Origin of the sequence: Gelidibacter sediminis (assembly GCF_004364975.1) — a bacterium.
Classification (GTDB): domain Bacteria; phylum Bacteroidota; class Bacteroidia; order Flavobacteriales; family Flavobacteriaceae; genus Gelidibacter; species Gelidibacter sediminis.
The window spans coordinates 346,029-461,371 of the sequence record NZ_SOBW01000007.1 but is presented as its reverse complement, the minus strand read 5'-3'; the positions used below and the strand labels follow the sequence as shown (position 1 = coordinate 461,371).

Annotated in this window: 87 protein-coding genes and 1 tRNA gene (2 of these 88 cut by a window edge); 51 read left to right on the top strand and 37 right to left on the bottom strand. The window is 37.1% G+C overall.

What is annotated here, in order from left to right; translation table 11 throughout:
* From acnA to BXY82_RS02035, 3 genes are all read left to right on the top strand, one after another.
* On the top strand, positions 1 to 2,644 hold the 3' portion of the coding sequence (gene acnA / locus BXY82_RS02045) for an aconitate hydratase AcnA (RefSeq protein WP_133756514.1). The gene continues 137 nt to the left of window position 1, outside the view; the window shows 2,644 of its 2,781 coding nt (coding positions 138-2,781); its start codon lies off the left edge, out of view; the stop codon is at positions 2,642 to 2,644.
* A 39-nt stretch (positions 2,645 to 2,683) separates the two neighbouring features.
* A complete protein-coding gene (locus BXY82_RS02040) occupies positions 2,684 to 3,025 on the top strand; it encodes a cupin domain-containing protein (RefSeq protein ID WP_133756513.1) in 342 nt (113 codons plus the stop codon).
* A 96-nt stretch (positions 3,026 to 3,121) separates the two neighbouring features.
* Positions 3,122 to 3,472 carry a DUF488 domain-containing protein gene (locus BXY82_RS02035; RefSeq protein WP_133756512.1) on the top strand — a complete coding sequence of 117 codons (351 nt, stop codon included), beginning with the start codon at positions 3,122 to 3,124 and terminating at the stop codon, positions 3,470 to 3,472.
* Between the two features lie 405 nt (positions 3,473 to 3,877).
* On the opposite strand, the gene BXY82_RS02030 is transcribed toward BXY82_RS02035, so the two are convergent.
* The 5 genes from BXY82_RS02030 to BXY82_RS02010 all read right to left on the bottom strand — a co-directional run bounded on the left by BXY82_RS02030 (position 3,878) and on the right by BXY82_RS02010 (position 15,905).
* Positions 3,878 to 6,637 (bottom strand): T9SS type A sorting domain-containing protein, encoded by a 2,760-nt coding sequence (locus BXY82_RS02030; protein WP_133756511.1) that lies wholly within the window; start codon positions 6,635 to 6,637, stop codon positions 3,878 to 3,880.
* Between the two features lie 459 nt (positions 6,638 to 7,096).
* The gene (locus BXY82_RS02025) at positions 7,097 to 9,958 is read right to left on the bottom strand and encodes an alpha-amylase family glycosyl hydrolase (protein WP_133756510.1); all 2,862 of its coding nucleotides are present in this window, start codon (positions 9,956 to 9,958) and stop codon (positions 7,097 to 7,099) included.
* A gap of 59 nt (positions 9,959 to 10,017) precedes the next feature.
* Positions 10,018 to 11,361: a SusF/SusE family outer membrane protein gene (locus tag BXY82_RS02020; protein ID WP_133756509.1), complete on the bottom strand. Its 1,344-nt coding sequence runs from the start codon at positions 11,359 to 11,361 to the stop codon at positions 10,018 to 10,020.
* Between the two features lie 13 nt (positions 11,362 to 11,374).
* The gene (locus tag BXY82_RS02015; protein WP_133756508.1) at positions 11,375 to 12,973 is read right to left on the bottom strand and encodes a RagB/SusD family nutrient uptake outer membrane protein; all 1,599 of its coding nucleotides are present in this window, start codon (positions 12,971 to 12,973) and stop codon (positions 11,375 to 11,377) included.
* Positions 12,974 to 13,004: 31 nt separating this feature from the next.
* Positions 13,005 to 15,905, bottom strand: a complete 2,901-nt coding sequence (locus BXY82_RS02010) for a SusC/RagA family TonB-linked outer membrane protein (RefSeq protein ID WP_133756507.1) — start codon at positions 15,903 to 15,905, stop codon at positions 13,005 to 13,007.
* A 285-nt stretch (positions 15,906 to 16,190) separates the two neighbouring features.
* Here BXY82_RS02010 and BXY82_RS02005 point away from each other — a divergent pair, with 285 nt between their 5' ends.
* The 10 genes from BXY82_RS02005 to BXY82_RS01960 all read left to right on the top strand — a co-directional run bounded on the left by BXY82_RS02005 (position 16,191) and on the right by BXY82_RS01960 (position 33,514).
* Positions 16,191 to 17,231: a LacI family DNA-binding transcriptional regulator gene (locus BXY82_RS02005; protein WP_133756506.1), complete on the top strand. Its 1,041-nt coding sequence runs from the start codon at positions 16,191 to 16,193 to the stop codon at positions 17,229 to 17,231.
* Positions 17,232 to 17,359: 128 nt separating this feature from the next.
* The gene (locus tag BXY82_RS02000; protein ID WP_133756505.1) at positions 17,360 to 18,727 is read left to right on the top strand and encodes an MFS transporter; all 1,368 of its coding nucleotides are present in this window, start codon (positions 17,360 to 17,362) and stop codon (positions 18,725 to 18,727) included.
* Entirely contained in the window at positions 18,720 to 19,385 is a 666-nt protein-coding gene (gene pgmB / locus BXY82_RS01995; protein ID WP_133756504.1) for a beta-phosphoglucomutase, read from the top strand. Before BXY82_RS02000 ends, pgmB begins: the two co-directional genes overlap by 8 nt.
* A gap of 175 nt (positions 19,386 to 19,560) precedes the next feature.
* Complete coding sequence (locus BXY82_RS01990; protein ID WP_133756503.1) at positions 19,561 to 21,867, top strand: glycoside hydrolase family 65 protein; 2,307 nt, start codon at positions 19,561 to 19,563, stop codon at positions 21,865 to 21,867.
* A 40-nt stretch (positions 21,868 to 21,907) separates the two neighbouring features.
* The gene (locus BXY82_RS01985; protein WP_133756502.1) at positions 21,908 to 23,758 is read left to right on the top strand and encodes a glycoside hydrolase family 13 protein; all 1,851 of its coding nucleotides are present in this window, start codon (positions 21,908 to 21,910) and stop codon (positions 23,756 to 23,758) included.
* A gap of 59 nt (positions 23,759 to 23,817) precedes the next feature.
* A complete protein-coding gene (locus BXY82_RS01980) occupies positions 23,818 to 24,795 on the top strand; it encodes an alpha/beta hydrolase (protein ID WP_133756501.1) in 978 nt (325 codons plus the stop codon).
* A 141-nt stretch (positions 24,796 to 24,936) separates the two neighbouring features.
* Positions 24,937 to 27,318 (top strand): glycoside hydrolase family 31 protein, encoded by a 2,382-nt coding sequence (locus BXY82_RS01975; protein WP_133756500.1) that lies wholly within the window; start codon positions 24,937 to 24,939, stop codon positions 27,316 to 27,318.
* 6 nt (positions 27,319 to 27,324) lie between these two features.
* Positions 27,325 to 28,746 (top strand): alpha-amylase family glycosyl hydrolase, encoded by a 1,422-nt coding sequence (locus BXY82_RS01970; RefSeq protein WP_133756499.1) that lies wholly within the window; start codon positions 27,325 to 27,327, stop codon positions 28,744 to 28,746.
* Between the two features lie 2 nt (positions 28,747 to 28,748).
* Positions 28,749 to 30,410 carry an alpha-amylase family glycosyl hydrolase gene (locus BXY82_RS01965; RefSeq protein WP_133756498.1) on the top strand — a complete coding sequence of 554 codons (1,662 nt, stop codon included), beginning with the start codon at positions 28,749 to 28,751 and terminating at the stop codon, positions 30,408 to 30,410.
* A 731-nt stretch (positions 30,411 to 31,141) separates the two neighbouring features.
* Positions 31,142 to 33,514: a GAF domain-containing protein gene (locus tag BXY82_RS01960; protein WP_133756497.1), complete on the top strand. Its 2,373-nt coding sequence runs from the start codon at positions 31,142 to 31,144 to the stop codon at positions 33,512 to 33,514.
* Here the strand turns inward: BXY82_RS01960 and BXY82_RS01955 are convergent.
* A complete protein-coding gene (locus BXY82_RS01955; RefSeq protein WP_133756496.1) occupies positions 33,511 to 34,794 on the bottom strand; it encodes a Pycsar system effector family protein in 1,284 nt (427 codons plus the stop codon). The two genes, BXY82_RS01960 and BXY82_RS01955, sit on opposite strands and share 4 nt — an antisense overlap.
* A gap of 145 nt (positions 34,795 to 34,939) precedes the next feature.
* Between BXY82_RS01955 and msrB the strand changes: the two genes are divergently transcribed.
* The 12 genes from msrB to BXY82_RS01895 all read left to right on the top strand — a co-directional run bounded on the left by msrB (position 34,940) and on the right by BXY82_RS01895 (position 48,612).
* Positions 34,940 to 35,398 (top strand): peptide-methionine (R)-S-oxide reductase MsrB, encoded by a 459-nt coding sequence (msrB, locus tag BXY82_RS01950; protein ID WP_133756495.1) that lies wholly within the window; start codon positions 34,940 to 34,942, stop codon positions 35,396 to 35,398.
* Positions 35,399 to 35,415: 17 nt separating this feature from the next.
* A complete protein-coding gene (msrA, locus tag BXY82_RS15665) occupies positions 35,416 to 36,252 on the top strand; it encodes a peptide-methionine (S)-S-oxide reductase MsrA (protein ID WP_133756494.1) in 837 nt (278 codons plus the stop codon).
* Positions 36,253 to 36,270: 18 nt separating this feature from the next.
* Entirely contained in the window at positions 36,271 to 37,833 is a 1,563-nt protein-coding gene (locus BXY82_RS01940; RefSeq protein ID WP_133756493.1) for a protein adenylyltransferase SelO, read from the top strand.
* A 78-nt stretch (positions 37,834 to 37,911) separates the two neighbouring features.
* Positions 37,912 to 38,406: a peptide-methionine (S)-S-oxide reductase MsrA gene (gene msrA / locus BXY82_RS01935; RefSeq protein ID WP_133756492.1), complete on the top strand. Its 495-nt coding sequence runs from the start codon at positions 37,912 to 37,914 to the stop codon at positions 38,404 to 38,406.
* 64 nt (positions 38,407 to 38,470) lie between these two features.
* Positions 38,471 to 38,752, top strand: coding sequence for a DUF427 domain-containing protein (locus tag BXY82_RS01930; RefSeq protein ID WP_133756491.1), 282 nt, complete (start codon positions 38,471 to 38,473; stop codon positions 38,750 to 38,752).
* A complete protein-coding gene (locus BXY82_RS01925; protein ID WP_317128551.1) occupies positions 38,694 to 39,275 on the top strand; it encodes a peptide-methionine (S)-S-oxide reductase in 582 nt (193 codons plus the stop codon). The genes BXY82_RS01930 and BXY82_RS01925 overlap by 59 nt, the downstream gene beginning before the upstream one ends.
* Positions 39,276 to 39,286: 11 nt before the next feature.
* The gene (locus BXY82_RS01920; RefSeq protein WP_133756490.1) at positions 39,287 to 40,507 is read left to right on the top strand and encodes a bifunctional alpha/beta hydrolase/OsmC family protein; all 1,221 of its coding nucleotides are present in this window, start codon (positions 39,287 to 39,289) and stop codon (positions 40,505 to 40,507) included.
* Positions 40,508 to 40,677: 170 nt separating this feature from the next.
* Complete coding sequence (locus tag BXY82_RS01915; protein WP_133756489.1) at positions 40,678 to 44,379, top strand: metallophosphoesterase; 3,702 nt, start codon at positions 40,678 to 40,680, stop codon at positions 44,377 to 44,379.
* A gap of 23 nt (positions 44,380 to 44,402) precedes the next feature.
* Positions 44,403 to 45,719, top strand: coding sequence for a DUF2254 domain-containing protein (locus BXY82_RS01910; RefSeq protein WP_243835651.1), 1,317 nt, complete (start codon positions 44,403 to 44,405; stop codon positions 45,717 to 45,719).
* Positions 45,720 to 45,783: 64 nt separating this feature from the next.
* Positions 45,784 to 46,647, top strand: coding sequence for an acyl-CoA thioesterase (locus tag BXY82_RS01905; RefSeq protein ID WP_133756488.1), 864 nt, complete (start codon positions 45,784 to 45,786; stop codon positions 46,645 to 46,647).
* A gap of 43 nt (positions 46,648 to 46,690) precedes the next feature.
* On the top strand, positions 46,691 to 47,377 hold the full coding sequence (locus BXY82_RS01900) for a glycerophosphodiester phosphodiesterase (protein WP_133756487.1): 687 nt from the start codon (positions 46,691 to 46,693) through the stop codon (positions 47,375 to 47,377).
* Positions 47,374 to 48,612, top strand: a complete 1,239-nt coding sequence (locus BXY82_RS01895) for a BaiN/RdsA family NAD(P)/FAD-dependent oxidoreductase (protein ID WP_133756486.1) — start codon at positions 47,374 to 47,376, stop codon at positions 48,610 to 48,612. The genes BXY82_RS01900 and BXY82_RS01895 overlap by 4 nt, the downstream gene beginning before the upstream one ends.
* On the opposite strand, the gene BXY82_RS01890 is transcribed toward BXY82_RS01895, so the two are convergent.
* On the bottom strand, positions 48,609 to 50,810 hold the full coding sequence (locus tag BXY82_RS01890; RefSeq protein ID WP_133756485.1) for a response regulator: 2,202 nt from the start codon (positions 50,808 to 50,810) through the stop codon (positions 48,609 to 48,611). The two genes, BXY82_RS01895 and BXY82_RS01890, sit on opposite strands and share 4 nt — an antisense overlap.
* Positions 50,811 to 51,077: 267 nt before the next feature.
* Here BXY82_RS01890 and BXY82_RS01885 point away from each other — a divergent pair, with 267 nt between their 5' ends.
* The 10 genes from BXY82_RS01885 (at position 51,078) to BXY82_RS01840 (ending at position 60,483) form a co-directional block, all read left to right on the top strand.
* Positions 51,078 to 52,187 (top strand): diphosphomevalonate/mevalonate 3,5-bisphosphate decarboxylase family protein, encoded by a 1,110-nt coding sequence (locus tag BXY82_RS01885; RefSeq protein ID WP_133756484.1) that lies wholly within the window; start codon positions 51,078 to 51,080, stop codon positions 52,185 to 52,187.
* Between the two features lie 60 nt (positions 52,188 to 52,247).
* Complete coding sequence (locus tag BXY82_RS01880) at positions 52,248 to 53,177, top strand: mevalonate kinase family protein (protein ID WP_133756483.1); 930 nt, start codon at positions 52,248 to 52,250, stop codon at positions 53,175 to 53,177.
* A 67-nt stretch (positions 53,178 to 53,244) separates the two neighbouring features.
* The gene (locus BXY82_RS01875; RefSeq protein ID WP_133756482.1) at positions 53,245 to 54,147 is read left to right on the top strand and encodes a geranylgeranylglycerol-phosphate geranylgeranyltransferase; all 903 of its coding nucleotides are present in this window, start codon (positions 53,245 to 53,247) and stop codon (positions 54,145 to 54,147) included.
* Between the two features lie 68 nt (positions 54,148 to 54,215).
* On the top strand, positions 54,216 to 55,127 hold the full coding sequence (locus tag BXY82_RS01870; protein ID WP_133756481.1) for a pseudouridine synthase: 912 nt from the start codon (positions 54,216 to 54,218) through the stop codon (positions 55,125 to 55,127).
* A gap of 447 nt (positions 55,128 to 55,574) precedes the next feature.
* Positions 55,575 to 56,987, top strand: a complete 1,413-nt coding sequence (locus BXY82_RS01865) for a type III PLP-dependent enzyme domain-containing protein (protein ID WP_133756480.1) — start codon at positions 55,575 to 55,577, stop codon at positions 56,985 to 56,987.
* Between the two features lie 66 nt (positions 56,988 to 57,053).
* Positions 57,054 to 57,998, top strand: a complete 945-nt coding sequence (speB, locus tag BXY82_RS01860; protein ID WP_133756479.1) for an agmatinase — start codon at positions 57,054 to 57,056, stop codon at positions 57,996 to 57,998.
* Complete coding sequence (locus BXY82_RS01855; protein WP_133757391.1) at positions 57,985 to 58,962, top strand: deoxyhypusine synthase family protein; 978 nt, start codon at positions 57,985 to 57,987, stop codon at positions 58,960 to 58,962. Before speB ends, BXY82_RS01855 begins: the two co-directional genes overlap by 14 nt.
* Positions 58,963 to 58,964: 2 nt before the next feature.
* A complete protein-coding gene (locus tag BXY82_RS01850; RefSeq protein WP_133756478.1) occupies positions 58,965 to 59,303 on the top strand; it encodes a hypothetical protein in 339 nt (112 codons plus the stop codon).
* Positions 59,304 to 59,567: 264 nt separating this feature from the next.
* Positions 59,568 to 59,981 carry a VOC family protein gene (locus BXY82_RS01845; RefSeq protein WP_133756477.1) on the top strand — a complete coding sequence of 138 codons (414 nt, stop codon included), beginning with the start codon at positions 59,568 to 59,570 and terminating at the stop codon, positions 59,979 to 59,981.
* A gap of 142 nt (positions 59,982 to 60,123) precedes the next feature.
* A complete protein-coding gene (locus BXY82_RS01840; RefSeq protein WP_133756476.1) occupies positions 60,124 to 60,483 on the top strand; it encodes a hypothetical protein in 360 nt (119 codons plus the stop codon).
* Positions 60,484 to 60,500: 17 nt separating this feature from the next.
* Here BXY82_RS01840 and BXY82_RS01835 read toward each other — a convergent pair whose 3' ends face one another.
* From BXY82_RS01835 to BXY82_RS01810, 5 genes are all read right to left on the bottom strand, one after another.
* Positions 60,501 to 62,009 carry a mannosyltransferase gene (locus BXY82_RS01835; RefSeq protein ID WP_317128550.1) on the bottom strand — a complete coding sequence of 503 codons (1,509 nt, stop codon included), beginning with the start codon at positions 62,007 to 62,009 and terminating at the stop codon, positions 60,501 to 60,503.
* A 65-nt stretch (positions 62,010 to 62,074) separates the two neighbouring features.
* Positions 62,075 to 63,565: a cellulose synthase family protein gene (locus BXY82_RS01830; protein WP_133756475.1), complete on the bottom strand. Its 1,491-nt coding sequence runs from the start codon at positions 63,563 to 63,565 to the stop codon at positions 62,075 to 62,077.
* Complete coding sequence (locus BXY82_RS01825) at positions 63,562 to 64,254, bottom strand: glycosyltransferase family 2 protein (protein ID WP_133756474.1); 693 nt, start codon at positions 64,252 to 64,254, stop codon at positions 63,562 to 63,564. The genes BXY82_RS01830 and BXY82_RS01825 overlap by 4 nt, the downstream gene beginning before the upstream one ends.
* 135 nt (positions 64,255 to 64,389) lie before the next feature.
* Complete coding sequence (locus BXY82_RS01820) at positions 64,390 to 65,988, bottom strand: 4Fe-4S binding protein (RefSeq protein ID WP_133756473.1); 1,599 nt, start codon at positions 65,986 to 65,988, stop codon at positions 64,390 to 64,392.
* 673 nt (positions 65,989 to 66,661) lie between these two features.
* Positions 66,662 to 67,960 carry an NAD(P)/FAD-dependent oxidoreductase gene (locus BXY82_RS01810; protein WP_133756472.1) on the bottom strand — a complete coding sequence of 433 codons (1,299 nt, stop codon included), beginning with the start codon at positions 67,958 to 67,960 and terminating at the stop codon, positions 66,662 to 66,664.
* Positions 67,961 to 68,051: 91 nt separating this feature from the next.
* Here BXY82_RS01810 and BXY82_RS01805 point away from each other — a divergent pair, with 91 nt between their 5' ends.
* Together BXY82_RS01805 and BXY82_RS01800 are read left to right on the top strand one after the other, a co-directional pair.
* Positions 68,052 to 69,071 carry a glycoside hydrolase family 113 gene (locus BXY82_RS01805; protein WP_133756471.1) on the top strand — a complete coding sequence of 340 codons (1,020 nt, stop codon included), beginning with the start codon at positions 68,052 to 68,054 and terminating at the stop codon, positions 69,069 to 69,071.
* On the top strand, positions 69,071 to 69,832 hold the full coding sequence (locus tag BXY82_RS01800) for a metallophosphoesterase (protein ID WP_133756470.1): 762 nt from the start codon (positions 69,071 to 69,073) through the stop codon (positions 69,830 to 69,832). Before BXY82_RS01805 ends, BXY82_RS01800 begins: the two co-directional genes overlap by 1 nt.
* On the opposite strand, the gene BXY82_RS01795 is transcribed toward BXY82_RS01800, so the two are convergent.
* The 11 genes from BXY82_RS01795 to BXY82_RS01745 all read right to left on the bottom strand — a co-directional run bounded on the left by BXY82_RS01795 (position 69,829) and on the right by BXY82_RS01745 (position 84,568).
* Positions 69,829 to 70,581, bottom strand: a complete 753-nt coding sequence (locus tag BXY82_RS01795) for a TIGR04283 family arsenosugar biosynthesis glycosyltransferase (protein WP_133756469.1) — start codon at positions 70,579 to 70,581, stop codon at positions 69,829 to 69,831. The genes BXY82_RS01800 and BXY82_RS01795 overlap by 4 nt on opposite strands.
* A 70-nt stretch (positions 70,582 to 70,651) precedes the next feature.
* Positions 70,652 to 71,452 carry a DUF547 domain-containing protein gene (locus tag BXY82_RS01790; RefSeq protein WP_133756468.1) on the bottom strand — a complete coding sequence of 267 codons (801 nt, stop codon included), beginning with the start codon at positions 71,450 to 71,452 and terminating at the stop codon, positions 70,652 to 70,654.
* Between the two features lie 36 nt (positions 71,453 to 71,488).
* Complete coding sequence (locus tag BXY82_RS01785) at positions 71,489 to 72,376, bottom strand: sterol desaturase family protein (RefSeq protein WP_133756467.1); 888 nt, start codon at positions 72,374 to 72,376, stop codon at positions 71,489 to 71,491.
* A gap of 45 nt (positions 72,377 to 72,421) precedes the next feature.
* Positions 72,422 to 73,234 (bottom strand): purine-nucleoside phosphorylase, encoded by an 813-nt coding sequence (locus BXY82_RS01780; RefSeq protein ID WP_133757389.1) that lies wholly within the window; start codon positions 73,232 to 73,234, stop codon positions 72,422 to 72,424.
* Positions 73,234 to 73,905 (bottom strand): TIGR04282 family arsenosugar biosynthesis glycosyltransferase, encoded by a 672-nt coding sequence (locus BXY82_RS01775; RefSeq protein WP_133756466.1) that lies wholly within the window; start codon positions 73,903 to 73,905, stop codon positions 73,234 to 73,236. The genes BXY82_RS01780 and BXY82_RS01775 overlap by 1 nt, the downstream gene beginning before the upstream one ends.
* A 78-nt stretch (positions 73,906 to 73,983) precedes the next feature.
* Positions 73,984 to 74,433, bottom strand: coding sequence for a rhodanese-like domain-containing protein (locus BXY82_RS01770; RefSeq protein ID WP_317128549.1), 450 nt, complete (start codon positions 74,431 to 74,433; stop codon positions 73,984 to 73,986).
* A 101-nt stretch (positions 74,434 to 74,534) separates the two neighbouring features.
* Complete coding sequence (arsS, locus tag BXY82_RS01765; protein WP_133756464.1) at positions 74,535 to 75,587, bottom strand: arsenosugar biosynthesis radical SAM (seleno)protein ArsS; 1,053 nt, start codon at positions 75,585 to 75,587, stop codon at positions 74,535 to 74,537.
* A gap of 346 nt (positions 75,588 to 75,933) precedes the next feature.
* On the bottom strand, positions 75,934 to 76,269 hold the full coding sequence (locus BXY82_RS01760) for an arsenosugar biosynthesis-associated peroxidase-like protein (protein WP_133756463.1): 336 nt from the start codon (positions 76,267 to 76,269) through the stop codon (positions 75,934 to 75,936).
* Positions 76,270 to 76,615: 346 nt separating this feature from the next.
* Entirely contained in the window at positions 76,616 to 77,095 is a 480-nt protein-coding gene (locus BXY82_RS01755) for a nucleoside deaminase (protein ID WP_133756462.1), read from the bottom strand.
* A gap of 85 nt (positions 77,096 to 77,180) precedes the next feature.
* Entirely contained in the window at positions 77,181 to 79,463 is a 2,283-nt protein-coding gene (tamL, locus tag BXY82_RS01750) for a translocation and assembly module lipoprotein TamL (RefSeq protein ID WP_133756461.1), read from the bottom strand.
* Positions 79,464 to 79,483: 20 nt separating this feature from the next.
* The gene (locus BXY82_RS01745) at positions 79,484 to 84,568 is read right to left on the bottom strand and encodes a translocation/assembly module TamB domain-containing protein (RefSeq protein WP_243835649.1); all 5,085 of its coding nucleotides are present in this window, start codon (positions 84,566 to 84,568) and stop codon (positions 79,484 to 79,486) included.
* 206 nt (positions 84,569 to 84,774) lie between these two features.
* Here BXY82_RS01745 and BXY82_RS01740 point away from each other — a divergent pair, with 206 nt between their 5' ends.
* Positions 84,775 to 85,416 carry a fasciclin domain-containing protein gene (locus tag BXY82_RS01740; protein ID WP_133756460.1) on the top strand — a complete coding sequence of 214 codons (642 nt, stop codon included), beginning with the start codon at positions 84,775 to 84,777 and terminating at the stop codon, positions 85,414 to 85,416.
* A 160-nt stretch (positions 85,417 to 85,576) separates the two neighbouring features.
* Here the strand turns inward: BXY82_RS01740 and BXY82_RS01735 are convergent, their stop codons facing one another.
* Positions 85,577 to 86,566 (bottom strand): bile acid:sodium symporter family protein, encoded by a 990-nt coding sequence (locus BXY82_RS01735; protein WP_133756459.1) that lies wholly within the window; start codon positions 86,564 to 86,566, stop codon positions 85,577 to 85,579.
* Between the two features lie 271 nt (positions 86,567 to 86,837).
* Between BXY82_RS01735 and BXY82_RS01730 the strand changes: the two genes are divergently transcribed.
* Entirely contained in the window at positions 86,838 to 87,020 is a 183-nt protein-coding gene (locus BXY82_RS01730; RefSeq protein ID WP_133756458.1) for a hypothetical protein, read from the top strand.
* 2 nt (positions 87,021 to 87,022) lie between these two features.
* On the opposite strand, the gene BXY82_RS01725 is transcribed toward BXY82_RS01730, so the two are convergent.
* The 3 genes from BXY82_RS01725 to BXY82_RS01715 form a co-directional block, all read right to left on the bottom strand.
* Entirely contained in the window at positions 87,023 to 87,511 is a 489-nt protein-coding gene (locus BXY82_RS01725) for a YqiA/YcfP family alpha/beta fold hydrolase (RefSeq protein WP_133756457.1), read from the bottom strand.
* Positions 87,512 to 87,701: 190 nt separating this feature from the next.
* Positions 87,702 to 87,887, bottom strand: coding sequence for a hypothetical protein (locus tag BXY82_RS01720; RefSeq protein ID WP_133756456.1), 186 nt, complete (start codon positions 87,885 to 87,887; stop codon positions 87,702 to 87,704).
* Between the two features lie 152 nt (positions 87,888 to 88,039).
* A tRNA-Phe gene (locus BXY82_RS01715) sits at positions 88,040 to 88,115 on the bottom strand.
* Between the two features lie 143 nt (positions 88,116 to 88,258).
* On the opposite strand from BXY82_RS01715, the gene BXY82_RS01710 reads away from it, so the two are divergent.
* The 6 genes from BXY82_RS01710 to BXY82_RS01680 all read left to right on the top strand — a co-directional run bounded on the left by BXY82_RS01710 (position 88,259) and on the right by BXY82_RS01680 (position 96,176).
* Positions 88,259 to 88,987, top strand: coding sequence for a type III pantothenate kinase (locus BXY82_RS01710; RefSeq protein WP_133756455.1), 729 nt, complete (start codon positions 88,259 to 88,261; stop codon positions 88,985 to 88,987).
* Entirely contained in the window at positions 88,987 to 90,291 is a 1,305-nt protein-coding gene (locus BXY82_RS01705; RefSeq protein ID WP_133756454.1) for a hypothetical protein, read from the top strand. The genes BXY82_RS01710 and BXY82_RS01705 overlap by 1 nt, the downstream gene beginning before the upstream one ends.
* 18 nt (positions 90,292 to 90,309) lie before the next feature.
* Positions 90,310 to 91,692: a tetratricopeptide repeat protein gene (locus BXY82_RS01700; protein WP_133756453.1), complete on the top strand. Its 1,383-nt coding sequence runs from the start codon at positions 90,310 to 90,312 to the stop codon at positions 91,690 to 91,692.
* Positions 91,693 to 92,259: an LPS export ABC transporter periplasmic protein LptC gene (gene lptC, locus BXY82_RS01695; RefSeq protein ID WP_133756452.1), complete on the top strand. Its 567-nt coding sequence runs from the start codon at positions 91,693 to 91,695 to the stop codon at positions 92,257 to 92,259.
* A 295-nt stretch (positions 92,260 to 92,554) separates the two neighbouring features.
* Complete coding sequence (locus BXY82_RS01685; RefSeq protein ID WP_133756450.1) at positions 92,555 to 93,844, top strand: hemolysin family protein; 1,290 nt, start codon at positions 92,555 to 92,557, stop codon at positions 93,842 to 93,844.
* Positions 93,845 to 94,031: 187 nt separating this feature from the next.
* Positions 94,032 to 96,176 (top strand): SurA N-terminal domain-containing protein, encoded by a 2,145-nt coding sequence (locus tag BXY82_RS01680; RefSeq protein WP_133756449.1) that lies wholly within the window; start codon positions 94,032 to 94,034, stop codon positions 96,174 to 96,176.
* Between the two features lie 102 nt (positions 96,177 to 96,278).
* Here BXY82_RS01680 and BXY82_RS01675 read toward each other — a convergent pair whose 3' ends face one another.
* Positions 96,279 to 97,199 (bottom strand): GYDIA family GHMP kinase, encoded by a 921-nt coding sequence (locus tag BXY82_RS01675; protein ID WP_133756448.1) that lies wholly within the window; start codon positions 97,197 to 97,199, stop codon positions 96,279 to 96,281.
* A 45-nt stretch (positions 97,200 to 97,244) separates the two neighbouring features.
* Positions 97,245 to 98,573 (bottom strand): hydroxymethylglutaryl-CoA reductase, degradative, encoded by a 1,329-nt coding sequence (locus BXY82_RS01670; protein ID WP_133756447.1) that lies wholly within the window; start codon positions 98,571 to 98,573, stop codon positions 97,245 to 97,247.
* Positions 98,574 to 98,720: 147 nt separating this feature from the next.
* On the opposite strand from BXY82_RS01670, the gene BXY82_RS01665 reads away from it, so the two are divergent.
* From BXY82_RS01665 to BXY82_RS01650, 4 genes are all read left to right on the top strand, one after another.
* Positions 98,721 to 100,889, top strand: coding sequence for a S9 family peptidase (locus BXY82_RS01665; RefSeq protein WP_133756446.1), 2,169 nt, complete (start codon positions 98,721 to 98,723; stop codon positions 100,887 to 100,889).
* Positions 100,890 to 100,904: 15 nt separating this feature from the next.
* Positions 100,905 to 102,485, top strand: a complete 1,581-nt coding sequence (locus BXY82_RS01660) for a peptide MFS transporter (protein WP_133756445.1) — start codon at positions 100,905 to 100,907, stop codon at positions 102,483 to 102,485.
* A 197-nt stretch (positions 102,486 to 102,682) separates the two neighbouring features.
* Complete coding sequence (locus tag BXY82_RS01655; protein WP_133756444.1) at positions 102,683 to 104,251, top strand: peptide MFS transporter; 1,569 nt, start codon at positions 102,683 to 102,685, stop codon at positions 104,249 to 104,251.
* Positions 104,252 to 104,396: 145 nt separating this feature from the next.
* Positions 104,397 to 104,945 (top strand): thioredoxin family protein, encoded by a 549-nt coding sequence (locus tag BXY82_RS01650; protein ID WP_133756443.1) that lies wholly within the window; start codon positions 104,397 to 104,399, stop codon positions 104,943 to 104,945.
* A 51-nt stretch (positions 104,946 to 104,996) separates the two neighbouring features.
* Here the strand turns inward: BXY82_RS01650 and BXY82_RS01645 are convergent, their stop codons facing one another.
* The 6 genes from BXY82_RS01645 to surE all read right to left on the bottom strand — a co-directional run bounded on the left by BXY82_RS01645 (position 104,997) and on the right by surE (position 110,678).
* Complete coding sequence (locus tag BXY82_RS01645) at positions 104,997 to 107,030, bottom strand: ComEC/Rec2 family competence protein (protein ID WP_133756442.1); 2,034 nt, start codon at positions 107,028 to 107,030, stop codon at positions 104,997 to 104,999.
* Between the two features lie 26 nt (positions 107,031 to 107,056).
* Positions 107,057 to 107,569, bottom strand: coding sequence for a C40 family peptidase (locus BXY82_RS01640; RefSeq protein ID WP_133756441.1), 513 nt, complete (start codon positions 107,567 to 107,569; stop codon positions 107,057 to 107,059).
* A 147-nt stretch (positions 107,570 to 107,716) separates the two neighbouring features.
* Complete coding sequence (locus BXY82_RS01635; RefSeq protein ID WP_133756440.1) at positions 107,717 to 108,295, bottom strand: C40 family peptidase; 579 nt, start codon at positions 108,293 to 108,295, stop codon at positions 107,717 to 107,719.
* 145 nt (positions 108,296 to 108,440) lie between these two features.
* Positions 108,441 to 109,574: a lipid-A-disaccharide synthase gene (gene lpxB, locus BXY82_RS01630; protein WP_133756439.1), complete on the bottom strand. Its 1,134-nt coding sequence runs from the start codon at positions 109,572 to 109,574 to the stop codon at positions 108,441 to 108,443.
* 53 nt (positions 109,575 to 109,627) lie between these two features.
* On the bottom strand, positions 109,628 to 109,912 hold the full coding sequence (locus BXY82_RS01625; protein WP_133756438.1) for a hypothetical protein: 285 nt from the start codon (positions 109,910 to 109,912) through the stop codon (positions 109,628 to 109,630).
* Complete coding sequence (gene surE, locus BXY82_RS01620; protein ID WP_133756437.1) at positions 109,905 to 110,678, bottom strand: 5'/3'-nucleotidase SurE; 774 nt, start codon at positions 110,676 to 110,678, stop codon at positions 109,905 to 109,907. The genes BXY82_RS01625 and surE overlap by 8 nt, the downstream gene beginning before the upstream one ends.
* 188 nt (positions 110,679 to 110,866) lie before the next feature.
* Between surE and BXY82_RS01615 the strand changes: the two genes are divergently transcribed.
* Positions 110,867 to 113,068, top strand: coding sequence for a carboxy terminal-processing peptidase (locus BXY82_RS01615; RefSeq protein WP_133756436.1), 2,202 nt, complete (start codon positions 110,867 to 110,869; stop codon positions 113,066 to 113,068).
* An 83-nt stretch (positions 113,069 to 113,151) separates the two neighbouring features.
* Here BXY82_RS01615 and yihA read toward each other — a convergent pair whose 3' ends face one another.
* Both yihA and BXY82_RS01605 read right to left on the bottom strand, forming a co-directional pair.
* Positions 113,152 to 113,766: a ribosome biogenesis GTP-binding protein YihA/YsxC gene (gene yihA, locus BXY82_RS01610; protein ID WP_133757387.1), complete on the bottom strand. Its 615-nt coding sequence runs from the start codon at positions 113,764 to 113,766 to the stop codon at positions 113,152 to 113,154.
* A 114-nt stretch (positions 113,767 to 113,880) separates the two neighbouring features.
* Positions 113,881 to 114,645: an alpha/beta fold hydrolase gene (locus BXY82_RS01605; protein ID WP_133756435.1), complete on the bottom strand. Its 765-nt coding sequence runs from the start codon at positions 114,643 to 114,645 to the stop codon at positions 113,881 to 113,883.
* A gap of 297 nt (positions 114,646 to 114,942) precedes the next feature.
* Between BXY82_RS01605 and mraZ the strand changes: the two genes are divergently transcribed.
* A protein-coding gene (gene mraZ / locus BXY82_RS01600) for a division/cell wall cluster transcriptional repressor MraZ (RefSeq protein WP_133756434.1) crosses the window boundary here: on the top strand, positions 114,943 to 115,343 show its 5' portion. The gene runs 70 nt beyond the window's last position; the window shows 401 of its 471 coding nt (coding positions 1-401); its start codon is at positions 114,943 to 114,945; its stop codon lies off the right edge, out of view.

The window sequence follows — 115,343 nt, the reverse complement described above, 5'->3', positions numbered from 1 at the left end:
GAATGCAGTTCGTAATTTTGATGGGTTTTCAGTCACTAAAGAAAATGTTGAAACTTTACTGCATTGGAAACCTAAAGGGGTTGATAAAGATATTCCTTTTAAACCTGCGCGTGTATTAATGCAAGATTTTACGGGTGTTCCTGCAGTTGTAGATATTGCAGCGCTCCGTGCAGAGGTGGCAAGGAAAGGTAAAAATCCTGATCATATCAATCCGTTGGTACCTGTAGATTTGGTTATTGACCATTCCGTGCAAGTCGATTATTTTGGTACGGAATATTCCTATCAACGAAATATGGAGGAGGAATATAAACGGAATAAGGAACGTTACCAATTTTTAAAATGGGCACAACAATCCTTTGATAACTTTAGCGTGGTGCCACCAGGAATGGGCATTTGCCATCAAATTAATTTAGAATATTTCTCCAAAGGCGTCATTGAACGCGACGGACAATTGTTTCCTGACACCGTAGTAGGTACAGATAGTCATACCCCAATGGTCAACGGGATTGGTGTTGTAGCTTGGGGCGTTGGTGGTATAGAGGCGGAAGCAGCCATATTGGGGCAGCCTTTATATTTTATCATGCCAGAAGTAATTGGACTACGATTAACTGGTAAATTACCCTTAGGGTCAACAGCAACGGATTTGGTGTTAACCATTGCCAACATTCTTAGAAAGCGAGGTGTGGTTGGTAAATTTGTTGAGGTTTTCGGGCCTGGTTTAGACCATCTATCGGTGCCAGATAGAGCCACTATCGGTAATATGTCACCAGAATTTGGCTGTACCATTACTTATTTCCCAATTGATGATAAAACGCTTACCTATATGCGGGAAAGTAACCGTTCAGAAGACCAGATTAATCTCGTGGAAAATTATTGTAAGGCCAACATGCTATGGCGAGAAAATGAAAATCAAATCAACTATACTGAAGTGGTAGAGTTGGACGTTTCTACGATAGAGCCAACAGTTGCAGGACCTAAACGTCCTCAGGATAAAATACTTTTAAAGAATTTTAAACCCAAGTTCATTGATTTGCTAAGTTCTTCTTTTGAGCGCGAATATATTGAGCATGAAGATCGGGAGTCTGTATTTCGATGGAAGAATGAAGGGGGTAATCAACCGACCCCGCCAACAAAAGAGGTTCCGGGAGATACAAAAATAGAAACGAAAGAGAAAAACGGTCTTAAAACGGTATGGATTGATAAGGGCGAACAAAAGTATTCGCTGTCAGATGGGTCAATTGTAATTGCGGCCATTACTTCCTGCACCAATACGTCTAACCCATTTGTAATGATTGGTGCGGGATTGGTAGCAAAAAAGGCACGCGAAAAAGGAGTGGATGTGAAACCATGGGTAAAAACCTCTTTGGCGCCAGGCTCCAAAGTAGTGACCGACTATCTGAAAAAGGCCAATTTATTAAAAGATTTAGAAGCCCTTCAATTTCATTTGGTAGGGTATGGGTGCACTTCTTGTATTGGAAATTCAGGCCCTTTGCCACCAGCTATTTCTAAGGCTGTAGATGATAATGAACTTGTAGTCTGTTCGGTGCTTTCCGGTAACCGAAACTTTGAAGCACGCGTGCATTCTCAAGTTAAGATGAATTACCTGATGTCGCCAATGCTCGTGGTGGCTTTTGCTATTGCCGGCCGTGTAGACATTAATCTGACTATTGATCCTATCAGTTATGATAAAAATCAATTGCCGGTCTATTTAAAAGACATCTGGCCTACAGATGATGAAATTAATGCGGTGCTTAAAGAAGTCTTGACGCCAAAAGATTTCCAAAAAAACTATTCTGAGATTTTTGAGGGAAATGAGATTTGGAGGAATTTAGAAATCCCTAAAGGCAAGCTATATGACTGGGACCAGGAGTCTACTTATATTCAAGAAATCCCTTTCTTTAAAGATATCTCTGAGACTGCCCCGGCACTGGAGAATATTACCAACGCCAGAGCTTTGCTAGTGTTGGGAGACAGTATTACGACTGATCATATTTCTCCAGCAGGCGCGTTCAACGAACATTCAGCGGCCGGAGAATATCTAATTGCAAGAGGTGTCAAAAAAGAAGCGTTCAATTCTTATGGAAGTCGTCGAGGAAATGATGAGGTTATGGTGCGTGGCACTTTTGCCAACGTACGTATCAAGAATAAACTCGCCAAACAGGAAGGTGGTTACACGTCATATTTGCCAACCGGGGAAGAAATGAGCGTATATGATGCGGCCATGAGGTATCAAAAAGAAAACACCCCATTAGTTGTGTTAACAGGCAAGGAGTATGGAAGCGGTTCCTCACGAGATTGGGCTGCAAAAGGCACCTTTTTATTAGGAGTGAAAGCGGTGATTGCAGAAAGTTATGAGCGTATCCATAGAAGTAATTTAGTAGGTCTAGGGGTTTTACCACTTCAATATGAAGCGGGAGATACCGCAGAAAAGCTCGGATTAACAGGTACAGAAACGTTTACAATTTCAGGAATAGCAGAGGGCCTAACCCCACATAAATCAGTGGAGGTGAGCGCAGCGAATGATAAAGGTGAGGTGATAAAGTTTAAAGCCGTTGCCCGATTGGATTCGTTGATAGATATTGAATATTATCGCCATGGTGGCATTTTACAATACGTACTTCGCCAATTTTTGGATAACGCATAGAATGATAAAGGAATACAATATTGTAATACATTAAATCTAATGAAAATAGCTTCACTAACACAGCATATTATCTACCATGACTCAAAACCAACTATACAAGTATTGATGGAAACTGAGAGTGGGAAGGAAATTCGGATAGCCTTTAAAAAAGATCAGATCATGAAGAAACATAAAACACCATTCCCCATTGTAGTTGAAATTTTTGAAGGTCAGATTGATTTTGGTGTCAATGAGATGGTCTATACCTTAAATAGAGGTGAATTGGTGGCTTTGGAAGGTGGGGTGCCACATGATTTGACAGCCTTGGCTGATAGCATTGTTCGTTTAAGTTTGAATAAGGCAGATTCAGCCCAACGGGTTGAGGATGTTGCGGACCAATAGTTTACTCTTGATGGGTCATTTTTACGAATTGGATATGTTACGAGATGTTTCCATTCTTTGATGCAAACTGTCAGTGATGTAATAGTTCTTAATTTTATGAAAACCATTCATATAAAGCGTATTTATGATCAACCTGCCAAAGATGATGGGTATAGAGTGTTGGTGGATAGAATTTGGCCTCGGGGAATTTCAAAAAAGGATGCCCATTTGGACGATTGGCTTAAAGAAATTGCACCATCAACACCACTGAGAAAATGGTTTGACCATGAACCTGAAAAGTTTGAAGCGTTTTCAAATAAATACAAAATAGAGTTGGAGAATAAATCAGAGATTTTAACCACACTAAGAAACAAAGTCAAATCAAGAACACTCACTTTGCTTTACGGTGCAAAAGATACAGAACATAATCAGGCGGTTGTACTTAAGGAGGTTTTAGAAAATCTTTAACCCCATTGTGATTTTAAGTGTGTATGTCAGTTTGAGGCTGATGTCAGTTTGAGTTCGTATGTCAGTTTGAGCGCAGTCGAAAACCTTAGTAATAGAGATCTTAGCTATTTCGACTGCGCTCAATAGGACAATCGTCATTTAGCAAAGCACAAGAGGATGATTACACTCAGTAGTCCGTTTTATCACAAATTTCATGTTGAGTATGTATGTCAGTTTGAATTGGTATGTCAGTATGAGCGCAGTCGAAAACCTAAAAAATCACGATGTTTAACTATTTCGACTGCGCTCAATAGGACAGTCGTAATTTAATAAAGCTCCAAAGTGCATTTGGATTGAGGACAAGTTTAAATAAAAAAGCCTCTCTATTACTGAGAAGCTTTCTTAATTATAACGGTTTTTTTAAACCTAAATCTTAATCAATTTTGAGGTCGACACTTCACCGTTTTGAGTTCGAATTTTAATGACGTACATACTCTGCACTAAATCAGAGATGTCAAAGTGGTCTGTTGCGGTAAAATTGCCTTTAAAAGATTTAATTTGTTTCCCCGTAAGGTCATAAACATCCAGAGTGTTAAACTCCTTATTGACCTTAAAACTGCTGTGTGTCGGGTTTGGATAAATCACAAGATTGCTTTCTGAATTATTAAAATTTTCAAAATCTTCTAAACTCAATATATTATTTAGTAAGCCATAATTGTGTAAAGATCCTCTATACCAGCCATATTCATTATAAGTGTAGATTCGGTCACCAAAATTTCCAACTACAATTAAATGTTCATTCTTATCGAATTTTGCCGTTTCAGACCCTATAAGTCCTTGAGTTTTAAAATGGTTAATTACGGCGCCATTTTGATTTATTATTCTTAAGCTTTTAGTATAACCAGTAGCGAGCAACATATAGTCGCCGTATGTAAATAAATAGGGATTAAATGTGTCTACTATATCTCCATTTAAAATAAAATTCAAATTATCATCTAATATTACAGTGTTGTTGTCTTCTAAAGAAACGTACATCCTACCATTATTAAATTTTTTAAAAGCACGAATAGGGGATGGCGCTTTATAATGAGAGTATATGTTCTTTATATCAAGCTTGTGAAGTATATAATCGTGATTGTATTTTGTGACCCAATATAAGGTTCCGTTTTCGTCTACGTTAATGGGATATATGCCATAGTTATTTGAAAATTCTCTGGTAAAAACCTTGACCCCGTTTTTATAGAGGTGCAAGAAGTCAGGAGTATTATTTGTTATTGCTTCGTAAGTATAAAAATAATTGTCATTACCTACGGAAAAAATCTCTAAGAATTTTTCGTGGCCAATACTTATTTCTTGAAGTAAATTTCCACTCTCTTTATTAAGTATAAACATTTTACTAGAATCTTCATAATCAAAATAATCTCTTGACATGAATCGTAAATTTTGATTGGCATGAAAAAGTTTTGCAGCATAAGTATGATTTATAAATTCAAATATACCATCGGGACTCAATTTGTATAAATCGTATCCAATTCCATAGTAGTCTCCAGCTCTAGGCAAATTTAAATATAGCATGTTATTCTCATCTAAATGATAATCAATAGATTTACCTCGAGATGATAGAAGATTAAAAATGTTTTCAGGAACCTCTACCTCCCAGATTTTTTTCAAATTGGAATCATATTTAATTATGCGTTCATTAAGCGGGGGATTTGTACCGCCTTTTCCCAAATATTCAGGACCCATTTTTTCAGAGACCATTAATAGGTAATTATTATCATTATCAATTACTAACCGATGCTGAAAGGAACGTGAAGTACCGATACCTGAAAAAGAATAATCATGAAGTATTTGACGGTCGTCAATTTTCTCTGCTTTGATGTTCAACTGCGTAAGAAATTGTGATTCAGGAAACATTTTATCATAACTCGTGCCTATTACGGCGATAGTATTAGCATCGATTTTCGAGAAATCGACAAGTTCAAAAGTATCTGACGTTGTGAACGCTTTAAGCTCAGTTAGCGTATTTGAAAATAGTCGAAGGTTTGAATTACTTGAGGTTAAGAAAAAGGTGCCATCCGTATTAAGTTTAAAGCCAGTGCCTAACAAGCCGGAGGGGTCTGTATCTACTACCAATGTGTTATTTCCATCAATGCTCAAAAAATCCATAGCATTGCTATTGAGATTATTGGCAAGAATGATATTCTTGTTTTGCTCATTAATAAAGGAGCCTATCAAATGATACTTTTCTATAGCTGGTGTAGTGATAGAATAAATTAGTAACTCGTTTTTCGTATCAATTTTTGATACATTAAATTTATCCCCAGATTTATGAGATGACGGGTTAAAACCTACAGCATAACAATTCCCTTCGCTGTCTATGTTCAGTTGAATGTGATTAAATAAAGGAGAGTTGTAATAGTATTTTGCGAAGATTGGATCTGTAATTGCAATACTGGTATGAATGTTCTGATCTTGTATTTTATAAAATTTAAAAGTATTTATTGTGGCGTCATCAGCCGAACTTTTAGTTATAAAATAAAAGGTTTGATCTTGTATTTTCGACACAACGCCGTTGTTTTGCATTGTTTTTGTAAATGAACTGATAATATCCCCGTCATTATTGATTTTTAGAAATCGAAAATCATGGCCATCTAAGGTCATATTGTCAGTGGGAGCATAAACCAAACTTAATGAGCCGTCAGGATTCAAAGATACATTCATGTGGGTGTAATCAACATAGTCAGAACCGTCTTCATTGCCTATGGTTTTATTATATAATATCTGTCCATTTTCATTGAATTTTGTTATGAATAGAATTCCAGTGGAATAGGATTGCTTTAAAGCGCTCCTGCCAATGACATAAAGTTCATTTTTAGAACTGATAAAGGATTTAACGGGAATGTCATAGGATAAGTTTGTCTTTTGAGATACCGTTTTTTGCCACACAACATTAAAATTTTTGTCAAGTTTTGTGGCAATGACATCTGTAAACGTAGAGTCTTTTTCGGTGGTACCAATAATCAATAAATTTTTGTTGCCATCTACGTGAGAAAAGAATGCCATATCTCGATTGGTGTGATGGTTCAATCCGAAGGATTCACTTTTGACGGGCACTAAGGGTTCTTGGGAAAAGAGTTGACAACAGATGGTAAAGATAAAGGAGCAGAGTATAATTTTTTTCATAAGCTATTTGTAATGAAGATGTATCAATGAGCTGGAATTCATTTGTAAATAGGGTTATTGTTTTTTTTGAATTGGGGTGTCTTTGTTTGTTGATTTCAGTTATAGGTTTTACATGAAAATTAAGTCATAAAAATAATCATAAATATAGCATTATTAAGTCTGTTATATCACAACGGTTATGAACATCTTGATTAAGTACAGCACAATTGGATGATTACCCTCAGCAGTCTGTTTTATAGCAAAGGACCAAATTAGTTTGTATGACAGTTTGAATTGGTATGTCAGTTTGAGCGCAGTCGAAAACCTAAAAAGTTCCGATGTTTAACTATTTCGACTGCGCTCAATAGGACAGTCGTAATTTAATAAAGCTCCAAAGTGCATTTGGATTGAGGACAAATTTAAATAAAAAAGCCTCTCTATTACTGAGAAGCTTTCTTAATTATAACGGTTTTTTTAAACCTACATCTTAATCAATTTTGAGGTCGACACTTCTCCGTTTTGAGTTCGAATTTTAATGACGTACATACTCTGCACTAAATCAGAAATATCAAAACCGTCCGTTTGCGTAAAAGTTCCTCTAAACGATTTGATACGTTTTCCCGTCAGATCATAGATATCAAGTACACTAAAATCTCTATTCACTTTAAAGCTACTGTTGGTAGGATTTGGATAAATGATGAAACTTGAAGCGCTCTCAAAACCATCCGTACTTAACGTAGCACGTTTGTTTCCAAAAATTCTAAACTGACCAGCAGTAATCGTAATCGTAGGCTGGTTGTAACTTGTGTTTCCTGTATTATCCATCAAATCATACCAAGTTTCTCCGGCAGGAATTGTGGTATTAACCGTTTTGGAAGTCACATCAAAATTAGCCAATACAATCACATTTTTCAAACTGCTACTTGGTAAAGCAGTATTAAAAATTTCAATAGAAGGCGTTAGCGTATTGGTGTTGATTTTATAATCGCCTTCAAAAACCGCTTCTGTTGTTTTTAGCTTGATGAGTTGCGCCCAATCATTATAGATTTTACTTCTAGTGGTGTTGGCCAACCAATTCTGTGTCCATTGAGGTTGTGGTTTGGTATCCAATTTACAATCGCCGTCAGCCCCACCTGGGACATTTACACTACCATTATTACAGGTGAAGATGGAGTTTTCCATGCCTAATTCGCCAAAGTGCCAGATCATTTTTGGTCCAGGAACGGTCAAGGTGACCGCACCTAAAGCAGACATTCTAGATAACGCAACATTCAAGTCTTTAACATCATGAGCACTGTTGGTGCTGTTGCCATACATTAAATTTTTGTACATCAAACGTTCCTCATCATGACTTTCGGCATAGCCTACAACACGTGCGCCTTGAAATTGTGGTCGCGATTTATGACCAATTGCGCTGATATTATTGTCAGAGTTATAGCCCATAGTCAATTGGTTATAGGCGTTGGTCATTTTACCCCACATCATGACACCTTTACCTTCATTATACTTGTAATTAGCCCATTCCTTTTCTTCATTTTCAGAACCTAAATGTTCAAAAATAACATAATGGTTAGGATCAAGAGACCATGAATAATCGGCGTAATCTTTTAAAACCGCTACACGATCGGCTTGGTAAGCGTTGGTGCAGCCTTCATCATTTGCAGTACAATTTTGGGTAAATCCTTTGGTTAAATCCCATCGGAACCCATCAATATTAAATTCTTCCACCCAATGTTTCACCACACGCTTTACATACGCTTGGGTTAGCGGACTGGTATGATCAAAATCAGATCCTACATTGTAGCTGTGTCGTGCTTCTGTATTGAAATACGGATTTTCACTGCTAGGATTTCCCCAACCATCACCATCTGCATCCTCCATCCACATTCTGACCATCGGGTTTCTCCCGAAAGCATGATTTAAAGCCACATCCAGAATGACGGCGATATCGTTTTGATGACAAAGGTCAATAAATTCTTTGAGCTTGTTTTCAGTGCCATAAAACTTATCTAAAGCCATATGAAACGACGTATTGTAGCCCCAGCTTTCATTGCCTTCAAACTCCATCACGGGTAATAATTGAATTGCGTTTATGTTGAGGTTTTTAAAATAATCCATCTTATCAATTAAATCCTGATAATTTCGGTCTGTATCAAAATCTCTAACGAGTACTTCATAGATGATGAGATCTTCCTTTTTCGGTTTTGCGAAATTTTTGACCTTCCAACTGTACGCTGTTTGATCTGTTTGTAAAACCGTTACCTCACGATCTTGACCGGCAGGATAGGCGGGAAGGTTAGGGTAGGTGGTTGCAGGAATATAAGGATCGTCATAAGGTGATAAAACTAATGTTGAAAACGGATCGGCAGTCTTTACCATTTTAGGCGAATTGGGTGCCGGAGTGTTATCCACCACCCAATATTGATAGGTTTCAACTTTTTTAGGTGTTAATTCTGATAACTTTACCCAAAATTTAGACTCGCGTGTAGGATCTTTTTTCATGGCATGTGCTGAAGTTGGCTGCCAATTGTTAAAACTTCCGGCCACGTAAACAAAATCTTTACCCGGGGCATTCAATACTAAAACGGCTTCAGTTGCATTCAAATAAGTAATACCTTCTTGATAATTGGCAGGCATTATTGCGGTGGTTGTGCCAGGATCTACCAATATTGAAAATGTTTTAGTAAGCGTATTGGAATCTTTAGTCACTTCTAATTGGTAGTTTGTGTTTTGCGTGATTCCTGTATGTGTAAAAGTATAGGTTGTGATGTTAGCTTTCGTATCAATAGTTATCCCGTTAGCTTTTAATGCATAGGTGGCAGAACCTCCCGTGTTTTTAGCAGCAATACTAAAATTGCTGCCAGAACTAATGACGGTTGTAGACCCTGCAGCTGGTTGTGTGAGTTCCATTTGGAAAGCACCAACATTTAGGGTGATATCTTGCGATTTTTTATCACCAGAACCATCTTTAGCTTTTATAAGAAATCCAATTCGTCCAATATTTGTTCTGTTAAAAAAAGTTGTGGGAGTAAAGGCGATGGTATACGTGTCTGTACTGCTATTGTAAGTTAATTTATTGGATTCGCTAGATGCTGTCCAGGCACCATTGGTAGGGCAGTCTTGTTGGTTGCTTAGATTGACGTCATAGGACCATGCCCATAAGTAGAGTGAATTTGTGGTCACGCCCCACGCAGTTTCATTAATGCTGTTGCCATTAAATGTGATGGTGATATTCTGATCTTCTTCAAATGACGTAGGAGACACCGTATAAGTTACTGTTTGCTGTTGTGCAAAAGAGAACGAACATAGGAACAGCACTAAATAAAATGTAATTTTTTGCATGTGGAATTATTTTAAATAAAAAAGGCTATTCTTAGAGAATAGCCTTTTTTTTAGATGATTTACTTTATTTTGTAAGTAGGCTTGGTTTCATCACTAAAATCAAGCGTGATGGTATAGGTACCAGCAGTCACTTTAATGTTGTTGCCATCCTCTTGGTCCAAAACACCGTCTGAATTAACATCTCCATAATCGCCACCCCAAGCATCATTTTTTCTAAATTTCAATTCGCCATCTTTAAGCGTAAAGTCTTTCAGAACCCAAACTCCTGGTTGAGAGAAATCTGGAGAAAATTTGGTATCTGGTCCGTCCCAGCCGTTAGGTGTAGCAGATCCTACTGCACCCCAAATATCTGTGGGCTCGATTGTATATTTCAGAGTTTCAAAATTAGCAGTTACTAAATAATAACCGGCTGTAACTTTAATATTGTTCTCGGCTTCTTGGTCCAGCACACCATCTTCATTAAGGTCTCCATAATCACCACCCCACGTATCGTTCATTCTGAATTTTAACTCGCCTTCTTTCAGCTGTACAACAGCCTTGAAACTATCTGTATTATAATCATATTGAAGTTTCGTATCTGGTCCGTCCCAACCATTAGGCGTTGCGGAACCAACAAGACCCCAATAGAATTTTTCAATTTTATAGGTATTGTCATTCCAGTTAATGGTTACTTTGTAAGTGCCCGCCTTAACTTTAATATTGTTTTCTGCCTCCTGATCTAAGATGCCATTGGCGTCAACATCACCGAAATCGCCACCCCATGTGTTGTTTTCACGGAATTTAATTTCACCTTCTTTTAAAGTCACATAAGCTACAATAACATTGTTTTCTGAAGTGGTATAGAATTTGGCATCAGGACCATCCCAACCATTTGGTGCAGCAGAACCAACAATGCCCCAAGTAGATTCAGTAACACCGCTTTCTACTGTAGCTTCCTGTAATTTTACAGAAATTGTTTTGGCATCAGAAAATACTTCAGATCCACCATTACCAACATAAGCACGAACCCTTACAGCAAATGCACCTGTATTTGGAGCAGGAGTTGTAGGATTAGCGTCTAGGCCAGCTTCCTTCGCAACAGCCATCATTTGACCAATAGTCATTGCAATTTCATTGTTAGTAGTGGTACCTACTAAAACAGCATCACTAAAATCGCCTGCAATTGAGCGTTGCAAATCATAAGATACGTTTGTAGGAACGCCAAAGTCTGCGCTGTTCCAAGTAAATCGCTCTCCAAGATTAGCTCCAGTAGTAGCGGTTAAAATGTATTCTGGTAAAGTGGTGTTGGTCAAAACAAACCCTGTAGGTTCTTGAGCTACAAAGATGACATCATCTTCGGTTTCACAAGAACTTAGCCCAATCATGGCTAAAATAAATAAGCTTAATATTTTAAAATTTTTCATGTGTGTGTATGTTTTAATATCCTGGGTTTTGTGTTAAGTTGGTGTTGATTCCTAAGTCTGTTGAAGGTAAAGGCATCAAATCTCTAAAGGATTCTGTTGTTTTTCCTTGTGGTACATTTCCTTTCCAAGGCCATAAACCTTGATCAGAGAATTTGCCAAATCTGATTAAATCTGTTCTTCTATGTGCTTCCCAATACAACTCTCTTGAACGTTCAGCAAGAATAAAATCTTTAGTTAAACTTGATTGGGTAATATTTCCGCTGGTGTTGCCATAAGCGCGTGTACGTAAGTTGTTAATATATGTTACCGCGTTTGCTTCTGAACCACCACCATTTCTGACGACTGCCTCTGCATACATTAAATAAGCATCAGCCAATCTAAACATTGGGAAATCTGTGTCAGGGAAATCGCCTGTTTGATCAGAACCAGCAACGCCATTTACATCTACGTTTCTGTACTTTTCAACGGCATATCCATTAGTAAAGTTGGAGATGTTTGTAATTTCCTTTGTTTGGCCATCTGTATGGAACAATGCTCTTTTATCAGCAGAGTTTGCTTCTCCAGGAAATTGTTCTACCAGTTTGGAGGTCGTTCTAAGACCAGCCCATCCGCCGTTAATACCAAATTCGGCTGGAACCATACTACCACCTACCGAGGCGTGAATTAAAAAGGTCATTCCTCCATATGACTGTGTTTTTAACCCATCAAATGTAATTGGAAAAATAACTTCTGATTGTGTCCCATTAGTGTCATTATCAGCTAAAAACAATTGGTAGTATGGGTTGTCAGCAATGCTATACCCTGCATCAATAACTTTGGTCGTATAGGTAATTACTTTATCATACTGTGGAGATTCAATATAGACTTCCGCATTTAAATACAATTTAGAAAGCAACATCCAAACCGCAGCCTGATCAGCTCTACCGTAATCATTTTCTCGTGCACCAATAATCTCATTCTCTATGGCAAGCAGTTCTGTTTCTATATAACTATACAGGTCTTTACTTTTGATTTGTGTTGGTAAAAATGCACCAATAGGATCTTTTTCAGTTACAAATGGCACATTACCAAATAAATCTAATGCGTGCCAGTAGGTTAAAGCTCTTAAAAAACGCGCTTCCGCTCTGTATTTTTGAATCTCACTACGTAAATTTGACTCAGTACCTCTCGCATCCAGTTTTTTGTCTGATGTTTGACGTAAAAATTCATTGGTTAACGCCACTTGATAAAAAATTCTGCTGTACATGGTACGGATAAATTCATTACCTGAGGTCCATGTTTGAGCGTGTAAGTCTTTAATAGTGCCATCATTCCATCCTATTACGGCTTCGTCAGTGGTTAGCTCTTGCATTGACCAGTACAAGCGTAAATAGTTGGAAAACCCTTCATCTAATCCTGACAAATCAGGATCGCCTGCAGGACCTTGTTGTCCACTTACAGAAAGGCCTGCATATAATTTGGCTAAAAAAGCCTTGTAGGCTCCAGGCTCTTCAAAGGCAGCATCTGCTGTAAGACGATTGTCTTCAGGTTGCAAATCTAATTCACTCTCACACGACTGTGCAAAAAACACGAGCGTGAAAGCGATAAAGATTGTTTTAATTGTTCTTAACATAACATTGTGTTTAATATTATTATTCATGATATTAAAAAGTAAAATTTAAGCCTAGTACATAGGTTTGTGGTCTTGGATAGAAATTATTATCTATACCATTGGAAATTTCTGGATCCAAACCTTCGTATTCAGTAATGGTGAATAAATTTGTAGCTGTTAGCGACAGTCTCAAATTTAAATTTTCACCAGGAACCAGATAGCCTAGAGACACGTTATCTAATTTTACAAAATCAGCTCTTCTGATGTGGTAATCAGAAAATAAGACTTGTTTTTGAAAATTGGTAGTCAAAACACTAGAGTGAGCATTAACGTAATATTGTCCCGGAGCATCATTTACAGTGGTTATATTACCTCTGTCTGAAGCGACATTATTATACATATAATTTCCTAAGCTTCCTCTAAACGTAAAACTGAAATCTAAGTTTTTATAGTTTAACGTGTTAGTGAATCCTAAATAAGCATCAGGTGATGCTTTTTTATAGGCTTGTTTGTCAGCTTCTGTTATTTGGTTATCACCATTAACATCTACATAGGCACCTTCAATTGGTTTTCCTGCTGTGTCATAAACTTGTCTAAATACGTAAAACGTAGATGGGTCTAAGCCTTCTCTCCACAATTGAATGTTGTTGCCAACACCACCACTAATTCCACCTTGAGCGATAAAGAAATTAGGGTCATTACCCAACGATAGCTTCGTAATCTTGTTTTCTTGTAAGGTCGCATTGAAGGCCATATCCCAATTAAAATCTTCAGACCTTGCTAAGGCACCATTCAAACTAAACTCAATACCTTTACTTAATACTGAGCCGACGTTGGTGGTTAATAAATCTGACAAGTTAGAGCCTGCTGCTGTTGGAATAGTTGCCAACAAATCATTGGTTTCTCTATAATAAGCATCTACAGTACCTGTTAGGCGTTCATTAAATAAACCAAAGTCTAGAGCAACGTTGTATTGAGATGTTTCCTCCCATTTCAAGTTTTCATCAAACTCTTCAGGGCGCAGCGTATTCACATATTGTGGAACGCCGTTGTTATAACCAAACTGAACACTTGCATCAGATCTTCCTGGAGTATAGACTCCTAAATAACCGTAATTCTGGCCAATTTCTTGCTGACCTGTTTTACCCCAACCTGCTCTTAGTTTTAGGTTTGAGAAAATAGAATTTTGCAAAAATGCTTCATTACTTAGTTTCCAACCTGCAGAAACACCAGGGAAGGTACTCCATCTATTCTTCTCGCCAAAACGGGAAGAACCATCACGTCTTACAGTTAATGATAACAAATACTTGTTAGCAATGTCAAAACTTGCACGTGCAAAATAGGATTCTAAGGCATTTCTATTAATAATGGTTTCACGCGCTATTAAATTCCCAGCAGTTTCGGTTTCACTACGGTCAGATTTGATGAAGAATTCTTGATAGGAATGTCCAGCGGTCAAATCGATCTTTGTGTTAAGAGACGTTAAATCTGTTTTATAATTGAAGAAGAAATCTAACAAAGAGTTTCTATTAAAACCTTCATAAAAATTTTCATAATTAAAACCTCCTGGATTTGTTGGGCTAGCCAATCTGTATTCCTTTCCGGATAATTCAGAATAATCAAGACCAGCATTTAAGTTGAACTTTAAACCCTCCAAGAACGGAAGGTTATAATCAATATTAAAATTGGTAATATTCCGTTTATTACGCGCTCTATTATTATTGTTGTCCAAAGAGAATACAGGATTAACCAATGCCAAACTTTGGCCTACATACTGAAAGTAGGAGCCATCAGCATTGTACACTTGATGTGTGGGGTCAAAACCGATTGCAGACCCAATAGCACCTTTGTCAGCATATTTATTATCATCTAATATTCCTTTTGTAGTTAAGGTAAGCTTTAGGTCATTATCCAATAGGCGTTTAACTGCCGAGAGATTTACCGAGTTACGCTCATATAAATCGCCAGTCAAAACCCCTTGTTGTGAGGTATGGTTTACGTTGGCACGGAAATTAAAACTGTCAAAACCTTGAGAAACAGTAACGTTATGAATGGCACCAACAGCGGTTTGATAAATTTGTTTTTGCCAATCTGTACTAGCGTTTCCTAGCAAGCTTCCATCAAAATTGGTATCTGTCTCAGCAATAGCTCTAAACTCATTGGCTGTTAATACATCTACAAAGTCAGTTACTTGGGCAACAGATGCTTTAAGATCGTATTCCACTTTTAAAGGTGCATTTGTCTTACCTTTCTTAGTAGTAATTAAAATTACACCATTTGACGCACGGGAACCATAAATTGCTGTTGCCGAGGCATCTTTCAATACAACAAAATCTTCAATGTCATTTGGGTTAATAGCGTTTAATTGATTTCTCACACCTTGTACACCGCGTTGATCTAACGGTAAACCATCAATGACTATCAAAGGGGAATTGTTAGCTGATAATGACGCACCACCTCTAATTCTAATTTCAGATCCACCACCCGGATCTCCACCGCCAGAAGTAATACGAACACCGGCAGATTTCCCTGCCAGTAATTGTTCTGGAGAAACGATAGCACCTTGATTGAATTCTTTCTCGCTTACTTTTTCAACTGACCCAGTAGCATCCTGTTTTGTAGTAGATCCGTATCCAATCAATACGATTTCGTCTAACAAAGCAGTATCTTCAGCAAGTGTTACATTCAGGGGTTGTTGGCCGTTATAATTAAATTCTTGCAATTTAAAACCAACATAGGAGAATACAATCACATCGCCGTTTTTCGCGCTGATGCTATAATTCCCATCAAAATCAGTCGTTGTTCCTGTATTTGTTCCTTTAATTAAAATATTTACGCCCGGCAAGGGCACGTTAGCCTGATCTGTTACAGTCCCAGAAACAGTGGTTTGCGACCACATGACTGTGGGTATTAAAAATACCAATAACAGCATGCTATTTAAAAATGTTTTCATACACTATTTTTAAAGTTAATTGTTTTAATAATTCACTTATATTTTCACTTCTTGGGTTAAAGCTATGTAAATTTTGTGTCATTAATCGGTTTATCATTATCAGATAATCAGCGAAAACGTTTTCGTGTTGACAACTTTTTTGTTATCAAGGGTTTTTACCTAAATATCCATAAAAAAAATTAAAATCATTAGTAATTTCATACATTAGAATTTACGCGTTTTTAATGTTAAGCTTTATTATTACCTTATCAGCGTTAAAATAAGCGGTTCGAGACAGCTATAATTATGAAAAAAAAAATCACTTTAAAACAAATTGCAAGAGAACTAGACGTGTCTATCTCCACTGTCTCCAAAGCTTTGCGGGATAGTATTGAAATTAGTGAAGATACGCGGCAAAAAGTTCAGGCCTTTGCAAAACTTTACAATTACCGTCCCAATAATATAGCCTTAAGTTTAAAAAACAGAAAAACGAAAACCATAGGAGTTATTATTCCGGAAATCGTCCATCATTTTTTTTCCAAAGTCATTAGAGGAATCGAGTTAGTGGCCAATAAACGCGGGTACAATGTTATTGTTGGGTTGTCTAATGAATCTTTTGATAAAGAGGTGATTAATATGCAAATGTTGGCGAATGGCAGCATTGACGGTTTCATACTGTCTATTTCAAAAGAAACATTACAACAGCAAGATTACCACCATTTTAAAGAAACTATCAGTCAGGGAATGCCTATTGTGATGTTTGATCGTATCGTGAATGAAATCCATTGCGATAAAGTTATTATTGACGATTCTAAGGGCTCGAAAAATGCAGTCATGAAGCTCTTGTCTAGTGGCTGCAAACATGTGGCTATTATTACAACAAAAGATTATGTCAGTGTAGGAAAGCTGAGAACTCAGGGTTATTTAGATGCATTAGAGGAATTTAAAATGAGCCCGGAAACAGATTTGATTTTAAAGGTGGATGACGAACTGGTTTCTGAAGACCATTTAGAATCTTTAGAACGAGAAATTGAGGATTTGTTTAAAAGAAATAAAAAAATAGATGGTGTTTTTGCTGTAAATGAACTCTACGCCATTATCGCTATGAAGGTGGCGCGTAATTTAGGAATGAAAATTCCGGAGGATATACAGTTTATTGGCTTTACTGATGGAGTGCTTTCCAAGCACGCCACACCTAGCTTGACCACGGTTAATCAACACGGACAACAAATGGGTGAAAAAGCAGCTGAATTGCTGATAGACAACCTAGAACGGGAGGATGAAGAGGAGCATTATACGACCGTTGTGATTGAGACAGAACTCGTAGAAAGAAACTCTACCAAATAAAATAAATAGTGCAGATTTAAAAACTTTACTATCTTTACCGCGTAATCAAAACTTTATTTTCACTTCTTACAAATAAGTTTTGATAAGTTTTATCGCTTGTCAATAGTATTAATCTAAACATACTATTAATGAAAAAGCGTACGCTAGGATTTTGGGAAATCTGGAACATGAGTTTTGGTTTTCTGGGAATCCAGATGGGTTTTGCCCTACAAAATGCTAATGCCAGCAGAATACTTCAAATTTTTGGCGCCGATGTGCACGAACTGTCATGGTTTTGGCTCGTAGCTCCACTGATGGGCTTAATTGTCCAACCTATTATTGGGCATTATAGCGACAACACATGGACAAGATTCGGCCGAAGGAAACCATTTTTCCTGTTAGGTGCGGTACTTGCTTCAGTGGGAATGATTTTTATTCCGCAAGCTGATTTTATGATCGCCATTTTACCAGCCTTATGGGTTGGTGCCGGAATGCTCATGATAATGGATGCCTCCTTTAACATTGCCATGGAACCATTCCGAGCATTGGTGGCAGACAATCTTTCTGACGAACAGACTACCAAAGGCTTTAGTATCCAAACCGCTTTAATCGGTATTGGAGCAGTTATCGGATCGTGGTTGCCTTGGGTGTTGACCAATTGGTTTGGGATGGCACAAACCTCTCCTGACGGATCAGTTCCTGCCAACCTTTTATGGTCGTTTGTAATTGGGGCTGGGGTTTTAATCGGTTCTATTTTAGTGACCATTTTTACCACAAAAGAATATTCTCCAGAAGAATTACAGCAATTTGAAGACGCTAAAGCACATCACAAAATAACAGCTGATGATGGCATCGTCCACAAAGCAAAACTATCCGACATTTTTGAAGATTTCAAGAAAATGCCAGAAACAATGCGCCAATTAAGTTGGGTGCAATTCTTCTCGTGGTTTGCCTTGTTCGGCATGTGGGTATTTGCCGTACCAGCCATTGCACAGCATATTTACGGATTACCATCAACAGACTCCAGCAGTGAAACCTACCAGGAAGCAGGAAACTGGGTGGGCATCTTATTTGGGGTGTATAACGGGATCTCCGCTATTTTCGCCTTCTTATTGCCGGCAATTGCCAAGAAATTATCCAGAAAAAAAACACACGCATACTCACTTTTTATTGGAGGAATAGGCTTGTTGTCTATCTATTTTATGCCAAACGAAGATTGGCTGATATTATCCATGGTATTTATCGGAATTGCCTGGGCCAGTATTCTCGCTATGCCTTATGCCATGTTGGCTGGATCTATCACGCCAAAAAAAATGGGAGTGTATATGGGGATTTTCAATTTCTTCATTGTAGTGCCACAAATTATCAACGGGATTATCGGTGGGCCTTTAGTGAAATACGCCTACAACAACGAAGCTATCTATGCCATAATGGTGAGTGGGGTAAGCTTTATTATCGCCGGAATTTTAGCATTTAAAATTAACGACAAAAAAGATTTGACTTTAAAGCATGACTAAAAAAGCATTTATATTCGATTTGGACGGTGTTATTGTAGATACCGCAAAATATCACTTTCTGGCATGGAAAAAATTGGCTAACGGAATTGGAGTCGATTTTACCCACGAGCAAAATGAACAATTGAAAGGCGTCAGCAGAATCAAATCTTTAGAGAAGATTCTGGCTTGGGGTAATAAAACCATTAGTGAGGCTGAGTTTACGAGACTCATGGGACTTAAAAATGAAGATTACCTGACGTATATCGACACGATGGACGAACAAGAAATTCTTCCTGATGTGACAAAAACCTTAGATTTTTTAAGAGCGGCAGAACAACATATCGCCTTAGGTTCCGCAAGTAAAAATGCCCGAATGATCTTAGAAAAAGTCAATATCCTATCAAAATTTGATGTCATTGTAGACGGTAACGATGTGACCAAAGCAAAACCAGATCCGGAAGTATTTTTAAAATCAGCAGAACAATTACAGGTTGCTCCTAAAGATTGCATCGTTTTTGAAGATGCCGTTGCCGGAATTCAAGCAGCCAACGCTGCTGGCATGGTATCTATCGGGATTGGCGATAAAGAAACCCTTCACGAAGCCGATTTCGTCTTTGCAGGTTTTCAGGAAATGGATGCTGAGTTTTTGAAAAAATTGATAACTCGTAAAAATTGTTAGTACTGAGTTTTAAGCAGAGAGTCGTAAAAAATAACAGAGAACTTCATTGTGGTGCTTGAAAAATAATAGCGTCCAATGGGGTTAAAACATAAACACAAAGAATTTTGAAGAGAAACTGACGCGCATTCTAAAAGCGAAGCGGTCTTAATTCTAAATTCTCATATCTATTAAAAAAATGAATCAAGATTATATACAACCAAACAATTGGTCCATTATAGAAGAAGGCTTTGATGCCGAACGTGTCAAATCTTCTGAAAGTATTTTTAGTATTGGTAATGGTGCCATGGGGCAACGTGCCAATTTTGAAGAGCAGTATTCAGGAAGTACTTTTCAAGGCAATTATATTGCCGGCGTTTATTATCCAGACAAAACCCGTGTCGGGTGGTGGAAAAACGGCTATCCGGAATATTTTGCCAAGGTGCTCAACGCTCCAAATTGGATTGGAATCAACGTCACTATTAATGGCGAAGCACTAGATTTAGCAACTTGTAAGGAAGTCAGAAACTTTAGAAGGGAACTCAACATGCAAGAAGGTTGGTTATCCAGAACTTTTGAAGTAACTCTTCAAAACGGCATCGCGCTTAAGGTAGATGCTAAGCGTTTTTTAAGTCTTGACATGGATGAAGTTGGCGTCATTCAATATCATGTGACGGCGTTAAATAGCGCGGCGGACATTGTGTTTGAACCATATTTAGATGCTGGCATTACCAATGAAGACAGCAATTGGGACGATAAATTCTGGAATACGCTAAGCGTTACTTCTGAAGGATCACAAGCGTTCATTTTATCGCATACCATGAAAACGAAATTTCATGTGTGTACTGCAATGCAAACGGAATTGTCTTTAAACGGAGAGGTTTTAAATGAAACGCCATCAATTTCAAAATCTGAGCATACAATATCTTTTTCCTACACTTCAAAGGTTGCCAAAGGCGATACGGTTACCATGACCAAGTTTGGTGGGTATACTGTCGACAGAAATCACGATAAAAATGAATTGGTTTCGGTGGCGCAAAACACCTTAGCTAAAGCTGCAGAGATTGGTTTTGATCAGATGTTGGCACAACAAAAGGAAGCGTGGGCTAAAATTTGGAAAATGTCAGACATCACCATTGATGGCGATGTGAAAGCACAACAAGGCATCCGATTTAACATCATGCAATTAAACCATACCTATTTGGGCAAAGATGCACGCCTGAATATTGGTCCGAAAGGTTTTACTGGTGAGAAATACGGCGGTAGTACCTATTGGGATACGGAAGCGTATTGCATTCCGTTTTATATGGCGACCAAGGATCAAAAAGTAGCACGTAATTTATTGGAGTATCGCTACAATCACTTAGGAAAAGCCATTGAAAATGCTGAAAAACTCGGATTCAAAAACGGGGCTGCACTTTACCCAATGGTGACCATGAACGGGGAAGAATGCCATAACGAGTGGGAAATTACTTTTGAGGAAATTCACCGTAATGGGGCTATTGCCTTTGCCATTTTCAATTACCACCGGTTTACCGGCGACTTCAGTTACATCCCAGAAAAAGGATTGGAAGTGCTTATCGCCATCGCTCGTTTTTGGAAACAACGCGCTACCTTTTCGACACTTAGAAACAAGTATGTCATTTTAGGTGTTACGGGTCCTAATGAGTATGAAAACAACATCAACAATAACTTTTATACCAATTATATCGCACAGTGGTGTCTGAACTACACCTTAGAAACAATTTCTAAGATGAAGGAGGACTATGCTGCTGATTTGATTCGCGTGATTGATAAGGTGAAATTGACCGAAGAAGAACTATCTGATTGGGCGCAAGTGGCCAGCAACATGTATTATCCGTATTCAGAGGAGCATGATGTGTACTTGCAACAAGATGGATTCTTGGATAAGGAATTGATTACCGTAAAAGATTTGCCAAAATCAGAACGTCCTATCAACCAAAAGTGGTCTTGGGACCGCATTTTACGTTCGCCTTACATCAAACAAGCCGATACGTTACAAGGATTTTATTTTTTTGAAGATCAATTTTCCACAGAAGAATTGGAACGTCACTTCGATTTTTACGAGCCATTTACGGTTCATGAAAGCTCCTTATCACCTTGTGTGCATAGTATTCAGGCGGCTAAATTGGGCAGAATGGAACAGGCGTATCAGTTTTATTTAAGAACCTCCCGATTGGATTTGGATGATTACAATCACGAAGTAGAAGAAGGATTGCACATTACCTCTATGGCGGGTACTTGGATGAGTATTGTTGAAGGATTTGGCGGGATGCGGGTTATTGATAACAAGTTATCGTTTATACCTAAAATCCCGGAGCAATGGGATGCCTACTCGTTCAAAATTAATTTCAGAAATCAAATTCTTAAAATTAGTGTGTCCAAAAACGAGACGTCTTTTGAATTAGAAGGTGATCAAGCTATGGCGATCCTGATCAACGGAAAAGAGGTAACCGTGAATCCACAGCAGGTCTTGACGGTGTAAACCAATTATAATTCTGTAAATAATTTAAAATTGAGATGACATGAAGAATTTGATAGCCATTTTAATGGTATTTTTAACCATGACAGTTTTTGCACAGGTAGAGAAGATAGAACCGCCATTTTGGTGGGCAGGGATGCAGCATTCTGATGTGCAATTAATGCTGTATGGTAAAGACATCGCTCAATATGAGGTGAAGTTTTCAAACACGATTCAAATTACGGATGTCGTCAAAACCGAAAACCCAAATTACTTGTTCGTTACCATCAACACTAAAAATATTGCTGCGGGCACCTACGAGTTGCAATTTTTAAAGGATAAGAAGATTGTCGGTAAGCAGTCTTATGAGATAAAAGCGCGCCGCGAAAATTCGTCTGCAAGAAAAGGTTTTGATTCGAGTGATTTGATTTATTTGGTGATGCCAGATCGATTCGCCAATGGGAATTCTGACAACGACAGCACTGACGATACCGTTGAAGAAGTGAACAGAACAGAGCTCTCGGGACGTCATGGTGGCGACATTCAAGGCATCATCAATCATCTGGATTATCTGGATGAATTGGGTGTTACAGCACTTTGGAGTACGCCGTTATTGGAAGACAATGAGCCTATCTATTCGTACCACACCTACGCGCAAAGTGATTATTATAAGATAGATCCGCGTTATGGTAGCAATGATGATTACAAGCGATTGGCTTCTGAAATGCACAAACGCGACATGAAACTCATTATGGATTATGTAACCAACCATTGGGGCAGCAAACATTGGATGATTCAAGATTTGCCAACCAAAGATTGGATTCATTATTGGGATTCAGGCGTTAACGGATTTCAGCGCAGTAGTTACAGAATGACCACCCAGTTTGATTCGAATGCCTCTGAAGCCGACAAAGAAGCCTGTATGAACGGTTGGTTTGATACGACCATGCCAGATATCAATCAGAAAAATCCGTTGGTGCTAAATTATTTGATTCAAAATGCGATATGGTGGGTTGAATTTGCTGATTTGGACGGGTTCCGCGTGGATACCTACTCGTACAATGATAAGGAAGGCATTGCAAAATGGACAAAAGCCATTATGGATGAATATCCTAATTTTAATATTGCCGGCGAGGTCTGGATGCACAATCAGGCGCAAATGGCCTATTGGCAAAGGGATAGCAAGATTGGGGCTATAGATAATTACAATTCGCATTTGCCAACGGTCATGGACTTTACGCTTCATGATGCGCTTATGGTGATGTTTGCTGAAGATGAACAAGGATGGGATAAGGGCATGTTAAGAGCCTACGAGAATTTTGCCAACGATTTTCTATACCCAGACATCAATAATATTCTTGTGTTTGCTGGAAACCATGATACCAATCGGATCAATGAAATTTATAAAGCAGATCTCAACACCTATAAAATGATCATGACCATGATTGCTACGGTTAGAGGTATTCCGCAGGTGTATTATGGCGACGAATTGGGAATGGGCGGCAATAAGGATTTAAAAGGCGATGGGGATATCCGTCACGATTTTCCTGGAGGATGGAAAGGTGATCCCATCAATGCATTTACCGCGGAAGGACGAACGCCGGGGCAAACTGGTTTCTTTGAGTTTTCGAAGAAAATTTTCAATTGGAGAAAATCGAAATCGGCCATCCATACAGGAAAAACCATGCAGTTCGTGCCTGAAAATAATGTGTATGTTTATTTTAGATATACAGACGATGAACGTGTGATGGTAGTGATCAATAACAATCCTAATGCGCAGACATTAAAGCTGAACCGTTTTAAGGAAATGATCACAACACATAAATCAGGAAGAGATATTATTTCAGAACAGCAGATTTCTTTAGAAAACACCTTGCAGGTTGCTGGTAAAACCGCAATGATAATTGAATTTTAAACAGCCTACGTTCTCCAGCTAATTGAATACTTGAAGCAGTCGGAGATGTATTTATAACTATGAAAAAAAGCATTTATATACTGATTATTTTCGCTGTTTTGGTGTCTTGCAATACCACTACTAAAAAAGCCAAAATAAAACCTGCGGACACGTCAAAAGTGGTTGCAGAAATTATTGAAGGCGATTTTGCAGGCGGTACTTTACTGCGCATTGATGACTTTCCATCCAATTACATTCCACCAAGAAAAGTGGATATTTGGTTACCAAAGAGCTATTCTGAGAGTAAAAAATATGCCGTTTTGTATATGCACGACGGCCAGATGTTATTTGATAGTAAAATCACTTGGAATAATGAAGAATGGAAGGTTGATGAGGTGTGTGCTAAATTGATGACAGATAGCATTACCAAAGATTTTATTGTGGTGGCACCATTTAATATTAACGCGTTACGCCACAGCGAATATTTTCCTCAAAAACCTTTTGAATCGCTTTCAAGATCGGTTCAGGATTCTCTATTTGAAGAAGCACGTTTGAACAATTTTAAACTGGATTCGGTTACTTCCAATAATTATTTAGGGTTTCTGGTGCACGAATTGAAACCTTATGTGGATGCCAACTATTCTGTGTTGACCGATAGAGAAAACACGGTAGTGGCAGGTTCCAGTATGGGCGGATTGATTTCTATGTATGCCGTTTGCGAATATCCGGAAGTTTTTGGTGCTGCCGCGTGTTTGTCTACCCATTGGCCAGGCGGAAACCCTAACGATAACAATGTGTTGGCCGATACTTTTTTTGAATATATGGAAGATAATGTGCCGTCTCCAAAAACACACAGGTTCTATTTTGATTATGGCACCGAAACTATGGATAAATTCTATCTTAAATACGCGCCAACAGTCGATAAAATATTTAAAGATAAAGGATACGGCCCATCAAACTTTAGAAATTTGAAGTTTGAAGGCGCTGAACATACGGAAGTCTCGTGGCAAAAACGACTACACATTCCATTGACGTTTTTGTTGAAGAAGACTGAGTAAATATCAGAATTGAAGACCTCACAGGTTTTGATCCCGAAGTGTCTAATAACTAAAATATCATCTAATTTCTTCCCTTATTTCAAGGGAAGGTGCCTTTAATTCCCGGTAAGGAATTAAAGGCAGAAGGGTAAATCACAATATATGAAACAGTACATAGTATTAACATTCCTGCTCTCCATTACCCTCGGATACTCCCAAAATCCGAATCGAATTTTCGAATCCATCACTTACAAAAACAATGTTTTGGAGATAAGAGTGAACGACGGCATTTATAAAATCACACCGTTTAGTGAGCACATCATTGAAAACACTTTTATTCCAGCAGGAGAAGTTTACAATCCCAATTCGCACGCGGTGGTTTTAGAACCAAAACCAATAAAAGCGAAGTTTCTTAATGTTGGTGACGCGTTTCAATTGCAAACAGAGGGGATTACGGTAAATATCCAAAAACAGCCGTTTCAAATTTCGTACAGTTATAAAGGCAAACCCGTCATTTCTGAGAAAAAAGGCTATGTTAAAAATGACAGTTTAGAAACCATTCAATTCAATCTGAGGAAGGACGAAGTTCTTTATGGTGGTGGTGCACGCGCTTTAGGTATGAACCGCCGTGGCTACCGATTGGAGCTTTATAACCGTGCGCATTATGGCTATGAAACCCATTCTGAATTGATGAATTACACCATGCCGATTGTGATGTCTTCCAATACTTATATGGTCCATTTTGATAATGCGCCTATCGGATTTTTAGATTTGGACAGCCACAAAGACAATACCTTAACTTATGAAACAATCTCGGGTAGAAAGACCTACCAGGTTATTGTTGGCGATTCATGGACCGATTTGATCGATAGTTATACCGATTTAACCGGAAAGCAACCGTTGCTGCCACGTTGGGCTTTGGGGAATTTTTCCAGCCGATTTGGTTACCATTCGCAAAAAGAAGTAGAAGCGACTGTTCAGAAATTCAGGAATGAAGAAATTCCGTTAGATGCCATCATCATCGATATTTTTTGGTTTGGGAAAGACATTCAAGGCCATATGGGGAATTTAGAATTTTTAAAAGATTCGTTTCCAAATCCAACCCAAATGATTAAAAACTTAAAATCTGATCATGTGAACATGGTGTTGGTTTCAGAACCCTTTGTATTGACCACTTCGAAGCGTTGGCAAGAGGCTGTTGAAAAAGATATACTGGCTAAAGATTCGATCGGAAATCCATTTACTTATGATTTTTATTTTGGCAATACGGGACTGATCGATATTTATAATCCGAAAGGGAAAACCTGGTTTTGGGACATTTATAAAGGACTCGCCGATATGGGTGTGACCGGCATTTGGGGCGATTTGGGCGAACCTGAAGTTCATCCTTCAGACTTATTGCATGCCACAGGAACGGCAGATGAGATCCACAATACTTACGGTCACGATTGGGCGCGCTTGATTTCAGAAGGATACAAAGCCGACTTCCCTAACCAACGTCCTTTTATTTTAATGCGTGCAGGCTATTCGGGCTCGCAGCGTTTTGGTATGATTCCGTGGTCAGGCGATGTCAACAGAACTTGGGGCGGTTTACAAAGTCAACCGGAAATTGCGCTTCAAATGGGCATGCAAGGCTTAGGCTATATGCACTCTGATTTGGGCGGATTTGCGGGGAATCTTCAAGATCCGGAACTCTATACGCGTTGGTTGCAATACGGCGTTTTCCAACCAATTTACCGTCCGCATGCGCAAGAAGATGTGCCTGCAGAACCTGTTTTTTGGGATGAGCATACCAAAGTTTTGGCGAAAAAATCTATCGAATTACGCTATCAATTACTGCCCTATAATTACCATTTGAGTTTTCAAAACCATAAAAATGGCACCCCATTAATGCGTCCGTTGTTTTTTGAAGACACTACTGAGGCGCTTAAGACAGACGCGTCCACTTATTTTTGGGGAGATGATTTTCTGGTGTCACCAATTATGAATTCAAAAGTGATTAGCAAAGACATTTATTTCCCTAAAAACAACACTTGGTTTGACTTTTATACCGGCAACAAATTTGATGGCGGACAATCAGCAACCGTCAACGTGGTTGAAGATAACATTCCAACCTTTGTGCGTGCAGGCGCATTCATTCCGATGGCAAACCCAATGCAAAGTACCAAGGATTACGATGGAAATAAATTTGAATTACATTATTATCATGACGCATCTGTTGAAGAAAGTAAGGGGCAATTGTATAATGATGACGGCGTAACTGCCAATGCCTATGAAAACGGCAATTATGAACTACTGAACTTCGAATCAGAAACGACTCGTTCTAAAATTGAAATCGAATTTGAAGCTGAGGTTGGATCGGCATACACAGCGCAATCTAAGCAGATTGATCTTGTGGTGCACCAAATCACCGCTAAGCCAAAATGGATCAAATTAAACCGCAAGAGAATAGCATTCGATTATAACGAAGATAACAATACGGTGACCATTCCTTTGGAATGGAACACGGCAAAAGATTTAAAACTAAACATCAAATTAAAGTAACTACACATGAAAAAAATTATGTTAGCAGCCTTCAGTTTAATGCTGATTACGGCCTGCAAGGAAGAACCGAAAAAAGACTTAACAGTCATTGAAAATACTCAGGAAACATTTCAACCGATCACTGACGACGTTCTAGAGACCGGGGTGATTTATGAAGCCAATATTCGTCAATACTCGCCTTCGGGACATTTTGACGAATTCACTAAAGACATTCCGCAGTTAAAACAATTGGGTGTAAAAGTCATTTGGTTGATGCCAATTTTTCCAATTAGCGAGACCAATCGTAAAGCGACAGGCGGAGCAGACAGCAAATTCGCCTCAGATTTTCCTGAAGCGGAACAATCAAAATACTTGGGCAGCTATTATGCGGTCTCTGATTTTACTAAAATCAATCCAGAATTTGGAACCATTGAAGACTTTAGAAATTTAATCAAAACGGCGCACGACAATGGCATGTATGTCATTTTAGATTGGGTACCAAACCATACGGGATGGGATCATGAGTGGATCAAAAACCATCCGGATTACTATACAAAGGATAAAGATGGAAACATCACTTATCCAGAAGGAACGGATTGGACGGATGTTGCCGACCTTAATTATGACAATAAAGACATGCGCAAAGAGATGATTGCTGACATGCAATATTGGTTAATGGAAGAAGGCGTAGATGGCTTTAGATGTGATGTAGCGGGTTCAGTGCCTACTGATTTCTGGGAGGAAGCTATTCCGCAACTAAGAGCGACCAAAGATATTTTTATGCTTGCAGAAGCTTGGGAGCCAGAATTGGCTAAAGATGGTCTTTTTGATATGGTTTACGGTTGGGATACGCACCATATTATGAATGATTTGGCACAAGGAAAGAAAGGATTAGACGCTTGGAACAATCGTAAGGCGCAAATCGATTCGTTATACGAAAAGAATGATATCATGATGAATTTTGTGACCAATCATGATGAAAATTCTTGGAGTGGTACCATTAATGAGCGCATGAAAGAAGCGGCACCTTTAATGACCGCGTTTAGTTATGTGATTCCTGGAATGCCGCTTATTTATTCAGGTATGGAGTATGATATGGACCACAGATTAAAGTTTTTTGAAAAAGATTCAATTCCGAAAACGAAAAAAACAATGTGGCCATTACTTGAAAAACTTGGTGCGTTGAAAAATACAAATCCAGCTTTAAACGGTGGAAAGAATCCAGCATCGTACACCAATTTGGAAACTGCTAATGCTAAAGTTTTGGCATTTCAGCGTGCAAAAGATGATCAAACCGTAACCTTTATTGGGAATTTTTCTGATAAAGAGCAATCCGTTGCGGCACCGCTCGAAGGAAGTTTTACGGATTATATCCAAGGCAAAAAGTTAGAATTGAAAAAGGAGAACATTGTTTTAAAACCTTGGGAATATAAAATTTTAACCAACTAAGCATGTCAAAAGTTTTAGTGTGCTTGCTTTGTGGTTTTGTTCTGATGGGTTGTCAAGAAGAAAATTCGCGAGTGAGCATGGAAGAGAAGACTAATGCGCCTTTCGTTTGGGAAGGCGCTAATTTATATTTTTTGTTGACCGATCGATTTCATAATGGCGATAGTACCAACGACGTGAATTTTGATCGGACGCAGGAAGTAGGGGAATTGAGAGGTTTTGAAGGCGGCGACTTAAAAGGCATCACCCAAAAAATTGAAGAAGGTTATTTTTCGGACCTTGGTGTCAATGCCATTTGGATGACACCTATTGTGGAGCAAATCCACGGAGGAACTGATGAAGGTACGGGTGTTACCTATGGATTTCACGGCTATTGGACCAAAGATTGGACAGCAATTGATCCAAATTTTGGAACAAAGGAAGATTTAAAAGCATTGGTGGATGCGGCGCACAGTAAAGGGATTCGCGTGGTGTTGGACGCGGTAATCAATCATACCGGGCCTGTCACACCTGTAGATCCGGTTTGGCCAGACGAGTGGGTACGTACTGATCCTACCTGCGATTATAGCTCGTATGATGCGACTGTTTCGTGTACGTTGGTTCAAAATTTACCGGACATTAGAACGGAAAGTAATGAAAACGTCGCATTGCCACCGCAACTTGTGGAAAAATGGAAGGCAGAAGGACGTTATGACCAAGAGGTAGCAGAATTGGATGCGTTTTTTGAACGAACTGGCCATCCTAGAGCCCCGCGATTTTATATCATGAAATGGCTTACCGATTATATTACGGAATATGGTATTGATGGCTATCGCGTAGACACCGTAAAACATACGGAGGAATCCGTTTGGCAAGAATTTAAAGTAGCATGTGATTATGCCTTTAATCAATGGAAAACCAATAATCCAGAAGCGGTATTAGATGCGAATGATTTTTATTTGGTTGGGGAAGTTTATGGCTATGGCGTATCCTCAGGGAAAGCGTATGACTTAGGCGGAAAACACATCAATTATTTTGATAAGGCTTTTAACAGTTTGATTAATTTTGAGTTTAAATATGATGCAGCCCAGTTAAGCTACGAACAACTCTTTAAAAAATATACGGATGCTCTTCAAAATCCTTTAAAAGGGTATGGAGTATTGAATTACTTATCATCTCATGATGATGGCCAACCTTTTGATGCCAACAGGGAAAAACCTTTTGAAACCGCTACCAAGCTGTTATTAGCTCCTGGAACATCACAAGTGTATTATGGTGATGAATCCGCAAGGGCGTTGGTTATAGAAGGCACTGTGGGAGACGCGACCTTGCGTTCGTTTATGAATTGGGAAAGCATCACTTCTGAAGCCCATACAAAAAGTGTTTTAAATCATTGGCAGAAGTTGGGACAGTTCAGGAAAAATCATCCTGCAGTTGGCGCTGGCGTGCATCAAATGATTACCGAAAGTCCTTATATGTTCTATAGAAGTTACAAAAATGATGATTTTGAAGATGTTGTTGTAGTAGGTCTTGAGTTGTCAACGGGAATAAAAACCTTAGACGTATCTCGGGTGTTTAAGGAAGGTTCAACAGTGCGAGATGCGTATTCAAAACAAGAGTCAAAGGTGATTGACGGTCGCGTTCAAATAGATTCAGAATATGACATTGTCCTATTAGAAATAAAATAGTTCGTTTGTCAGTTTGAGTGTTTTTAATGCTGCCGCGGTAGCGGCAGCATTAAAAATGTATCGAGAACCGCAGTGTTTTTAATGCTGTCGCGGTAGCGGCAGCATTAAAAATATATCGAGAACCGCAGTGTTTCAATAATTTGATAATGGAAAATTATGCTAAAGCTTTCGGGACATGTCGAGAATTTTACATCATTAAATTTTGAGATATCGCATGCTTCTCGATACTATTTTCAATCACTATGGTGCTTGAAAATCACTCGAAGTGACATTGTGTATCGTTTGTCAGTTCGAGTGTTTTTAATGCTGCCGCGGTAGCGACAGCTTTAAAAATGTATCGAGAACCTCAGTGTTTTTAAGTCTGTCGCGTTAGCGGCAGCATTAAAAATGTATCAAGAACCGCAGTGTTTCAATAATTTGATAAAGGAAAATTATGCTAAAGCTTTCGGGACATGTCGGGAATTTTACATCATTAAATTTTGAGTTATCGCACGCTTCTCGATACTATTTTCAATCACTATGGTGCTAGAAAATCACTCGATGTGACATTGTGTATCAAGAAGCAAGTTTATCTAATCCCTCATTGGAACTAAACATTCCATGGCATTCATAATGTAATAAAAATTAGTAAAACCCTATCGTACAAGAATCGTGATTCTCCTTGTAAGACTTCACGATTCTTTTTTTATACCCTAATCAAAAAACCGTAAATTTGAATATATTCAGACCCTATGACAGACATTAATGAGCATATAGATTCGCCATTCATTATTAAAATAAGTTTTGAAAAACTTCTAAGACATTATGAAGCATTAGCCAAAAGTAACGACCCATTTTTGGTGGCAAAGGCAAAGCGTGTACTTGACGCAGGCAATGTGGCTCCAGAACTTAGGGAGGGTTTTACGAATACGGATTTATTGTATACTTATCAAAAGGAAATAGGCATTCTTTTAGAAGATGCTTTTAGTGAGTTGTTGTCTAAAAATGAAATTAAAACAGCTTCGGTGGTTCTCCACAGTTTGATATTTAATGCCTCAAAACGGTTTAAAACAATTATTGAGAATGCAGGCGACGAATTTGAGTTAAAAATCACGAATCAGCCAGAAGATGATATGTTCAGGGAGGCGTGTGCCATTATCTTAAAGTTTTATTATGGTTACGACATCAATTTTAGACGCTCTTTCTTTTATGAAATCCCCAATGCAGATGGCATCTTACGAACATATAAAATACTGTACAATGCAGATTTTGTGGAAATAATCAAAACGAAACAGGCGCCTGAAATAACTGAGGAGGACTATAGTTTGTTGTTGGAGAGTTACGATAATATTGGTCTTTGGCGAGAAAAGTTTCCTCCACAAAGTTATGTTTTTAAAGGCTTTACCATCAATAATATTTTTGATGTTACAGATGACCGTTCCATTTCAGAGATTAAGTCAAGCTTATTGGCTACAGGAAACGGTGAACATCATAATTTTGCCCATGACTTTAAACATCTTTTTGAATCGCTTTTAAATTTAAAGGATGTGAAAGTGGGATTTTTATCATATAATAAATCTGAAGAGCAATTTGAACGCGTTACTGGGGCGGGTATTGATAGCTACTTACTTTTTAATTCTGATGTTGGGTCTTGCAAAACTATATTGTGTGAAGCATCCTACAAATCGCTGATTACAGATAATAGTTATTTTTCCATCCCTGATGTAGAAAAATATTACAAACTTTCAAATGGCGAGGCTCAATATCAAACCCTACACGATCACGGTATTAAAAGTGCAATTTTGGCTCCTATTGCTTCTAACGGACAGTTGTTAGGGGTATTGGAAATTGTTTCAACAAAGGTAAATGAGTTAAACAGTATCAATGCCAATATCTTAATTGATGTGATGCCTTTTATAGTGGCGTCAGTCATGCGCTCTAAAAAAGAGGAGGAGAATTTAATTGAAGCCGTTATTCAACAGGAGTGCACTTCCATTCATCCCAGTGTACGATGGAAATTTGAGGAAGAGGCACGCATTTTTTTAGATAGAAAACAAAAAGAAGGAAATCATGTGTCCTTTGGTCAAATTGCGTTTCCTGATGTCTATCCATTGTTTGGGCAAATAGATGTTAAGGGCTCTTCAGATGCCAGAAATCAAGCCACGCGTAAGGATTTGTCTTTGCAAATTAGCTTGGTGAGAAAACTTTTGGAAACCATTTTGGAAACAGAAGAACTGCCTATTTATGAACAATTGAATTTTCAAATGGACGAACTGTCTAATGCATTGATAGAGCATTTTAAAGTAGACACTGAGCAGCAACTCATCAAATTTTTTGAAAAGGAAATCCATCCATTATTTGAGTTTGTGAGAACTAAAAATAAAAACTTGGCAATGGCTATAGACGACTACTTCAGTAAAATTAATGACAATTTGGGGCTTATATATTATTACCGCAAACATTATGATGATACAATAACCATGATCAATAAAAAAATGGCATACATTATTGATCAAAAACAAATTGAAGCACAACGCATGTACCCACATTATTTTGAACGCTATAAAACCGATGGTGTAGAGCATAATATGTACATAGGCGAATCAATTACTAAAGAAAAGAGCTTTAATGAGGTGTATCTTTACAATTTAAGATTATGGCAACTTCAAGTCATGGCTGAAATGGAAAATGAATTCTATCAAAGTAAGCATGGATTTCCGGCAACGGTTGATGTAGCATCAATGATTTTAGCATATCATCAACCCTTGTCCATTCATTTTAGAATGGATGAAAAACAATTTGATGTGGACGGTACGTACAATGCGCGTTATGAGGTGGTGAAAAAACGTGTAGACAAAGCATTAGTTAAGGATACAGAGGAACGGGTGACACAAAAAGGTAAACTTACCATCATATATTCGCAAAAAGAAGATGAAGACGCCTACCTTAATTATATTAAATTTTTACAGTTTAAAAATGTCTTTGACTCTGAGATTGAACTTTTAGAGTTGGAAAATCTTCAGGGTGTTACTGGATTAAAAGCTATCCGTGTGCCGTTTCTATATCACACAGATGCCACTGAGCAACGTTATTATACCTATGAAGATTTGATGAAGGAGGTCTAAGATTGCACAAAATAGTCAGAAGGCCATGTGCCCTTTTGATCAATATAATGCATCGCTTGGTCTTCTGTTTTCAAAACTTCCTCTATGTCAGCCCCCGGTGAAAATTTAAAGGACACTGCAAACGCGATTACAGAAACAATCATCCCTGTCATAAATATAGTGTAGGTAACTCTCAAAATACGGTACTTTCTGTCTAAAACTTTTCCTAAAAAATAAAGGTCCTTGGTAAGCGAGCTGTAAACGTAGTCCTTATCTTTTAGTAATTCATTAATGGCCCATTCAAAATCTTCCAATTTCATTTTATGGAAATTCCCAAAGAAGGTCAAATTGACTTTCCGATTCTCAACATCTTCTTTAGTGAATTCACCGCTCGTGATATTAGGGCGTGTAGCAATGATGGATAAGATCATTGAAATGATGCTCGACAACATTAATATTATAGTAGGAACAATTAAAAATTGATTGGCCGGATTGTCAAATTTTGCAAAAAGAGTAGATAGCATCAATGAAATAATAATGGCATTTACAGAAAGCAAAATATTAGCCTTGGTATCTGCAATATCACTCAATTTAATATGATTTCTCAGAGATGTTCTATAAAAGGACTGTATGGCACGTTCCGGACTCGCATCTTTTGCCTTCGCTTTAAGTTGTGCCTTCATTTTCTCTTTTTGGCGTCTCTTTTTTTCTTTCTTATTTGATTTTATGAGGTCAGCTAAATTATCTTCTTTTTGATCTTGCCAATTTTTCAAAGCGTAATCCGTATAAAATTGATGGCTTTGTGAAAGTACTGCAATGTTTTCCTTTAACCATTCTGCGGGAGAATAGGTTCTCACATTTTGTAATTCGAGTTCTTTTCTTAAAAATTCGCTGGCCTCAGTGAAGTAGGACTTTCCAAAATGTGAAGCATCAGCATCTCTTATAATCTTTGCCAATTCATTTTGAGGGGTATCTTTAAACTTTGTCGCCATGATGCATTGGTTCACAGCGTCAATGATAGCTTGATCCACCTTTTGTTGCTGTAAAAAAGTGGTTGCAATTCTAACACTCTCTTCCTCATGCCCATCTCTTACTTTAGTATAGCCGGTATCATGCAGAAGGGCAGCCAATTGCAATACTGTAGCGTCATCAGAACTAATATCTGAATGCTCAATAATTTCGTTCGTACTTTTTAGAACTCTTTTGGTGTGCGTGAAATTATGGTATAGAAAAGTATTAGGTAATTCGTTCTTAAAAAGATTGAATACAAACTCTTCAGTTTTTTTGATGATATCAGCCATATAATATAGTGTATAATTGGTGAGACAAATTACTAAAAAATAAATGAAGAAGATGAACACTATGACCACTAATTGTAATGCAAAACGTTAAAATCCGACCAAATGCTATTATAATTTTTAACTTTAAGAAAAATTAGTGATTGATATGTTGACATGGAAAAACGTGATGGATTTTGCTGTAAATGGCAATCCTAAACCTGATAAAAGAGTAGAGAAAACGGATGCCGAATGGCGTGAGGTATTAACACCAGAGCAATTTAAAATTGCTAGAGCAAAAGGAACGGAAGCACCTGGAACTGGCGCGTTATGCAGTGTTTATGAAGAAGGACAGTATAATTGTGTGTGCTGCAATACGCCGTTATTTGATTCTTCCATAAAGTTTGAATCAAGTTCGGGCTGGCCAAGTTTTACTCAGCCCATTAAAGAAAATGCCATTAAATACGAAAAGGACACCACCTTCGGGATGGTACGTGTAGAGGTGATGTGTAATGTGTGTGATGCTCATTTAGGTCATGTATTCCCTGACGGACCGCAACCTAGCGGATTACGCTATTGTGTTAATTCAGAATCGATGACTATGGATACTTCACATAAAGAAGTGTAAGCTTGGAAGCTATAGCAATGACAGAGTTAAATTTGGAAACAATGACGGTTGGCGGTGGCTGCTTTTGGTGTATGGAGGCTGTCTTTAACGAAATTAAAGGTGTACGTCAAGTCACTTCGGGATATATGGGCGGTACGGTGCCCGGAACCCCGACCTACCGAGAGGTCTGTTCTGGTTTAACGGGGCATGCCGAAGTTGTTCAGGTGCAGTTTGATCCAACTATTGTCTCCTATGAAGATTTATTGGTGGTGTTTATGACAAGTCACGACCCTACGAGCTTAAACAAACAAGGTGGAGATGTAGGTACACAATACCGATCGGTTATTTTTTATAACGATTTAGAACAAAAAAGCATCGCAGAATTTGTGGTTGAAGAAATTGCACCCTATTTTGAAACTCACATTGTGACCGAAATCAGCCCAGTGGAGAAATTTCATAAAGCTGTAGAGGAACATCAAAATTATTACAGTAGAAACAAATCGGAACGTTATTGTTCTGCTGTTATCACTCCTAAATTGGCAAAGTTGCGTACTATGCATGCCGATAAACTAAAATACAGAAATACTAACAATTATACTGAGGCTATGGAAGTACAACACGATAAGGAAAAACAGCAATTTACTATGGAAGTTGATGGTGAAATTGCTAAAATAGACTATAAAATGCGCGACGGAATAATGCATTTGGTTTATAGTGAAGTGCCCTTTAATATCCGCGGTCAAGGCATTGGGAAGGTGCTTGTTGAAAAAACTTTTGAAAAGTTGACTGATGAGGGTTATAAAGCCATCGCGGTATGTGGCTATATCAAATCTGTGGCCAGCAAAAGTAATAAATGGAATGCTATTATTGGCTAAATCTCCAATGACATAGGAATGAAACTTAACATCAACCATAAATTTACCACGCAACTGCCTGCTGATCCTAATTTGGAGAATAGTAGGCGTCAAGTTACAAATGCCTGTTTTTCTTACGTTTCCCCCAGAAAAACATCAAACCCTAAATTATTACACGTGTCGCCTGAAATGCTAAATAATTTGGGACTGACCAAAAAGGATGCGGAGTCTCAAGACTTTTTAAACGTGATGACGGGAAATATGGTATTAAAAAATACCACCCCATATGCTATGTGTTATGCGGGGCATCAATTTGGGAATTGGGCAGGACAGTTAGGAGATGGTCGTGCTATTAATTTATTTGAAATAGAGCATGAACACCAAAACTGGGTAGTGCAGCTAAAAGGTGCGGGAGAAACGCCCTATTCGCGTTCAGCAGACGGATTGGCAGTGTTGCGTTCTTCCATTCGTGAATACCTGTGTAGTGAAGCCATGTATTATTTAGGTGTGCCCACTACCAGAGCCTTGTCATTAGCGTTGACAGGCGATAACGTATTGCGGGATGTGATGTATGATGGTCATCCTGAGTATGAAAAGGGTGCTATTGTGAGTCGAGTGTCACCTAGCTTTCTAAGATTTGGAAGTTTTGAAATCTTCGCAGCGCGACAAGATCATAAAAATTTAAAAATTCTGGTAGATTTCACCATAAAAGAACATTTTCCGCATTTAGGTGCGCCTTCAAAGGATACCTATATTCGGTTTTTTTCTGAAGTATGTACGCTAACGTTGGAGATGATCATCCATTGGCAACGTGTTGGTTTTGTGCATGGTGTAATGAATACCGATAATATGTCCATCCTTGGGTTGACTATAGATTATGGTCCTTATGGATGGCTGGAGGGTTTTGACTATGGTTGGACCCCAAATACTACTGACAGGCAGCATAAAAGATATAGGTACGGAAATCAGCCTAATATAGGACTATGGAATCTTTACCAACTTGCCAATGCACTGTATCCGCTTATTGAAGATGCGGAATCTATGGAAGCGATTTTGGAATCTTACACCACCGATTTTGAAACGCAGTCCTTAGCAATGATGCGCGACAAGTTAGGGTTGCAATCGGAAAATGCATCTGATGTCTTGCTCATTCAAGCATTAGAAGATGTTTTGCAACTCACTGAAACGGACATGACCATTTTCTTTAGGCAATTGAGCAAGTTTAAACCGCAACATCCATCTGAAGGTTTACATCTAGTAAACGATGCTTTTTACGACCCGATAACGCTTTCTGACCACATCAAAGGACAGTGGAATGCCTGGTTTGAACGTTATGCAGAACGGTTGCTGACGGAAGCCTTGTCAAATTCAGAACGCGTATCCAAAATGAATGCCGTCAACCCTAAATACGTACTGCGTAATTATATGGCGCAATTAGCTATTGATGCAGCTGATAAAGGGGAGTATGCACTTATTGATGACTTGTTTATAATGTTGAAAAAGCCATACGATGAACAGCCCGAATACGAGCAATGGTTCGCGAAACGGCCAGAATGGGCCCGTGATAAAGTAGGCTGCAGCATGTTGTCCTGCAGTTCATAACGAACAGGTGTCTAGTCAGATACATTCAGGTGTACACAAAAAAATTGAATTTAATTACAGATAATTTAGAAGAAAATAATGAGCAATTATAAAAAAGCATATATCGCTGGTGGTTGTTTCTGGGGGATGGAAGATCTTTTCAGAGTGCGCCCAGGTGTAAAGGATACTGAGGTAGGTTATATTGGTGGTCAGAACGAGCACCCTACATATAGGAATCATCCAGGACATGCAGAAGGGATTGAAATCACGTATGATCCTGATGAAACTTCTTTCAGACAGATTTTAGATTATTTTTTCAGAATCCACAATCCCACTACGGTAGACCGTCAAGGGAATGATATAGGGTCCAGTTATCGCTCTGCCATATTTTTTCAAAATGAAGAAGAAAAGGCCGAAGCTGTAGATGTTATCAATATTGTAAATGCTTCTAACAAATGGGATGGTAAGGTTGTAACCACTCTAGAGCCCTATACCAAGTTTTGGACCGCAGAACCAGAACATCAAGATTATTTGCTGAGAAAACCAGATGGTTATACGTGTCATTTTGAGAGATTTGACCAACCTTTTATCTGAGTTATTAGTAGGAGAGTTTTGATTTAAACGAATTGTGTTGTGATAACTTATTACAAAATTTGATATGAAGGCCATTTGGAACAATACCATTATTGCAGAAAGTGATGCAACTGTGGTGGTAGAAAACGATCATTACTTCCCTCATGAGAGTGTTAAACAAGAATACGTTATGCCCAGTATTGCCCACACCACCTGTCTTTGGAAAGGTAAGGCTTCCTATTACAACCTTGAAGTTGATGGTAAACAAAATATAGGCGGCGCTTGGTATTATCCTAAGGTTTCTGAAAATGCTGAAGCTATTAAAAATCATGTTGCCTTTTGGGGAGGTGTCCAAATTGAACCATAGCGTCATGCCGGTTGAGGTTTCAAAAATCGCCTTTGGAGGCGGATGTCATTGGTGTACGGAGGCCGTTTTTCAGTCTATTATAGGTGTCGAAAAAGTGGAGCAGGGCTATGTGGCTTCTACAACGTGCAATAGGGAGCTCTCTGAAGCTATTATCGTTCATTATAATGGTAAATGCGTTACGCTATCCACCTTAATTGAAATACATTTGTTAACGCATAATAGCAAGTCCGATCATTCCATGAGAAAGAAACACCGTTCTGCCATCTATACTTTTAGCAAAACACAACAAAATTCAGTAACGGATTTGCTCAAGGGTTTTCAATTAAAATTTCACAACAAATTGATCACAAAAGTGTTACCATTTAGTTATTTTAAACCTTCACGGGAAGCGCTTAAAAATTATTATTTTAAAAATCCGGAGAAACCTTTCTGTGAGAACTATATTAATCCGAAATTGAAACTTATTTTACAACAATTTTCAGAGCATGTCAATTCAGCTAAATTGTCTCATTTAAAAGCGTAAACACATTCAAAATGCAAAGCACAAAACTCCATATACTTAATTCAAAAGGTTTACAATTACAAGCTTACTTGGAACTGCCAGCAAATCAGAAACCTAAAAACTATGCTATTTTTGCACATTGTTTTACCTGCAGTAGCACCTTAAAACCTGTTAAAAATATTAGTAGAGCACTCACCACTCACGGATTTGGCGTAGTTCGGTTTGATTTTACGGGATTAGGCAAGAGTGAGGGCGCGTTTGCAGACAGTCATTTCTCGGCTAACGTAGATGATTTATTGGCGGTGAATAAATATATGGCTGAGCATTATAGAGCGCCTTCATTGCTTGTAGGGCATTCTTTAGGTGGTGCAGCAGTAATTGTGGCAGCATCGCAATTGGACAATGTTAAAGCTGTGGCTACCATAGGGGCTCCTGCAACTACTGAGCATGTAAAACGCCATTTCTCACATCAATTTGATGAGATTCCAGAAAAAGGGCATGTTGAGGTGAACATTGGAGGGCGTCCATTTAAGATTAATCAAGAGTTTGTGGAAGATTTTGATAAAACAGATTTGCCAGAAATCACCAAACAACTTCGAAAGCCCATTCTCATTATGCATGCGCCATTTGATCAGGTGGTAGGGATAGATAACGCACAGCAATTATTTGTTAATGCGTTTCATCCAAAAAGTTTTATCAGCTTAAATGATGCTGATCATTTGCTGTTGAGAGATAAGGACAGTTTGTATGTGGGCAATATGATCGGGGCTTGGGTGCAACGCTATTTTGAGACCGCTGACAATAAAATACTAGATACGGAAGATGAACAATTAGTAGCGCATCTTAATCTGTTGGAAGATAATTTTACCATATCCATTCAGACAAAGCGGCATAATTTTGTAGCCGATGAACCGGTGTCTTTTGGTGGTGATGATTTTGGACCCACTCCTTATGATTTTTTAAGTGCGGGACTGGCAGCCTGTACAGCTATGACCTTAAAACTATACGCTGAACGTAAAAAATGGGATTTACAGGAAGTGTTTGTATATATCACCTATTCTAAAAAACATAGCGCAGATTTAATGCAAGGCCCAGATAAACCCACACGTTTTGATCACCTTCTTAAAAAACTAAAGTTTGTGGGCGATTTAGATGCGACACAAAAGGATAAGTTAGTTGAGATTGCCTCGAAATGTCCGGTCCACAAAACTTTGTTGAGTGAGATTGTTATAGATACTGAGGTTTTAGCCTAATTATTTAAGTATAAAAATAAACTAACACCTAAACTGAATTAACTTGTACATTTTAGAAATAGATCAAATTAGAGTATCTTACTTAGTAAATATTACATTGAAAACTATCAGGGGCGCCTATTGACTAAGTTGAGATGGGTACCAACTGGCTTTAAAATTCTTTACATTTAATGAATACAATTAAAAACCTCACCATACTTTTATTAGCTGCATTCTTATTGAACGCATGTGCATCTTATCAGGCACAATATCTAAATAAAGAAGATCAAAATAATACGTTTCCGGACAAGGAAGTTGACAAGGTGTTCTATTTAGTAGGAGATGCTGGTTTTTCTCCAATGAATGGGATGTCTCAAGGTTTAATAGCATTCCAGAAATATATTTCAGACAAGGATACCAAAGGAGACTATACTCTTTTCTTGGGAGATAATATCTACCCTGCGGGTTTGCCTCAAATTGAACACAAATACCGTGGTACCGCTGAGAACATGCTTAATGCGCAAATAAATGCTGTCGAAAATTTTGAGGGTCAGACTATTTTTATTCCTGGCAACCACGAGTGGTATTCTGGAGGACTAACCGGTGTGCGTTTGCAGGAAGAATACATAAAAGAAGCTCTAGATGATAATAGTTTTTTTCCAGAAGATGGCTGTCCGCTAAAAAGTATTGATGTTAGTGAGACCATTCAATTAATTATTGTAGATACGCAATGGTATCTTGTCAACTGGGATCGTCATCCTACCATAAATGAAGGCTGTCAAATAAAAACAAGAGAACGATTAATGCTTGAATTGGAGGGTGAAATAAAAAAAGCTCAAGGCAAAACCATTGTTTTTGCTATGCATCATCCAATGTACACCAATAGTACCCATGGCGGTCAGTTTGCGTTAGAAAAGCATCTATTCCCAATGCAACGTAAAATACCAATGCCAGGCCTGGCCTCATTAGTAACTCAAATCAGGTCTCAGGGCGGTGTATCCATACAGGATAGATATAACGAGCTTTATAATAATCTTATGGATCGGTTGGAAAATTTGGCCACTGAAAATGGCAATATCGTTTTTGTGTCCGGTCATGAACATACCTTGCAGTATATAGACAATGGAAATATTAAACAGATTGTTTCTGGATCTGGTTCCAAAACTGGACAAGTCAACCTAAAAGCCCATGGAGTATTTGCCTATGGTTTGCAAGGATTTGCGGTGATGACCGTTTTCAAGGATGGCAGCTCTTGGGTACAGGCTTTCGGTTCAGAAAATAATACGCCACATTTATTGTTTCAGAAAGAAATTTATCCGCCCAAAAAACCTTATGATTATTCAATTTTGCCAGACACCTTTCCTAATGAAGTAGAAGTCTCCATATATTCTGATGAAGAAACAGACAAATCATCTGTTTACAAAATGCTTTTGGGAGATCGTTACCGGAACATTTACAGCAAGCCAATTAAGGCGCCTGTAGCTACATTAGACACGCTTTATGGAGGTTTGGAAGTGGTACGCGCTGGTGGTGGACATCAAACAAAATCTCTCCGATTAAAAACTAAAGATGGTAGAGAATTAAATATGCGCGCATTGCGCAAGAGTCCGACGCAATATTTAGAGAAAGTGCTTTTTAAAAACACATATGTGGCGGATGCCTATGAGCAAACAGAAATTGAAAGTTTGATACTCGATTTTTATACCGCCGCTCACCCGTATGCATTTATGGCCATTCCTGATTTATCAGATGCCGCTAAAATTTACCATACCAATCCTCAAATATTTTATATCCCTAAACACAAGCATTTGGGTGAATATAACTCAAGTTATGGCGGCCAATTGTATATGATTGAAGAACGACCAGAAGAAAATTATACTGATGAGCGCAATTTTGGTTACGCTGATGATATTGAAAGCACCTATGATATTATTGAAAAGGTGCGTAAGGATGAAAAGTATAAGATAGATGAAAACGCCTATATCAGAGCACGCTTATTTGATATGTTGATTGGCGATTGGGATAGGCATCAGGACCAATGGCGTTGGGCACAGTTTAATCAAGAGAATGGCGATAAATTATATAAACCTATACCAAGGGATAGAGATCAGGTATTCTCTAATTTTGACGGCACCCTACTCGATATTGTAAGAGTTATTTCAGGATCCTCAAGGCAGCTTCAAGTTTATGATGAAGAACTAAAGGATATTAAGTGGATGAATAGTGCAGGCGTCAAATTAGATAGAGTCATATTACAGCAAAGCTCTAAAGAGGCATGGTTAAAGCAGGCAAAATTTTTGGAAGAGCATGTTACTGATGAGATTATAGATAAGGCTTTCAGTAAAGTGCCAGTTGAGGTTCAGGATAGCATTATTGAAGATATTAAAGTTAAATTGAAAGGGCGTCGCAGCAACATGCAGGATATTGCAAGCCGATATTATAATTATTTGAATGAATTGGTGGTCTTGACCGGCACTGACAAAGATGATTATTTTGAAATTATCAGATTAGGGAAAGATTCTACCCGAGTGAAAGTTTCACGCCTCAAGGATGGTGGCATCAGTGAGCCTTTTCTTGAACAGATATTTGATGGCAATATAACCAAGGAACTCTGGATTTATGGACTAAATGACGATGATCAATTTGAAGTGACAGGCAAAGGAGACAACATGATTTTTACGAGGATAGTGGGAGGTCAAGGCAATGATGTATATAATATAAAAGAAGGTAAACGCATTAAAGTGTATGACCATAAGTCTAAAGAGAATACGGTGTTAGCTAATAATGGAGCAGCAATTAAATTTACAGATGTTTACAAATTGAATCTTTTTGATTTTGAGAAAAATAGGACAAAAGGCACAGCAATTACCCCAAATTTTAGTTATAACCCAGATGATGGTGTTTTGCTAGGTGGGTCTGCGGCCTATACGGTTAACGGATTTCAGCGCAATCCGTTTTCACAACAACATTCTTTTAATGCTAAATATGCATTTGCAACTAGTGGTTTTAAATTGGATTATCATGGAGAATTTGCTAATTTCTTCTACGATTGGAATTTAAGTGTGGGTGGTACCTATACCAATGAATCTTACACCAATAACTTCTTTGGTTATGGTAACGAATCTGTTTATGATGCTGATCATTATGATTATAATAGAGTAAGAACAAGTATCTACAGTGGTCATATTGAGATCTTAAAAAGATCGCCATTTGGTAGTGATTATGGATTTAGAGCTATTTTTGAAGGGATTCAATTAGATGCATCTTCTGATCGGTTTATTACCACATTCCGTCCCGCAAGTGATGAGGAATTTTATGAACGTCATTATTTTTCAGCATTGGAGGCTGAATATGATTATTTGAGTGCTGACAATTTGATGAACCCAACTAAAGGAATGACCTTTCATTTGGACGTTGGGGCAAGAACCAACTTACAGGATGCTGATGAGGTGTATGCCTATATCAATTCTGACGTAGGCTTTTATAACGCATTGACCAAAGATAAGACGTTGGTATTAAAGACGGATGTACGCACACAATTTCGTTTTGGAAATAATTTTTTATTCTATCAAGCTGCAAATATTGGTGGTGACAATGGTTTGCGAGGCTATAGGGCAGAACGCTTTACTGGTAAGAATTCTATGGTAGCTAGCGCTGACTTGCGCTACAGTTTTCCATCCATCAAAACGCGCTTGCTCCCGTTGCAAATTACAATATTTGGAGGAGGAGACGTTGGTAGAGTGTGGTTTAAAGGAGATTATTCTGATAAATGGCATAATGATTACGGAGGTGGACTAAGAATTACCGCGGCCAAGTCGCTGTCAGGAACGTTCAATCTGTTCACCGGGGAAGATGGCTCTCGATTTTCATTTGGTTTCGGATTCAATTTTTAAACCGGCCAACCACAAGCATTTTTATGATGAAAAAGCGATTTTATAGGATTATTGAATATATTATCAAATTAGAAAGTAATATTGCATTCTATCCTACGCTAATCAGTTTAATCGGACTGTTTTTTGCATTCTTTATGTATTATGCTGAAAGTTGGGGCATCTCTACATATTTAATTGAAAATGCACCGCTTCTGGTTATTAATAATACAGAAACTGCACGGAGTTTATTAACTACGTTTATTGGAGGCTTAATCTCCATTATGGTGTTTAGTTTCTCTTTGGTAATGATTTTGCTTAATCAGGCTTCGAGTAACTTTTCGCCGCGCTTACTGCCCGGATTAATTTCCAATAGAAGGCATCAGATTATATTGGGAATTTATAACTCCTCTTTATTATACTGTATTTTCACCTTGGTTTCCATTACACCAACAGGCGATAAGTATCAGCTTCCTGGATTTTCAGTACTGTTGGCCATTATTTTTATGACCTTATGTCTGGGGGCATTTATTTACTTTATCCACTCCATATCACAACAAATTCAGGTAGGTACCATTATGGATAAAATTTATGATTCCGCTCATGCTCGGTTGGGCAGACTCATAGAAAATGAGAAATCAATAGAAACAGATTTTCCAGAGACCAAAAGCTGGAATGAAGTCTCCTGTAAAAAATCAGGTTATTTTCAGGATGTCAGTTTAAATGCACTTGCTAGTTTTGCTAAGGAACACAAAATTAAAATTGAAATCTCCCAAATTAAAGGCACATATGTTTTTAATAGCATCCCTTTATTCCGATACTCCGGGCCTGAGTTAGGAGAGGAAAATGTCAACCAGGCTTTGGGTGCTTTTAATTTTTCTAAAAATGAGCTCGTTGAAGAAAATTACGTTCTGGCGTTTAAACAAATTACAGAAATTGCCTTAAAAGCAATGTCGCCAGGTATCAATGATCCCGGCACCGCAATTAATGCAATAGATTATATGACAGAACTATTTGTGCTCCGAATGAAAAAACGTGATACCAGTTTTATCTTTGATGATGATAAGGCCATTATTAGCATCAAAACGGTGAGTTTTGAAGTGTTGATGTACAATGTAATGGCTGCGTTGCGCACGTATAGCAAGCATGACATTATTGTGGTTCAGAAATTATTTATGATGCTTGAGTATCTATTGGGGCATGCTGAAGTTTATGATCCACTTTACAGAAAAACAATCGTTAAGGAGATTAATACTTTATACAAAGACGCCATAGAAAATCAAAATAATGAAATGGATTTAACCGCGTTAAAAACGCGAATGTCTAAATTAAAAGCTCTGAACGAATCTGATTTTAAGGTTTAATAGTCAATTTAATTTAGAAGTTCCACACATTTAAATACCTTTGAATAGCATAAACACATTATGAATGACTGATGTAAAAGATTTAATTAAGCTCATCACATTAAAACAGATCAATCCCAACCAATTTGAGGGCTATAGTAAAACCGTAGGGAGTCCAAATGTTTTTGGCGGCCAGGTCTTGGCGCAGGCTCTTAATGCGGCATATAGAACCATTACTAATAACCGAGTTTTACATTCTATGCACTCTTACTTTTTGGAGGCTGGAAATTTAGAAAAACCCATAATTTACACGGTAAATACCACTAGAGATGGAGGGAGTTTTTCTGTAAGACGCGTTACGGCGGAACAAAATGGGATTACTATATTTATACTTTCGGCCTCATTTCAGAATAAAGAAGAAGGGCATAACCATCAAATCAGTATGGCTGAGAACATTAAACAGCCTGAAGAATTATTGAGTTGGACAGATATTTTGGATCAGTTTGGTGAAGTGATTCCAAAACAGATGAAAGGTTTTTTGGAAGTGGAACGCCCCGTAGAATTTAAGCCGGTAGAACTTGTCAATCCGTTTAATACTAAAGACTTGCCTGCATTTACCAACGTGTGGTTCAAGCTTAATGGTGATACCTCAATATTAGATTTCGCTCTAAAACAGCAACTACTAACCTATGTGTCAGATTATAATATTCTAGCGGCAGCTATGAATAGACATGCCAGCAAAGCACATTGGGGAAATACCCAAACCGCAAGCTTGGACCACTCTATGTGGTATTTTAGAGAGTTTGATTTTGATGATTGGATGTTGTATTCTATTGAATCTCCAAATACATCAGGCGCACGCGGATTTGCAAAAGGTAACATCTTTACCAGAGATGGTCTACTCGTAGCTTCAGTGGCGCAGGAAGGATTAATGCGACCAAAAACCTAACCGATAAAACTATTGGTTATTATCTATAACCTACGACTGTAAGATGAACACCATAAAAAGAATTGGGCACAGAGGTGCCAAAGGGCATGTGGCAGAAAACACATTGGAGTCCATTCAGAAAGCGTTGGATTTAGGTGTAGATGGTATTGAAATTGACGTGCATCTGTGTCAAACTGGTGAGTTGGTGGTGTTTCATGACTTTACTTTAGAACGCCTAACGGATGGCTTTGGTCAAATTGCCATGAAAACACTTGAGGAGTTGAAGGCATTGAAGGTTAATGATCAATTTAAGATTCCGACATTGCTTGAAGTTTTAGATATTATCAATAGAAAATGTGTCCTTAATATAGAGTTGAAAGGTAAACAGACTGCTTTTGAAGTTTGTAAAAGTATCCAATTATATACTGAAGTAAAAGATTGGTCTTTTGAAGATTTTATCGTGTCAAGCTTTGACTTTGAAGAATTAGTGAGTGTTTCCAACATAAATAAGGATATTCCTTTGGCAGTGCTAACTGAAGACAATCTCAGTGGAGCTCTCAATTTTGCTAAATCAATCAGTGCAAAAGCCATACATCCAGAATATCATTTGTTAACCAAAGAAGGAGTTCAGGAGATTCAAGACTTGGGTTTTGATGTGAATACCTGGACGGTTAATAATTTTGAAGATATTGCGATGATAAAGTCATTTGGAGTTAATGGTATTATTTCTGATTTCCCGGACTACATATGAATTTTAAAGATGTCATAATTATTGGTGGTGGAGCAGCAGGCTTTTTTGCCGCAATAAACATTGCGGAACAACATCCCCATTTAAAAGTGGCGATTCTTGAACGTGGGAAAGAAGGTTTGCAAAAAGTTCGCATTTCTGGAGGTGGCCGTTGCAACGTAACGCATGCTGAATTTGTGCCATCTGAATTGGTTCAAAATTATCCTAGAGGTGAAAAGGAGCTCTTAGGCCCTTTTCATCAGTTTATGACCGGAGATACTATAGAGTGGTTTGAAAAACGCGGTGTGGCTCTTAAAATTGAAGAGGACGGGCGCATGTTTCCAATTACCAATTCTTCTCAAACGATAATTGATTGTTTTTTGAGCCAAGCTAAAAGGCACCAAGTAGAGGTTTGTTACAATGAAAGTGTAAAAAGTGTTGAACCTTTACCACAAGATGGAACAGGAATTTCTAGCCCTCATTATAAGGTAATGACACAGTTGAATACTTATCTTTGTGCCAAGCTCGTTATAGCCACGGGTAGTAATACAAAGATCTGGAAATTATTGGAAGATTTGGGGCATCGAATTATACCGGCAGTACCCTCGTTATTTACCTTTGATATTAAGGACGAACGTATCAACGACATTCCAGGAGTTGTTGCACCAAATGTGGAAGTGAAAGTTGTTGGCACAGATTTGTATTCTGAGGGGCCATTGCTAATAACACACGTGGGCATGAGTGCGCCGGCCATTTTGAAACTTTCGGCATACGGCGCAATTGAATTGGCACAACGACATTATAAATTTAATATAGAAGTCAATTTCATTAAAAAATCCTACGAAGATTGCATAGAAAATTTGAAGGACTGTAAGCTTACTTTTGCTAAAAAGACAGTGTTTAAGTCGCCACAATTTGAACTTCCCAAACGCTTGTGGCATAAATTGGTGAGCGTTTCTGCTATTGCACAGGACACCAGATGGGCCGAATTAAACAAACAACAACTGGAAAGTTTGGCGGCACAACTGACCCAGGCTGTCTTTAAAGTAGACGGTAAAAGTACATTTAAGGAAGAATTTGTAACTGCCGGTGGAGTTGAGCTTAAGGAAGTCAACTTTAAAACTTTTGAAAGTAAGCTCCATAAGCATCTCTTTTTTGCTGGAGAGGTCCTTAATATTGATGCTGTTACAGGAGGCTTTAACTTTCAGAATGCATGGACAGGTGCTTACATTGTTTCAAAATCTATATGCGCCAACTAGTCTTGATACACGTGACTGTAACTTAATAGAATTGATTTGAATTCTTCAAAGTCATACGGTTTTGTAATAACGTGATTCATTCCACATGCCAAAGCTTTTGTGTGGATTTCAGCAGAATTTAACGCTGTCAGTGCTAAAATTGGAATATTTGGATTAAATAGTCTGATATGTTTTGTAGCCTCATAGCCATCCATATCTGGCATGTTAATGTCCATTAACACAAGGTCGTAATCTTTTTCTTTCACCAAACAGATGGCTTCTCTGCCATTTGATGCGGTATCAGAGCCAAAACCAGAAATCTTTTCTACATTTTTTTGAGTTACCATTAAATTGATGGAGTTGTCATCTACCACAAGTATTTTTGTTGGTATACTTTGCAGTTGAATAATTGAAGATTGGTTTGTTTTGCTTGCAACTTGTGCAATTTCAAAATCGATATCAAAGTAAAATGTACTGCCTTCATTGGGCTTTGAGACAAAGTTAATTTCAGAGTTATAGCTCTTTAGTAAAGTTTTTACAATATAAAGACCCAACCCAGACCCCGTGCTGTTTTTTTCAAGAAATGTTTTATTTTCAAAGGCATTAAAAATAATATCTCGGTGTTTGGATTGGATTCCAATACCTGAATCTTTAATTTCAAATAAAATATTAACGTGCGTATTTGTACGACGTTGCTCGGTGAGATTTATAGAAACAAAGCCTTTGGAGGTGTATCGGATGGCATTATAAGATAAATTGATTAAAATTTGACTCAGTACTACACCATCTATCAATAACAATTCGTCCCATTTGGTTTTCTCAACATTGGTGTAGAGTTCCAATCCCTTTTGGTTGGCAGAAACTTTTAACGAACTGGAAATTCTTTTAACAAGTTGCAATACGTTAGTTGGTTTTGAGTGTAATTGTTTATTTTCAAACTTTACTTTTGAAATTTGCAAAACGTTATCAATAAGCACGGAAATATAGTTGCTGGAAGAAATTAAAGCGTTCAAATAGCTTCTCCTTTTTTCAGGAGATTGCTCTTGTTTAATTAGGGTTGCCAGTCCACCAATACCATATATGGGCGTACGGAGTTCATGGCTTAAAATTGAAAAAAACTCCAGACGTTCTTTGTCTATAATTTTCAATTTCTTGTTGGATTCCTTTAGTTTTAAGTTGATTATATTAATGCGCTTTCTATTGGTATAAAAATAATAAAAGAAAATTATCAATCCGGTAAGCAGTAAACTTAGGATAATGGTGGATAACAAGAAAGCATTAGACAATACCTTTTGTTGCCTCCGCTTGGTATTTGTAAGTTGTAACTGTTTTTCTGTGGTTATAATTTTATAAATTAAATCGCCATTTTTTGATATGCGATGTTGAAAATCTTGAATAGCGAGATATTTTAAAGAATCAGCTATCAGTAAATAAGTATTTGCTGAATCTAAATGTTTTGTACGTTCGTTAAAATATCTAAACTTGTAATAATTGAGTGTTGACACTTGACTTAATGGGAACACGTTTTCCTTTCCGTAAGTTCGAAAATTGTTCGGGTCTATTTTGAAAAGTACTTGATAGCCTTCTCTAAATTGCTTTAAATTTACCAGTGCAACACCACGGTAGTATTTATATGAAGCATCCAAACGTACTTTTTCAATTTTGTTTTCTGAAGAAAACTCAAAATCCTCTAAATATTTTAGGGCTTTATCGGCCTCCTCTAAAGTGCGGGCATAATCCCTTATAAAGTAATTTTTACGAATTTTGGATTCTAAACTATAAAAAACATTAATACTTCCAAGCTTGGTAGAATGCTGTATGGCAATAGGAATAATGCTATCAAATTTGCTATAATCTTTGCCATCTACATAGTTTCGCGATAATTGTGTAAGAATATTATCAACTTCTTTCGGTTTATTTAAAGAGTCAAAAAGGTGATAAGCTTCAACATAATAGTTGGAGGCGGTATTGTAACTCTCTATATGCGAAAACACCGATCCTAAAGTTTGGTAGGTGTAAGCCAAGGATAAAGGTTGGTTGTTTGCCTTAAAGCGTGAAATGTCAGCATGTAACAGAGAGGTTGCTTCAATTATACTGTCATTCTCAACAAGTTGATTTATGCGCTGCTTCCTGGATGAAGGCTCTTTAGGTTGTGAAACACAAAAATTAGGAATACAAGAAAGTGCTATTAATATCAATAATGATTTTAATAAATTCATGATTTGGGGATATGAATAAAAATATAGGCTAAAAAATCTCGGCAAAAGTATAAATTTTATGTTTATTAGTCTGTTAATTAGTGTTTAAACATTGCTTAGTTGGTGAAAAATATAATTTTAACAATTGGGTAATTTGTAAGTTATTGATATGCAGATAGTTACTGGTGTAGTGGCGTTTCAATTGTGTATAAAGAATTCAGAATGTTAGATTTAGAATTTTAATGACCCAATTGAAAAACCCTTATCTTTGCCGCTGATATTATAAAAATGACTGAAAAAGATTTTATTCCTGAAGATTATGCACCAAATGTTGCATCCGGAAAGGTTACTTGGGAGTCTCCAAGTAATATAGCCCTTGTTAAATATTGGGGAAAGAAAAAGAATCAAATGCCAGAGAATCCTTCTTTGAGTTTTACATTAAGTCATTGTAAAACGATTACCTCACTTAGTTTTGTTAAGAAGGAAGCAGTTGATAATGTGTTCAGTTTTGAGGTGTATTTGGACGGTACAGTTAAGGAGGATTTTAAGCCTAAAATTCAGACATTTTTTGAAAGAATAGAGAATTATCTGCCATTTTTGAGGGATTATAAATTTAAGATCGAAACTGAAAACACATTTCCACACAGTTCTGGGATAGCTTCTTCAGCTAGCGGAATGAGTGCCTTAGCACTGTGCTTGATGAGTGTTGAAAAACAGTTATTGGCAGCTCACAATGTATTAAACGAAAATACTCTAGATGCCCATTACTTTAATAAGAAGGCGTCCTTTTTAGCGCGTTTAGGGTCAGGCAGTGCATGTAGAAGTATAGAAGGTGATATCATTGTTTGGGGAGAGACTGAAAGTATTGAAAATAGTACAGATTTGTTTGGAACAAAGTATCCATATGAGGTGCATAAGAATTTTAAGTATTATCAGGATACTATTTTGCTTGTTGATAAGGGTGAAAAGCAGGTGAGTAGTACGGTAGGACATAATTTGATGCACAACCATCCGTTCGCGGAGCGCAGATTTGAACAAGCCCATAGGCATATGGATAGCCTGAAGACAATTTTAAAATCTGGAGATTTAGCGGCTTTTAATAGCTTGGTAGAAAGTGAAGCGTTGACATTGCACGCCATGATGATGACCAGCATGCCATATTTTATTTTGATGAAACCCAACACTTTGGAGATTATCAATAAAATTTGGAATTTTCGAAAAGACACTGGTTTGCACGTGAGTTTTACGCTTGATGCAGGTGCGAATGTACACGTGCTTTATCCTAAAAACGAAAGTCAACAAATCTTACAATTTATTAAAGATGAGTTGGTTGTCTATTGTCAAAATGGGCATTATATTTGCGACCAAATTGGTTTTGGGGCAGTTCAAACCCAATAATATTGCTTATATTTGCTTAATATATAGTGCAGCCCTAAACTGTTACTTGAAGATTACAATATGAAAGGACCTCTATTTTATTCTAAAATTCTACTTTTTGGCGAATATGGTATCATTAAAGATTCCAAAGGCTTATCTATTCCCTACAATTTCTACAACGGTGCGTTAAAATCTGACGGGCTTCAATCTGACGCTGCCATAAAATCAAATGAAAATTTGAAGAAGTATGTGGAGTATTTAAAAGGCATTAGTCCAGAACTAGTGACTTTTGATCTAGAGTCTTTGGATAAGGATGTCAATGCAGGTATGTATTTTGATTCCTCAATTCCTCAGGGTTATGGTGTAGGTAGTAGCGGCGCATTAGTGGCTGCTATATATGATCAATATGCATACGATAAAATTACGGTATTAGAAAACCTAACGCGCGAGAAACTCATGACGTTAAAGTCAATTTTTTCGGAAATGGAATCTTTTTTCCATGGTAAGTCGTCAGGTTTAGACCCTCTAAACAGTTATCTGAGTATCCCTATACTCATCAATTCTAAAGATCATATTGAAGCTGCCGGAATTCCTTCACAAAAAAGTGATGGTAAGGGGGCTGTGTTTCTATTAGATAGTGGTATCATAGGCGAAACAGCGCCAATGGTAGGGATTTTTATGGAGAAAATGAAACAGGAAGGGTTTCGTAACATGCTTAAAAATCAATTTATAAAACATACGGATGCGTGTGTTGATGATTTTCTTAAAGGTGATTTTAAATCCTTATTTACCAATACCAAGAAACTCTCAAAAGTGGCTTTGAGCCATTTTAAACCAATGATTCCCCCACAATTTCATGCCCTATGGAAAAATGGACTGGACACTAATGATTATTATCTTAAACTGTGTGGCTCAGGAGGTGGCGGTTATATCCTAGGTTTTACTGAGGATATTGAAAAGGCGAAACAGTCTCTTAAGGATTACAAGTTGGAAGTAGTTTATAATTTTTAAACGTTGTTTGCGCGTTCAGGTATACTTTTACAGACGCTGTATTTTATTCTAAATTCCTTAGTTTTTTATGTTATCCAGAAAGCAGAAACATGTATTAATTAAGTTTTTTAGCATGTTTTCTGTAATTAGAGGCTACAATATTTTAGTTGTAGTAATTGCACAATACTTAACTTCCATATACATTTTAGCGCATGATAGACCTCTGCGCGAAGTGGTGCTCGATTTGAATTTGTTCATGTTGGTGTTAGCTTCGGGCTCTACCATTGCTGCTGGATATATAATCAATAATTTTTACGATTCTGAAAAGGATCTGATCAACCGTCCAAATAAGTCAATGTTGGACAGATTGGTGAGCCAGAATACAAAACTGTCCTTTTATTTTGTCTTAAATTTCTTAGCCGTCGTGATGGCAAGCTATGTGTCATTTAATGCTGTAATATTCTTCTCACTTTACATTTTTGGAATTTGGTTTTATTCGCATAAATTAAAAAGACTCCCGTTTATTGGTAATCTGACCTCTGCCGTGCTGACCATAACACCATTTTTTGCTATCTTTATATATTACAAAAATTTTGAAACGGTCATTTTCTTCCATGCTATGTTTTTGTTCCTGATCATCTCAATGCGGGAATTGACTAAAGATCTTGAAAATATCAAAGGCGATTTAGCGCAGGGCTATTTCACCATTCCGGTGGTTTATGGCGAGTCCGTTTCCAAAATTATGCTTTCAGTGTTGGCCGTATTTACACTGTTGCCAACACTCTTGCTTATCAACTATTTTGATATTGGACACATGACCTACTTCTTTTATTTGAGCACCTTTTTATTAGGAGTTTTTATATTGATGTTATGGAATTCAAAAACCAAAACGCACTATCTCATTCTACACAACATCTTGAAATTTATCATTGTTGCCGGTGTGTTTTGTATTGTTTTGATTAATGTAGACGTTGTATTGAATAGGATTTGATGAAAATCCTATTTTCAAGTTCTAAAATAGTTATATATTAAAGTATCTTTGCGTAAAATTTTTAAGTCATGAGTAGACATCAAGGGAGTAGTGGAAAAGGAAAATCTTCGGGAAGAGGGCATAGTAAAATGGGTGCTGCAGATTCAGGAAGGGGAAGTGCTAAGCCTAAAAACAAGAGCTTTGCGAGAGGTAATGCTCCATTGAAAAAAGTTTCAAAAGATACTACAAAACCTTCTTATGATAAAAAAGCTCCATCGAAAAAAACCCATTCAGATGAAATCAGATTGAACAAGTATATTGCCAACTCTGGTATTTGTTCGCGTCGTGATGCTGACTTGCATATTTCTACTGGAAATGTAACCGTTAATGGCAAGATTGTTTCTGAAATGGGCTATAAAGTGAAATTGGATGATGATGTTCGATTTGATGGCGCTCGAATTAATCCGGAAAAAAAAGCATATGTTTTACTAAATAAACCTAAAGGATTTGCGACTACTGCAAGCGAAGGTAAGGGAAGAACCGTGATGGATTTGGTAGCAAATGCAACAACCTCGCGTATTAAACCAATTGGCCGCTTAGGAAGAAATTCATTAGGACTCATCCTTTTTACTAATGATGACGATTTAATGCAAAAGTTTACCAACTCAAAAAAAGGAGTACCACGTGTATTCCAAATTGAATTGGATAAAAACCTAAAATTCGAAGATTTGAAGAAAATTCAGGATGGATTAAACATTGAGGGAAAATTTGTAAGTGTAGAAGAAATTAGTTTTGTCGAGGGCCAGGCTAAGAATTTAATTGGTTTAAAAATAAAAAATACGGGCAGTACAATTATACGTTCAATTTTTGATCATTTACATTATGAAATTGTGTCTTTAGATTGTGTTGCCATTGCTGGTTTAACCAAGAAAGATATTCCTAGAGGTCATTGGAAGCACCTCACCGAGCAAGAAATTAACACCTTAAAAATGCTGCCATAATACCAACAGTCTTGACCGGTGTGTCAACAGGTATTTTTTCAAAATAGAATGAAATTATAAAAGGTTTGACGCCTAGCGTTTTAAGCCTTTTTTTTCTGCAATAAGTGATCTCATTAAAGGGTTTAACCAATGAGGTCATATTTTTATCTTTTGCATCTTGTTTTTTAATTTTTTTATAGTTCTTTTGCACTTCATTTGCTGAACCCTTGAATCGTGTTTTTACGTTTGGGCTTTTGAAGTTTAGGAAGTCAATTTCAAAAGCAGCTTATAAGATAAGTCACCAGATTTTAAAGCTTACTTCTAATCATAAAATTTCAAATAGCAAGCACCTCGTTGTCGTGTGTGTGCCTTCGCATCAGCAAATTCAGGTTTGATTGTCATTATTTATCAGGAATTTATTACTCTAATTGATTTTTTTTTCAGAATTTTAAAACTTAATAATACATAATGAATACAAAATATATTGATCTCATCAATCAAACCTTCTATTTTCCACAAGACGAATTTAAGCTGGAAGATAAAACACTTCAATTCCATGATATTGATTTAATGCAATTGGTAGAAGATTATGGGACACCCTTAAAATTTACTTACTTGCCTCAAATTTCCAATAATATAGGACGTGCCAAAACATGGTTTAATAAAGCCATGAAAAAGCATAAATACAAAGGGAAATATCATTATTGCTATTGTACTAAAAGCTCCCATTTTAAACATGTCTTAAATGAAGCTTTAAAAAATGACATCCATATAGAGACTTCTTCCGCGTTTGACATTGATATTGTAGAAAAACTAAAGGAAGAAGGCAAGATTACAAATAAAACCTATGTAATCAGCAACGGATTTAAACGAGCACAATATGTGACCAATATTGCGCGATTGATTAATAGTGGCCATAAGAATTGTATTCCAATTATAGACAATTACGAAGAAATTGATTTATTGTCTCAAGAGATTAAAGGTAAATTTAATATTGGAATCCGTATTGCATCAGAAGAGGAACCAAAGTTTGAGTTCTATACCTCCCGTTTAGGAATTGGATATAAAAATATTCTTCCTTTTTATAGAAATCAGATTAAGGAAAATAAGAAAGTAAAGTTAAAAATGCTTCACTTTTTTATCAACACAGGCATTCGTGACAATGCTTATTATTGGAATGAATTATCAAAATGTTTAAAAGTATACACCAGTTTAAAGCGCATCTGTCCAACATTGGACAGTTTAAATATTGGTGGTGGTTTCCCCATAAAAAACTCGTTGGCATTCGATTTTGACTATGAGTATATGGTAGATGAAATCATCAATCAAATTCAATTGTTCTGTGAGCAGGAAGAAGTAGATGTGCCAAATATCTTTACGGAATTTGGAAGTTTTACAGTAGGAGAAAGCGGTGGTGCCATTTATGAAGTGCTCTATCAAAAGCAACAGAATGATAAGGAAAAGTGGAACATGATCAATTCATCATTTATCACCACGCTGCCAGACACATGGGCTATTAATAAGCGTTTTGTAATGCTGCCAATTAACCGCTGGAATGATAGTTATGAGCGTGTGCTTTTAGGAGGTTTGACTTGCGATAGTGATGATTATTACAATAGTGAGCAACATATGAATGCAATTTATCTTCCAAAATACAATAAGGAAAAACCTTTGTATCTTGGCTTTTTTAATACTGGAGCATATCAAGAAACCATTGGCGGATTTGGCGGATTGCAACACTGTTTGATACCATCACCTAAGCACATTTTAATTGATAAGGATGACGATGGTAATTTCAGTACAAAGATCTTTAGTGAACAACAGAAAAGTGAAGACTTATTAAAAATATTAGGTTACAACGACACGGATGAGAACTCATAGTTTCTCAATAAAATCATTAACTTTCAAACACCAATTGCATTTACTTTAAATAATAATTATTACAAAATGAACAGTAATATCACATATGCGGGAATACCTGAAGAATATTCCAAATTAGACAATGCCAAAATCGTATTGATTCCTGTGCCGTATGATGGTACCAGTACTTGGCAAAAAGGTGCTGACCAAGGTCCGAAAGCATTTTTGGACGCTTCCGAAAACATGGAACTTTATGATATAGAGACAGAGACGGAGGTTTATAAACAAGGGATTTATCTTGCAGATGCCGTAACTGAAAATTCATCTCCGGAAAAAATGGTAGATGCGGTCCATCAAACGGTTAAAAAATATATTACCCGTAACAAATTTGTTACCGCATTTGGTGGAGAGCACTCTATATCCATAGGAACCATTCGTGCTTTTAATGAATGTTTTGACAATCTGACGGTATTACAAATTGATGCGCATGCTGATTTACGCAAGGAATATCAGGGTTCAAAATGCAACCATGCTTGCGCCGTATATGAGGCTAGTCAAACAACTAACCTGATTCAAGTGGGCATCAGAAGTATGGATGTTATTGAGACTACCGTAATGGACAAGGACAAGACTTATTTTGCCCATGACATGGTCAATGATGAGTTTTGGATGGACAGCGCAGTAGACCAAATGACTGAAAATGTATTTATTACTATTGATTTGGATGCTTTTGATCCTTCTATTATGCCATCTACCGGAACTCCTGAGCCAGGTGGCTTGCTATGGTATGAAACTTTAGATTTCCTTCGAAAAGTATTTGAAGAAAAAAATGTAGTAGGATTCGATATTGTAGAACTGTGTCCAGATGCTGAAGAAAAATCTTCTGATTTTCTTGCTGCAAAATTATACTACAAAATGTTAAGCTATAAATTCTTGGATGATAATGTTGAAGATGGTTACGAAAGCACCTTCAATGAATCAGCTTCAAGTTCAAACAAATTTTCAAAATTCGATAATGATGACGACAACTAAAGGACCTATTTCAAATTTTATTGAACATTACTACTTGCATTTTAATGCAGCAGCATTGGTTGATGCCGCTAAAGGCTATGAAGCACAGTTGGCAAAAGGATCTAAAATGTTAGTGTCTTTGGCCGGTGCAATGAGTACAGCCGAGATAGGTAAAATATTTGGAGAAATGATCCGCCAAGATAAAGTACAGATTATTTCTTGTACAGGGGCGAATCTTGAAGAAGATATTATGAATTTGGTAGCACATTCACATTACAAACGCGTACCTAATTATCGTGATTTAACGCCTCAAGAAGAGTGGGATTTAATGGAGAAAGGTCTAAACCGTGTTACGGATACCTGTATTCCAGAGGAAGAGGCTTTCAGACGTTTACAAAAACATATTGTCAAAATTTGGAAAGATGCCGAAGCTAAGGGAGAGCGTTATTTTCCACACGAATTTATGTACAAAATGCTCTTGAGTGGCGTGCTTGAGGAGTACTATGAAATTGACCTTAAAAATTCTTGGATGTATGCAGCAGCAGAGAAAAATTTGCCTATAATTGTACCAGGTTGGGAAGATAGCACTATGGGTAATATCTTTGCAAGCTATGTTCTTAAAGGAGAGTTGAAAGCAAGTACCGTAAAGTCAGGAATAGAATATATGACGTTCTTGGCTGATTGGTATACAAATAATTCAGAGAACGGTATTGGATTTTTTCAAATTGGTGGTGGTATTGCAGGAGATTTCCCGATATGTGTGGTGCCAATGTTATACCAAGATATGGAACGTACAGATACACCATTCTGGAGTTATTTCTGTCAGATCAGCGATTCTACAACAAGTTATGGTTCATACTCAGGAGCCGTTCCTAATGAGAAAATAACTTGGGGAAAATTAGATGTTGATACCCCAAAATTTATTATTGAAAGTGATGCTACAATTGTTGCACCACTTATATTTGCCTACCTATTAGACATGTAATTATGAGCACTAAAAGAGATAATCTAAAACGCGTAATCGTCGATTTTAAAAAATTGACGCCAGAAATTCTCTCGTTGTTGGTAGAGAAATATCCTGATGGATATGATGATGATAATATCATAACTTTCAAGAATGCCAACAATGAAATTGTAGAGGCCGTAGAAGTGACCACAAAGGATACAAAGTACCTTGTTAAGGTCAGCACGAAACTGCAAGTGACTATGGAGAATTATGATGAAGATGATTATGAAGATTTTGAAGGCGACGATCCAGATGCGGTTCAAGACCCTGAATTGGGTGAGGACGATCCGGAAGTTGAGTTGGATGAAGATATCGATTAATAATAATTATAGGGTAGCTTTGCCAATGTATGGGCAAGTACTGCCTCATAAAAAGTAGTAAAAGTTGCCTATTATGTGGGCAACTTTTTTGGTCTTATCATCAATAAAGCCACTTAAATAAAGTTACGTTGCACTTATTTCCGTATTAAAAAATAATGTAACTTTAACCTACCAGCCATTATTGAAATTGTTAAAGCTATTTTTTATGGCTAGTTAAATTTTGTTACAAAGCATTGTCGTTTAACAGGTTAAATTAATCATATTATGGCAACACAATTTCATTTAGCTTTACCATGTATTAGTATTAACAAAACTAAAATATTTTATAAAGATGTTTTTAGTGCAGAAATTGGACGCTCTGACGTTAAATGGGCTGATATTAATTTATTTACACATCAGATAACTTTTACAGAATGTGGGCCTTTTAAATTTGACTGCCAAAGCTATAATTTTAATGGTGATATTTTACCATCATTTCATTTTGGAGTAATCCTGTTGCATGATGAATGGAATAAGATGTTGGAAAGGCTTAATGCCCATAATGTTCCAATTGCCTCTAAGGTGAAGTTTTTGGAGCATAAAAAAGGTGCGCATCATTCATTTTTTGTTAAAGACCCTAATGATTATACGGTAGAATTTAAATGTTTTGACACTCCTTCTGAAGTTTTTGAATCTTAATTTGTTAGATTTTATAGTCGCTATTCCATATTAAAATCCACGTGCACGCCTCAGTTAGATTGAGGTTGCTAAAAGCCAACGGACTTGTTGTGGCCAATTTCCGAAACCTTATAAAGCTTTTATTAAAACAAAATAAATTATTATGAAAACAAAATTTATAATGGCACTTTCTGTGTTATGTCTTATTCTAATGTCTGTTAAACCAATGCATTTCACGGCAATTAACTCTATCCAAGAAATGAGTATTGTTGGTGTTTATGATGGAAATGAAGGATATGGGTACAATTTTATAGCCCAACATAAAGAGGACGACTCTGAATACACTATGACCTTTCAAAAGGTGAGTGAATCGGTTTCAAAAGAATTTGATTTGGATGGCGAGGTCTTTTTAAACCAAAAATTTGAAGTCACCTATACCGTCAAGAAGGTGGTTACTAAAGATGAGAATGGATTTGATGAAGAAGAGGAGATTTTTACAATAGTGCGCCTAAAAGCGATTTAATACTGTTATAATTTATTTCATAAGACTGCTGTTTGGCGGTCTTTTTTTTTGAAGATTTCCCAGAAAAATACAGCATATACTACCATGTATTGAATGGCAACAATCCATAAATTCTCTGTATGGTCTGAGTTGGCATAGGCTAAATAACTTAAAATAATTACAAACGACCAGACGATCGGAAATTTATAGTTGGTAAATATAGATAGCAACACAAGCGTGGCCAAATACCAAGGATGAATGGTGGTTGAGATAAAGAAATAGATAGTTGCTACCAAAAGCATAGAAACCATCAGGTCGTGCCATGTATTATTTCTCCTAAAAAATGTAAAAAGTAGGACCACTACAACTGTCACGATGGGGATGAATTTCCCGAGGATAGCAATTTGGTTGTACCCAGTGGTCATATAACCAATTTCTCTAGCTATATAATAGAGACTCGCATTAAATTCGAAATTACTAAACCACAAGCCTACCGTTTCTGAATAATTGCAAAGGAATTCTGAAGAATAAAATGGCATAAACAATAGTAGAGTAGTAATGCCCACGATAGTATAAAACCCGAGTAAGGCTTGAAAATTCAACTTTGGAGTTTCTAAATTAGTGATAGAAGCTCCAGCAGTAGTAGGCTTACGATTCACGAAAAACTTATAAAACAGGGGCAAGAATAAAAGTGGAAATAGTTTTACCGATACTGATAGCGCAAAAACAACCGCGGCTATTTTCCAATTGCCCAAATGCAAAAGATAAAAACTCAACACCAGAAAAAAGAGCATTAATCCTTCAAAATGGAGATTGCCGGTGAGTTCAATGATGATAAACGGATTTAAAATATACCAGAAGATGTGCCTTACAGGTATTTTTAGTCGCTTTAAGAGCTTTGCTCCAATATAAAGGGTTCCTATATCGGCTGCAATTAAAAAGATTCTAAATATAATGACAGAACCAAATATGCTTTTGCCAGAAAACAGCGCCGCAATCATAAATACAAATTGTTTTATCGGCGGGTAGTTTGTAAAATGGCTTGCGTTTAATAAGCCCATGCCGCTGTATAGTTGTTGGGCTTGGGCAATGGGGAATTGGGCAGCACTTATAAACGATTCTGGTGTAAAAAGGTAGGGGTTGAAGCCTTGCAATAACATCCTGCCATCCCATATAAATCTGTAGAAATCCTGTGATAGATTAGGTGTAGCAAATAAAAATACCAATCTTAATAAAATGGCTACTACTACTAAGAAATTGAAATTTATGTTCTTGTTTTGGAGGAGTTTATAAAACCCTATAAATAGGGCGGTATATAATACTATAAGCTTGGTGTAATCTGTCCTGACCAGATCATAAGCAAAAAATCCATAAAGTAATATGCTCAATAATGCCCAAAGTAGGGGCGATTGATATACTTTTAGAAGGGCTGGATGAAACATGCTACACGTTGTCGGGTTATCTAAGGAGACTTTGGGTTCATAAGGATTGACAAGATAGGTAGATTTTTGCTTTAATAACTTCGCGTCTTTATCAATAATTGTCAAACAAAAAACCTGATAAATGTTAGTGCTTAACAATTATCAGGTCATTAATTTCTTTCTGCTTCTATTTATGCTTTAGATGTCAACGATTTGAAAAACACATACCCAAACCCAACAAAAAGCATCAAGTGAAAAGGAAACAACCCAAAGTCGCCGCCCTGGTCACCTACTACAAAGGCGCTATATAATCCAAATCCAAAATAAAGCATTAGAGCGCCTTCAAAAATAACGTTCATCGACACTTTTTTACGCAAGTACTTATTGCCTTTCCAAGTGTCCTTCAATGTGCTGATATTAAACTTTGGTGTTCTGATAAATTCACTTCGCTTACCAATATGTCCTTCAATAACGGCAATGGAATTATGGAGCGAGAACCCCATCGCAATGGAGAAAAAGGTAAAAAACAACCCAACATAGGTAAAGAAGTTTTTAAAGCCCTTACCATAAATCTCTTTATACATCATCCAATAACACACAAAAAAGATGATGGTACTTACTACGAAGAAACTCATAAAATAAAAGTAGAATCTCAAGTGGGCATATTCGTTTTTAATATACAACATTGGGATACTTAAAATAGCTACCAAGAAGACGTTTAAAAACATGGTACTGTTTAAAAGATGTAAGAGGCCGTGCACCTTCGTTTTAAAGGAGATGTTTTTTGAAGTTAATACCCGCCACATCATTTTTCTGAAATTCTCAGCACCACCTTTGTTCCAGCGGAATTGTTGCGAACGGGCTGCACTGATGACCACAGGCAATTCAGCAGGTGTTTCTACATTTTCTAGATATTTAAACTTCCAATTTTTAAGTTGTGCTCTATAACTTAAATCTAAATCTTCAGTAAGCGTGTCGCCTTCCCAGTTTCCAGCATCAAGGATACAGGTTTTACGCCACACACCAGCGGTACCATTAAAATTGATAAAGTGCCCTTTACTATTACGGCCAACTTGTTCTAAGGTGAAATGCGCATCTAAAGCAAAGGCTTGAATTTTTGTAAGTATCGAATAATTTCTATTGATATGTCCCCAACGGGTTTGTACCACGCCAATTTCTTCGTCTTTAAAATAAGGAATTGTCTGTTTAAGCCAATTTGGTTTTGGTAAGAAGTCAGCGTCAAAAATGGCAATAAACTCTCCTTTAGCAATTTTTAAACCTTCTTTTAAAGCGCCCGCTTTAAAGCCACTTCTATCCGTACGACGGATATGCTGAATATCGAGACCTGAAGCTTTTAATTTTTGAACGTGTTGAAAGGTAGACTCAACAGTTTCGTCAGTAGAATCATCAAGAACTTGAATTTCTAATTTGTCCTTTGGGTAATCTATTAAAGCGATGTTTTCCAACAGACGGTCCATAACGTACATCTCATTATAAACAGGAAGTTGAATGGTGACAAAAGGAATTTCTTCAGGGTTAGAAAAATCGAAAACTTCAGAAGTGTCCGTCTTCTTTTTTGCAGATAAATAATTAATTAAAAGGTTGAGTTGCGCTAATGCATATAACAAAATAAGTACGAGAGCAATAGTGTAAACAACTATGATAAAGGATTCTAGAATCATTTCTTAAAACTATATTTAAAAATCCAACCTAGGATTTTTACGCCCGCAAAGATAGTACCTTTTATGGTTCCTGATACTTTTGAGACGCCAATTCTTTTTTTATATTTTACGGGAATTTCAGTATAGGTTAAATCTTGTTTTAGAGCCTTTAGTTGCATTTCAATAGTCCAACCGTATGTTTTGTCCTGCATGTGTAAATCGAGCAGCTTCTGATATTTGATAGCTCTAAACGGACCGAGATCCGTAAATGTAGCGCCAAAAAGAATCCGCATTAAAAATGTGGCCAGCCAATTTCCAAAGTGTTGTTGGGGCGTCATGGAGCCTTTTTCCTGTAGACGTTGCACTCTAGATCCGACAACAAAATCAACGTTTTCTTCTAAAATAGGCCGTACAATTTTATGTAATTCCTCAGGATAGTCGCTATAATCACCATCCATAAAAACGATGATATCTGGTGTTGTAGACAGCGTTGCAATATACGCCATGCCTTTTAGACACGCATAGCCATAACCCATTTGAGATTCTAATAATACGGTAGCACCTGCACGTTGCGCTACTTCGGCAGTAGCGTCTGTAGAGTTGTTGTTGACCACAATAACTTCATCTACTATATCTGGAATGTCTTTAATGACAAGCCCTATAGAATCTGCTTCGTTGTAGGCAGGAATGATTACTTTAATAATGGACATCAGATGATTTAACGGTGGTGCAAAAGTAACATTTGTTTGCGGAACATGGTCACGGATGAGACGGTAGTATGATTATACATTAGTATGAGAAGACTTAATTCAAAAATATAAGATAAAAATCAAGGTTGCCTCATGCTATTTTTGATTTACCAAATCCATCAAATCCACGTCATTACCTAATAGGATATCGTTGCTGTTGATGCGCCCATTCATAGAATCATTCTCCAATTTCAAGACCCCTCTTGGGCATACAGCAGCACAAATGCCACAGCCTACGCAACTACTTCTTACAATATTTTCGCCTTTTTGAGCATAGGCACGCACATCAATACCCATTTCGCAATAGGTAGAACAGTTGCCACACGAAATACATTGGCCACCGTTGGTGGTGATTCTAAATTTTGAAAACAAACGTTGCTGGAAACCTAACATTGCGGCCATTGGGCAACCAAAACGACACCAAACGCGGTTCCCAAAAATGGGATAAAATCCAACACCAATCACGCCCGAAAATATGGCACCGATTAAAAAGCCGTAAGATGACTTTAGGAAATAAGTATCCACCAAAAAGACATTTTTAGTGCCGCTAAAATAATGCATCCCGATGAGCACCATGATAATCACAAAATAGCCAATGGCACCATATTGGGCATCCTTTGCCAATTCTTTACGTTTAAAAATCATCACCCAAGCGAATACTACAGTGAGTAATCCGGCAACGCCAAGAAGAAACACATCTTTTGTTAGCCAATATTTACTGGAATCATTTCCTAAATACGAATAAATAACCGCAGTGGTCATCAATGTGACAAATACCACCACGCTGTGTACTACCCAACGTTCAACTTTCCATGCAAATTGACTTTTATCGCTCAGATGGCGAAACGGATCTCCTGCCGTTTCAGCAAGTCCACCGCAACCACACACCCAAGAACAATACCACCGTTTACCGTATTTATAAGTCAAAATTGGAGAAATGACAAAAATCGAAACAATTCCGAAAATTAAAAATGCCAAACCGATATCTCCCGCTTCAATCATAGAATCCACACGATACTTGTCAAAATTGTAAAAATTAAGGGGCCAAATATTCTTTAAATCATAATACGGAAGGCTAAAGGTTTCTGAATTTAACCGCGCCATAAATTCCGGAATTAAGAAGGCAAAGGCCAATTGAAAGAACATCACTGAAATGGTGCGTAACTGTTCGTAACGGTTATGGCGGTATTTGAGCATAAATTTATAGCCAAAGACTAAAATAGCTACCGTATACAATGTGCCATATACAAACCATTGACTTGCGGGGCCGCCATTCAGCAATCTACTTAAAGGATCAAACATTGCTACCAGTCCACCGTTCACGCCACCGTCAGCGGCAAGTCCGAGCCATTCTGCCTTAAAATAAAGAACAACATAAAAAAGGGTAAGCGCAATCCCTAAAGCCCAACCCCAAAGTCCGCGTGAAGCAATGGACTTAAACCAAACTCCATCATTTTTAATCCCTGCTTGTTTTGTTAAATAAGCATTGTTCGAGAACATAATGGTGCCTGCCGTAATTAGTCCTAAGGAGAGGGACAGAAATATTATTTTATTGGGGAAATCAACATTAAAAAGTGCCAAGGCCATGATAAACAGTCCCACAACTCCTAATGCTACGGCAATTTTTTGGGTTTTAGAAAGCGTTTGCGAATCGGGTTTCGCTAGAGACATGCTTGAATTTATTTTGGTACTCATAGTTCGGTTTTTTTTAAACCTCACAGGTTTTTGAAACCTGTGAGGTCTTATGACGTTATTTTAAAAGAAATCTTTCTTTAATTCTTAATCCTTTATCGTTGTGGATAAATTCAAAATTCTCTCTGTTCTCAAATAAATTAAGCACAAATTCTCTATTCAATAATATCGGTTGCTTTGATAGAGTTGACTTATAAGAAGAATATTTATCCTCTGAAATCATCAGTAAATTGGTGATGTGTTGGATTTGTGTGGATATATACAATCAACGATTTTAAATATGTTTCATCAGTTATTTTAATTCTTGAAAATCTCTCTTTAAATAAACACCCAGTTCTATCATATGACTTGTTGATCGCTTTTGCATACGCGTTAAAGAAATTTGAGTAACATTGCGAGATTGTTTTTGACTCAAAATTTTCCTTTAAATAAACAGCAAATGAAAATGGTTTTTCAATAGACAGAAAGCCAAAACATCTGAACAAGGCAGAACGTGTTTTTTTAGTAAAATCAAAAAATACGCATAATTTCTTTCTTCAATAAAAATATTCTCTTTATTGTTTCCACAATTATATATATGATAGTAATTGCCTTCTATGAGAGGTTCGTAATTCATACGTATTTTTTAGATGTTGGAAGACCTCACAGGTTTTCAAAACCTGTGAGGTCTCTATCGTTAAGCCATATTAAATTGATTACTATAAGCCCTGATAATCGCATCCTCAAAAGTTTTATAAAATTCAGGATCAAAGTTGGCTTCTTTTAAATTTTTGATGACATAATCAGTCGTCCGTTGTTCTGTAAGCCATCGGTCAAACACCTCGTGTCGCATGCGGATTCCAAAGGTATTGATGCCTAAAAAGATATTGGATGCTTCCTGATATTCAATGGTAATACATTTTTGGTCATCGTTATGTTTCCAATGAAAATGTGCATTGCCACCTTTAGGCGTGGCAAACACCCATCCGTAAGTTTGGTATTCAATATCAAAAAACTTGGCGGAATTAAACCAGTGTCCAGGATTATAGGCCATCCGATTCCCGCAGATGGTTTGTGCCAATGCTTCACCCATCATTCTGCCTGTATACCACACGGCCTCAATTGGTTTCCGATTCCCTATTGGTTCGCGTTGTTGCGCACAATCGCCAATGGCATAAACATCTTTAACATTGGTCTCTAAATATCTATTGACCAACACGCCACGGTCCGTTTCAATAGTTGACGACTTTACCAAAGTTATATTAGGAGAGACACCTGCGGTTAATCCAACCAAATTACAAGAAATTGTTTCACCTGTTTCTGCAATGATGACACCATTGGCATGTCCGTGGTCATCAGAAGTGATTTCGCCTAGATTTGAGTTTAAGCGTAAATCGATGCCGTGACTTTTTATATGTCTATCAAGCATTTGCGCTTCACCACTTGGTAAAACGACATCCCAAAAGCTTTCTTCCCGCACTAAAAACGTTACTGGAATCTTACGGGAGTGCAACATCTCAGCCAATTCAATACCAATCAAACCGCCTCCAACCACAACTGCGCGTTGACAAACCTCATTGTTGGGCGCAATAGCTTCCAATTGGTCCAAATCTTGTTTGCTATACAAACCAATAACACTCTTTAAATCTTGACCTTTCCATCCAAATTTATTGGAGATGCTTCCAGTAGCAATGATGAGTTTATCGAATTGCAGATTTTCGTTATTCTCAAATTGAAGTGATTTGTGCTCCGTATCAATGGCGGTCACCAAGCCAAATTTCAAATCTATCCGATTTTTTTTCCAAAAGGAATCTTCGTAAGGTTTGGTATGTTCATATTGCATATGGCCCATATAAATGTACATGAGGGCAGTACGAGAGAAAAAATGTTCGGTTTCTGCAGAAATAATGGTGATTTTCTTATCGGATAGTTTTCGGATGTGACGGGCTGCTGTAACTCCAGAAATACCATTGCCGATAATAACGATGTGTTCCATATGGTGACTTTTAGGCTTGATTTGTCGTAGTTTTTTTCAAAACTTAATATTTTAAATTGAGTTTGTTTAAATTTAGGGATAAATAACACGAATGAAATCGGTTTTACATTTTTTATATTTCAGTTTAATATGTTTGCTCTCTTCCTGCAGTGCTATGGTAGAAAAACCTCAGAAAATCAATGGGGTAAGTTTTGTAGCCTCAAGAGTGGCGGTTGATGATACGCATATGGCGCCATTGCTGCAGCTTAATGCTAATTACGCTGCTGTGATGCCTTTTGGATTTATCCGCGAATTGTCACATCCAGAAATAAACTTTAATAGCGAACGCCAGTGGTTTGGTGAAACTGATAAGGGTGTGAGACAATACGTCGAAACTCTTCAAAAGAATCATATAAAAACAATGATGAAGCCTCAAATTTGGGTGCGTAAAGGCGAGTTTACCGGATTCATTAAGATGGTGCACGAAGAAGATTGGAGACTGTTGGAAGATACTTATCGTAATTTTATTCTGACGTATGCAAAAATTGCGGAAGATACCAATGTTGATATATTTTGCATCGGAACAGAGTTGGAAAACTTTGTTGATGCTAGACCCCAATTTTGGAAACAATTAATCAAGGATATTAGGGAAATATACAAAGGGAAGCTTACCTATGCAGCCAATTGGAATGAGTATGACCGAACGCCTTTTTGGTCAGATCTGGATTTTATAGGTATTGATGCTTATTTTCCTTTGAGCGATAAGAAAACCCCAACCGTTGCAGAGTGCAAGGCGGCTTGGCAACCATATAAGAAACAGTTGAAAGCCATATCTGAACGTCATCATAAACCCATATTGTTTACGGAATACGGTTACCGAAGTGTGGATTATACGGCCAAAGCTCCGTGGAATTTTGATAGAGAAATGAATGAAATGAATATGGAAGCGCAATCCAACGCCATGCAAGCCTTGTATGATGAGAATTGGAATGAAGATTGGTTTGCAGGAGGATTTATCTGGAAATGGTTTCATGACCATAATAATGTGGGTGGCGACCAAGACACGCAGTTTACACCGCAAAACAAACCTGTTGAAGCAATCATAAGTACAACTTATAAACACTACCGGTAATGAGAACACTAGCAATAGGGGATATTCATGGCGGATTAAAAGGCTTAGTGGAATTGTTGGAAACTGCAACAGTTAATACTGACGACCGCTTGATTTTTATGGGCGATTATGTTGATGGCTGGAGTGAATCCGCACAAACCGTCCAATATCTGTATGAGTTGTCACAGACCAATGACTGTATCTTTATAAAAGGTAATCATGATGCGTGGTGTGAAACTTGGCTTCGGAACAACAAGGCGCCTAAAGTTTGGTTGGACCACGGTGGAGAAGGGACGATTGAAAGTTATTCGGGTCTGTCGAAAGAGAAGAAACAAGTACATCTTAAATTTTTTGAGCAAATGAAACACTATCATTTGGATGAACAGAATCGGTTATTTGTTCATGCCGGATTTACATCGCTTCACGGTGTAAGTCAGGAAAATTCTAAGAGTACGTTTTATTATGACCGGACTTTGTGGGAAATGGCCATTACTGTAGACAAAAGTATTGATGAAGACTCTGCATTTTTCCCAAAACGCCTAAAACACTATCACGAAATTTATATTGGGCATACCCCAACTCTTAATTTTAATTCAGTGGAACCAATGAATGCTGTTAATGTTTGGAATGTGGATACTGGGGCGGCATTTTTTGGTAAATTATCGGCCGTGGATATCCATTCAAAAGATATTTATCAAAGTAAAGCGTTAATGGAATTGTATCCTGATGAAAGGGGAAGGAACCAACAATCCTTAAATGACATCCTCGGAAACCAATTCTAGGAAATGTGTCTTTTATAATACGTCAACAATTCTTGGGCGTCAGCACCAAACCATTTTTTAATATAGATCATCCAGAAATGGAATTGTAATGTCCAAACGCCGTGTTTGCGATACCGTCTTGCTGAAGTTTGGAGTTTTTTATTAATCACTACAAATTGCTTCCTCTCAAATAGCTGATTGATCAAGATGTTATCTTCATAAATGATGTAGTTTTCATCGTAACCACCAATCTCATCAAAAAGGTGTCGGGTAATAAATTGGCTCTGATCGCCACCTCTGCAAGCGCGCCAGCTGAATTGCGTAAGCCAACTCGCCAATCTTAACCACCAATGTGTACTATCAAATTGCATTCTAAAACAACCAGCAGGATTGCCGTTTTTTACTTCGTTAATAATGTAGCGGTCAAAGTGTTTCGGAGGAAAGGAATCCGCATGTAAAAAGTAGAGAATGTCTCCTGTTGCAAGTTGTGCTCCACTATTCATTTGCTTGGCGCGTCCTTTTTCTGATGAAATTAATCGGATGTCCATTTTAGAACCAGCACTATTTTGAAGTGTTGTAGTGCCGTTTGAAGTAACTTCTAAAATAAACTGTTGAATGACGTCCTGAGATTCATCCGTGCTTCCGCCATCCACTAAAATAATTTCAGAAATAGACTCGACCGATGCATTAGCTACAATATGTTGAAGCAATCTCGTTATGGTTTCGGCTTCATTTAAAATGGGAATAATGATGGAAATCCTGTAGTTCATAAGTTGAAAACCATCCTTAATTCGTTATAGTATAGAATAGCTTAACCACAAAATACTATGAAAATTTTAATTAGTCTTGTTCATTCAATCTCCAATCGTAGTCCTTAAAGCTGTATTTAGCCTTCGGATTGATTTTAATGCGGCTGTATTGATTAATAAATCCTATCAAATCAGTTTTGCCGTTTAGCTTAAAATCGGAGGTATAAAAATCAAATATCTTCGACAATTTAGGGTTATTTTCTGAAATATCATTTTGATTGCTATTGATAAATTCGTCTGTTGCTTTTTGCAGCTGCTCCTGTATTTTATCTGCCAAAAAGGCATCACGTAGTAATTTAGGACACGAAATCGAAGCACAATTGATGGCGAAATGAATTCTCGGTTCATTCATTTTGCGCAGTATACCATGTTCAATAGTGTTTAGCGAGACGACTTTATCCCCAATCTTCACAAAGTCTTTTCCCCAAGGGCGACTGATGTCCTTGATACTTTTAAGCGGGTAATTATCCAAAATCAAATCCACCGTGGCCGCATTGTACAGGTTGATGTAATAGGCTAATAATTCCTGAACGCTCCATTCTGCGTTAGGTGGCGTCTCCGAAAGTTTGGTCAGGTAGGCTTTAAGTTTATCGTGATCCTTTTTAAATTCTTTATAATCGACAAATCCTTTGTCGTTGACATATTTTTTCAATAAAACATCCCAAGCGTTGTGATCCACTTTAATATTGGAATTTGGCATTATCGAAACCAATTTGCCATCCACTTCTTTAATCGTCAGCCCTTGGTTTCCAATGCCTGCTGTGGTTAAATTGCAACTGCTCAAATTGACTACTACCATTATTGAAAACAAAATTGTGATAACGTAGTTCATGAGGTGTAGTTCTAGATGCTTTTGGGTTATATAAAATTACTTGTCAGTTTTAATAAGATAGATGGTTTGTTTGATAAAAGTCTTGGGAAATTTATGATCGTCCTCAAACCCCAATTCAATGTCTCTGCCATCATGAGGAATATAGTCGGTTTTAAAAATATAATCCCAGATGCTTAAGGTCAGTCCGTAGTTCATACCGTATTTTAAATGGGTTGGCAATTCTTTAGCATGGTGCCAAATATGCATCTTCGGATTGTTCAAGATGAACTTTAAAGGCCCATAGTTCCACCCCACATTGGCATGATTCAAATGTCCGATGGTGATGGCGAAAAAGTAAACAATGGCCACATCTTGGGCGTCAAAACCGCCAATTATCGCAATAGGTATGTATTGTAAAGATTTGTAGAGGATGGGTTCCATCCAATGGTAACGCAAATGCCCAGCAAATCCCATTTCTTTAATGGAGTGGTGGACTTTATGGAAATTCCAAAGGAAAGGCACTCGGTGTAAAAGGCGATGGGTGTTCCACTGCACAAAATCGGTGATTAAGAAAAAGATGAGCAGTCCTAACCAACGAGGTAATTCATCTACGTCAAAAACTTGTAAGCTATCTACGTGCCATCCAAAGAAACCGAGGATGTCATTAAAAAACTCAGCTGTGGTATTGGAAAGTGCAATCAGGACAATTAAATTCAATAAAAAGAAATTGAAGAACATATAAAACGTGTCCAACCAGAAATCTTTTCTAAAAATAGACTGGTTTTTGCGCCACGGGAATGCAATTTCTAAACCCCAAACCACTAATGAAATGATGATCAGCCCGTAAAAATAGTTATCCCAGTGGTAGATATCAATGAGCTCATATTTGAGATAATTCCAATAACCCGTATAGGATTTTACAATAATGTCGAGGTATTTTTCCATAGTCACAAAACCTCCGGATGACTTTGTCTGAGAGGTTTAAAAAAATTATAAGCTTTTTATCAATTCCTTAAACAGAACAATCATGTTTGGCTCTGCTTTTTCCGCCATTGCGATAATCTCAGAGATATCTACGGGCTTCAGGTTGTTTGGGTCGCATTCATCAGTCAAAACTGACACGGCCGCGGCTTTTAATTTTAAATGGTTGGCCACAATAATTTCTGGAACTGTACTCATGCCTACCGCATCAGCACCAATTATTTTCAACATTCGGTATTCTGCTCTGGTCTCCAATTGAGGTCCAACTACTGAGGCATAAACACCTTTATGTAGGGTTATATTATGGGCAGCAGCAATACGTTCAAATTTAGAATTAATGTCCGCATCGTAAGGTGCGCTCATATCTGCAAAACGTTCGCCCAATTGCCCTACATCTTTAAAAGCAAGTGGCGAACTTCCTTGAAGGTTAATATGGTCATCAATCAACATCAACTCTCCTTTTTTATAATTGAGATTGATAGCGCCTGATGCATTGGAAACTAGTAAGGTATGGATGCCTAATTTTTCCATGATTCGTACCGGATAGGTCACATCTTGTAGCGAATATCCTTCGTAAATATGAAAACGGCCTTGCATTACAATTACTTTCTTACCTTCTAAGTTTCCATAAATTAATTTGCCTTTATGGAACTCAACGGTGGCCGTTGGGAAATTAGGAATGTGGTTATAGCTGACTTCGTGAAGGATTTCTACTTCTTTGATTAATTGTCCTAGCCCAGTACCCAAAATAATGCCTATTTCAGGATTGTCAAAACCCTTACTTTTTAAGTAATTGGTAGTTTCGATTATATTTTTAATCATCATATATTGTAAAATTTTTTAAGTTGCTGATAATGCTGCATGTCTTCAAAGGTATCAATATCATTCAATTCTTTCAAGAGGTGAAGTTTTGATGCCTGCAGATCATGAAGGGTATCTTTTAGAACGGTATCCGTACCCCAAGATTTATTCTGAAATACCTTATGGTGAAGCGTCTTCATTGCCAATAAATAATACCCGCCATCTAAAGCAGGTCCTATCACCACATCATTCGCTTCAAGTTGAAAAAAGGCCTCTTGGATAAGATCAGCGTTCAAGTCTAACAGATCGCTACCAATAATCATTACCTTGTTATAGCCCATGGCTAATAATTCTGAAAAGGCGTTGTGCATGCGCGCACCCAAATTATTTCCGTGCTGTAGTTTTTTTTTGAATAAGGAAGCATTCCACAAATCTTCTTTTTCAATAGTTTCAGAATAAAACACATACCTGTCCGCTTTGATTTCTTTAGAAATGGTAGCGGTATGCTCTAGTAAGAATTTATAAACTTCCAACGCATTTTCATTACCAATTTTTGCTGCCAATCGCGTTTTACACTTGCCTAATTCAGGATTCCGGGTAAAAATAATGAGCGCATTTTTAGAGCTTGGAAAATGAAAGTCGGTAGCCATATCATTAGCCTTAGCCGTATCTTTTGAAGAAAGTATGCCCATACAGAAGGTGTATAATTAACTCGTTTTTTTCGAAACTCAAAGTTAGTCTTTAAGAGGGTGTATTACACGAATCCAAGGTTAAATTTTGTCTAAAATTGGACCGTATACTTTGGTGCCTTTAAGGAGCCATTTGCTCCAGGCTTCTGAATAAGCATGTACGTTGTCAGTAGGATGGCCGTCACTATCAACAATGGGAAAATCTGCATTCTTCCATTCAAAAATACCACCGTAAAGATTGTACACATTGGTGTAGCCTGCTTCTTGCAGTTGTTGGGCTATTTTTTCAGAACGGATTCCCAATGAGCAATAGACAACGATAGCTTGGTTTTTGTCTTTAAGATGTAAAGTGGCTTGGTTAATATCAAAGGTGTTATAGCCCACAAAAATTGAATTGATGAGACGGCTTATTTGGTATTCTTCATACTCGCGTGCATCAAAAATAATCGCATTTGTTTTAGGCATCGCCAATTCATGTACTGAGATATAAGGTACGTCGTGGTTATTATGTTGTTGTAATAGTTCTGCCAAACTATTTTGAGAATGCATTGCGCAGCTAAAGATGACTAGAATTAAAGAGAAATATTTACGCATTGCACCTTATTGATCATTTGCTTTTAATAAATTAGGGTCTAGATGACGCTCCCTTGGCAGCTACTTCCTGCGCCTGCGGTACAGCCGTAACAATGTTGGGAGATCATGATGGTACGTCCTTCTAAAAGCTCTTCATTATAGTCAGAAATATGCTTCACCTTACTATTGACGGGAAGGTTTAGCATCTGGTTAAAATCACAATCGTATAAATAACCATCCCAAGATATGGATAGTGTATTAGTACACATCACATTTTTAACGGCATTCGGATTGTAGGCTTCTACCAAAGCATACATGTAATCTTCATAGTTTTCCGAAGCAATCAAATAATCCAAAAACCGGGCAATAGGCAAATTTGTAATCGCAAAAAGATTGTGAAAATGAATGTCAAAGTCCTGTTTTAGGGCCTTTTTAAAATCTTTTTCCATGCTATTCTGATTACCTGGCAAGAAGGCGCCTGATGGATTATAAACCAAATCCAATCGTAAATCGCTGTTCGGCATGCCATAACCTATAGCATTCAGGTCTTGTAAAGCGCGAATCGATTTGTCAAAAACCCCATCACCACGTTGCTTATCAGTTTTGCCCTTAGTCCAATGGGGCATGGAAGAAATAACATGTACGTTATGGGCTTTAAAAAATTCAGTAAGATCGTAATACTTTTTGTTGGCCCTAATAATAGTCAAGTTAGAACGCACGATAAAATCTTTAATACCAGCTTTAGACGCTTGGTCCACAAACCATCTGAAATCAGGATTCATTTCTGGGGCACCCCCGGTTAAATCTAAGGTATGGGCCCCAGTGTTTTTAATTACCTCCAAACATTGCAACATCGTCTCTCGGATCATGATTTCCTTTCTGTCTGGCCCAGCATCTACATGACAATGTTCGCACACTTGGTTACACATATAACCCAGGTTGATTTGTAAGATTTCGAGCTTCTTGGCTTTTAATGGAAATTGGCCTGTTTCAGAAATTTTATTTTTAAACGTGGGTAGCTCTCCGTTCTTAAAAATACCATTTGATAATATTTCGACTTGTCTATTGCTATTGGCTAATTCGCTTTCGCGTTTTTTTAAGGACTTGATCATGTATAGATTTCATATTTAAAGTTTAAGCATGTTAGGCTTTTACTTTATTCTTTTTGTGACCATCTCTAAGTTGATGGCTGTATTCTTTTAATTCTGAAAAATCCTGATTTGCATGGGGATTAATGATTCAGGGAGATTTCAGAAGTGGTATCTCTTAAATAGGCACTTTACTTTTATTTCGATTAAGAGATTCCGATGTGCATCGGGATGAGCGATTCACGTCGATTTCATAAGTGGGGGTACCTCTTAAAAAAATCTTTGCTTTTATTTCAATTTAGAGATCCCGATTTTCATCGGGATGAGCGATTCACACACTCCCGATGAAAAATCGAGAGTGGTTCTCTGCTCACATTTCTAATTTATTCACTTTGTTCATCATTTGCACCCCATGCACCAGCGTTGCGCCACCTTTTATTGCAGCACCTACGTGGAGCGCTTCCATCATTTCCTCTTTGGTAATGCCACGTTGTAAACCATCTTGTGTGTAGGCATCAATACAGTATGGACATTGCTCAGTGTGTGCCACTGCTAGAGCAATTAATGATTTCTCACGGGCAGAAAGTTTGCCTTCTTCAAAAACCTTAGCATAATAATCAAAAAATTTGCTGCCAAGTTCTTCATTCCATTCGGATATTTTTCCAAATTTTTTAAGGTCTGCGGGATCGTAATATGTTTTTTGCATGGAATATGGTGTTGGTTATAGGTACGATAAAAATTTAGGTTCGGTTTTCAGTCGGTAATCTGTTGTAAACTTAACAGAAATCTGATAATTAATAAAGCAGTTGTTTGTTGATCCTTCAATAAGGAACTAAAACATCATGAAGTTTTTTGTTAAAAGACATATTAATTAAGAGTTTAATTCTTGTGGATTTTCATACAAAAACTATGCTGGAAGGGTGTTACACGGTTCTAGCAACGATTCCTATTAATCGGAATCACTCGGTTCTCGATACTATTCCGATAAATCGGAATCACTCGGTTCTCGATACTATTCCGATAAATCGGAATCACTCGAACTTGGAGGGCGATTAATACACTGTTTTATCCTCTTTTTCGCTCCATTTTTGGAATGGCTCTAGCGCAATGTCTCTCGCTAATTGTTCAAAAGGGATGCTTCTTTTTGCGTAGGGTAATTCAATTTCTTTGTAAATAAATTCGTCATCAAAATTAATGTCGGCCGCATCTTGTTGGCTACAGCCATAAAAAACCTTATCTGGTCTCGCCCAATAAATGGCACCAAAACACATAGGGCAAGGTTCACAGGATGTATAAATTTCGCAACCTTCCAATTGAAAGGTGTTCAGGTTTTTACAAGCATCTCTTATGGCCATCACCTCAGCATGAGCTGTAGGATCGTTATTTGAAGTCACTTTGTTATTACCTCGTCCTACAATCTTTCCATCCTTTACAACTACACAGCCAAATGGTCCACCTTCGTTATTTTGCATGCCTTTAAGTGCTGCGTTAACAGCTTCCAACATAAATTTATTTTTAGTATCTGTTTTCATTTTTATAAGATTTAAATTTTTATTGTCTGCATAACATACCATTTTATTAAAGGTTAGCAAACATACTATAATTATTAAAACGTGATTAGAACGGATATCCGATGGCGAAGTTTAAGATGGGTTTGCTTACGTCAAAATTAAAACGCTCTCCTTTTGGGAGGGACGGATCGTGAAACGGTGCAGCCAAATCAAACCTAATGACAAAACTTTGAATGTCTACGCGAAGTCCAACACCAGCACCCATACCCAATTGACTGATAAAATCTCCAGAAAATTTATCTTTTCCATCAAAAATGGGATTCTCTGTGGTGTTCCAAATATTTCCTGCATCAGCAAATATAGCCCCTTTAAAAAATGATACAATGGGAAATCTGTATTCTAAGTTAGCTTCTAATCTGACATTGCCGGTCTTATCAAAAAAATTGTCGCTAGTATTATTGGTGTCTTGAACAGCATTATAGGTGCCAGGGCCCAACGATCGAATTCTAAAGGCCCGCACGCTATATGGTCCGCCAGCATAATACTGTTTTACAAAGGGGACGACATCTGAGTTGCCATAAGCAAGTCCGTAACCAGCAAAAAGACGGGCAGCAATTGTCTGTTCTTTGCCAAAGTTAAAATGGTAACGTATATCCACATCTGCTTTTGCATATTGTACGTATTCTAAACCTAAAAACGTTTTAGGGGAATTTGGGGTCTCTTCCTTGCCAAATAAGCTTATGGAATTTCCTGCCACATCCAATGTGAAATTGAGATACTTTTGATGTGTTCGCTGCGTATCAACCAGCTCATTGTAGGTAAAGGAATAGGTGAGCCCTGAAATAAATTGCTGCTCAAAACTGCGTCTCAAAAAAGGATTTTCACTCAGGATGTCCTCAAATTCTGGCGTAGAGTTTACGAGGTCAGTATAACTCACAGAGATAGGATTAATTTGATGTGTCACATATCTATTGGCGTCCCAGACATATCCAAATAAAGCTGTGCCAGAGAGTAATGTGTATAATTTGGTCCGGTCTAAATAGTCTACACTAATGGATGTTTTTGTTTTGGGAATGGAATATTGAAAGAAATCATCGTTTATTTTAAAAGGGAAAATTACTCTCGGAAAAATTAGTTCATTCTTTAATCCAAATTCGAGACTACTGTCGCCTAAACTTTTTTCGCCCCCAACTTGCGCTTCATACCCTACCTTTAAAGTGGTGTTGTACGTTTCGCCACCTCCAAACACGTTGCGGTTGCTATATGTGAGTGCCAATGCCGGCCCTGTAAAATTGTTAGATTTGGTTACCACTTGCAATTCCGCCATAAATGCGCGTTTATTTAATGGTGACAGATAAATGTTGGCTTCTAACAGCCCTAGACTATCGGTTACCAACGTATCAATCTCCTTATATTGAATATTGACAAATTTATAAGCGCCAATTGTTGACAGTCGCCTGGCGGTGTTACGCGAAGTGTCAGGGTTGTACAGTGTTCCTTCTTTAAGCTTTATAAATGGATCGAGATATTTTGGCTTCAAAAACACTTCTTTTTGAATATAGTTTTTCTCATTATATCGAATAAATTCGGTTTGTAGGGAGTCTGAAGTTTCGTAATTAGGATAAATATTAATGCTTGCAATTTTGTATGGTACTGTTGCTTTTCTTGGTACAGCCTTTTTTAATTTTAGGAATAAATCAAAATGCTTATTATCATATCTATTGGTGTCTGCCTCAAAAATGAGAAAACTATCGTCAAAATTGTAATAGCCCTTTCTTTTAAGTTGTGTGTCCATGCGAAGTCGTTCCAATTTCATGGCATTTAAATCAAATCGCATGCCTTTCGTAAATGGAGAACTTTCTACAAGGGTTTGAATTGCACCGTATATAGGAGCAGGCAAAGAGTCTAGCTGGAACGTTGCCATACGGTAGGGCTTAGGCACATTTACGGTGTAAGTCACTGAGGCTTTCTTGCCAGACTCTACCACATTGGACGATGCTTTACTGTAGAAAAAACCTCTATTTTCCAGTCTGTTGAGTAATAAATCTTCAACATCAAAGGTTTCTACGTCAGATTGGTAAACGGGTTTTTCTCCAAACTTTTTATAGAGCCAACGGTTGATGAACCCTGGATGTTCTTTTTGGTTTTTATAATAATAGTACAATCCGGGATACATCCCAAGGAATTTAGAATTGGGTTCCGGGCCCATCACAGATTCTAAAGTAGCTCTCAATCCATCTTCGTTCTTAATAATTGAATCAGACTTGATAATCAGACGTGCCCCAGTATACAAGCGTTCGTCTTCAGGAATATGTTTCGCTATACTGCAAGAGTAGAAGCTTCCAAATATGACGCTGAGGACAAGAATATATTTTAAATAGAATTTCAAATTCAAAATATTATGATGGTTTATTGTTTTTTCTTTTCTATGCTTTCATCCACGGCTTCCTCTTTTGCCTTTAAGGCAGCTTCAGCAGCCTTTTTTTCTTGGGCTATTTGCTTTTCTTGCTGTGTTTTTGATTTTAACAGCGCATCCCAAAGTTCACTAAACTTATTAAACTCTTGAGTGAAAATTAATGCAATACCACTAACAATAACTTGTCCGTCAATTACATTTTCAAACTCATTTCTATGGAAGCCTTTTAGTCTATATCGTCCATTTTCAGTTAATATGTATTCAATACTCACGTTTCCGATAATAGGTGTTTGCTCGTCGGTAGAACTTCCTCCTTGTACATCAACCTCGCTGCCCACGCTTACAATTAACCTATCGTTAAACAATTTTTTTTGAGCTGCAATATCTAATTGTGTACGATCTTGAGGAGTATTGCCCTGATAATCAGTGTAGCTGTCCAAGCCGAAATTAAGATCAAACCCTGAGTTGCCAAATAATTTGTCAGAGAATAAATTTAGCTGATCTGAAACCGCATCATTTAAGTTATCTCTAGCTATAGATGCTACGCCACCGGCACTTCCATCACTTCCCGGGTCTGGGTAAAAACGATTGAGTACCAGAAGGGAGAACACCTGCCGGTTTAACTCATCTTCTTGTTGGTTAAGTTGTTGCACTCTCCCAAATACCTGCCCACCAATTGCGCCTTGTTCATCTTTGGGCATGTCTAAATTAAAATTAATTTTAGGTTGCATTAATTGGCCATCAATATTTAAATACACATAGAATGGTAGCACTTGACGGTATTTACCTCTTGCGGATTCATCCAGATTGGAGGTGGTAGGGGCCATTAATGAACTGGCTGAAGTCTTAACTTCATAAAGCGCTTTTACGTCCAGCTTTGCATCAAAAGGATCTCCAGACCACGTCACGCGGCTGCCTGAAACTATGTCAAACTTTCGATTGACGAGACTGTAGAGGTTCAATTCATAATGTCCGCTTTGTACCTCGTAAACTCCCGCAAGGGTAAGGTTGCCATTTGGATTCATATTAAGGTTGAGATCGCCTACGCCCGCCACTTTAAAATTGTCTCCTGTTTCCTCATCAATCACAATAGTCACCGCAGCTTCTTTCCCAATTTTCAATAATGCAGCAATGTCAAACCCGGTGAGGGTTGCGGTTTGCTCTTCCGTACGGGTTAGAATGGCATCTGGATCTTTACGATTTACGAAAACCACAACACCATCACGTTCTTCAACATTTACGGTAGCAGATGGCATCACGTAAGTGACGTCTGTACCTGGTCCTACCGTGGCATTCATGGTGATTTTTGGGATTTGCAAGTCGCCAGAAATTTTTGCTTCAGCATCAAACGTTACTTTTCCATAAAGAAAATCGTTATCTTCTTTTGTGGCGTTGAGCACCTGAAAATTCTCTGCGTTTAACTGCAAATCGAGCGTTGGGTTAAGAAATGACTCCGTACCAATACGGCCTGATGCCACCATTTTGTTCAGATTTTCATCCAAAATGGTAAAGTTATCCATTGACAGTCCGTCATTGGTTATTTTTAGAGTTTCATTGGCAAGCGTAAAAGCTGAATTGAATCTTCTAATTTTGAAGTCAGCATTATTGAAATGAAGATTACCTTCGTATTTTGGAGCACTTAAAGTGCCATTTAACTTAAAGTTTCCAGAAAAGCTACCGTCAGTATCAATTATCTCTCCCTGTGAGAAACCTGTTAAAGCGGCCATATTAAACCTGTTTATATCTAAAGTCATATCCAATTGAGCGTCATTTTGTACGGCAACATAGTCGCCTGTTAAATTTAGGTCAATCTCGCCACCATCAATATCAACATTAAAATCATAGGTATCAAAACCTAAAGATTTAGCATCTAAACTGAGCGTTCCCATATCTACTTGCATAAAACTTAATGATTGAATATTTAAGTCAGCAACAATTCCGGTGTTTGTAAATGGGTCTTCCAAAATGAAAGTGCCGTTGAGATTTCCAGTGGCTAATTCATCTTCAGGATTAAGATAGTTGAGTAATTCACTAAGTTTAAAATTTTTGAACTCGGCAGCAATATGATCTTTAGAAATGGAAGGGAATTTGTCTGTCATTTCAAAAGTCTGATTTTCCCTACTGAAAATGAAATCATTAAATTCCAACTTCTGGTTTCTTATTAGGATTTCGTTAGACTCTGGGACCTTCCAGGGGCTCTTGTTCAATATTAAATCTTGCGGCACAACATGAAACCGTAATTCTTCCCTATGGCCGGTAATCTTGCTGTCTATTTGTGTCAAAAGGTCCTTATCCTGATAGGCAGAAAACGCTAGAGACATTTCGTTGTTGGTTTGTTGCCCTGTTATTTTAGTCTTTGGAATATCAAAAGGTCCAGCTTTAACACGATTAAACCCTAAATCAAAAATAAATTTATCTGTATCAGTATCCATTGAAAAAGCCAAACTGTCTAACTCATAACCGCTATAATTGATGTGAGGGGCAGTAATCTCCGCTTTTAGTTGACGTTCTTTTTCGTGGAAGTCAATTGCAATTTTAACAGTGTCGAGATCTTTGACATTTACAAGAAAAACATCATTTAATATAGGGGCTTGAATGATCTTTCCTCTTAATTTTAAATTGACGGGATTGGTAATGCTATCTGGTAGTTTTTCATCACGATAAAAATAACTGAGTACATGGCGCTTTAGGGATTTGCTGAATGACTTCGGATCAGTATTGGACTGCAATAAAACGTCTACCAACTTATTTTTAATGGATACTGAAGTCGTATCTTTCCTCACATGCGCTAATGCGTTTAGATCGCCAATGAGATATGTTTTATTATCATATACAACTACGCCTTCGTCTACAATTGCTGCTACATCATAGTTGGTAGTATTACCTTTAAAATCGGCGTAGATTTTCATGCCTGTTCTTACTTCGCGTTGCAAGACACCTAAGGCACGTAAATCGGCTCCAATAATATCAAGTTCAACATTGGCTTCGGGCGAAATAGAATCCAAAACAATTGTGCCGTACAAAGACATATTAAGATTTTGGTCTTTATAATTAGAAGTCACTTTGCCGCGACCCTTATCAATAACACCAATAATTTTTAAGTCCTTTATGTCATATTTATTGTATTTAAAACTTGATATGTCTGCATTAATTGCTGCATCAAGACTATTGATGTTGGTGCCTTTACCGCTTGTTTTAAGTGTTAGGCTTAAAGCACCTAATTGTTCATTTTGGAGCAGTTGGTCTAGTTGGTAATTTTCAAGAGTTACATCAGCATCAAAATTTATGACCTTACCACTCTTAAAATGGCCATTGATGGACGCATTGCCTTGAGAAGTGGATACCAAAGTATTGGTGTAGATATGATTTGGTCCCCCTTTAAGGCTGCCCGCTATTTTCACATTTTCTGGAAGGCTGACGCCGAGCGTGCTTTCATCTACAAACTGAATAATGTCTGTGCGTTTACTGATGGCTGAAAAATTAGGAATATTGAATTGTATATGGTTGGGATCGGTGGCGTTTTGAATGTTGCCTTTGGCTGAAATATGTGTGCTCCCCCAATGGCTTGTCATATGGTTGATGTTGATATCAGATAGGTAACCGCTGGCATTGACATTACCGCTCAATAAATTTTTACTTAGAGTATTGAGGTAAGGATTTTTCATTAATTCTGGCTGAATTAAGAAAACATCCCTTAAAGACACTTGAAATGAAGGAATATTGATCGCTATATTCGATTTTTCGGGAGTTTCTATTAACGCTGACAATTTTGGATATTCCATACGGATATCAGCCTGCAGGGTGTTATTATTTAATGCCGTCTTTAATTTGGTTACCTTTAGACTGGTATCATCAGCTACAAATTGCAATTGCAGTTCCTTCAAGTCAAATCCTGAAACTTCCTTAAAAGTTGAATTTTCAATATGTAGTGTCGCTTTTTTATCTTTTAACTGAATATTATCTGCTTGTAAATTAAGCTTGTTTAACACAATCGCATTCGGATTAAAACGCCCAACTTTAGCTTCTGCGGCAGCGACAAAATAGCTAAAATTATTATTTTGAAAATCGATTGTCCCAATGTCCAATCGCAGTTCAGGCCACTCAAAAGCTTGAATGTCTTGTTTGATATCTTGGGTGACTTCGACAACCTTTTGCGTAACGACATTGGTTTCAGTTTGAGTGTGGAGGACTATGGAAGAATTTTTAAGGCTGACGGTGCGAGCTTTAAACTGGTTATTGGCCAAATCAGCCTGTTGGATTTCTGCATATAAGTCTTTGATGTCCGCTTCTGCAGCAATTCGATCGCCGTATGATTGATAATTGGCGTAAACGTTGGTAAGTGTCAATTCATCGACCGTTAAATAGGGCAGTGGCAAATTTTCCGCGTTAGGATCAATTGGGATACGTTTTTGAATGTATTTAATTCTGGCATTTGTCATTTTTAAAGTTGAAGCCTCAAAAATCATACGCTCCAAATTGACCGTTTTCATGTGGGCTTTAAGCGTTCCGATGTTAAAACGACTCTCTACACCCACTACTGCATCATCAAAAACGATATCGAAATCCTTAAATTCTAGTTTGCCCAAAATAAGAGTCACTGCCGTGGTATCTGTTGTGGCAGTATTCGTATTTGTAGTGGCAAATGCATCCATCAGAAATTGAAAGTTGTAACCCTCAATGGTATCTGATCTTCTGATATTGGCACGGACACCTTCCCACTCTAAGGATTCAACCCCTAGACTTTCGCCTTTAATCATGGCCCATAATGGTACGTTTGCTACTATTGACTTTGAATAGACTAACGTATCTCCCTGTTTGTCCTCTAAAAATAAACCTTCAGCCTGCAAATTGCCATCAAAGGTTAAGAATAAGCGGTCAATTTCAACTACGGTATTAGTTTTATTAGAAATATAGGAAGCAATTTTATCAACGATAATGCCCTGTCCCCAAGGACTTCGGACGAATAAAAATAAAAGGAAAAGACATATGACGATACCTAGAATAATCTTTCCAATTATTCTAAAAACCCTAAGCAATTTAGATTTAGGAATTTTAATATTGTCGTGTGGTGCTTTCAATCAGTAATTCTATTGTTTACAAATTTATCATTTTAAGCCGTGCAGCGTGTAGCTTAATGCAATTAATAATAACTCTATTCTCAATCTTCTATTGGGTAGATGTTTTAACGTATTTCTTAACTATAATGTTAAAATTCTATTAATTTCATTCCGTTAACCCCTTTTGAACGTATATCTTAACATAAACCAATAAAATATTTTGAATTATGATATTTAAAAACACTAGTATATTATTTGGTGCTGCATTAACAGCATTGGTATTGGTATCGTCTTGTGAGGACAACAAAAAAAAAGAGGAGCAGATGAGAATTGAAACCGAGCGTGTTGAACGAGAGTCGGCCGAAAAGGCTCGAATGGAAATGGAAGCTGAAGAAGCTCGCTTGAAAGAAGAAGCAAGAGCGAATAGCATTGCAGGTCAAGCGATGAAGAATGAAGATTTGACCACTTTGGTCAGCGCGTTGCAGTCTGCCGATTTAGCGGCCATGCTTTCTGAACCAGGAGAATACACTGTTTTTGCGCCATCTAATCAGGCTTTTGAGAAGTTGACACAAAAACAACGTGATGAATTGATGAAACCTGAAAATAAGCAAATGTTAACTGATGTGTTGACTTACCATGTTGTTAAAGGGGCTATTACATCTGATAAATTTGCGGAAGCAATTAAAGGTGCTAAAGGGTCTTATAAATTTGAAACTGTGAAGGGGGACGAATTGATTGCTTCAATGAGTGGAGATCAATTTGTGATTAAAGATGCAACAGGTAAAAAAGCACAAGTTATCTTGGGTAATGTAGAAGCTTCCAATGGTAGAATTTATATTATTGACACAGTATTAATGTTTAAAAAATAGAAATTAGTTTGCTGAATTTAAGAAGGACCTGGCGTAACGTTGGGTCTTTTTTATTAACTATAGTTGGTCCATTTTAATAAATACATCAATACTGTTTCGTACTAATTTAGATATTTAGGAATTCAATTTGTAGTCCTTCCGCCAACTACCGTGATAAGGTCTAAACAACCTCATTCGATTCTAATTGTTCCCTTCCTTTTTTTGCTGCAATCACGCTAATGATCAAAATTTGAAGGGCATGATAGAACATCAATGGCAAAAGTATGATGCCAACTATTGTAGTTTGTCCAAATAGTGCTTCAGAAAATACGGTGCCATGGACAAGTGACTTTTTGGTGCCACAAAATTGATTGGTGATTTGATCAGCGTGATTAAATTTCAATATTCTTCCTATCCATCCCGTTAAAAAATAGACGAGAAAAAACAAACCTATTACTAAAATTACCATAGTGAACATTTTGAATACACTTAAAGAACTGAAAATTTTATCTTCAAAGGAGTGCACAAAACTTTTGTAAATAATCAAAAGAATAACAGTCTTGTCAAATTTGCTAAGTGTGCGTTTGTGTTTCTGTGCCCATATGCCAAAGAAGCGTCGCAGGACTAAGCCTAATGCTAACGGAATAACAATCTCAGTAATGAGTTGGATATAAACAGCAGAAAAATCAAAAGATACTTCTGTTTGTTTTATAAAAGGTAGCATCCACAAGGGGGTGAGCATAATTCCTACTATACCAGAAATACTGGCATTAAAAATCGCTGCAGGGAGATTCCCTTTTGCCATAGACACCATTACTACTGATGAAGAAACGGTAGAAGGCAGCGCTGCCATAAATAGAAAAGCCAACCAAAGCAATTCATGGGTTGTGTCTCTAACTAAGGGGTAGAACGGTACAACGAGCAATGGAAATAATATAAAAGTGGAGGCTTGGACGGAAAGGTGCAATTTCCAATTTTTAAGCCCACTTCTGAGTGCTGTGGTACTTAAACTTAAGCCGTAAAACAAGAAAATGAGAGAAATGCCCAAGCTGCTTATTAAACCCAAAGGGACATGACTATCTGAGGCGCCTAGTTGAGGAAAAAAATAGGCAATTATGATGGTAATGATGATTGCGATCACAAACTTATCAATTCGTATTTTTTTTAGCATTTGTCTGCAGAGGCTTTGTGCAAATATATATAGAAGCCATCATTGAAACTCTCGTCCGATCATAAAATTTGTCGTGGTTCAAAAATAGAATGAAGCAGTCATGCAAACTTTTCGGAGACTATTCATATCGGGAATTGAAAGGTTAACTAATGCCTATAGTTTTCTTAATCATAGAAAATTATTTTATGCGCTTTTCAGTTCAAGTTATTTTTGTTACGGTCAATACGTTGCCATTCTGTTATCTAATTTTACCTTATAAAGCTATTACATCATGCCATACTATAACTTAGAAAGTAAGCCTCCAACTGATAATGGTACTTATATTGTTCAGGTATTGACCATGCAAGGCTATATACGTGAAGCCAAAGCGGTTTGGGAGGATCAAAAAGGATTCAACCTTATCTCTACACCACTGAAGCCAGACGAGTTTATAAAAGCGTGGTGGCAATATTAACACTATAATTTTTCCATAAATTTAGATACTTCCTCTTTAAATACGGACAATGGAATCCGATGTGCCAAATCGTGCCGAATACTAATAGTGTAATCTTGAGGTTGATACAATAAGTTGCCTAAAAACTCTAGTGTTCCTTTAGGTTGTACTATAGGATCTTTAGAGCCCAGCACAATATGTGTCAAATTTTCGCTGCTTTTAGGGGTCTCAGGAATAAGTTGATGCACACTTCTTTGTGCCAAGGCAGGGTTGAATATCAGGCATGGTAATTTATATAATTTAGAAAGATGGTAAGCGGCAAATCCGCCCATGCTGCTGCCAATAATTACATTAATTGCTGTCTGCTGATGTGAAGAATGCAGATCAATAATACTGTTGACGTTGTTGTTATAATCTATAGAAGGAGACAGCACATTCCCATATGTTTCCAAAATGTCGAGCTTTTCTTGACTTAGGCTGCCGTTTAAGCCGTGAATATACAAAATAGTCATAATTCCTCAGATTAAATTGTACAATTGAGAGTCTTGCATGACGCCCAATGATGATGAGAATATAAACATAAAATGTATATCAGTAATTTCAATTCAATGCCCATCAGACTTATCATAAGCTCTAATTACAAGTATGGCCCATATGGCAACGCATATAGCTACAAATCCTGAAAACCAAAATACAATTGCATTAACGTCCATTCTTAATGAGTTTTATAAAAATTGCTATTCCTAAAAGTGTCGGTGCCCATAATCCAATAAAGATGGCATGCATTTGATACCCTTTCAAGAACAAATATTCTGCAACCACAATTATCAACGCACAAAGCACTAACATGAACAGGTTGGGAACTCCTAATTTTTTTATAAAATCCATGGTTTAGAGATTGGTAGGCTCTAAAATACTAAACTTTAAGCCATAAAAGTAGTGAGAGCAAAAAAAGGCAACTTGACTAGCATTATAACCTTTTAAAAATTTAGAGCCAATCATTAAAACCAAAAAACCCGAACATAAGTTCGGGTTTTTGATGGTGGTGCCTCCAGGAATCGAACCAGGGACACAAGGATTTTCAGTCCTTTGCTCTACCAACTGAGCTAAGGCACCAGTCACTAATTTGCGATCTTTTCAAATTAAAAATATCATATTTCAATCATCCAAGCGGGTGCAAATATAAAGGCATTTTTATTATTCGCAAAAATAAAAGATATAAAAATTGCTTTCGTAAATTTACACTTTAAATTTTAGATATGAATTTAATCGTAGATGTAGGGAATACGCTCGTTAAAATTGCTGTATTTCAGGATGATAAGTTGATTGAAAAACAGAGTGTCGTAATTTCTGGATTTGAAGCGCTACAGAAAAAAATTTTTGAGAAGTATCCAAATATTAAAAAATCGATCCTTTCATCAGTAGGAAATCTGCCAAATGAGGTGATTGAAATTTTAAAAATGCATTGTAAAGTACTTGTTTTGGACGCCAGTTTAAAATTACCTTTTAAAAATTGTTACGCTACGCCACATACATTAGGTGTAGATCGGATAGCTTTGGTAGCCGCTTCGGTACACAACAATTCACATCAAAATGTGCTCATAGTTGATGCCGGGAGTTGTATTACCTACGATTTTATAACCAATGAAAACGATTATTTGGGAGGTGCAATTTCTCCCGGTATCCGCCTGCGTTACAAAAGTTTACATCTGTTAACTGCTAATCTTCCGCTATTAGAAACAGAAATGCCTGCTAGCATCGTTGGAGATACCACGGCGGCCGCAATTCATTCGGGAGTGGTCATTGGCATAATCAAAGAAATTGACGGAGTAATAGATGATTATCGCGAAAAATATTCAGATTTAACAGTTATTTTAACAGGAGGGGATGCCATTTTCTTGTCAAAGCGATTAAAAAATAGCATATTTGCCAACTCGAATTTTCTTTTAGAGGGATTGAACTTTATTTTAGAATATAATACACACTAATGATAAAAAAACTTGTTATAGTTTTCATTACCGTTTTTGCCATTCAGGCACAAGCTCAAGACGGTACAGCATCTCCTTATTCATTTTATGGCATCGGATCTTTGAAATTTAAAGGAACAGTAGAGAATAGAAGTATGGGTGGCTTAAGTATTTTTACAGACAGTATCCATGTTAATTTGCGCAATCCTGCGGGATATGCGGGCAATAATCTGAAAATCTGGAATAATGAAAATAGGCCGGTCAAATTTACCGTGGGCGGCAGCTCAAGCAATCTTAATCTAAAGACTGAAAATGGTAACCAAAAAGCAAACGCCACCACATTCGACTACTTAGCGCTTTCAGTGCCAATGGGTAAATTTGGTATGGGGTTTGGACTTTTGCCTTATACTTCAGTTGGCTATAAATTAGAGTCTTCTAATGCTAATGGCGATTTGGAAAATCGGTATCGGGGTGAAGGCGGACTTAATAAAGCATTCTTAGGATTTGGATATCAAATTACTCCAAGTTTAGGTATTGGTGTGGATGCGAGCTACAATTTTGGCAATATTGAAAATAGCGCACTTCAATTCGGGTATATTAATGGAGAGCCTGTACAATACGCATCCAAAGAAAACAACCGTTCTGATTTAAGTGGTATTAATGTCAACTTTGGTTTGAGTTACAAAGCCATGGTGTCTGATAAATTGCAACTGACTACCGGTATAACTTATATGCCTAAAAGTAATTTAACCTCTGAAAATGCCCGTATCTTTTCGACAGTTGTAGTAAATCCGGAAACTGAACAAGAACTTATTGTTAGTGCTCAAGAAGCGGATTTAGAGTCGCAAAATTTAAGAACCACTGATTTGACCTTACCGTCTAAATTCTCTTTTGGGGCAGGTATAGGGCAACCTCAAAAATGGTTTGTAGGGGCTGAATATACCATGCAAAACACAAGCGAATTTCAAAATCCTATCTTTAGTATTAATAACGCCAACTTTGTTAATGCAAATACTATTGCTCTCGGAGGGTTTTATATTCCAAATTACAATTCTTTTTCAAGTTATTGGGATAGAGTTGTTTATAGGGCGGGTGTGCACTTCGAGAATACTGGTCTAGAAATAAATAATGAGACCATTAATGAGTTTGGCATATCTTTTGGAGTTGGATTACCAGTTGGAAACATTTTCTCTAATGCCAATATAGGTTTTGAGCTCGGAAAGAAGGGAACTACTAATGCAAAATTGATCCAAGAAAATTTTATGAATTTGCAAATTAGCTTATCTTTAAATGACAGATGGTTCCAAAAACGAAAATATAATTAACTGAATAAAAATAAGACGATGAAAAAACAAGCTACTTTAATCCTTCTTACCTTGTTCATGGGTTTCAATGTTGGGTTTGCACAACAGGATGAAGAATGTATGCTGAACTTAACTTTGCTAAATGATTACGCAAAAAGCAAAAAGTATGATGAAGCTTACGAACCATTTAAGAAAATTCGAAGCAAGTGTCCTAAATTTAACTATGCAATCTATTACTACGGTGAGAGAGTGCTGAAACATAAAATTGAGAATTCCACTGGAGCTGAACAGGTTGCTTATGTTAATGACTTGATGAAACTTTGGGATGAAGGTCTAATGCATTTCCCTAATAAATACAAGGCTGGCGAAATTCTTCAAGATAAAGCCATGTTGAAATATGATTATAGAGAGGCATTAGGTTTAAGTAACAAACAAGTTTACGACGCTTTTGATGAAGTGTACAAAACCGCACCTGAGAGTTTTACAAATCCAAAAGGACTATATGTGTATTTTTCAACAATTGTTGATATGCATGATGCCAAGGAGGTTGAGGTCTTAGATGTCTTTAATAAGTATGATGACGTTTCAGAGAAAATTGGTCAAGAGATTGATAATTATACCCTGAAATTGAATCCACTTGTTGAAAAAGAAGAAGCAGGAGAGACTTTAGATAAGAAATCTGCACAATATAAAAAACAATATGAAAGCTATTTAGAGGCTTATGATAAGATCTCTGGCAGTATTGACGCCAAACTTGGAAAATTGGCTAATTGTGAAGTGTTGATTCCATTATATAAAAGAGACTTTGATAAATACAAATCTGACGCGGTATGGTTAAAACGTGCTGTAAGTAGAATGTACAATAAAGAATGTACTGATGATCCGTTATATATCGATTTGGTAAAAGCGTATGATGCGTCTTCGCCATCAGCAGAAACAAAATTCTTTGTGTACAATTTATTGATGAAACAAGGAAAAGAAAAGGAAGCAAAACCATACTTAGATCAATCATATGATCTTGAAAAAGATCCTTTGAAAAAATCTAGATTGGCAATGAACTTTGGAAAAAGTTTAAAATCTCAAGGTAACTACGGTGCTGCAAGAAATTACTTCCAAAAGTCTTTAGCCCTAAACCCATCTAACGGTAGAGCCCATATTGAGATTGCTAACATGTACGCCGCTAGTGCTAATAACTGTGGAGATACCAACTTTAATAAAAGAGCAGTATTCTGGTTGGCAGCAGCAGAGGCAAGAAAAGCGGGTAGAGTGGATGCTAATTTAAGATCTTATGCTGAAGGATTAGCTGCAAACTACGAAGGTAAAGCACCGCAAAGATCTGAGATTTTTACTGCCGGTAATGGTGGTACAACTATCAGAATTGGATGTTGGATTGGTTCAAGTGTGACCGTCCCAAAAATCTAAATGAAACCAACATCATCATATAGTTTATACAACATAGTCACGGCATTAGCTGTGACTATGTTTTTTTCATGCAAAAACAATTTTAAGGAGGTACAACAAATTGGCGTGCTACAAAATGAACCGATTGGAATTGCTGAAAACATGAATTTAAAATATACTGATTCTGGACGGTTAAAAGCAAATTTGATCAGCCCTAAAATGTTGGATTTTTCCAATAGGGAGTTTTCATATAATGAGTTTCCTGAGGGTGTGACCTTAAATTTATATGATGAGCGCAGTAAAAAAAGTGTTATCGTTGCTGATTATGCCATTGTTTATAACAACACAGATTTAATTGATTTGAGAGGCAATGTCCTTATCACCACAGAAACGAAAGACAGCATTTTTGCAGAACAGCTTTTTTATGATGAGAAACGGGATTGGGTATTTTCTAACAAACCCGTTAAATACGTCTCCCCAACCAAAATAGTCACTGGTAATGCCTTCGATTCTAATCGAGATTTTACGAGTTACGGTATCAGTGAGGTAACAAGTACTGTGTATTTAGATGAGGATACATCTCAGTAAACTTTGGAGCATAAATGTCCAAGTTCCCTCATTTCAATTCACCTATTTTAAATTTAAGTTCAGATAAATAATTAGTTATCTTTGTCGCTAATTATAATGATTTATTAAAATGCTTCAAAAAATTATTCAATACGTGTATTTGTTTATTGCGGTCTTCTTCATTTATGAGACGGTAAGGCTGTGGAATGTTGAGAGAGAAAAAGCCTATCTGCTTTTGTTTTTTGCGGTATTGGCGGTTGGGATGTATTTTTTCAAAAAGCGCTTCATAAAAAAAATGGATAACAAACACTAATTTATGGACGGTAATGCCCTAATCATTATTTTGTCCCTTGTGTTATCCGCTTTTTTCTCGGGCATGGAGATTGCCTATGTGTCCTCAAACAAGATTCATATAGAAATTGCAAAAAAGCAAAATGATTTTCTAGCAAGAACACTTACAAAACTTACTGCAAAACCCTCTAAATTTATTGCTACAATGCTTATTGGCAATAACATAGCCTTGGTAGTTTATGGCTTTTTAATGGGTGATAAGTTGGTGGCCTGGTTCAAATCACTTCTTCCAACAGAGTATAGTTTTTTAAATTATATGTTGTATGATTTGAGTTTGTTATCACAAACCATTATTTCAACCTTGTTAATCTTAATTACTGCAGAATTTCTTCCAAAAGTATTCTTTCAAATTTATGCTAATTCACTACTAAAGATTTTAGCAGTACCTGCCTATTTCTTTTACGGCCTGTTTTCGTGGGTTTCAGATTTTATCATTTGGATTTCCAACATGATTTTAAAGCGCTTCTTTAAAACAGGCGGAGATGATGTGCAATTGGTAATGACCAAAGTAGAGCTGGGGAATTACATCAGTGAGCAAATGGAATCTGTTGAAGAACATGATGAAATTGATAGTGAAATACAAATTTTTCAGAACGCCCTCGATTTTTCTGAAGTGAAGGCGCGGGAAGTTATGTTGCCACGTACTGAAATTATTGCGGTAGATATTAATGATTCTATAAAGAATTTAAATGCTTTGTTTACGTCCTCCGGATTGTCGAAAATTGTGGTATATAAAGATTCAGTAGATGATATTGTAGGGTATGTCCATTCCTTTGAGCTCTTTAAAAAACCCAAAAATATTAAATCAGTGGTTATGGCGGTGGAGTTTGTACCTGAAACCATGTTGATTAAGGATGTTTTAAACGTACTGACTAAGAAACGCAAGAGTATTTCCGTGGTTATTGACGAGTATGGTGGTACTTCAGGAATCATTACAGTGGAGGATATTATTGAAGAATTGTTTGGTGAAATTGAAGACGAGCACGATACCATTGAATTGATTGAAGAAAAAATTGACGATACCAATTATAAATTTTCAGCCCGACTGGAAGTCGATTATATTAATGAAGCCTATAAATTAGACCTTCCTGAAGGTGAGAATTATGAAACTTTAGGGGGCTTAATTGTAGACGAAACAGAAGAAATCCCACAAGTGAACGATCAAATTCAAATTGAAAATTATTTGTTTACGATTTTAGAAGTTTCTACCACAAAAATCGATCTTGTTTCATTGCGAGTCCTCGATGAAGATTAGTTTCTAATAGAAAATGAGAATTCCTAAATCACAAATCATCATTCCCCAATCAACAATCATCAACCATCATATTTTAAGGGCTGCGACAAACAATTCAATATTAAATTAATAAAATAGAATTCTCCTTTTATTATTTGATAGAAATTGGTATTTTCGCGCACTTATATTTTCTAACTTATACAATAAAATGGCAGTTTTAAATAAAATTAGACAACGCTCAATTTTCCTTATTGCAATTATTGCAATGGCACTATTTGCTTTCGTACTTTCTGACTTGTTTAGAAACAGTAGCGCTTTTGGACCTCAGGATACCATTGCGACAATAAACGGCACTGAGATTAAACGTGATGAGTTTATGGGCAATGTTGAAAACATGCAACGTCAAATGGGCCCTAGCGCTACAACTACTCAAACCATGAACAGAGTTTGGGAACAGGAATTGAGACGTGCTGTTTTGGAGACTCAGTTTGATGAATTGGGTCTTAGTGTTGAAAAGGAGCAAATGAGAAACTTGTTGAGAAATAGTTTTTCTACCTATCCTGAATTCACCAATGAAGCTGGTATTTTTGATGAAAATAGATTAAACGAATTTATTGCCAACTTAAAAGCTATCGCTCCTGAAAGAGCGCCATTGGGTAATTTCCAAATTAACTATGCAGAATGGGTAAATAATGAAAATTCAATTGCTGTTGGTGCAAAAGAGCAGGCGTATTTTAACATGATTAAAGCGGGTGTTGGTGCAACCATTGCTGAGGCAGAAGTTGAATACAATTTAGAAAGTGCCACTGTAGACGTAAAGTTTGTAAACGTACCTTACACCTCTATTGATGATAGTGAAATTAAAGTTTCCAAATCTGAAATTTCAAAATATATTGACAACCACAAAGCGAAATATCAGGTAGAAGCATCAAGAGATATCAATTTTGTACAATTTGTAGAATCAGCATCTTTAGAAGATGAAAATGCTGTTAAGGACAATGTTCTTGCCTTATTGGAAACAAGAGTGGAGTACAACGAAGTTTCTAAGTTGAATGATACAATTGTAGGTTTTAAAAACACTAAAGATATTGAAGGCTTTATCAATGCCAATTCTGATGTAAAGTATACCAACAGTTTTGTTGCAAAATCAGGGTTGCCAGATGTTGCGCAAGACAGTATTTTTAATCTAAGTGTAGGACAATATTACGGACCTTATAAAGATAATAACATGTACAAAATCACTAAGGTGGTTGAAGAGCGATTTATGCCAGATTCGGTTAAGTCTAGACATATCTTAATTCCTTTTGTGGGATCTCGTGCTGCAGATGCAGAGACTGTACAGACAGAAGCAGAAGCAAAGGCAACTGCTGATAGTTTATTGGCAATCATTAAGGGCAATAGGTCTAAATTTGTTGATTTATTGGATTTCTCTATTGATAAAGTAAGTAACGAGAAAGAAGGCGTGTTAGATTGGTACGCCTACAACTCAATGGTCCCTGAATTTAGAGATTATACATTTGAAAATAATAAAGGTGATCTAGGTGTTGTAAAAACTGATTTTGGTTTTCACGTAATTGAAATTTTAGATCAGAAAGCCAAATCTCGTATGGTTAAAGTGGCCACACTTGCACAAACTATTGAGCCTTCTGAAAACACAATTGATGATGTCTTCAACAGAACATCTAAATTTGAGATTGCACTTCAGGATAAAGATTTCCAAGATGTCGCAAAAGAAAACGACGTACAAGTAAGACCTGTCAATAATATTTTGGAATTGGATGAAAATATTCCAGGATTAGGAAGCCAAAGAGCAATTGTGCGTTGGGCTTTTGAAGACGGTACAAAAGTTGGAGACTATAAACGTTTTTCAATTCCGGGTGTAGGTTATGCTGTCGTTCAAGTAACAGCAGTTAACAAAAAAGGATTAATGACCCCAGAGGCTGCCTCCGCAACGGTTATTCCTCAAATTAGGAAAGAGAAGAAAGCTAAAATGATTCGTGAGAAAATCTCTGGATCAACTGTAGATGCTGTTGCAAAAAATCAAAATGTATCTGTGTCTACTGCAAGTGCGGTAAATATGAAAAACCCAACCCTATCAGGTGCAGGTTTAGAACCTACGGTTGTAGGTGTGGCATTTGGCTTAAAGGAGGGCGAAACTTCTAAATTAATTGACGGCAATAAGGGTGTCTTTATGGTACAGGTAACTAAAAAGACGGCCGCTCCAAAATTGGATAGCTACCAAGCCATTGTTAACCGTTTAAACGGTTCTCGATTAAATGCCGCGCAAGTTAAAGCATACGAAGCCTTAAAAGAAGCTGCAGATATTGAGGATAACAGAGCTTTGTTTTACTAATAATGTAAGTGTTATATATAAAAAAAAGAGGTCTTAATGTTTAAGACCTCTTTTTTTTATTTCAAATTGTAGACATGTTTTTTTGTTTTTTAATACAATGCCCTATAAAATCATTTCTGTATACGGAATGACAGTGTCAAACCCTTTGGACTTAAAATACACCTCAGGATTGCTCTCAGATGCCACCATTACGAAATCGCCACCCCAAGCCCCCAAGCTTTTTATACTGCCCTTAAAATCCTTAAAAAGCAGTTCTTTTATGGGGTGTTGCTGAATGATCTTTGAAATGATGTTTTCGTGAGTCGCCATAAGAAACTGGAAAGTCTCTAAATTGGTACAGCTCAGCATATCATTTGTAATAGCGCTGACTTCAGAAATGGCGCCCGCAATATCGCTTTTCGCTTTCTGATAAGACGCAATGCCGTCTCTACTGTTTTGTTTTTTATTTAAGAACACAAAGTATAACTGATCTTTAAACTGCGGATTGAAATCGCGTTCAATGATGGTTCTGCCGTCGTCTTCTAACTGATAGGTGAGTGGCATATTGTGTTTCGCACAAGCAATGTCATAGCCGCTACCTCCAAAAGTCTCAGCTAATAATCTATAAGCGTCAATATTTGCCCATTGTGCCATGTTGTTTATTAATGTTGAAGATGTACCTAATCCCCAATTTTTTGGAAAATCTGCATTGGTTGAAATCTTCACGCCCATATCGCCATCCAGTAATTTTGGATTATGTTTTTTTAAAGTATTCAATATTTGAAACAAACGTTCAGAAATGACAACGTCATTCGTTTTTATAACTTTTAATTCTGGACTTAAAGCCACTGTGGCTTTAAACCACAACTTACCTTCGTGATCAAAACTCTCCCATTCCAACAGGTTTTGATCCAACGGGGCAACAGATAGAGATTGTCCGTATTTTGTTGGAATGGCCAAAGCCATCGCTCCATCCAAAATGAGATATTCTCCTGTGATGAGTAATTTGCCGTTGCTATAAAAAGTCTTGTTGGTTGGATTCAAAAGTGGAATTGTGTATACTATGTTAATATCGTGTGATGATTCGGTTTAGTTATTAGACATCATTCTGAGCTTGCTTAAAGCAGTCTCCACTGCGCTATGGGTTACAGTATTATTTTTAAAATGAGCTATGATTTTCTCTTTCTCCAGAGCTGTGGCATTCAATTGATTCAACATGTTCATTAAATGCATTTTCATATGGCCTTCCTGAATGCCAGTTGTAGTTAACGATCGCAAGGCTGCAAAGTTCTGTGCTAAACCTGCCGCTGCTACAATTTGCATAAGGTCCTTAGCCGAAGGTTGGTCTAACATTTCTAAAGCTACTTTAACTAAAGGATGTAGGTTGGTTAAGCCGCCAACCGTTCCGAGAGCGAGTGGAATTTCCATCCAAAACCTGAATACGTCATTAACAATCTCAGCGTGAGAAAGGCTGCTGTACGAGCCGTTGCGCGATGCGTAAGCGTGTACACCAGCTTCAACTGCCCTAAAATCATTTCCTGTAGCGAGAACGACTGCATCAATACCATTCATGATGCCTTTGTTGTGGGTCACGGCACGGTAGGGTTCTATCTCAGCAATATTTACTGCTTGCACAAATTTATGCGCAAATTCTTTTGCCGATATATTTTTATCTTCGGTCAATTCGTCAACCGGACAAGATACTTCAACGCGTACCAAACAGTCAGGTACGTAGTTGGAAAGAATGCTCATTACAATTTGCAAGCGATTTTCGTCATCCGAAAAATCATCAAAATGAAGCGCTTCCGTTTTAAGGGTTTTTGCAAATTGCTCCAAGCAGGAATTAATGAAATTGGCGCCCATGGCATCCAAGGTTTCAAAAGTTGCATGGAGTTGGTAGTAATCCTTTAAGTCTTCAGTTTTATCTTTTAGTTCAATATCTAAAATGCCGCCGCCACGTTTTTTCATGCTTTTGGTGATGTCTTCAGAGTCTTCATATAACTTCGGCTTTACGGCTGTGAAAAACTTTTGAAGTTTGCTAAAATCGCCAGTATACATAAAATGAACCTGACCTATTTTTGTCGTGGAAATAACTTCCGTTTTGAATCCGCCTCGGTCTAACCAAAATTTTGCTGCTTTACTGGCAGCGGCCACCACAGAACTTTCTTCAATTGCCATAGGAATGGTGTACAGTTTTCCGTTAATTAGGAAATTGGGCGCTACACCAAATGGTAAATAGTAATTGGTAATGGTGTTCTCAATAAATTCATCATGAAGCTGCTGTAACTTTTGGTCTGTATTCCAGTATTGTTTAATGGCTTGTGTTGCGGCATTTGCATCTTTGAAATAAGTAGCCGCTATCCACTCTATTTTTTCTAATTTCGTAAGTTTGGAAAAGCCTTTAATTGGTTTACGCATAAGGAAAGTTTATAAACGCAAAGATAGTATTCTTGTTATTAATATGAACCCGCAATCTTTAGCTTTACGCTTTTAACAATTAAAGGTTAGTGTTTTTGCATAATTTTTAGTAAACTTGACAGCATTTTATCAGAAATAAACCCCTAAATGAAGTATTTTAAAAGCTCTTTGATTCTTTGTCTTTTGGTAACTGTTTTAAGTTCAGCCCAAAACAAGGAGATTACCCTTGATGCCATCTGGAATGGTACCTTTAGAACCGAAGGAATGCAGTCTCTACATTCCATGAATAACGGAAAACAGTATTCCGTGCTCAACTACCAAAAAGGTTCTACAGCAATTGATGTTTATGATTACAAAACATTGGCTAAAGTTGAAACCTTAGTAAATTCTTCAAAGTTAGAAGGCGTTTCTAGTTTTTCAGATTATACGTTTAGCGATGATGAAAGTAAAATTATATTGGCAACTGAAGTAGAATCCATATTTAGACGATCCACTTTGGGTGTGTATTATGTGTATGATACAAAAACCAAATCCTTGGTAAAGATTGCTGATGAGAAAATTCAAGAACCAACGTTTTCTCCTGATGGGACAAAAGTGGCGTACGGTTTGAATAATAATTTGTACATCAAAAACCTTGTAGACAATCAAACCACACAACTCACAACAGACGGCGTTAAGAATAAAATAATCAATGGCATTACGGATTGGGTTTATGAAGAGGAATTTGCATTTGTGCGCGCTTTTGAATGGAATGCTGATGGAACGTATTTAGCGTTTATCCGTTTTGATGAAACAGAGGTGCCTGAGTTTTCTATGGATATTTATGGAAAGGAATTATATCCAGAGCAGTTAGTGTTTAAATATCCCAAAGCTGGTGAAGCAAATGCACTAGTATCATTGCATATCTACGATTTGAAATCAAATCAAGTTAAAGACGTAAAAGTGTCAAAACCATATGCTGATTTCTATATTCCACGTATTAAATGGACCAATAATGCTAACATTTTAAGTGCACAATACACCAACAGACATCAAAATGAACTTGATTTATGGATGGTTAATGCTGCGGATATGTCATCTAAACTAGTGTTGGAAGAGAGAGATAAAGCATATGTTGATGTGACGGATAACCTAACCTTTTTACAGGACAATAGTTTTATTTGGACTTCAGAAAAGGATGGTTACAATCATATTTACTTGTATTCAAAAGATGGTAAATTGATCAACCAAGTCACCAAAGGACCTTGGGAAGTCACAAATTACTATGGTTTTGATGAAAAGAATAATACAATTTTCTATCAATCGGTAGAAAATGGTTCCATCAATAGAGATGTCTATTCCATAAAAATTAATGGGAAGAACAAAAAACGTCTGACTCAGAATGAAGGAACAAATTCGGCAAATTTTAGTGCTGATTTCACCTATTTTATCAATACCTACTCAAGTGCAACGACGGCGCCAAAATACACCTTGCATACCGCTAAAGATGGTAAATTGGTTAAAGTAATTAAAGACAATGTGGCTTTAGAAACCGCTTTAAAAGATTACAACTTGCCTGCAAAAGAATTCAGCACTATCGCTGTTAACGGTAATGATTTGAACATGTGGATGATTAAACCGGCTGATTTTGATGCGTCTAAGACCTATCCTTTATTTATGTTTCAGTATTCAGGTCCAGGGTCGCAATCTGTAAAAAACTCTTGGAATAGCGCCAATGATTATTGGTATTATTACCTAGCACAACAAGGCTATATTGTGGCTTGTGTGGATGGTAGAGGTACTGGATTTAAAGGCGCTGATTTTAAAAAGGTCACTCAAAATGAATTGGGTAAATACGAAGTTGAAGACCAAATTGATGCAGCAAAACTTTTAGGCTCTAGACCATATATTGATGCAGACCGGATGGGTATTTGGGGCTGGAGTTATGGCGGATTTATGAGTAGTAATGCTTTATTTAAAGGAAACGATGTCTTTAAAATGGCTATTGCAGTTGCTCCGGTTACAAGCTGGCGTTTTTATGATACTATCTATACAGAGCGTTACATGACCACACCACAAGAAAACCCTACTGGTTATGACGAAAATTCTCCAATCCATCACGTCGATAAATTGAAAGGGAATTTTTTATTGATCCATGGATCTGGAGATGACAACGTGCATGTTCAAAATACCATGCAAATGGTAGAAGCCCTTATTCAGGCCAATAAGCAATTTGAGTGGATGATTTATCCTGACAATGACCACGGTATATACGGAGGCAACACGAGATTACATCTATACACTAAAATGACAAATTTTATTAACCAAAACCTATAAATTAAATTATATTCTATGAGTCAAGATCATGATCCAGGACTAGTCGTTCACCTTCAAAAGCAGGGTATTGATGATAAAATGGTAATGGGACACCCTGCCGGATTATTCGTGTTGTTTTTTACAGAAATGTGGGAACGTTTCAGTTATTATGGAATGCGTGCCTTGCTGACCATCTTTTTAGTGAGTGAATTGCTCAGTGGCGGTTGGGGTTGGACAAATGAAGAGGCCTTAAAATTATATGGCTTATACACAGGGTTGGTTTATCTAACCCCATTATTGGGTGGGTTTATTGCCGATAGATTTACAGGTTATAGAAAAGCGATTCTGATTGGTGCTGCAGTCATGACTTTAGGGCATGCTTCAATGGCGCTTGAAGGCTTTACACCATACTTTTTCTATCTCGGTTTGGCGCTTATGATTTTGGGTAATGGTATGTTTAAACCGAATATTTCGTCTATGGTAGGACAGTTATATCCGGATACAAGTAACAAAAAGGATGCAGGCTACACCATTTTTTATATGGGGATTAATGCAGGTGCGTTTTTAGGAATGTTGTTATGTGGTTATATTGGCGAGAAAATTGGATGGCATTACGGATTTGGTTTGGCCGGTGTCTTCATGTTTTTTGGGATGCTACAATTTTATTTTGGACAAAAAATATTTGGAAGCGTTGGGACACATGCTACTAATGAAGAGAAATTGGCTAAAGTTGAAAGGGAAAAAGATGACGAAGTATTAGCACCTCATGTCGTTAAGGATCGATTAATTGTTGTATTCGTTTTAATGATTGCGAGTATATTCTTCTTCTTCGCTTTTGAACAGGCAGGTGGATCGATGACTCTGTTTGCAAAAGATTATACGCAAAGAGCATTAACGGGTAACTCCGGGGTTATCTTTAAATGGGTAGACGCCATACTTACTATCTTCCCTATGGCAGTAGTAACATATGTATTGGTTGGTTTAGCAAAGAAAATTTATGCCAAGTATCCAATGACAATCATTTTCACAACCATATCATTTGTAATCATTTGGATTTTGGGAATATGGAAAGTTTACCGTGAGTTCTCTTTAGAGGCAACAGAGGTAACAGTGTCATGGTTTCAAATATTAAACTCCTTTTTTATTATTACATTGGCATCATCGTTCAGTAAGCTCTGGGAAAAGGTTTGGGATCCATCTGGTCCTGTAAAGTTCGCTTTAGGACTTATTTTGGTGGCCGTTGGTTTCTTCGCACTTTCTTATGGAAGTATGAGTATTCCTCAAGGTGCTAAAACAGCATCAGTAAGTATGATCTGGTTAATTTTAGCTTATTTCTTTCATACCATGGGTGAGTTGTGCTTATCTCCTGTAGGGTTGTCATATGTAAGTAAACTTTCACCTAAGAAATTCGTTGGGATGCTATTTGGTCTCTGGTTTACAGCATCGGCAATTGCTAATTTCATTGCCGGTTGGACAGGTGCCTATATCGACAAAATATCGCAAACGTATTCCTTGTCTACATTCTTTATCATCATTGCGGCCATTCCACTCTTTGCCGCACTAATGTTATTGATTTTCAACGGGAAACTAAAGAAAATGATGCACGGCATCAATTAGTAGATCATATTGAAAGTGCAAAGACAATAAATAGTACAGAGAAGAGAAAAGAGTCTATAACACCAATAGACTCTTTTCTTAATAATATAAAAAGCTATTACATGATACCTGTTATGGTTTTGGGATTAAAATTATCCTCATAATATATTGAATGGTATCCAAACAAGTTTTTAAAAACGCTAACTAATCTAAATCTTATGTCAAGTACAACAACAATTCAGCCAAGTCAAAGAGAACTTTGGGGTCATCCAATAGGTTTATACATCCTGTTTTTTACAGAGATGTGGGAACGCTTCTCCTACTACGGCATGAGAGCATTATTAACGCTTTATTTAGTTCAAAAAACAACAGCTGACAATCCTGGATTGGGATGGTTAGATTCTGAGTCTATTATGCTTTATGGATGGTACACCATGTTAGTATACGTGATGTCCATACCTGGTGGCATGCTAGCAGATAAAATATTTGGTCAGAAAAAAGCGGTGCTTTACGGCGCCATCATACTTGTTGCTGGTCATGGAATTTTAGCATTTGATCAAATGTGGGCTTTTTACACTGGTCTTGCATTGATTATTTTAGGCGTTGGTTTACTCAAACCTAATATTTCCACAATGGTCGGTGGCCTTTATAAGGATGGTGATATTCGTCGAGACAAAGGTTTTAGCATTTTTTACATAGGTATTAATCTAGGGTCATTACTCGCTACTTTTATTGTAGGTTATGTAGGTGAGACCATAGGGTGGCATGCTGGATTTGGTCTTGCAGGTATTGCAATGTTGCTGGGGCTGGGTGTGTATTTATTTGGACAGAAATATTTGGTGCATGTAGGTAATAAACCTACAGAACAAGAAAAGAAGGAAGATGTGTCTTTAAGCAAACTTTTTGCTAATTTATCACAATCTCCTTTACAGCTGGGTGTCGTATTATTAATTTGTGCTTATGCTATTTATGCTGGATTTACTTATGATGGGGTCGATAATTGGGCATACACTGCGCTATATATTTTTATAGCTTTAGTGGCTGGAGTTATGATGATGATCTATAAAAATTTAAATACCCAAATTCTAAAAGACAGATTTTTGGTGTTGTTACTATCATTTCTTATCGTTATTGTCTTTTGGGGAGCTTTTGAGCAAGCTGGAGGGTTGATGAGTATCTATACCAAACAAAACACCGATAGAATGTTATTTGGTTGGGAGATTCCTGCAACTTGGTTTCAAGGACTGAATGCCGGATTTATTATCATATTTGCAACACTTGTGGCGGGATATTGGGCTAAACGTAAACTTAAAGGCAAGGAGGCATCTTCCTTGTTTAAAATGGCTGTAGGCACCATGATAATGGGACTCGGTTTTGTGTTTATGATTTTTGCGGCTAGAGAATATAATGTCAATGGAAGTTCTGCAATGTATTGGTTGGTTTTTGCTTATTTATTCCACACTATTGGAGAGCTTTGTTCGTCTCCTGTAGCCCTATCGTTTATTACAAAATTGGCACCAGTAAAATATGCATCCTTAATGATGGGCGTATATTTTGCTGCCACAGGATTGGGAAATAAAGTGGCTGGAATTTTAGGTGAAAATGCATCTGAATATGGTGAGTACGCCGTGTTTTCTGGAATTACGATCTTTACTGTACTTTTCGGAGTCTTGGTGTTGATCATGCTTAAACCTTTAAAACGTTTAACACATGGTGCGGAAGATAACGAGAGGGAAATTAAAGAACAGGAAAAGTTTGATTTAGCACAAAATGAAAACCACAATTAAAAGTGCCAATATCATCAGGTCATAGAAGTGCTGTTGGGCACTAGATTTAATTTTCGTAAACTATAGAATTCGTTAAATAAACTTTAAATGCTCCATTTTTGGAGCATTTTTTGCCTTAACTTTCTAAATTTGTAAAAAATATATTATGAAGAAAATCGGAGTGTTAATGGTGTTGGCTTTGTTAATGTCATTTAACAGCATCGCACAACAGATACAGTGGGTTACTTTTGAAGAAGCACTTACACTTCAAAAAAAGAAGCCTAAAAAAATTATGATGGACGTTTATACCAATTGGTGTGGACCGTGCAAGATGTTGGATAAGAATACCTTTCAGAATCCTGATGTGGCCAAGTATGTAAATGAACATTATTACGCTGTAAAGTTCAATGGCGAAGGCAATGAGGTGGTTACCTATAAGAACAACAGTTATTCCAATAAAAATTATAAGCCACAAATGGCTAATGGAAGAAACAGTGTACACGATTTAACGCGTGCACTCCAGGTTAATGCATATCCAACTATAGTCTTTTTTGATGAAACAGGAAATCTAATTTTCCCTGTTAGAGGGTATCAGAAACCACAGCAATTAGAACTTTATCTTAAGATGTTTTTAAATGATACTCATAAGGAAATGAAAACACAGGAAGATTTCAATGCATATTACACTGCTTTTAAGCCGCAATTTAAGGAATAATAGCACTCTTAATGGTTTTAAATTTGGTGAACGTTACCAATAGATACAACCTTATCGTTTTAATATAAAAGCGCCCTTTTTACTAGTTAAGTGAAAAGGGATTTTTTGTGCAGCACAAGTTGCTTCCCACCGTTTCGTATAGGATTTATAGTTGCTCCCATCGGCTATAACTACATTCGGTTTTATAGAATCGAGGAGGCGTGTCAGATTAATTTTAGGGGAATTCCTTAAGAGCACATATTCCGGATACAGTTGCGGAATGTTATACATCCCTAAGCTATCCACAATTAAAATCTTATGGTTGTTATGCATATAGATGTTTTCTAAGGTATCGAAATGGACACTACGTATCGCATTTCCAATTTTATAATTTTTGATTGTATTGTCTTTGGATGTACTACTGCTATCCATAGTATGATGCACTTGTAATACTGAATTGGTTTTGATACCAATCACACTATATCTGTTTTTGTGAAACACAACAAATTCTTTTGTTTGACTCTTGCTACTTTCAAAAATTAAAACGGACTGAAGAATCAACACAGAAACCATAATAAATGCCAAACGTTTAAAATTTTGCTTTTTTAATAATGAAAACAGGGCAATAATTAAAATGTAGGTTGCAATTACCTGTAACAATCCAAAGGAAATGTCTTTAAATACAAATTGTTCTTGATGTGAAATCCATCGTACAAAACTATTCATGGCGCTAATAATGCTGCCATAGGCCTCCGCTAACCAATTAGGTAGTAAATTAAACAATGCTAAAAAGATGACGCTGATACCCACTCCTAATATAAAACCTAATACGGGGATAATTACCAAATTAGACAAGAAGAACAAACCTGGGAATTGATTAAAATAATAAAGGCTAATAGGTACCACACCAAACTGGGCTGTCAGTGTTACAGTAAAAATTTGCCATAAATAATTGATTGGTCTAAATTTTGGTTGCCATAATTTAGCTAACATGGGTTGGATGCTTACTATGGCAATGACCGCCAAGTAACTCATTTGAAATCCTACATCAAATAGGAATAATGGCTTAAATAATAGCAGAAAAAATATTGAGATAACCAAAGTATTGTAAATATTTGCAGGCCTTTTCAAATTCATCCCAATAGCTACAATACTGAACATCATAACAGCCCTGGTCACTGAAGCCGATAAGCCTGCAATCAAGGCAAAACTCCATAAGATGAACACTAAAATTACCGTTTTAAAAACTCGCCCATTTTTAAAATATTCTAACGGTTTAAATAATGTGTTCAATAAAATTAATAAGATCCCAACATGCAGGCCTGATACTGCAAGAATATGGATAGCTCCAGCTTTAGAATAGCTGTCGTAAATCTCCGGACTTATATCTTGTCGTTGCCCCAACAGTAGAGCATTAATTAGTGCCAACTCATCAGTCTTAAGATTTTTCAATCTCAGTTTTGAGTTGATGGTTCGGCGCAAATGGGCGGCCTTTCCAAAGAGCGTGCGTTGGTCTGATGGGCTTTTTAAAAGATGATCCCTAGTAGAAAATACTTGGTGATAAATATGTTGGTTTTGAAGGTAGGCCTTGTAATTGAATTGGTTAGGATTTAAAGGCGCATTTATTTCTTGAAAACCGGATGCAGAGATAAATATATCATCAACATGAAGTGGAGGTGAGGTGCTGTCTCTTTTTACATTTAATAGTGTCTTGCCTGATAAGCGTTGATGGTTAACCTCTAAAATATCAATAATATATTTTTCGTGATAGGCGGTGGGTTTTAATACCTCCCTTATGCGAAAAGTTAAGGTTGAATCCTTACTCGGGTCAATATGCTGTGTGTAATGGGTTTTGAACGATTTTTGATCGTGGAGTTGATAGGTTAATACCCCAATTGAGAAAAATGTGAAAAGCGTGAAAATTCCAAAACCTGCTGACTTCTGTAATTTGTTTTTTTCGATTACAATAAATGTGAATAAACTTATGAGGAGTATTCCAACTACAGCGATAACTATAGTCATTTTTACCTCATAATAATATGCAAAGATAATGCCTACAATGAGGCTGAGGGTAATCTTAATGAGCGCGAAATTAAGTAACTTCATGCGCTCTAAATTACTAAAAATTAGCGTTATAGCACACGTCGTGCCTGTACAAAAGCAAAGTACCAGTATTTTTCTGCCAAATTTGATACTATAACGCCACTGCTGGTGCTTGCATGTATAAATTCTACATTCCCATCTCTAGCCTCAGTTACTATTCCTACATGACTTACTTTCCTACTGTTTCGTTGGGTAGCAAAAAATAAAAGATCACCTTTTTCTACTTTTTTTAAATCAATCCAATCCCCAGTTACTGCTAAGTCGCCCGTAGTTCTCGGTAATGGGATATTTTGGCTATTAAAGGACGTCACGATCAAGCCCGAGCAATCCATGCCTTTTTTTGTTGTGCCTCCGTATTTGTATTTGACACCCTCAAATTTCATAGCATAATCAAGCACCTCCTCGGCAATAGGATTTGGAGCAGAAGGGGTCGTTCTAGTATCAATTTTTGGAGATTTAGATTTTGTGGTGACGATGCGTTTTGAGCTTTTACAACTACTAAAAGCAACCAATAGAAGAAGGATTAGGGCAATCTTTTTCATTTATAGTTTATTTTTGATAAAAATATCAATTTCTCGCAACAATTTGCCAGAAGCCAATAATTTTATGCCCAATAGTCCTTTAATCAACATTTTGGTGTTGTATAGCAATAGCACGTGCGCTATTATAATAGTGTATGTGGCTTTTGGTTAGATAACGCGTCGGGCCTCAACAAATGCAAAGTACCAATACTTTTCGGCCATATTAGAAACAATTACGCCTTGGGTGGTACTGGAATGTATAAATTCTACAAATCCATCTCTGGCCGTGGTAACAATGCCCACATGGCTAATAACCTTGCTGTTTTTTCGGGTTGCAAAAAATAAAAGATCACCTTTAGAGACTTCCTTTAAATCAATGGGGTCTCCTCGTAGCGCCATATCTCTGGAGATTCTTGGTAAGGAAATATTTTCACGTTCAAAAGTAGTCACTACCAGTCCCGAACAATCCATGCCATCTATAGAAGTGCCGCCTCGTTTGTATCTTACGCCATCAAAAGCAAATGCATAACTGACAATCCTGTCGGCTTTTGAGAATGTGGCTGGTGGCGCGTCTACTATAGGTGTCAGCGCAATGGTCATGGGTTCGTGCGAAATAATGCCTGAACTCAGTGCTATAGGTTTTAAATCAATCTTAAGGGGTTGAGGCTTGAATGTTGCAATTGACTTTGATGCGTTGCAACCGCTTAACGTTAATGCTAAAAGCAGGATGAGTACGAGTGGTTTCATCTGACTAAAACTATATTATCATAAATGTATTGTTGATGCGTTCAAGATTTCCAAAAGTAGTTAATTTTGGTTACGTTTGATATTTATTTTTGCATTTGAAATAACGCAAACGAGCTTCATATAGTATAAATTACTAAATATTTTTTTACGCATCAGAAAGTGCACCAGGGTTGATATCCTGATAAATTAAAGCCGCTGTTTTGGCACTTGCACCTTTGCCGCCAAGTTTTTTCTCCAATTCAAAATATTCCATAAAGAGAGATGCGCGTTTTTCAGGTTCAAGTATGCTTTGTAACTCTTTCTTTAAACGCTTAGAATTAAAATCATCTTGTATCAATTCTGTTACCACAGGTTTGTCCATAATGAGATTTACCAATGAGATATAATCTAATTTGATGATACGTTTCGCAATCTGATAAGACAGCCAACTTCCCTTGTAACATACCACTTCCGGAACTTTAAATAAGGCGGTCTCTAAAGTAGCCGTGCCTGAAGTAACCAAGGCTGCGGTTGACAAACTTAAAAGGTCGTATGTTTTATTTCCAACAAAAGAGATGTTTTCATCTTTAATAAAGCTGCTGTAAAATTCATAATCCTGACTAGGTGCACCTGCAATGACAAACTGATAGTCTTCAAAATCCTTAACTACGCTCAACATAACGGCAAGCATTTTTCTAATTTCCTGTTTTCTGCTTCCAGGTAGTAACGCAATAATAGGTTTGTCAGATAGCCCATGTTTTGTTCTAAAACTGTCGTCCATCACTTGAGTACGGTCTGCAATGGCATCAATCAATGGATGGCCAACAAATGTAACTGGAAAATTATGCTTGTCTTCATAAAACGCTTTTTCAAAAGGTAGAATAACATACATTTTGTCAACATCCCGTTTGATATCATGAATCCGGTTTTCTTTCCAGGCCCAAATTTGTGGAGAAATGTAGTAATGCGTTCTAAGCCCCTTTTGCTTAGCCCATTTTGCAATGCGCATGTTAAACCCTGGGTAGTCGATAAATATAATCGCATCAGGCTTGTATTTTTCAATATCCTGTTTACAAAATGAAAGATTCTTAGTAATGGTTTTTAAATTCATTACAACCTCTAAAAAACCCATAAAAGCCAAGTCGCGATAATGTTTTACCAATGTTGGACTCACAGCTTGCATCAAATCGCCACCCCAAAACCTAAATTGAGCAGCCGTATCTTGCTTTTGCAATGCTTTCATTAAGTTGGCGCCGTGTAAGTCTCCTGAAGCTTCACCTGCAATTATATAATATTTCATGGTTTATTTAATGGCCTTTATAGTATGTAGAAATCTGACTCTAATTAGCCTTGCTAATTGTAATTTACCAAAAAAGTAACAATGGTTATCACTATTGTCGCAAAAATTACACCTCTAGCACGGTAATCACGTTTCACTTTTAAGAACATAAAAAATGCAACAAGATTAAGAATGGCCCCCATACTCACGAGTTTACTAAAAAAACCTTGCGCTAATGATTGGTTGAAGGCTGTTGTAATATCTTGGCCGTTGCCAAAAATGAAGATGGCAATAATAAATCCTATGGTATTGGCAATCAAGCCTACCAAAAACCCAATAAATAGTTCTTTTTTAATCATTTAAATTCCAAGAGTTTAAATTTTGAATACAGTGGTGTGCGGTCAGATCAAATTGGACAGGAACTACAGAGACATATCCATTTTCTAAAGCCCATTCATCAGTATCTTCACCCTGATCTAAGTTAACAAATTTTCCGGTTAGCCAATAATAATCCCGACCTTGGGGGTTTTGACGTTTATCAAATTCTTCTTCCCAGTTTGCTTTGGCCTGCCTGCATACTTTAATACCTTGAATATCCTTTTTAGGCAAATCAGGAATATTGACATTTAAGACAACACCCTGGGGCAAGCTGTGCTCTAATACATTTTCAACAATAGTTTTGACGTAAGTCTTGCACGCTTCAAAATTAGCGTTCCAATTGTAATCACACAATGAAAACCCAATTGCTGGAATGCCTTCTATGCCAGCTTCTAATGCCGCACTCATGGTACCAGAGTAAATAACGTTTATAGAGGAATTGGAACCATGATTGATACCGGATACACAAATATCAGGTCTTTTGCCTAAAATTTGTTTTACCGCAAGCTTAACACAATCAGCAGGAGTACCGGAGCAACTATACTCTTCAATATCTTTATCAATATGCACTTGCTCTACATACAGTGTGGAATTAATTGTTATGGCATGACCCATAGCGCTCTGGGGGCTATCCGGGGCAACGACAACCACATGGCCAATGGTTTTCATAACATCTATTAATGTACGTATTCCGGGAGCTGTAATACCATCATCATTTGTTACTAAAATCAATGGTTTTTTCTTCATGCTACAATTTTTATAGAGACCGCTAAAATACACAAATTAGACGTTATTCCTTTAGATTTGGTGGTTTAACAAAAAATTAGTAGCGAATGGTTTTATTGGCATGGTTTTTTCTTTTACTTTAGTGAAAAATAATAGCGTGTCTATAATAATAGACTAAAATAATGCCACTATAACACATGAAAGATATTATGAAAAGGAACTACAAGATATTATTGTTGGCGCTTATGTTGGCATTTGCGTCCTGCAGTTTCACAACTAAAACTTTTGATGATCCGGATAAAGATAAGTTGTTGATGCAATTGATTACCTATGTTCTTGGTGAAGGACACTTTAGTCCGAAGGATATAAATGACGAATTTTCAGAACATGTATTTAAGAGTTATTTGGATCAAATAGACCCATTTAAACGTTATTTCTATGCGTCAGATATTAAAGAGTTTGAAGCGTATAGAGATAAGATTGATGACCAATTAAAAAATCACGATTTAGCATTTTTTAATCTGACCCACCAACGTTTATTGCAACGTATAGAAGAGTCTAAAGCTATATATCAAGATGTGTTAAGCAATCCTTTTGACTTTAGTGTTGAAGAAGAAATTAACACGGAATACAAAACATTAGAGTATGTCAAATCTAAAAAGGAAATGAGAGAACGTTGGAGAACCCAACTAAAATTCTCTACCATAGCCAATTATGATGATTTGATTTCACAACAGGAAAACACATTTGCGAATAAAAAGAAAGTGCAAGGAATGACCATTGTTGAAGGCGAAGAAGAACTTATATTTATGCCTGATACTGTGGCCAAGGTGAAAGATAAAAAACCATTGGCAGAGTTAGAAAAAGAGGCGCGTAAATCAACACTGAATTCCATTAATGAACTGTATGACTATATTGAAGAACGTCAACGTGAAGATTGGTTCGCTGTATATCTTAATGCGATAGTGGCGGAATTTGACCCTCATACATTTTATTATGCTCCAGAAGATAAAGAACGATTTGATGTTGCTATGTCTGGCAAATTCGAAGGAATTGGAGCGCGGCTGCAAAAGAAAATGGACGTGATTACTATCACTGAAATCATCAGTGGTGGTCCGGCATGGAAACAGAATAAATTAGAAGTTGGTGATCAAATCTTAAAAGTTAAACAAGACGATGATCAACCTTCCGTTAATGTGGTTGGAATGCGTTTAGACGACGCCGTTAAATTGATTAAAGGTCCAAAAGGTACTGATGTCATTTTGACTACGAAACGCGTTGATGGAACCATTGAAGATTTGACTATTACTAGAGATGTAGTAGAGTTGGAAGAGGTTTATGCAAAGTCATCCACTGTAAAGAAAGACGGTAAAAAGTTTGGTGTGATCAATCTTCCGGGCTTTTATGTGAATATGGACGATTACAACAAAAGAAACGCTGCTACTGATGTAAAGTTGGAAATTGAGCGTTTAAAAAAGGAAAATATAGAAGGTCTCGTTTTGGATTTACGTAACAATGGGGGCGGGTCTCTGCAAACCGTAATTGATATGGCTGGATTGTTTATTAAAGATGGTCCAATTGTTCAAGTTAAAACTACGGGCGGCCAGAAAGAAGTCTTGAAAGATAAAGATAAGTCAATTGCTTGGGATGGTCCATTGGTTATATTAGTAAATGAAAATTCGGCTTCAGCCTCAGAGATTTTGGCCGCGGCAATGCAAGATTATAAACGTGCCTTGGTAATTGGAAGTCAACAAACATTTGGTAAAGGTACCGTTCAAACCGTATTGGATTTAAACCGTATGGTAAAGAATAATACCAGTGGCGACATGGGTGCTCTTAAGTACACCATTCAAAAGTATTACAGAATCAACGGTGGCTCTACACAGTTGGAAGGTGTCAAAAGTGATATCGTGGTGCCAGATCGTTACAGTTATATTGCTTTGGGAGAAAAGAATCAGGAAAATCCGTTAGCGTATGATAAGATCGATGCTACAGATTATACAGTGTGGGACACTGCGGTAGATTATAAACAAGCCATTGCAAATAGTACTGCAAGAATTGCACAAAATGAGCAGTTAAAACTTATTGATGAGAATGCGAGATGGGTAAAGAGGATTAGAGATAAGGAAGAATATTCTCTTAACTATGATAACTATAAAGCTGCCTTAAAACTTAACGAAGAGGAAGCAAAACACTTTGAGAAATTGACAGATTATAAAACAAACCTGACATTTACATCATTGCCATATGAAATGAAACTTATGGCTGCTGATAGCGTTTTAAAGGAAAAACGTGATCGTTGGCACAAGGCTTTGAGTCAGGATGTGTATGTTGAGGAAGCGCTTAATGTGCTGAATGATCTGAGAACGTCTTATACAATTAAGAAAGTTGCTAATAATGTAAAAGAATAAGATATACAAACTTAAAATACAAAGCTCCAAAGTTGATCAACTTTGGAGCTTTTTTTATTTATAATATATAACAGAAATTACAATTAAGATTGTTGTCTTAAGGCGTTAATTTCCTGGTTGGTAGTGTCTATAAACTGTAATACTTCATCTCTTCCAATTGCTGAGGTGGAAGAAGTGATAAAATAAGATGGAGTTTCTTCCCATGTTTTGAGGAGTTCTTGCATATAAGATTCTGCATTACGCTCAATTGCTTTCGGTTTTAATTTATCGGCCTTAGTAAATATGATAGAAAATGGAATACGATTTTCACCCATATATTCCATAAATTCCAGATCAATCTTTTGAGGTTCATGACGTAAATCAATCAGTACAAATGCAGTTACCAGCTGCTGTCTTTTTTCAAAATAATCGGTAATAAACTGCTGAAATTTCTTTTTGGACGATTTTGAAACCCGCGCATAACCATAGCCAGGTAAATCTACTAAAAACCAATTTTTATTAATTAAGAAATGGTTAATGAGTTGGGTTTTTCCTGGTCGTCCTGAAGTTTTTGCAAGATTTTTATGGTTTGTCAGCATATTAATCAACGACGATTTGCCAACATTACTCCGCCCAATAAATGCGTATTCTGGTAAGAAATCCTTAGGGCATTTGGCCACTTCGGAATTACTCATTACAAATTCGGCAGTTTTAATAATCATTTTTTAGGATTTTAAACGCAAAGGTCGCGAATATTAGACATTTGGCGCAAGGTTGTGTCTAATTTTGTCTTGACTTTTTCAGATATATACACCTTATAATTTAGGTTGGTATTACAGATTTTGTTTTTCGAGCCATTCTGATAGGATTGCATTAAATTGGTCTGGATGCTCCATCATTGCCGCATGACCACATTTATCAATCCAATACAAATCAGAATTTGGTAAAAGTTGATGGAATTCTTCAGCAACTTCAGGAGGTGTCACTATATCGTTTTTACCCCATATGATACATACTGGCAGCTCCATATTAGGAAGATCTTTTGCCATATTGTGGCGAATGGCACTCTTGGCAATAGCTAAAGTTTTGATCAATTTATTTCTGTCGTTTACCGTTTCATAAACTTCATCTACAATTTCTTTAGTGGCTACAGCGGGATCATAAAACACATCCTGTGCTTTTTTCTTGATGACTTCATAGTCGCCACGTTTTGTGTAGCCACCACCCATAGCACTTTCGTAGAGACCTGAGCTTCCTGTAATAATAAGTGCTTTCACCTTGTCTGGATAGAGTTTGGTATGGTAAAGTCCAATATGTCCACCTAGTGAATTGCCCAGTAGAATAACATCATCAAGCCCCTTAAAAGCAATAAATTCATGAAGATATTTTGCAAAGCTGCGCACATTGGTTTTAAGCAATGACATGGAATAAATTGGTAATTCAGGAATAATGACTTTATAACCTTTATCTCCAAAATAATGTAACACAGCATCAAAATTACTCAACCCGCCCATTAATCCATGAAGAACAATGATGGGTTTGCCTTCGCCTACTTCAATATAACTGTAATTTTTTTCTTTTTTTAAGAGGTGTCTCATTAATGGTTAGTAGTTAAGCATAAAAAACAAATATAGTTAAATCATTCAAATTTTATTTCTTTTTGAGCAGTTTCCAAGTTTTACTTGCATAATTCTTATTTACAGCGCAAAATCGAGAATAATCCCACTTTTCAACCCGTTGAAATACAGCTATTTATTTATTTAAGATTTGTGCATTTTGTCGAAAATACAGCCTGAAACACTAAACTTATCAACAAAAGTGGTAAATTGTGGTAAAAGGTGGTAATATTTTCAATATATTTGAATCTTAGTCGTTAGAAAAACAAACAAAAGCTTTTGAACTCATTAATAGGGACATACGAATGTAAAGTTGATGCCAAAGGTCGGCTTATGCTACCTGCTGCGATCAAAAAACAGCTGATGCCCGCGCTTCAAAACGGTTTTGTTTTAAAAAGAGCGGTTTTTCAACCGTGTTTAGAATTGTATCCAATGTCAGAATGGGAAACATTGATGCAAAAAATGAACAAGCTGAATCGCTTTAAAAAGAAAAACAACGATTTCATTAGACGATTTACTGCAGGTGTAAAAATGGTGGAGGTAGATAGTGCAGGACGATTGTTAATTCCTAAAGATTTAATGGTTTTCTCTGGAATTTCTAAGGACATCGTCGTGTCTTCTGCAATTAACATTGTGGAGATCTGGGATAAAGATAAATACGAACAAGCTATAGATGACGC

Bases quoted from the DNA above. Each gene is read 5' to 3' on its own strand.
- BXY82_RS02040 (WP_133756513.1), top strand. From the start codon at position 2,684: ATGAAAATAGCTTCACTAACACAGCATATTATCTACCATGACTCAAAA.
- BXY82_RS02035 (WP_133756512.1), top strand. From the start codon at position 3,122: ATGAAAACCATTCATATAAAGCGTATTTATGATCAACCTGCCAAAGAT.
- BXY82_RS02030 (WP_133756511.1), bottom strand. From the start codon at position 6,637: ATGAAAAAAATTATACTCTGCTCCTTTATCTTTACCATCTGTTGTCAA.
- BXY82_RS02025 (WP_133756510.1), bottom strand. From the start codon at position 9,958: ATGCAAAAAATTACATTTTATTTAGTGCTGTTCCTATGTTCGTTCTCT.
- BXY82_RS02020 (WP_133756509.1), bottom strand. From the start codon at position 11,361: ATGAAAAATTTTAAAATATTAAGCTTATTTATTTTAGCCATGATTGGG.
- BXY82_RS02015 (WP_133756508.1), bottom strand. From the start codon at position 12,973: ATGTTAAGAACAATTAAAACAATCTTTATCGCTTTCACGCTCGTGTTT.
- BXY82_RS02010 (WP_133756507.1), bottom strand. From the start codon at position 15,905: ATGAAAACATTTTTAAATAGCATGCTGTTATTGGTATTTTTAATACCC.
- BXY82_RS02005 (WP_133756506.1), top strand. From the start codon at position 16,191: ATGAAAAAAAAAATCACTTTAAAACAAATTGCAAGAGAACTAGACGTG.
- BXY82_RS02000 (WP_133756505.1), top strand. From the start codon at position 17,360: ATGAAAAAGCGTACGCTAGGATTTTGGGAAATCTGGAACATGAGTTTT.
- pgmB (WP_133756504.1), top strand. From the start codon at position 18,720: ATGACTAAAAAAGCATTTATATTCGATTTGGACGGTGTTATTGTAGAT.
- BXY82_RS01990 (WP_133756503.1), top strand. From the start codon at position 19,561: ATGAATCAAGATTATATACAACCAAACAATTGGTCCATTATAGAAGAA.
- BXY82_RS01985 (WP_133756502.1), top strand. From the start codon at position 21,908: ATGAAGAATTTGATAGCCATTTTAATGGTATTTTTAACCATGACAGTT.
- BXY82_RS01980 (WP_133756501.1), top strand. From the start codon at position 23,818: ATGAAAAAAAGCATTTATATACTGATTATTTTCGCTGTTTTGGTGTCT.
- BXY82_RS01975 (WP_133756500.1), top strand. From the start codon at position 24,937: ATGAAACAGTACATAGTATTAACATTCCTGCTCTCCATTACCCTCGGA.
- BXY82_RS01970 (WP_133756499.1), top strand. From the start codon at position 27,325: ATGAAAAAAATTATGTTAGCAGCCTTCAGTTTAATGCTGATTACGGCC.
- BXY82_RS01965 (WP_133756498.1), top strand. From the start codon at position 28,749: ATGTCAAAAGTTTTAGTGTGCTTGCTTTGTGGTTTTGTTCTGATGGGT.
- BXY82_RS01960 (WP_133756497.1), top strand. From the start codon at position 31,142: ATGACAGACATTAATGAGCATATAGATTCGCCATTCATTATTAAAATA.
- BXY82_RS01955 (WP_133756496.1), bottom strand. From the start codon at position 34,794: ATGGCTGATATCATCAAAAAAACTGAAGAGTTTGTATTCAATCTTTTT.
- msrB (WP_133756495.1), top strand. From the start codon at position 34,940: ATGTTGACATGGAAAAACGTGATGGATTTTGCTGTAAATGGCAATCCT.
- msrA (WP_133756494.1), top strand. From the start codon at position 35,416: ATGACAGAGTTAAATTTGGAAACAATGACGGTTGGCGGTGGCTGCTTT.
- BXY82_RS01940 (WP_133756493.1), top strand. From the start codon at position 36,271: ATGAAACTTAACATCAACCATAAATTTACCACGCAACTGCCTGCTGAT.
- msrA (WP_133756492.1), top strand. From the start codon at position 37,912: ATGAGCAATTATAAAAAAGCATATATCGCTGGTGGTTGTTTCTGGGGG.
- BXY82_RS01930 (WP_133756491.1), top strand. From the start codon at position 38,471: ATGAAGGCCATTTGGAACAATACCATTATTGCAGAAAGTGATGCAACT.
- BXY82_RS01925 (WP_317128551.1), top strand. From the start codon at position 38,694: ATGCTGAAGCTATTAAAAATCATGTTGCCTTTTGGGGAGGTGTCCAAA.
- BXY82_RS01920 (WP_133756490.1), top strand. From the start codon at position 39,287: ATGCAAAGCACAAAACTCCATATACTTAATTCAAAAGGTTTACAATTA.
- BXY82_RS01915 (WP_133756489.1), top strand. From the start codon at position 40,678: ATGAATACAATTAAAAACCTCACCATACTTTTATTAGCTGCATTCTTA.
- BXY82_RS01910 (WP_243835651.1), top strand. From the start codon at position 44,403: ATGATGAAAAAGCGATTTTATAGGATTATTGAATATATTATCAAATTA.
- BXY82_RS01905 (WP_133756488.1), top strand. From the start codon at position 45,784: ATGACTGATGTAAAAGATTTAATTAAGCTCATCACATTAAAACAGATC.
- BXY82_RS01900 (WP_133756487.1), top strand. From the start codon at position 46,691: ATGAACACCATAAAAAGAATTGGGCACAGAGGTGCCAAAGGGCATGTG.
- BXY82_RS01895 (WP_133756486.1), top strand. From the start codon at position 47,374: ATGAATTTTAAAGATGTCATAATTATTGGTGGTGGAGCAGCAGGCTTT.
- BXY82_RS01890 (WP_133756485.1), bottom strand. From the start codon at position 50,810: ATGAATTTATTAAAATCATTATTGATATTAATAGCACTTTCTTGTATT.
- BXY82_RS01885 (WP_133756484.1), top strand. From the start codon at position 51,078: ATGACTGAAAAAGATTTTATTCCTGAAGATTATGCACCAAATGTTGCA.
- BXY82_RS01880 (WP_133756483.1), top strand. From the start codon at position 52,248: ATGAAAGGACCTCTATTTTATTCTAAAATTCTACTTTTTGGCGAATAT.
- BXY82_RS01875 (WP_133756482.1), top strand. From the start codon at position 53,245: ATGTTATCCAGAAAGCAGAAACATGTATTAATTAAGTTTTTTAGCATG.
- BXY82_RS01870 (WP_133756481.1), top strand. From the start codon at position 54,216: ATGAGTAGACATCAAGGGAGTAGTGGAAAAGGAAAATCTTCGGGAAGA.
- BXY82_RS01865 (WP_133756480.1), top strand. From the start codon at position 55,575: ATGAATACAAAATATATTGATCTCATCAATCAAACCTTCTATTTTCCA.
- speB (WP_133756479.1), top strand. From the start codon at position 57,054: ATGAACAGTAATATCACATATGCGGGAATACCTGAAGAATATTCCAAA.
- BXY82_RS01855 (WP_133757391.1), top strand. From the start codon at position 57,985: ATGACGACAACTAAAGGACCTATTTCAAATTTTATTGAACATTACTAC.
- BXY82_RS01850 (WP_133756478.1), top strand. From the start codon at position 58,965: ATGAGCACTAAAAGAGATAATCTAAAACGCGTAATCGTCGATTTTAAA.
- BXY82_RS01845 (WP_133756477.1), top strand. From the start codon at position 59,568: ATGGCAACACAATTTCATTTAGCTTTACCATGTATTAGTATTAACAAA.
- BXY82_RS01840 (WP_133756476.1), top strand. From the start codon at position 60,124: ATGAAAACAAAATTTATAATGGCACTTTCTGTGTTATGTCTTATTCTA.
- BXY82_RS01830 (WP_133756475.1), bottom strand. From the start codon at position 63,565: ATGATTCTAGAATCCTTTATCATAGTTGTTTACACTATTGCTCTCGTA.
- BXY82_RS01825 (WP_133756474.1), bottom strand. From the start codon at position 64,254: ATGTCCATTATTAAAGTAATCATTCCTGCCTACAACGAAGCAGATTCT.
- BXY82_RS01820 (WP_133756473.1), bottom strand. From the start codon at position 65,988: ATGAGTACCAAAATAAATTCAAGCATGTCTCTAGCGAAACCCGATTCG.
- BXY82_RS01810 (WP_133756472.1), bottom strand. From the start codon at position 67,960: ATGGAACACATCGTTATTATCGGCAATGGTATTTCTGGAGTTACAGCA.
- BXY82_RS01805 (WP_133756471.1), top strand. From the start codon at position 68,052: ATGAAATCGGTTTTACATTTTTTATATTTCAGTTTAATATGTTTGCTC.
- BXY82_RS01800 (WP_133756470.1), top strand. From the start codon at position 69,071: ATGAGAACACTAGCAATAGGGGATATTCATGGCGGATTAAAAGGCTTA.
- BXY82_RS01795 (WP_133756469.1), bottom strand. From the start codon at position 70,581: ATGAACTACAGGATTTCCATCATTATTCCCATTTTAAATGAAGCCGAA.
- BXY82_RS01790 (WP_133756468.1), bottom strand. From the start codon at position 71,452: ATGAACTACGTTATCACAATTTTGTTTTCAATAATGGTAGTAGTCAAT.
- BXY82_RS01785 (WP_133756467.1), bottom strand. From the start codon at position 72,376: ATGGAAAAATACCTCGACATTATTGTAAAATCCTATACGGGTTATTGG.
- BXY82_RS01780 (WP_133757389.1), bottom strand. From the start codon at position 73,234: ATGATTAAAAATATAATCGAAACTACCAATTACTTAAAAAGTAAGGGT.
- BXY82_RS01775 (WP_133756466.1), bottom strand. From the start codon at position 73,905: ATGGGCATACTTTCTTCAAAAGATACGGCTAAGGCTAATGATATGGCT.
- arsS (WP_133756464.1), bottom strand. From the start codon at position 75,587: ATGATCAAGTCCTTAAAAAAACGCGAAAGCGAATTAGCCAATAGCAAT.
- BXY82_RS01760 (WP_133756463.1), bottom strand. From the start codon at position 76,269: ATGCAAAAAACATATTACGATCCCGCAGACCTTAAAAAATTTGGAAAA.
- BXY82_RS01755 (WP_133756462.1), bottom strand. From the start codon at position 77,095: ATGAAAACAGATACTAAAAATAAATTTATGTTGGAAGCTGTTAACGCA.
- BXY82_RS01740 (WP_133756460.1), top strand. From the start codon at position 84,775: ATGATATTTAAAAACACTAGTATATTATTTGGTGCTGCATTAACAGCA.
- BXY82_RS01735 (WP_133756459.1), bottom strand. From the start codon at position 86,566: ATGCTAAAAAAAATACGAATTGATAAGTTTGTGATCGCAATCATCATT.
- BXY82_RS01730 (WP_133756458.1), top strand. From the start codon at position 86,838: ATGCCATACTATAACTTAGAAAGTAAGCCTCCAACTGATAATGGTACT.
- BXY82_RS01725 (WP_133756457.1), bottom strand. From the start codon at position 87,511: ATGACTATTTTGTATATTCACGGCTTAAACGGCAGCCTAAGTCAAGAA.
- BXY82_RS01720 (WP_133756456.1), bottom strand. From the start codon at position 87,887: ATGGATTTTATAAAAAAATTAGGAGTTCCCAACCTGTTCATGTTAGTG.
- BXY82_RS01710 (WP_133756455.1), top strand. From the start codon at position 88,259: ATGAATTTAATCGTAGATGTAGGGAATACGCTCGTTAAAATTGCTGTA.
- BXY82_RS01705 (WP_133756454.1), top strand. From the start codon at position 88,987: ATGATAAAAAAACTTGTTATAGTTTTCATTACCGTTTTTGCCATTCAG.
- BXY82_RS01700 (WP_133756453.1), top strand. From the start codon at position 90,310: ATGAAAAAACAAGCTACTTTAATCCTTCTTACCTTGTTCATGGGTTTC.
- lptC (WP_133756452.1), top strand. From the start codon at position 91,693: ATGAAACCAACATCATCATATAGTTTATACAACATAGTCACGGCATTA.
- BXY82_RS01685 (WP_133756450.1), top strand. From the start codon at position 92,555: ATGGACGGTAATGCCCTAATCATTATTTTGTCCCTTGTGTTATCCGCT.
- BXY82_RS01680 (WP_133756449.1), top strand. From the start codon at position 94,032: ATGGCAGTTTTAAATAAAATTAGACAACGCTCAATTTTCCTTATTGCA.
- BXY82_RS01670 (WP_133756447.1), bottom strand. From the start codon at position 98,573: ATGCGTAAACCAATTAAAGGCTTTTCCAAACTTACGAAATTAGAAAAA.
- BXY82_RS01665 (WP_133756446.1), top strand. From the start codon at position 98,721: ATGAAGTATTTTAAAAGCTCTTTGATTCTTTGTCTTTTGGTAACTGTT.
- BXY82_RS01660 (WP_133756445.1), top strand. From the start codon at position 100,905: ATGAGTCAAGATCATGATCCAGGACTAGTCGTTCACCTTCAAAAGCAG.
- BXY82_RS01655 (WP_133756444.1), top strand. From the start codon at position 102,683: ATGTCAAGTACAACAACAATTCAGCCAAGTCAAAGAGAACTTTGGGGT.
- BXY82_RS01650 (WP_133756443.1), top strand. From the start codon at position 104,397: ATGAAGAAAATCGGAGTGTTAATGGTGTTGGCTTTGTTAATGTCATTT.
- BXY82_RS01645 (WP_133756442.1), bottom strand. From the start codon at position 107,030: ATGAAGTTACTTAATTTCGCGCTCATTAAGATTACCCTCAGCCTCATT.
- BXY82_RS01640 (WP_133756441.1), bottom strand. From the start codon at position 107,569: ATGAAAAAGATTGCCCTAATCCTTCTTCTATTGGTTGCTTTTAGTAGT.
- BXY82_RS01635 (WP_133756440.1), bottom strand. From the start codon at position 108,295: ATGAAACCACTCGTACTCATCCTGCTTTTAGCATTAACGTTAAGCGGT.
- lpxB (WP_133756439.1), bottom strand. From the start codon at position 109,574: ATGAAATATTATATAATTGCAGGTGAAGCTTCAGGAGACTTACACGGC.
- BXY82_RS01625 (WP_133756438.1), bottom strand. From the start codon at position 109,912: ATGATTAAAAAAGAACTATTTATTGGGTTTTTGGTAGGCTTGATTGCC.
- surE (WP_133756437.1), bottom strand. From the start codon at position 110,678: ATGAAGAAAAAACCATTGATTTTAGTAACAAATGATGATGGTATTACA.
- BXY82_RS01615 (WP_133756436.1), top strand. From the start codon at position 110,867: ATGAAAAGGAACTACAAGATATTATTGTTGGCGCTTATGTTGGCATTT.
- BXY82_RS01605 (WP_133756435.1), bottom strand. From the start codon at position 114,645: ATGAGACACCTCTTAAAAAAAGAAAAAAATTACAGTTATATTGAAGTA.